The sequence below is a fragment of the Lelliottia wanjuensis genome (assembly GCF_030238365.1).
GTDB lineage: Bacteria > Pseudomonadota > Gammaproteobacteria > Enterobacterales > Enterobacteriaceae > Enterobacter > Enterobacter wanjuensis.
In genome coordinates this window covers 1-115,343 of record NZ_JASSOT010000078.1, presented here as the reverse complement: position 1 = coordinate 115,343, position 115,343 = coordinate 1, and the positions used below count along the sequence as shown (strand labels likewise).

The 115,343-nt window shown below is 56.8% G+C and carries 97 protein-coding genes and 1 tRNA gene (1 of these 98 running past the window's edge); 45 read left to right on the top strand and 53 right to left on the bottom strand.

The annotated features are described in order from the left end of the window. Positions 1 to 546: the 3' portion of an HTH-type transcriptional regulator MlrA gene (mlrA, locus tag QQF33_RS23700; RefSeq protein ID WP_282495068.1), read on the top strand. Its footprint begins 183 nt before the window's first position; 546 of the gene's 729 nt are visible here — the last part of the coding sequence; its start codon lies beyond the left edge, outside the window; the stop codon is at positions 544 to 546. A gap of 78 nt (positions 547 to 624) precedes the next feature. Continuing rightward, a complete protein-coding gene (locus tag QQF33_RS23695; RefSeq protein WP_100779551.1) occupies positions 625 to 738 on the top strand; it encodes a protein YohO in 114 nt (37 codons plus the stop codon). Here QQF33_RS23695 and QQF33_RS23690 read toward each other — a convergent pair. From QQF33_RS23690 to bglX, 8 genes are all read right to left on the bottom strand, one after another. Next, positions 713 to 1,450 carry an ABC transporter permease gene (locus QQF33_RS23690; protein ID WP_282495069.1) on the bottom strand — a complete coding sequence of 246 codons (738 nt, stop codon included), beginning with the start codon at positions 1,448 to 1,450 and terminating at the stop codon, positions 713 to 715. The two genes, QQF33_RS23695 and QQF33_RS23690, sit on opposite strands and share 26 nt — an antisense overlap. Further along, positions 1,434 to 2,384: an ABC transporter ATP-binding protein gene (locus QQF33_RS23685; RefSeq protein WP_285158712.1), complete on the bottom strand. Its 951-nt coding sequence runs from the start codon at positions 2,382 to 2,384 to the stop codon at positions 1,434 to 1,436. The genes QQF33_RS23690 and QQF33_RS23685 overlap by 17 nt, the downstream gene beginning before the upstream one ends. Next, positions 2,377 to 3,534: an ABC transporter permease gene (locus QQF33_RS23680; protein ID WP_285158711.1), complete on the bottom strand. Its 1,158-nt coding sequence runs from the start codon at positions 3,532 to 3,534 to the stop codon at positions 2,377 to 2,379. Before QQF33_RS23680 ends, QQF33_RS23685 begins: the two co-directional genes overlap by 8 nt. Before the next feature lie 12 nt (positions 3,535 to 3,546). Beyond that, entirely contained in the window at positions 3,547 to 4,464 is a 918-nt protein-coding gene (gene osmF / locus QQF33_RS23675; RefSeq protein WP_282495072.1) for a glycine betaine ABC transporter substrate-binding protein OsmF, read from the bottom strand. 495 nt (positions 4,465 to 4,959) lie between these two features. Further along, positions 4,960 to 6,201 carry an MFS transporter gene (locus tag QQF33_RS23670; protein WP_285158710.1) on the bottom strand — a complete coding sequence of 414 codons (1,242 nt, stop codon included), beginning with the start codon at positions 6,199 to 6,201 and terminating at the stop codon, positions 4,960 to 4,962. Further along, on the bottom strand, positions 6,198 to 7,751 hold the full coding sequence (locus tag QQF33_RS23665) for an MFS transporter (RefSeq protein WP_285158709.1): 1,554 nt from the start codon (positions 7,749 to 7,751) through the stop codon (positions 6,198 to 6,200). The genes QQF33_RS23670 and QQF33_RS23665 overlap by 4 nt, the downstream gene beginning before the upstream one ends. Beyond that, positions 7,748 to 9,079: a glycoside hydrolase family 28 protein gene (locus tag QQF33_RS23660; protein WP_285158708.1), complete on the bottom strand. Its 1,332-nt coding sequence runs from the start codon at positions 9,077 to 9,079 to the stop codon at positions 7,748 to 7,750. Before QQF33_RS23660 ends, QQF33_RS23665 begins: the two co-directional genes overlap by 4 nt. A 447-nt stretch (positions 9,080 to 9,526) precedes the next feature. Beyond that, the gene (gene bglX / locus QQF33_RS23655; RefSeq protein WP_285158707.1) at positions 9,527 to 11,824 is read right to left on the bottom strand and encodes a beta-glucosidase BglX; all 2,298 of its coding nucleotides are present in this window, start codon (positions 11,822 to 11,824) and stop codon (positions 9,527 to 9,529) included. Positions 11,825 to 12,012: 188 nt separating this feature from the next. Here bglX and dld point away from each other — a divergent pair, with 188 nt between their 5' ends. Beyond that, entirely contained in the window at positions 12,013 to 13,779 is a 1,767-nt protein-coding gene (dld, locus tag QQF33_RS23650) for a D-lactate dehydrogenase (protein ID WP_285158706.1), read from the top strand. A gap of 94 nt (positions 13,780 to 13,873) precedes the next feature. After that, complete coding sequence (locus tag QQF33_RS23645; RefSeq protein WP_282495078.1) at positions 13,874 to 14,428, top strand: GNAT family N-acetyltransferase; 555 nt, start codon at positions 13,874 to 13,876, stop codon at positions 14,426 to 14,428. 160 nt (positions 14,429 to 14,588) lie between these two features. On the opposite strand, the gene pbpG is transcribed toward QQF33_RS23645, so the two are convergent. Beyond that, the gene (gene pbpG, locus QQF33_RS23640) at positions 14,589 to 15,509 is read right to left on the bottom strand and encodes a D-alanyl-D-alanine endopeptidase (protein WP_285158705.1); all 921 of its coding nucleotides are present in this window, start codon (positions 15,507 to 15,509) and stop codon (positions 14,589 to 14,591) included. 166 nt (positions 15,510 to 15,675) lie between these two features. Then, entirely contained in the window at positions 15,676 to 16,263 is a 588-nt protein-coding gene (locus QQF33_RS23635) for a Yip1 family protein (protein WP_282495080.1), read from the bottom strand. Between the two features lie 173 nt (positions 16,264 to 16,436). On the opposite strand from QQF33_RS23635, the gene QQF33_RS23630 reads away from it, so the two are divergent. Further along, positions 16,437 to 17,003 carry a DedA family protein gene (locus tag QQF33_RS23630; protein WP_285144046.1) on the top strand — a complete coding sequence of 189 codons (567 nt, stop codon included), beginning with the start codon at positions 16,437 to 16,439 and terminating at the stop codon, positions 17,001 to 17,003. 4 nt (positions 17,004 to 17,007) lie between these two features. Here the strand turns inward: QQF33_RS23630 and QQF33_RS23625 are convergent, their stop codons facing one another. Both QQF33_RS23625 and mdtQ read right to left on the bottom strand, forming a co-directional pair. Beyond that, entirely contained in the window at positions 17,008 to 17,781 is a 774-nt protein-coding gene (locus QQF33_RS23625; protein WP_285158704.1) for an SDR family oxidoreductase, read from the bottom strand. Between the two features lie 48 nt (positions 17,782 to 17,829). Further along, positions 17,830 to 19,248, bottom strand: coding sequence for a multidrug resistance outer membrane protein MdtQ (gene mdtQ / locus QQF33_RS23620; protein WP_285144044.1), 1,419 nt, complete (start codon positions 19,246 to 19,248; stop codon positions 17,830 to 17,832). A gap of 220 nt (positions 19,249 to 19,468) precedes the next feature. On the opposite strand from mdtQ, the gene yohP reads away from it, so the two are divergent. Further along, positions 19,469 to 19,552 (top strand): small membrane protein YohP, encoded by an 84-nt coding sequence (gene yohP / locus QQF33_RS25970; RefSeq protein ID WP_087855921.1) that lies wholly within the window; start codon positions 19,469 to 19,471, stop codon positions 19,550 to 19,552. A gap of 37 nt (positions 19,553 to 19,589) precedes the next feature. On the opposite strand, the gene dusC is transcribed toward yohP, so the two are convergent. Together dusC and QQF33_RS23610 are read right to left on the bottom strand one after the other, a co-directional pair. Continuing rightward, on the bottom strand, positions 19,590 to 20,522 hold the full coding sequence (dusC, locus tag QQF33_RS23615) for a tRNA dihydrouridine(16) synthase DusC (protein ID WP_282495084.1): 933 nt from the start codon (positions 20,520 to 20,522) through the stop codon (positions 19,590 to 19,592). A gap of 72 nt (positions 20,523 to 20,594) precedes the next feature. Beyond that, on the bottom strand, positions 20,595 to 20,861 hold the full coding sequence (locus QQF33_RS23610) for a hypothetical protein (RefSeq protein ID WP_285158703.1): 267 nt from the start codon (positions 20,859 to 20,861) through the stop codon (positions 20,595 to 20,597). A 215-nt stretch (positions 20,862 to 21,076) separates the two neighbouring features. Between QQF33_RS23610 and QQF33_RS23605 the strand changes: the two genes are divergently transcribed. From QQF33_RS23605 to sanA, 4 genes are all read left to right on the top strand, one after another. Next, a complete protein-coding gene (locus QQF33_RS23605; protein ID WP_282495086.1) occupies positions 21,077 to 21,475 on the top strand; it encodes a CidA/LrgA family protein in 399 nt (132 codons plus the stop codon). Next, positions 21,472 to 22,167 carry a CidB/LrgB family autolysis modulator gene (locus QQF33_RS23600; protein ID WP_285158702.1) on the top strand — a complete coding sequence of 232 codons (696 nt, stop codon included), beginning with the start codon at positions 21,472 to 21,474 and terminating at the stop codon, positions 22,165 to 22,167. The genes QQF33_RS23605 and QQF33_RS23600 overlap by 4 nt, the downstream gene beginning before the upstream one ends. Positions 22,168 to 22,295: 128 nt before the next feature. Continuing rightward, a complete protein-coding gene (gene cdd / locus QQF33_RS23595) occupies positions 22,296 to 23,180 on the top strand; it encodes a cytidine deaminase (RefSeq protein WP_285158701.1) in 885 nt (294 codons plus the stop codon). 129 nt (positions 23,181 to 23,309) lie between these two features. Continuing rightward, positions 23,310 to 24,029 (top strand): outer membrane permeability protein SanA, encoded by a 720-nt coding sequence (sanA, locus tag QQF33_RS23590; protein WP_282495088.1) that lies wholly within the window; start codon positions 23,310 to 23,312, stop codon positions 24,027 to 24,029. A 701-nt stretch (positions 24,030 to 24,730) separates the two neighbouring features. Here sanA and mglC read toward each other — a convergent pair. The 7 genes from mglC to QQF33_RS23555 form a co-directional block, all read right to left on the bottom strand. Continuing rightward, the gene (gene mglC, locus QQF33_RS23585; RefSeq protein WP_100779526.1) at positions 24,731 to 25,741 is read right to left on the bottom strand and encodes a galactose/methyl galactoside ABC transporter permease MglC; all 1,011 of its coding nucleotides are present in this window, start codon (positions 25,739 to 25,741) and stop codon (positions 24,731 to 24,733) included. A gap of 15 nt (positions 25,742 to 25,756) precedes the next feature. Further along, on the bottom strand, positions 25,757 to 27,277 hold the full coding sequence (mglA, locus tag QQF33_RS23580) for a galactose/methyl galactoside ABC transporter ATP-binding protein MglA (RefSeq protein WP_282495089.1): 1,521 nt from the start codon (positions 27,275 to 27,277) through the stop codon (positions 25,757 to 25,759). A 78-nt stretch (positions 27,278 to 27,355) separates the two neighbouring features. Continuing rightward, positions 27,356 to 28,354, bottom strand: a complete 999-nt coding sequence (gene mglB / locus QQF33_RS23575; RefSeq protein WP_010433541.1) for a galactose/glucose ABC transporter substrate-binding protein MglB — start codon at positions 28,352 to 28,354, stop codon at positions 27,356 to 27,358. Between the two features lie 295 nt (positions 28,355 to 28,649). After that, a complete protein-coding gene (galS, locus tag QQF33_RS23570) occupies positions 28,650 to 29,672 on the bottom strand; it encodes an HTH-type transcriptional regulator GalS (protein WP_282495091.1) in 1,023 nt (340 codons plus the stop codon). Between the two features lie 155 nt (positions 29,673 to 29,827). Next, positions 29,828 to 30,985, bottom strand: a complete 1,158-nt coding sequence (yeiB, locus tag QQF33_RS23565; protein ID WP_285149295.1) for a DUF418 domain-containing protein YeiB — start codon at positions 30,983 to 30,985, stop codon at positions 29,828 to 29,830. A 16-nt stretch (positions 30,986 to 31,001) separates the two neighbouring features. After that, positions 31,002 to 31,670, bottom strand: a complete 669-nt coding sequence (gene folE, locus QQF33_RS23560) for a GTP cyclohydrolase I FolE (RefSeq protein ID WP_095282673.1) — start codon at positions 31,668 to 31,670, stop codon at positions 31,002 to 31,004. A gap of 104 nt (positions 31,671 to 31,774) precedes the next feature. Next, positions 31,775 to 32,923 (bottom strand): YbfB/YjiJ family MFS transporter, encoded by a 1,149-nt coding sequence (locus tag QQF33_RS23555; RefSeq protein WP_285149294.1) that lies wholly within the window; start codon positions 32,921 to 32,923, stop codon positions 31,775 to 31,777. A 137-nt stretch (positions 32,924 to 33,060) separates the two neighbouring features. Here QQF33_RS23555 and fghA point away from each other — a divergent pair, with 137 nt between their 5' ends. Next, complete coding sequence (gene fghA, locus QQF33_RS23550) at positions 33,061 to 33,900, top strand: S-formylglutathione hydrolase (protein ID WP_285158699.1); 840 nt, start codon at positions 33,061 to 33,063, stop codon at positions 33,898 to 33,900. A gap of 236 nt (positions 33,901 to 34,136) precedes the next feature. Beyond that, positions 34,137 to 36,122: a ligand-gated channel protein gene (locus tag QQF33_RS23545; protein ID WP_285149292.1), complete on the top strand. Its 1,986-nt coding sequence runs from the start codon at positions 34,137 to 34,139 to the stop codon at positions 36,120 to 36,122. 60 nt (positions 36,123 to 36,182) lie between these two features. On the opposite strand, the gene lysP is transcribed toward QQF33_RS23545, so the two are convergent. Together lysP and yieE are read right to left on the bottom strand one after the other, a co-directional pair. Then, positions 36,183 to 37,652: a lysine-specific permease gene (gene lysP / locus QQF33_RS23540; RefSeq protein WP_285149291.1), complete on the bottom strand. Its 1,470-nt coding sequence runs from the start codon at positions 37,650 to 37,652 to the stop codon at positions 36,183 to 36,185. Between the two features lie 130 nt (positions 37,653 to 37,782). Then, the gene (gene yieE, locus QQF33_RS23535) at positions 37,783 to 38,649 is read right to left on the bottom strand and encodes a DNA-binding transcriptional regulator YeiE (protein ID WP_285158698.1); all 867 of its coding nucleotides are present in this window, start codon (positions 38,647 to 38,649) and stop codon (positions 37,783 to 37,785) included. Between the two features lie 122 nt (positions 38,650 to 38,771). On the opposite strand from yieE, the gene QQF33_RS23530 reads away from it, so the two are divergent. Further along, positions 38,772 to 39,818: a YeiH family protein gene (locus QQF33_RS23530; protein ID WP_285158697.1), complete on the top strand. Its 1,047-nt coding sequence runs from the start codon at positions 38,772 to 38,774 to the stop codon at positions 39,816 to 39,818. Between the two features lie 63 nt (positions 39,819 to 39,881). Then, positions 39,882 to 40,739: a deoxyribonuclease IV gene (gene nfo, locus QQF33_RS23525; RefSeq protein WP_282495106.1), complete on the top strand. Its 858-nt coding sequence runs from the start codon at positions 39,882 to 39,884 to the stop codon at positions 40,737 to 40,739. A 71-nt stretch (positions 40,740 to 40,810) separates the two neighbouring features. Here the strand turns inward: nfo and fruA are convergent, their stop codons facing one another. Genes fruA through fruB form a run of 3 tightly spaced genes read right to left on the bottom strand, consistent with a single transcriptional unit; the run spans position 40,811 to position 44,587 of the window. Continuing rightward, on the bottom strand, positions 40,811 to 42,502 hold the full coding sequence (gene fruA, locus QQF33_RS23520; RefSeq protein ID WP_285158696.1) for a PTS fructose transporter subunit IIBC: 1,692 nt from the start codon (positions 42,500 to 42,502) through the stop codon (positions 40,811 to 40,813). A gap of 16 nt (positions 42,503 to 42,518) precedes the next feature. Beyond that, positions 42,519 to 43,457: a 1-phosphofructokinase gene (fruK, locus tag QQF33_RS23515; RefSeq protein ID WP_095282683.1), complete on the bottom strand. Its 939-nt coding sequence runs from the start codon at positions 43,455 to 43,457 to the stop codon at positions 42,519 to 42,521. Further along, entirely contained in the window at positions 43,457 to 44,587 is a 1,131-nt protein-coding gene (gene fruB, locus QQF33_RS23510; protein ID WP_285158695.1) for a fused PTS fructose transporter subunit IIA/HPr protein, read from the bottom strand. Before fruB ends, fruK begins: the two co-directional genes overlap by 1 nt. A 353-nt stretch (positions 44,588 to 44,940) precedes the next feature. Between fruB and setB the strand changes: the two genes are divergently transcribed. Beyond that, entirely contained in the window at positions 44,941 to 46,122 is a 1,182-nt protein-coding gene (gene setB, locus QQF33_RS23505; RefSeq protein WP_282495109.1) for a sugar efflux transporter SetB, read from the top strand. Here setB and QQF33_RS23500 read toward each other — a convergent pair. Beyond that, complete coding sequence (locus QQF33_RS23500; protein WP_282495110.1) at positions 46,119 to 46,373, bottom strand: YkgJ family cysteine cluster protein; 255 nt, start codon at positions 46,371 to 46,373, stop codon at positions 46,119 to 46,121. The genes setB and QQF33_RS23500 overlap by 4 nt on opposite strands. A 165-nt stretch (positions 46,374 to 46,538) precedes the next feature. Between QQF33_RS23500 and yeiP the strand changes: the two genes are divergently transcribed. Next, the gene (gene yeiP, locus QQF33_RS23495; RefSeq protein ID WP_095282688.1) at positions 46,539 to 47,111 is read left to right on the top strand and encodes an elongation factor P-like protein YeiP; all 573 of its coding nucleotides are present in this window, start codon (positions 46,539 to 46,541) and stop codon (positions 47,109 to 47,111) included. Positions 47,112 to 47,233: 122 nt separating this feature from the next. Here yeiP and uxuA read toward each other — a convergent pair whose 3' ends face one another. Continuing rightward, positions 47,234 to 48,424 (bottom strand): mannonate dehydratase, encoded by a 1,191-nt coding sequence (gene uxuA / locus QQF33_RS23490; protein WP_285158694.1) that lies wholly within the window; start codon positions 48,422 to 48,424, stop codon positions 47,234 to 47,236. A 204-nt stretch (positions 48,425 to 48,628) separates the two neighbouring features. On the opposite strand from uxuA, the gene QQF33_RS23485 reads away from it, so the two are divergent. From QQF33_RS23485 to yejF, 9 genes are all read left to right on the top strand, one after another. After that, complete coding sequence (locus QQF33_RS23485) at positions 48,629 to 50,095, top strand: mannitol dehydrogenase family protein (protein WP_285158693.1); 1,467 nt, start codon at positions 48,629 to 48,631, stop codon at positions 50,093 to 50,095. A gap of 121 nt (positions 50,096 to 50,216) precedes the next feature. Then, positions 50,217 to 51,194 (top strand): CobW family GTP-binding protein, encoded by a 978-nt coding sequence (locus tag QQF33_RS23480; protein ID WP_285158692.1) that lies wholly within the window; start codon positions 50,217 to 50,219, stop codon positions 51,192 to 51,194. A gap of 43 nt (positions 51,195 to 51,237) precedes the next feature. After that, complete coding sequence (locus QQF33_RS23475; RefSeq protein ID WP_285158737.1) at positions 51,238 to 51,951, top strand: phosphatase PAP2 family protein; 714 nt, start codon at positions 51,238 to 51,240, stop codon at positions 51,949 to 51,951. Between the two features lie 416 nt (positions 51,952 to 52,367). Next, positions 52,368 to 52,937 (top strand): bifunctional murein DD-endopeptidase/murein LD-carboxypeptidase, encoded by a 570-nt coding sequence (gene mepS, locus QQF33_RS23470; protein ID WP_282495117.1) that lies wholly within the window; start codon positions 52,368 to 52,370, stop codon positions 52,935 to 52,937. A gap of 201 nt (positions 52,938 to 53,138) precedes the next feature. Next, positions 53,139 to 54,695: a cyclic di-GMP phosphodiesterase gene (locus tag QQF33_RS23465; protein WP_285158691.1), complete on the top strand. Its 1,557-nt coding sequence runs from the start codon at positions 53,139 to 53,141 to the stop codon at positions 54,693 to 54,695. A gap of 88 nt (positions 54,696 to 54,783) precedes the next feature. After that, a complete protein-coding gene (locus tag QQF33_RS23460) occupies positions 54,784 to 56,589 on the top strand; it encodes an extracellular solute-binding protein (protein WP_285149281.1) in 1,806 nt (601 codons plus the stop codon). A gap of 9 nt (positions 56,590 to 56,598) precedes the next feature. Beyond that, a complete protein-coding gene (locus tag QQF33_RS23455; protein ID WP_285144024.1) occupies positions 56,599 to 57,693 on the top strand; it encodes a microcin C ABC transporter permease YejB in 1,095 nt (364 codons plus the stop codon). Then, positions 57,693 to 58,718, top strand: a complete 1,026-nt coding sequence (locus QQF33_RS23450; RefSeq protein WP_285144023.1) for an ABC transporter permease — start codon at positions 57,693 to 57,695, stop codon at positions 58,716 to 58,718. The genes QQF33_RS23455 and QQF33_RS23450 overlap by 1 nt, the downstream gene beginning before the upstream one ends. A 1-nt stretch (position 58,719) precedes the next feature. Continuing rightward, positions 58,720 to 60,309, top strand: a complete 1,590-nt coding sequence (yejF, locus tag QQF33_RS23445; protein WP_285158690.1) for a microcin C ABC transporter ATP-binding protein YejF — start codon at positions 58,720 to 58,722, stop codon at positions 60,307 to 60,309. Between the two features lie 3 nt (positions 60,310 to 60,312). Here yejF and QQF33_RS23440 read toward each other — a convergent pair whose 3' ends face one another. From QQF33_RS23440 to rsuA, 3 genes are all read right to left on the bottom strand, one after another. Continuing rightward, entirely contained in the window at positions 60,313 to 60,657 is a 345-nt protein-coding gene (locus QQF33_RS23440) for a YejG family protein (RefSeq protein WP_282495124.1), read from the bottom strand. A 1,007-nt stretch (positions 60,658 to 61,664) separates the two neighbouring features. Then, on the bottom strand, positions 61,665 to 62,861 hold the full coding sequence (locus QQF33_RS23435; RefSeq protein ID WP_282495125.1) for a Bcr/CflA family multidrug efflux MFS transporter: 1,197 nt from the start codon (positions 62,859 to 62,861) through the stop codon (positions 61,665 to 61,667). A 15-nt stretch (positions 62,862 to 62,876) separates the two neighbouring features. Beyond that, positions 62,877 to 63,584: a 16S rRNA pseudouridine(516) synthase RsuA gene (gene rsuA / locus QQF33_RS23430; protein WP_285149278.1), complete on the bottom strand. Its 708-nt coding sequence runs from the start codon at positions 63,582 to 63,584 to the stop codon at positions 62,877 to 62,879. A 150-nt stretch (positions 63,585 to 63,734) separates the two neighbouring features. Here rsuA and QQF33_RS23425 point away from each other — a divergent pair, with 150 nt between their 5' ends. Beyond that, positions 63,735 to 65,495: a DEAD/DEAH box helicase gene (locus tag QQF33_RS23425; RefSeq protein ID WP_285158689.1), complete on the top strand. Its 1,761-nt coding sequence runs from the start codon at positions 63,735 to 63,737 to the stop codon at positions 65,493 to 65,495. Positions 65,496 to 65,619: 124 nt separating this feature from the next. Further along, on the top strand, positions 65,620 to 65,904 hold the full coding sequence (gene rplY, locus QQF33_RS23420) for a 50S ribosomal protein L25 (RefSeq protein ID WP_095282702.1): 285 nt from the start codon (positions 65,620 to 65,622) through the stop codon (positions 65,902 to 65,904). A 50-nt stretch (positions 65,905 to 65,954) separates the two neighbouring features. On the opposite strand, the gene yejK is transcribed toward rplY, so the two are convergent. After that, positions 65,955 to 66,962, bottom strand: coding sequence for a nucleoid-associated protein YejK (gene yejK / locus QQF33_RS23415; protein WP_285158688.1), 1,008 nt, complete (start codon positions 66,960 to 66,962; stop codon positions 65,955 to 65,957). A 134-nt stretch (positions 66,963 to 67,096) separates the two neighbouring features. Here yejK and QQF33_RS23410 point away from each other — a divergent pair, with 134 nt between their 5' ends. From QQF33_RS23410 to QQF33_RS23390, 5 genes are all read left to right on the top strand, one after another. Further along, positions 67,097 to 67,324, top strand: a complete 228-nt coding sequence (locus tag QQF33_RS23410; RefSeq protein ID WP_014884596.1) for a YejL family protein — start codon at positions 67,097 to 67,099, stop codon at positions 67,322 to 67,324. A 19-nt stretch (positions 67,325 to 67,343) separates the two neighbouring features. Next, positions 67,344 to 69,104, top strand: coding sequence for an LPS biosynthesis-modulating metalloenzyme YejM (yejM, locus tag QQF33_RS23405; RefSeq protein WP_282495129.1), 1,761 nt, complete (start codon positions 67,344 to 67,346; stop codon positions 69,102 to 69,104). A 72-nt stretch (positions 69,105 to 69,176) separates the two neighbouring features. Beyond that, positions 69,177 to 69,253 (top strand) — tRNA-Pro (locus QQF33_RS23400). A 123-nt stretch (positions 69,254 to 69,376) separates the two neighbouring features. After that, on the top strand, positions 69,377 to 69,616 hold the full coding sequence (locus QQF33_RS23395) for a DinI family protein (RefSeq protein WP_282495130.1): 240 nt from the start codon (positions 69,377 to 69,379) through the stop codon (positions 69,614 to 69,616). A 170-nt stretch (positions 69,617 to 69,786) separates the two neighbouring features. Beyond that, on the top strand, positions 69,787 to 70,440 hold the full coding sequence (locus QQF33_RS23390) for a helix-turn-helix domain-containing protein (RefSeq protein ID WP_285144018.1): 654 nt from the start codon (positions 69,787 to 69,789) through the stop codon (positions 70,438 to 70,440). A 50-nt stretch (positions 70,441 to 70,490) separates the two neighbouring features. On the opposite strand, the gene QQF33_RS23385 is transcribed toward QQF33_RS23390, so the two are convergent. Beyond that, complete coding sequence (locus tag QQF33_RS23385; RefSeq protein WP_282495132.1) at positions 70,491 to 70,751, bottom strand: DUF2534 family protein; 261 nt, start codon at positions 70,749 to 70,751, stop codon at positions 70,491 to 70,493. A gap of 204 nt (positions 70,752 to 70,955) precedes the next feature. Between QQF33_RS23385 and eco the strand changes: the two genes are divergently transcribed. Next, a complete protein-coding gene (gene eco, locus QQF33_RS23380) occupies positions 70,956 to 71,465 on the top strand; it encodes a serine protease inhibitor ecotin (RefSeq protein WP_285149275.1) in 510 nt (169 codons plus the stop codon). 45 nt (positions 71,466 to 71,510) lie between these two features. Here eco and mqo read toward each other — a convergent pair whose 3' ends face one another. Further along, positions 71,511 to 73,166, bottom strand: a complete 1,656-nt coding sequence (mqo, locus tag QQF33_RS23375; protein ID WP_285149274.1) for a malate dehydrogenase (quinone) — start codon at positions 73,164 to 73,166, stop codon at positions 71,511 to 71,513. Positions 73,167 to 73,356: 190 nt separating this feature from the next. Between mqo and QQF33_RS23370 the strand changes: the two genes are divergently transcribed. Beyond that, complete coding sequence (locus QQF33_RS23370; RefSeq protein ID WP_285158736.1) at positions 73,357 to 74,658, top strand: SulP family inorganic anion transporter; 1,302 nt, start codon at positions 73,357 to 73,359, stop codon at positions 74,656 to 74,658. Here the strand turns inward: QQF33_RS23370 and mgtE are convergent. The 6 genes from mgtE to QQF33_RS23340 all read right to left on the bottom strand — a co-directional run bounded on the left by mgtE (position 74,621) and on the right by QQF33_RS23340 (position 82,018). After that, positions 74,621 to 76,057: a magnesium transporter gene (gene mgtE, locus QQF33_RS23365; RefSeq protein ID WP_282495135.1), complete on the bottom strand. Its 1,437-nt coding sequence runs from the start codon at positions 76,055 to 76,057 to the stop codon at positions 74,621 to 74,623. The genes QQF33_RS23370 and mgtE overlap by 38 nt on opposite strands. Before the next feature lie 162 nt (positions 76,058 to 76,219). Beyond that, the gene (locus QQF33_RS23360; protein WP_285149273.1) at positions 76,220 to 77,863 is read right to left on the bottom strand and encodes a multidrug ABC transporter permease/ATP-binding protein; all 1,644 of its coding nucleotides are present in this window, start codon (positions 77,861 to 77,863) and stop codon (positions 76,220 to 76,222) included. Between the two features lie 76 nt (positions 77,864 to 77,939). Then, complete coding sequence (gene alkB, locus QQF33_RS23355) at positions 77,940 to 78,590, bottom strand: DNA oxidative demethylase AlkB (protein WP_285149272.1); 651 nt, start codon at positions 78,588 to 78,590, stop codon at positions 77,940 to 77,942. Then, entirely contained in the window at positions 78,590 to 79,654 is a 1,065-nt protein-coding gene (ada, locus tag QQF33_RS23350; RefSeq protein ID WP_285149271.1) for a bifunctional DNA-binding transcriptional regulator/O6-methylguanine-DNA methyltransferase Ada, read from the bottom strand. The genes alkB and ada overlap by 1 nt, the downstream gene beginning before the upstream one ends. A gap of 72 nt (positions 79,655 to 79,726) precedes the next feature. Then, a complete protein-coding gene (apbE, locus tag QQF33_RS23345) occupies positions 79,727 to 80,782 on the bottom strand; it encodes an FAD:protein FMN transferase ApbE (RefSeq protein ID WP_285149270.1) in 1,056 nt (351 codons plus the stop codon). 117 nt (positions 80,783 to 80,899) lie between these two features. Continuing rightward, positions 80,900 to 82,018, bottom strand: coding sequence for a porin OmpC (locus tag QQF33_RS23340; protein WP_282495140.1), 1,119 nt, complete (start codon positions 82,016 to 82,018; stop codon positions 80,900 to 80,902). Positions 82,019 to 82,759: 741 nt separating this feature from the next. On the opposite strand from QQF33_RS23340, the gene rcsD reads away from it, so the two are divergent. Both rcsD and rcsB read left to right on the top strand, forming a co-directional pair. After that, the gene (gene rcsD / locus QQF33_RS23335; RefSeq protein WP_285144009.1) at positions 82,760 to 85,432 is read left to right on the top strand and encodes a phosphotransferase RcsD; all 2,673 of its coding nucleotides are present in this window, start codon (positions 82,760 to 82,762) and stop codon (positions 85,430 to 85,432) included. Between the two features lie 16 nt (positions 85,433 to 85,448). Then, positions 85,449 to 86,099, top strand: coding sequence for a response regulator transcription factor RcsB (rcsB, locus tag QQF33_RS23330; protein ID WP_015959795.1), 651 nt, complete (start codon positions 85,449 to 85,451; stop codon positions 86,097 to 86,099). A 51-nt stretch (positions 86,100 to 86,150) separates the two neighbouring features. Here rcsB and rcsC read toward each other — a convergent pair whose 3' ends face one another. Further along, positions 86,151 to 88,997 carry a two-component system sensor histidine kinase RcsC gene (gene rcsC / locus QQF33_RS23325; protein ID WP_285158687.1) on the bottom strand — a complete coding sequence of 949 codons (2,847 nt, stop codon included), beginning with the start codon at positions 88,995 to 88,997 and terminating at the stop codon, positions 86,151 to 86,153. Positions 88,998 to 89,129: 132 nt separating this feature from the next. After that, entirely contained in the window at positions 89,130 to 91,766 is a 2,637-nt protein-coding gene (gene gyrA, locus QQF33_RS23320; protein ID WP_282495143.1) for a DNA topoisomerase (ATP-hydrolyzing) subunit A, read from the bottom strand. A 146-nt stretch (positions 91,767 to 91,912) separates the two neighbouring features. Between gyrA and ubiG the strand changes: the two genes are divergently transcribed. The 4 genes from ubiG to yfaE all read left to right on the top strand — a co-directional run bounded on the left by ubiG (position 91,913) and on the right by yfaE (position 96,777). Then, a complete protein-coding gene (gene ubiG / locus QQF33_RS23315) occupies positions 91,913 to 92,641 on the top strand; it encodes a bifunctional 2-polyprenyl-6-hydroxyphenol methylase/3-demethylubiquinol 3-O-methyltransferase UbiG (protein ID WP_282495144.1) in 729 nt (242 codons plus the stop codon). Between the two features lie 357 nt (positions 92,642 to 92,998). Beyond that, the gene (gene nrdA, locus QQF33_RS23310) at positions 92,999 to 95,284 is read left to right on the top strand and encodes a class 1a ribonucleoside-diphosphate reductase subunit alpha (protein WP_282495145.1); all 2,286 of its coding nucleotides are present in this window, start codon (positions 92,999 to 93,001) and stop codon (positions 95,282 to 95,284) included. 108 nt (positions 95,285 to 95,392) lie between these two features. Further along, the gene (nrdB, locus tag QQF33_RS23305) at positions 95,393 to 96,523 is read left to right on the top strand and encodes a class Ia ribonucleoside-diphosphate reductase subunit beta (protein ID WP_282495146.1); all 1,131 of its coding nucleotides are present in this window, start codon (positions 95,393 to 95,395) and stop codon (positions 96,521 to 96,523) included. Then, the gene (gene yfaE / locus QQF33_RS23300; protein ID WP_282495147.1) at positions 96,523 to 96,777 is read left to right on the top strand and encodes a class I ribonucleotide reductase maintenance protein YfaE; all 255 of its coding nucleotides are present in this window, start codon (positions 96,523 to 96,525) and stop codon (positions 96,775 to 96,777) included. The genes nrdB and yfaE overlap by 1 nt, the downstream gene beginning before the upstream one ends. Before the next feature lie 97 nt (positions 96,778 to 96,874). On the opposite strand, the gene glpT is transcribed toward yfaE, so the two are convergent. Further along, a complete protein-coding gene (gene glpT / locus QQF33_RS23295) occupies positions 96,875 to 98,227 on the bottom strand; it encodes a glycerol-3-phosphate transporter (RefSeq protein WP_285146757.1) in 1,353 nt (450 codons plus the stop codon). 257 nt (positions 98,228 to 98,484) lie between these two features. Here glpT and glpA point away from each other — a divergent pair, with 257 nt between their 5' ends. Genes glpA through glpC form a run of 3 tightly spaced genes read left to right on the top strand, consistent with a single transcriptional unit; the run spans position 98,485 to position 102,549 of the window. Continuing rightward, complete coding sequence (gene glpA, locus QQF33_RS23290) at positions 98,485 to 100,113, top strand: anaerobic glycerol-3-phosphate dehydrogenase subunit A (protein ID WP_285158686.1); 1,629 nt, start codon at positions 98,485 to 98,487, stop codon at positions 100,111 to 100,113. Continuing rightward, on the top strand, positions 100,103 to 101,362 hold the full coding sequence (glpB, locus tag QQF33_RS23285) for a glycerol-3-phosphate dehydrogenase subunit GlpB (RefSeq protein ID WP_285158685.1): 1,260 nt from the start codon (positions 100,103 to 100,105) through the stop codon (positions 101,360 to 101,362). The genes glpA and glpB overlap by 11 nt, the downstream gene beginning before the upstream one ends. Further along, positions 101,359 to 102,549 (top strand): anaerobic glycerol-3-phosphate dehydrogenase subunit GlpC, encoded by a 1,191-nt coding sequence (gene glpC / locus QQF33_RS23280; protein WP_285158684.1) that lies wholly within the window; start codon positions 101,359 to 101,361, stop codon positions 102,547 to 102,549. Before glpB ends, glpC begins: the two co-directional genes overlap by 4 nt. Before the next feature lie 620 nt (positions 102,550 to 103,169). Here glpC and QQF33_RS23275 read toward each other — a convergent pair. The 10 genes from QQF33_RS23275 to QQF33_RS23230 all read right to left on the bottom strand — a co-directional run bounded on the left by QQF33_RS23275 (position 103,170) and on the right by QQF33_RS23230 (position 113,086). Next, the gene (locus QQF33_RS23275) at positions 103,170 to 104,369 is read right to left on the bottom strand and encodes a nicotinamide mononucleotide deamidase-related protein YfaY (protein ID WP_285146763.1); all 1,200 of its coding nucleotides are present in this window, start codon (positions 104,367 to 104,369) and stop codon (positions 103,170 to 103,172) included. 93 nt (positions 104,370 to 104,462) lie between these two features. Continuing rightward, positions 104,463 to 105,005 (bottom strand): YfaZ family outer membrane protein, encoded by a 543-nt coding sequence (locus QQF33_RS23270; RefSeq protein WP_282493621.1) that lies wholly within the window; start codon positions 105,003 to 105,005, stop codon positions 104,463 to 104,465. A gap of 160 nt (positions 105,006 to 105,165) precedes the next feature. Then, the gene (menE, locus tag QQF33_RS23265) at positions 105,166 to 106,527 is read right to left on the bottom strand and encodes an o-succinylbenzoate--CoA ligase (RefSeq protein ID WP_285158683.1); all 1,362 of its coding nucleotides are present in this window, start codon (positions 106,525 to 106,527) and stop codon (positions 105,166 to 105,168) included. Beyond that, on the bottom strand, positions 106,524 to 107,489 hold the full coding sequence (gene menC / locus QQF33_RS23260; RefSeq protein WP_285158682.1) for an o-succinylbenzoate synthase: 966 nt from the start codon (positions 107,487 to 107,489) through the stop codon (positions 106,524 to 106,526). Before menC ends, menE begins: the two co-directional genes overlap by 4 nt. Continuing rightward, complete coding sequence (menB, locus tag QQF33_RS23255; protein ID WP_095282734.1) at positions 107,489 to 108,346, bottom strand: 1,4-dihydroxy-2-naphthoyl-CoA synthase; 858 nt, start codon at positions 108,344 to 108,346, stop codon at positions 107,489 to 107,491. The genes menC and menB overlap by 1 nt, the downstream gene beginning before the upstream one ends. Further along, positions 108,343 to 109,119 (bottom strand): 2-succinyl-6-hydroxy-2,4-cyclohexadiene-1-carboxylate synthase, encoded by a 777-nt coding sequence (gene menH / locus QQF33_RS23250; RefSeq protein ID WP_285158681.1) that lies wholly within the window; start codon positions 109,117 to 109,119, stop codon positions 108,343 to 108,345. The genes menB and menH overlap by 4 nt, the downstream gene beginning before the upstream one ends. Further along, positions 109,116 to 110,786 carry a 2-succinyl-5-enolpyruvyl-6-hydroxy-3-cyclohexene-1-carboxylic-acid synthase gene (menD, locus tag QQF33_RS23245; RefSeq protein ID WP_285158680.1) on the bottom strand — a complete coding sequence of 557 codons (1,671 nt, stop codon included), beginning with the start codon at positions 110,784 to 110,786 and terminating at the stop codon, positions 109,116 to 109,118. Before menD ends, menH begins: the two co-directional genes overlap by 4 nt. An 88-nt stretch (positions 110,787 to 110,874) precedes the next feature. Then, on the bottom strand, positions 110,875 to 112,170 hold the full coding sequence (gene menF / locus QQF33_RS23240; protein WP_285158679.1) for an isochorismate synthase MenF: 1,296 nt from the start codon (positions 112,168 to 112,170) through the stop codon (positions 110,875 to 110,877). A gap of 96 nt (positions 112,171 to 112,266) precedes the next feature. Then, positions 112,267 to 112,572, bottom strand: a complete 306-nt coding sequence (gene elaB, locus QQF33_RS23235) for a stress response protein ElaB (RefSeq protein ID WP_282493628.1) — start codon at positions 112,570 to 112,572, stop codon at positions 112,267 to 112,269. Between the two features lie 52 nt (positions 112,573 to 112,624). After that, the gene (locus tag QQF33_RS23230) at positions 112,625 to 113,086 is read right to left on the bottom strand and encodes a GNAT family N-acetyltransferase (protein WP_285149257.1); all 462 of its coding nucleotides are present in this window, start codon (positions 113,084 to 113,086) and stop codon (positions 112,625 to 112,627) included. A gap of 71 nt (positions 113,087 to 113,157) precedes the next feature. On the opposite strand from QQF33_RS23230, the gene rnz reads away from it, so the two are divergent. Continuing rightward, positions 113,158 to 114,075 (top strand): ribonuclease Z, encoded by a 918-nt coding sequence (gene rnz / locus QQF33_RS23225; protein WP_285158678.1) that lies wholly within the window; start codon positions 113,158 to 113,160, stop codon positions 114,073 to 114,075. 64 nt (positions 114,076 to 114,139) lie between these two features. Beyond that, the gene (locus QQF33_RS23220) at positions 114,140 to 115,144 is read left to right on the top strand and encodes a chemotaxis protein (RefSeq protein WP_285146771.1); all 1,005 of its coding nucleotides are present in this window, start codon (positions 114,140 to 114,142) and stop codon (positions 115,142 to 115,144) included. The last annotated feature ends 199 nt before the right edge of the window (positions 115,145 to 115,343 follow it).

Here is a 115,343-nt window from a genome sequence, read left to right as displayed (position 1 = left end):
CAGGTCAGCAAGGTCAAATCGCTGTTATGTGAACACGATGCCGATAGTCTGGCCGAATGGCGTGAACATCAGGAAACACTGCTCCGGCTGCTGCAGGCCGGTAATTTTCAGCGTCTGCGAACCTGGATCAAGGAGCAGGGTCGGGATTATCCCGCCCAGACGCTCATCACACATCTGTTTATCCCGCTTCGTCGCCGTCTCTCTCAGCAACCGGCGCTCCAGGCGCTGCTGAGTATGCTTGATGGCATGCTGATCAATTACATTTCCGTGTGCCTGTCAACGGCACGCAAGAAGAGCGGAAAGGACGCACTGGTGGTCGGCTGGAATGTTCACGACACCACCCGCTTATGGCTCGAAGCCTGGATAGCCACGCAGCAAGGCTGGCGTGTAGACGTGCTGGCGCATTCATTAGCTCAGCTTCGCCCCGAGCTTTTCGAAGGGCAAACCCTGCTGGTCTGGTGCGGAGATATCCCCACTGCCGCCCAACAGCAGTCGCTGAATGAATGGCGCGAACACGGCTACCCCGTCATCACCCTCGGCCCGTAAATGTCTTCCCGGCATTTAATGGTTCATTAACAGGTGTGCTTCACCGTATAATTGGGCGGTTAACAAAAGGAGCACATTATGAAGGCAACCAAAGTGGCCGTAATTACCCTCTTCGCCTTAATGGCCATCAGCGGCATTGGCGGCGTGATGCTGGCCGGCTACTCATTTATCGTGCGTGGCGGTGTCGGCTGAGATACTGCGCCAGCCGTTCAAACCCGCGATCGACCACAATCGCTGCCAGCGCCACCAGCACCGCACCCTGCACAATATAGGCTGAGTTAAATCCGCTCAGTCCGATGATAATCGGCGTGCCCAGGGTATTCGCCCCGACCGTTGACGCAATGGTCGCGGTCCCGATATTGATAATCACCGACGTCCGTACTCCCGCCAGAATCACCGGCGCTGCCAGCGGCAGCTCGACTTTACGCAGTCGCTGCCCCGCGCTCATCCCCATCCCTTCCGCTACGCTGGTGACTGCCGCAGGCACGGCTGTTAATCCGGCCAGCGTCGCCTGCAAGATCGGCAACACGCCGTACAAAATCAGGGCAATGATCGCCGGTTGCTGACCAAAGCCGATCACCGGCACCGCAATCGCCAGCACCGCCACCGGCGGGAAGGTTTGCCCGATCGCGGCGATGGTCTCCACCAGCGGGCGAAACTCTTTGCCCAAAGGCCGCGTCACCGCAATCCCGGCCCCAACGCCGATCACAATCGCGATGGCGCTCGACACGCCCACCAGCCAGAAATGGGCCAGCGTCAGGCTGATGAAACTCTCCTGCAGATAGACCGGGCGCGGCAGACCGGGGAACAGCGCGCCAAACAGCCCGCCGCTGTATGGCATCAGCCACAGCAGCGCGACGAACAGCAGCACCAGCCACAGGAGCGGATCACGTAGCCATTTCACGTTCCACCTCCCCTGCCAGCAGATCGCGAAAATGCAGCGTCCCGCACGGTGCGCCCTGCTCATCCACCACCGGCAACACCTCACACTGACGGGCGACAAAGGCCGAGAGCGCATCGCGCAGGCTCATCTGCGCCTGAAGGGGTTCGCCGGTCACCGCCCGATCCTGCGGGCGTAAATACTCTGCGACCGTGCGCAGGGAGAGCAGCCGCACGCCCAGTTCGCTGCGGCCAAAAAATTCGCGCACGAAATCCGTCGCCGGGCGGGTTAACAGCTCCAGCGGCGTGCCCTGCTGCACCACTTCCCCGTGGTCCATCAAGACCAGACGATCGGCGAGGCGCAGGGCTTCGTCGATATCGTGCGTCACCAGAATAATCGTGCGCCCAAGAATACGATGGATGCGGGTCATCTCCGTTTGCAGCGCGCTGCGGGTCACCGGGTCCAGCGCGCCGAAAGGTTCATCCATCAGCAATACTTCCGGATTGGCCGCTAACGCACGCGCCACCCCGACGCGCTGCTGCTGCCCGCCGGACAGCTGATGCGGATAGCGCTCGCGAAGCGATGGCTCCAGCCCCAGGAGCGCCATCAGCTCATCGACGCGATCCGCCACTTTCTGCCGCGACCACTTTTGCAGCTGCGGCACGGTGGCGATGTTCTGCGCCACCGTCCAGTGCGGGAACAGGCCAATGGACTGAATGGCGTAGCCCATCCGGCGGCGCAGCTCCAGCACCGGCAGGCTGCGGATCTCCTCCCCGGCAAAGCGAATCAGCCCGCTGTCGTGTTCCACCAGCCGGTTGATCATCTTGAGGGTGGTCGATTTCCCTGACCCGGAGGTGCCGATCAGCACCGAAAACGCCCCTTCCTCAAAGCGCAGATTGAGGTTTTTTACCGCCGTCTGCCCGGCAAATTCTTTACTCACATCGTGAAATTCAATCATTATTTTTCCCCTTCAGCAGGGCCAGCCACAGGGCAAAGAGCGCGTCCACCACCACCGCCAGGGCGATGGTCGGAATCACACCGAGTAACACCAGATCCAGCGCGCTGCTGAGCAGGCCCTGGAACACCAGCGCCCCAAAACCTCCCGCGCCGATCAGCGCGGCAATCACCGCCATGCCGACGGTTTGCACCGCGACCACCCGCAGGCTGCGCAGCAGAAGCGGCAGCGCGAGCGGCAGCTGGATCTTCCAGAAGCGCTGACTGGCGCTCATCCCCATCGCGCTGGCGCTCTCCAGCACCTCCGGGGAAACCTGGCTCAATCCCGCCAGCACGCCGCGCGCTAAGGGCAGCAGCGCGTACAGCACCAGAGCAATGAGCGCAGGCGTCAGCCCGGTTCCGGCGATGCCGATGGCGGCCAGCGCCGGAAAGGATTTCACCAGCCCGGCGAGCGGCGCAATCAGCAAGCCGAACAGCGCCACGGAAGGGATGGTCTGAATCACGTTCAGCACGGTAAATACCGGTCCCTGACGCGCGGGATGGCGGTAGCACCACAGGCCGATCGGCACGCCGATGAGCAGCGCCGGAACCAGGGTGCCAAACAGGATCGTCAAGTGCTGAGCCAGCGCATCGTTAAAGACCTCCTGACGATTGGCGTACTCTTTCAGCAGCGAAAGCGTGTTTAGCTCGCCGCTGAACAGCAGCGCCAGGGGCAAAATCCAGATCTGCGCATTCAGCAGCCAGCGCCACACCGGGCGCGTGGTCAGGCGGCGGATCGCATCGCTACAGGCGAGCAGGCAAAGGGCCATCCACAGCCACAGACCGCTGCCTGTCGAGGTACGCGCCAGCGGGGTTTCCGCGGTGGCAAGATGCGTTGCCGCAAGCCCGGCACTCCAGGCCAGCAGCACAAAAAGCAGTTCACAAACAATCAGCGTGAGAATGAGCGGCACACGCCCCGCGCAAAACGACAGCACGGTGACGCATACCAGAGAGAGCGCCAGCGGGAGGGGCGAAATTGCCCACACCTGCCAGACCGACAGCCCCTCGCCGGACATCAGCCGGTTCGGGGCGAAATTGACGAACGGAAGCGCGCACGCCGCCAGCCCGACAAACGCGAGCAGAAGCAGTACGCGGTTATGACATGTCTTTGGCAAAGCGTTGTCCTGTTACTTCACGAGTCCTTTTTGCTTCAGGAAATCTGCCGCCACTTTTTTGGCATCCAGCCCTTCCACCGCAATGCTCGCGTTGAGCTGTTGCAGGGTTTTCTCATCGAGTTTTTCAAACACCGGTTTCAGCCAGTCGCCGATCTGCGGATAGGCTTTCAGCACCGCCTCGCGAACCACCGGCGTTGGGGCATAGATCGGCTGAACGCCTTTCGGATCGCTCAGGGTTTGCAGACCCAGCGCCGCCACCGGACCGTCGGTGCCGTAAGCCATCGCCGCGTTCACGCCCGACGTTTGCTGGGCGGCAGCTTTGATGGTCACCGCCGTATCACCGCCCGCGAGCGACAGCAGCTGGCTCTGGTCGAGTTTGAAATCGTAAGCTTTCTCGAAGGCCGGGAGCGCATCCGGGCGCTCGATAAACTCAGCCGAGGCCGCCAGTTTGAAGTCGCCTTTATCTTTCAGATAGCGGCTCAGATCGTCGAGGGAGGTGAGTTTGCCTTTCTCGGCGATATCCTTGCGCACCGCGATGGTCCAGGTGTTGTTGGCGGGCGCAGGCGTCAGCCAGATCAGCTTGTTCTGTTCGGCGTCGAGTTTTTTCACTTTCTCGTAACCCGCGCTGGCATTTTTCCACGCCGCGTCGTTTTCATCTTTGAAGAAGAAGGCCCCGTTGCCGGTGTATTCCGGATAGATATCCAGCTCGCCGGAGGTGATCGCCCCTCGCACCACCGGCGTGGTGCCGAGCTGCACTTTATTCACGGTTTTCACGCCGTGGCTCTCCAGCACCTGCAGGATGATATTGCCCAGCAGCGCCCCTTCCGTATCAATCTTCGACCCAACCTTCACCGGCTCTGCCGCCTGTAAAGGCAGGCTCAGCGCCGCCAGTAACGCCGCTGAACCCCATATCCCCTTTGCGATTGTCATTCCACTTTCCTCATTAATTTGCCGCCTTTATCAGGGGCTTGAGAGAAAAGCGTAGACTAAAAATTGGGTATTATCCCCATGTTGATCAGTTAAACACTGGAGGTGGTTCCGTTCACCTTATGTTCGGCAGAATATAATTGCTTCATATCTTGTGAACGTGACAAGGGGGCCAACACCGGTGCCACATTCAAGCGGCTGTAAAGCTGGAGGGATCGGGAGTCCGGCTGAAAATCGCCGAAGCGTTTCCTGGAGGCCGGGTCGAGGCGCAGGGAAGCGCCGAGAGGGTGCGACCTGCATGGATGCAGGATCGCGCCCGACCCGAAAGCCGCAAGGAATAAGCTGAGGGCACCGCGAAGCGGCGATTTTCCTGGCCGGGAGCCGGGATTGTTAAGGGGGCGGCGGCCCCCTTAACACGTTCACCGCAGAGAAATTAGCAAGAAGCAGAGGAATGAAAGTGAACGGAACGATTCCACTGATCCCTCAAAGAGCTTAGCCTTAATGACCAATAGCTTCCGGCAACCTCAACGGAACCGTCAACAGGCTCGCCGCAAAATAAAGCAGCGCCATCACCCACAGCGTCCCTTCCACGCCGAAAGGTGACACGCATAGCGTCACAATCAGCGGGCCAACGAAATTACTCAGCCCCGACCCCAGATTCAGGCAGGAGATGGCCGCGCCTTTGTTCTCCGGCAGCAGCGACGGGATCAGCGCGCTCAGTGGGCCAAAGGCCCCCAGCCCGATGGCGTACAGCGCCAGGGCCAGAAACAGCGCCGTTTCGCTGTCGCCGAACAGCACCGGAGCGTAACACACCGCCAGCATCGCCAGGCCGCACAGGGTGCCGGAGAACCAGACCACCGTGTTGCGCCAGCCGATGGTGTCGCCCAGCCAGCCGAAAAAGTAGTTGGCAAAAATGTTGACCACGTTCACCAGCCCCCAGATGGTGAGCCACTCGGCGATGCTAAACCCGAAGCGCGGGAGATAGACCGGCATCAGGATCACCAGCGAAAACTTGCCGATATCGTTGATGGTTTTGACAATCACCGCCAGACGCATTTTCGGCTCGCGCACCAGCACCAGAATGCCCTCAGCAAAGGCCGCGCCGAGATGGCCGCCGCGCTGCCACTGCGGACGATCGCGGTTGAGCACCAGGGCGCAGAAGGCTCCGAGCGCGACAAACGCAAACCCGCTCAGTAGCGTGGACGTTTCGCCGATGCGCGGCAGCATCAGGCTGGAGTACCACGGCCCGACGATGGTCATCCCCACGCCGAACGCAATCCAGAACCACGACACCGCGCGCCCGAGGATCCCCGGCTCGCAGCGCTGGTTAATCCACACCAAAAACGAATAAGCGAACAGCGGATAGGCCACGCCGCGCAGGGCGTAGCTTGCCACCATCAGAGGGTAATTTCCCTGCGGCAGGGCGTAGCCGATAAACGGAACCGAACCGATGAAGTAGAGAAGCGTCGCGGCCCACATCAGGCGGCGCAGGCCGAGCACGCCCGCGCCAATCCCGGAGAACCACGACACCGCCGCGACGCACAGACCAAACACCGACGACAGCAGGCTGATATGGACCGCGTCAAAACCCCGGTGCTGGAGCATCGACGCCAGCCAGCTCTGCTCGATAGTGGCCCCGGTGATAAACAGGAAAATCCCGACAAATCCCCAGCACAGTTCCTTCGGTAATCCCAGCCGGGCCCACAGGCCCTGCTGGATAAAGACGCTCTGAGCCGTCATGCCATTTTGTCCCGCAGTGCGCGCGCATTCAGGCGTTTACGGTTCTGATAGCCGACACTGTTTTCCCCCCAGCAGTGGTCGTACGGCATTCCGGTCAGGCTCTCGATCACCGCTTTGTTCTCCGCGCTGACCGTCGCCTTGCTGCCGCCCTGTTTTAGGCGCGCCACCTCTTCGTTGAGGATCGCGTGGGTGCGGCTGTTGACCTTAAACTGGAAGGCGGACCAGATGCCCCATAGCGTCAAAATGACCGGGAGCACAATCATGATCACCAGAATCATGTTGATGGCCGACTGCGGCTGGGCGCTTTGCCCGGAAACAAACCCGGACATCTGCAGCGCCACGCCGACGAGGAAAATCGACAGCGCCTGCGAGGCTTTGCGCAGCAGGCTCATAAAGCCCGCGAAGATCCCTTCCCGGCGACGGCAGGTGAGAATTTCATCCACGTCCGCGACGAAGGTGTAGTTGTTCCACGGAATGGCGTAGATCCCGCCCCGCGCAAGCCCGGCCACCGCCGCACCGACATACAGCAGCGTCATCCCGCTGGTACCGCTGAAATACGCCGAGACAAACAGGGCAAAGGCCACCAGCGCCATCGTCGCCTGTGTCGCAAAGGCCCGCGACGGGGAGAAACGCAGGGTCAGCCAGGTCGCGATGCCGACGCCGAAGAACTGCAGACCGTTCACCACGCCCAGCAGGTTGGAAGCCATCACCGACGAGGTCATCAGGGCGAAGACCACAAAGTAGGTAAAGACCGAGTTGAAAATGTCCTGCGCCACCGAACCGCCGAGATACATCCCCAGGTGCGAGCGGAAGGTTTTGATTTTTAACGTCGAAACGAAATCGTAATAGATATGGTACGCCCGGGTGGTGAACGGCTCTTTCTCTTCGTCCTCGTCCTGGTGCTCGTTTTGCTGGATCTCCTCCAGCGAGCGCTCCCAGGTACCGAAGTAGACAAAGAACAGCACAATCATAAAGGAGACGGTGAAAATCGCCCCGGTGTAGAAGAACGAATCGGAAGAGTCAGGCCCAAAGTACGCCACCAGACGCCCCGGCAGGAACGCCGCCGCAAAGCCCGCGAGCTGGGCGATGTACATGCGCGCGCTGGTCAGTTTTGAGCGCTTTTTGAAATCCGAGGTCATCTCCGCCGACAGGGTGTCATACGGGATGATGATCATGGTGTAGACGATCTCAAACAGGATGTAGAACAGCAGATACATCCAGTAGTTGAAGCCCTCCACCCAGAGCAGACTGTAGACCGACACCAGCGGAATACTGGCTAACAGGAAGAAACGACGGCGGCCAAACCGGCGACCGAGACGCGTTTTGTGGAAGTTATCAGAAACGTAGCCGATCACCGGGCACATGATCACATCGACAATTCTCGCCACCGCGAACAGCGACCCCGCCTGGATTGGCGTTAGCCCGCAAAAGGTGGTTAAGAAGAACAGCAGCCAGGCGCTGACCAGGGTAAAGGCCCCCGAGCCGATCACATCCGCCAGACCGTAGCAGACGTAGTTCCGCAGTTTGATTTCTCGCACTTTTTTGATCATTTTGAACTCCGGATATTCTCAGGATCCCAGCCCGCAGGCAGCGGCGATGGGCGTGTCAGGGTGACGCCGTGCAGGTGCAACCCGTCGACGCCGTGGGCATAAATGGCGGGCAGGCCGTGCGGATAAGGTTCCACACCGTGGGCGCGCCCGGTTTCGGCGTTCACCTTATAGGCGTTGTCCAGCCCCATTCCGGTCGGCCGCTCCGGGTTGCACGGCGGACGCACGTCGTAGTAGCCCTGCTCATCGGACTCGGCGAGTTGCTGATTGAAGGTCAGCCCGTTGAAGGTGATGTCGCGGATAGCCCCCGGCGTTTCGCTGTGCAGATTGATCGCCCCCTCCCCCGCCCCGTTCAGGCCCGAGAAGGTGACCTGGCGGATATCGCCCGGCATCACGTCCGGCGCGCGATGGCGAACCGAGATAAACACCGGATCCGCTTTCCCCCAGTGGCACGGATGGCCGTGGCGACAGTCGAAGAGAATGTGGCTGAAACTCATCATGCTGAAATGGCCGCCGTCGCGGGAGACCAGGCCAATCCCGCGATTGGATTCAAAGATCACGCAGTTGCTGACAGCCAGATGGGTGATGTCGGCGAAGGTTTCGGTTCCGACTTTGATCGCGCAGCTTTTGGAGCGAATGATGCAGTTGTTGATCGTGACGTTGTAGATCGGCTGCTGCAGTTCGGGTCCTTTGGCGGTAGTTTTCAGGCAGATGCCGTCGTCGGCGGCGCTGAAATAGCTGTCGCTGATATGCACGTGCTGGCAGCTGTCGATATCCAGCGCGTCGGTATTCGCCAGCGTCAGATCGTTATCGATGGTGATGTTGCGGATAAACACGTGATTACAGCTCACCAGATGGGCGGTCCACATCGGCGAGTCGTACAGGGTGATGTCGGTGATGCGCACCTGCTCGCACCCTTCCAGCACCAGCAGACGCGGACGCTGGGGTTTGGGCTGACGATAGCCCTGGTCATCCGCCTGTGAGGCAAACCAGGCCGTGGCGTTGCCGTCGATACAGCCCGCTCCGCTCAGCGTCACATTGCGCGCGTCGCGGGCGTAGATCAGCGCCATGCGCGACAGCTCGGCCATGCTTTGGGTTTCTGCCGCGTGGTAATCTGCAACGTTCTGGCTGGCGAGCAGCCGCGCGCCCGCGTCCAGATGCAGGGTGAAATTCGACGGCAGCACCAGCGTGCCGGTGAGATAAATTCCCGGCGTGACCACCAGCGTGCCGCCTCCGGCTGCGGCAAGTTGATCGATTAGGCTTTGGAGGGTGGACGTCACCGGCGCCTGGCCACTGCGATCGAGGGAGACATTTTCTAATGAGAGTTTCATGTGAATACCTGTCTGCTGTGATGTGACAGGGATTAAACGGGTTTTCTGTGCCGGGTGAGCGGCGTGTTTAGCGGGGTTTTGTGGGAAGAGTGAAGAGAGTCACGCCTGTTGGATGCGGGGGGTAGCGCTTTTGATCCTGTTCACGTTTTCGCCGGTGAGGGAAAAATGAAGTGTGAATGGAGTCACGTTTGGCGGGTGGTTGAGCGGGTGAAAAGTGCGTTTCGCAGGGATTTCGGGGCGAAGGGACGAAAAGTTGCGGGATGGGTCACAGATTGGGTGGGGAGTGAGGGGGTGGGGGTTGTGGATTGTGCGGCCTGTTGCCCTCACCCCGGCCCTCTCCCACAGGGAGAGGGAGGATTTAGTCCCCTCTCCCTCGAGGGAGAAAACCAGCTCCGTTCGGTCCCCTCTCCCACAGGGAGAGGGTTAGGGTGAGGGGGAAAACCGCCACTACAGCAGCTCAAACTCCCCTTTATTCACCCGCGCCGAATCCACGCCGATAAACACGTTGAACTTGCCCGCTTCCGCGTCGTATTTCATCTGCTGATTCCAGAACTTCAGCGCATCCACGTCAATCGGGAAGCTAACGGTTTTGGTTTCACCCGGTTTCAGGTCAATCTTCTCGAAGCCGCGCAGCTGTTTCACCGGACGGCTCATGGACGCCGTCACATCCTGGACGTACATCTGAATCACCGTTGCGCCTTCGCGTTTACCGGTGTTGGTCACGTCGACGCTGGCCGTCACTTTTCCGTCACGTTTCATCATTGGGGCAGACATTTTCACATCCGACACCTTGAAGGTGGTGTAGCTCAGACCATAACCGAACGGATACAGCGGGCCGTTAGCTTCGTCGAAGTAGCGCGAGGTGTATTTGTTCGGCTTATCGGCGTTATACGGGCGACCGGTGTTCAGGTGGCTGTAGTAAACCGGGATCTGCCCGACGGACCGCGGGAAGGACATCGGCAGTTTGCCCGACGGGTTGTAATCGCCAAACAGCACGTCGGCGATGGCGTTCCCGCCTTCGGTCCCGGCGAACCAGGTTTCCAGCAGCGCATCGGCCTGCTGATCCTCTTTCACCAGCGTCAGCGGACGGCCATTCATCAGCACCAGCACCAGCGGTTTGCCGGTCGCTTTCAGGGCGCTAATCAGGTCGCGCTGGCTCTGCGGAATGTTGATATCGGTACGGCTGGACGCTTCGTGGGCCATGCCCTGCGCTTCACCGACCACCGCCACCACCACGTCAGACTGCTTCGCCGCGTTGACCGCTTCGTCGATCATCTCTTTCGCCGAGCGCGGATCGACCTTCACCGCCTCTTCGTACTGATTCAGGAAGGTGACGATGTCTTTATCGTCAGTGACGTTCGCCCCTTTGGCGTAAACGACTTTGCCGTTTTCACCCAGCGCGTTCTTGATGCCGGTGAGTACGGTAACGGACTGATCGGCTACGCCCGCGGCGGACCAGCTGCCCATCACGTCGCGTTTGCTGTCAGCCAGCGGGCCGACCACCGCAATCGTGCCAGATTTTTTCAGCGGCAGCGTCTCGAGTCGGTTTTTCAGCAGCACCAGACTTTCGCGCGCCACTTCACGGGCTTCTTTGCGATGCAGGCGGCTTTCGGCGTTGGTGTCGACCGGGTCAGAATCTTTCGGCCCTAAGTGGCTGTACGGATCGTTAAACAGCCCCATGTCATATTTCACGTTCAGCACGTGGCGAGTGGCGTCGTCCAGCTCGGCCATGGTGACTTTGCCGGTTTTCACCAGGTCAGGCAGGTATTTGCTGTAGTACTCGTCGCTCATGCTCATGTTGATCCCGGCTTTGAGCGCGACGCGGACCGCGTCTTCCGGATCGGAAGCGGTACCGTGTTTAATCAGCTCTTTAATCGCGCCGTGATCGGAAACGGTAATGCCTTTAAAGCCCCACTGGTCGCGCAGGACGTCTTTCAGCAGCCAGGAATCGGAGGTCGCCGGCGTGCCGTTGAGGGAGTTCAGGGCCACCATCACCGCGCCGCTGCCGGCGTCAAGTCCGGCTTTGTACGGCGGCATGTAGTCGTTGAACAGGCGCTGCGGGCTCATGTCGACGGTGTTGTACTCTTTCCCGCCCTCCACTGCACCGTAAGCGGCGAAGTGTTTGACGCTGGTCATCACTGAATAGCGATCCGCCGGGCTTTTGCCCTGCATCGCTTCGACCATGGTTTTGCCGAGGGTGGCGGTTAAATACGTGTCTTCCCCGAAGCCTTCGGAGGCGCGGCCCCAGCGCGGATCGCGCGAGACGTCGACCATCGGTGCCCAGGTCATGTTCAGACCGTCGTCGGCGGCTTCATAGGCGGAAATGCGCCCGACGGTTCTGACCGCATCGAGGTTAAAGGACGAGGCTAAACCGAGGCTGATCGGGAAGACGGTACGCTGGCCGTGGACCACGTCGTAGGCGAAGAAGAGAGGAATTTTCAGGCGGCTGAGCTGCATCACCTGGTCCTGCATTTTGCGGATATCTTCCCGGGTCACGGTGTTGAAAATCGCCCCGACCTGGCTCTCTTTGATCATCTCGCGGATCGCCTCTTTCGGGTTATCGGGCCCGACGCTTATCAGACGCAGCTGGCCAATTTTTTCATCGACCGTCATTTTGGTGAGCAAGTCCGTGACGAAGGCGTCGCGGGCTTCCGGGGTTAATGGGTGGTTGCCAAACAGATCGTCAGCCAGCGCGGGTTGCAGCGCCAGGCTTACTGCGACAGCTACAGAACAAAGCCATTTCATGTTGTTGTACTCTCTCATCATCAACCGCCGGGAAACTCGGCCAGACCGTGCGAAAAGCGCAGTGTGCCACAAACCCTCAGAACGTTGCAGGGTTATTCTCTGATTTTTCTCATGAATACTTGTTCGCTTAACAGTTAATCGCGCTATGCTTTACAGCGAGAAATTTGCCCCACCACAAGGAGTGGAAGATGACTTCTGTTCGCACACAAAATAACAACACATTGATTAACGAACTGTCTCGCCTGGTCGGTCATTCACACCTGCTGACGGACCCGGAAAAAACCGCCCGCTATCGCAAGGGCTTTCGTTCTGGTCAGGGTGAAGCGCTGGCCGTGGTCTTCCCCGGCACGCTGCTGGAACTCTGGCGCGTCCTGAGCGCCTGCGTCGCCGCCGACAAAATTATTCTGATGCAGGCGGCGAATACCGGCCTGACGGAAGGCTCCACGCCGAACGGCAATGATTACGACCGGGATATCGTCATTATCAGCACCCTGCGCCTCGACAAACTGCACCTGCTGGATAAAGGCGAACAGGTGCTGGCCTATCCTGGCACCACGCTCTATGCCCTGGAAAAAGCGCTCAAGCCGCTGGGCCGCGAGCCGCACTCGGTGATTGGCTCCTCGTGCATTGGCGCGTCCGTGGTCGGCGGGATCTGCAATAACTCCGGCGGTTCGCTGGTGCAGCGCGGTCCGGCGTACACGGAGATGTCCCTCTTTGCGCGCATTGATGAAAACGGCAAATTGCAGCTGGTGAACCATCTGGGGATCAACCTGGGCGTGACGCCGGAGCAGATCCTCAGCAAGCTCGACGACGAGCGGGTGAGCGACGCCGACGTGCAGCACGATGGTCGTCACGCCCACGATCACGATTACGTCGAACGCGTGCGTGATATCGAAGCCGATACCCCGGCGCGCTATAACGCTGACCCCGATCGTCTGTTTGAATCCTCCGGCTGCGCGGGCAAGCTGGCGGTGTTCGCCGTGCGCCTTGATACCTTCCCCGCGGAGAAAAATCAGCAGGTCTTTTATATCGGCACCAACCAGCCGGACGTGCTGACCGAGATCCGTCGCCATATTCTGGGTGAATTCCGGAATCTGCCGGTCGCGGGCGAGTATATGCATCGCGATATTTACGATATCGCCGAACGCTACGGGAAGGACACCTTCCTGATGATCGACAAGCTCGGCACCGACAAAATGCCGTTCTTCTTTACGATGAAGGGCCGCGCCGACGCGATGCTCGGTAAAGTGTCGTTGTTTAAACCGCACTTCACCGACCGCTTTATGCAGAAGCTCGGCACCGCCTTCCCGGCGCACCTGCCGCCGCGCATGAAAAGCTGGCGCGATAAGTACGAGCATCACCTGTTGCTGAAGATGTCGGGCGACGGGATTACCGAGGCGCAAAGCTGGCTGGCGGAGTTCTTTAAAACCGCAGAAGGCGATTTCTTTGCCTGTACGCCGGAAGAAGGCAGCAAGGCATTCTTACACCGCTTTGCGGCGGCGGGTGCGGCGATTCGCTATCAGGCGGTTCACGCGGACGAGGTGGAAGATATTCTGGCGCTGGATATCGCCCTGCGTCGTAACGACACAGAGTGGTTTGAACATCTGCCGCCGGAAATCGACAGCAAGCTGGTGCATAAACTCTATTACGGTCACTTTATGTGTCACGTTTTCCACCAGGATTACATCGTCAAAAAAGGCGTCGACGCACACGAACTGAAAGAGCAGATGCTGGAGCTGCTGCGCGCGCGCGGGGCGCAATACCCGGCGGAACACAACGTCGGCCATCTGTATGAAGCGCCAGAGACGCTTAAACGTTTTTATCGTGAGAATGACCCGACAAACAGCATGAATCCGGGCATTGGTAAGACGACGAAGCATAAATACTGGAAAGAAAGCCCTGACGCAGAGCGCGACGCGACGCAAGCCGCTGATCAAACAGTAAAGCCACACTGAAATTATTGTTAAGCACGTGATTCTCGTACTAGAGTAGTTTCACGCCGCCGGAGAAACGTTTCTCCGGCTTTTTTCTCTGAGGAGCCTGCCCACCATGTCGGCCGTTGATATCTTACCCGCATCCGAAGTTGAGGTGCGCGACGCCCAACCTGACGACGTTCATGCCATCGCCGCGATCTACGCCTGGCATGTGCTTAATGGGCGCGCATCGTTTGAAGAAGTTCCCCCCACCATTGAAGAGATGCGCCAGCGCATGAGCAAGATCGCCGCCGACGGTTTGCCGTGGCTGGTGGCACTCTATCGTGGCGTGGTGGTCGGGTATTGCTATGCAGGGCTGTATCGCGCGCGCCCGGCTTATCGCTATACCCTTGAAGAGTCGATTTACGTCGATGCCAGCGCGACGGGCCGCGGTTTTGGCAGTGCGCTGATGGATGCGCTGATCGCACGCTGCGAGCAGGGTCCGTGGCGGCAGATGATCGCCGTGGTCGGCGACGGGCATAACAATGCCGGGTCTCTGCGGTTACATAAAAAGCATGGATTCGAAGTGGCCGGACAGCTGAGAAGCGTGGGCTACAAGAAGGGGAACTGGCGGGATACGCTGATTATGCAGCGTCCGCTGAACGACGGGGACTGGACGCTGCCGGAATAGCTTTTGTGCGGTCTGGTGCCCTCACCCACGGGGAGAGGGGGAAAACCGAGGTGCCGCTTTGACCTTGTAGGCCCGGTAAGCGAAGCGCCACCGGGCGCTTTTGCCGGGCGGCACTGCGTTTGCCCGGCCTACAAAAACCACCGTCAACAAAACACTATCATCAATCGTTTTGCGCCGTTTCCATCTGCGCCGCTTTTTGCTTTTTGTAGCTCATCGCGGCTGCCGGAACGGGTGTCACTTTTCCGGTTTCAATCCAGGTACGTAAACGACTCGCATCGGCGAAGTGGGTGTATTTCCCGAACGCATCCATCACCACCAACCCAACCGGTTTACCGTTAAACACGGTACGCATCACCAGACAGTGACCCGCCGCATTGGTAAAGCCGGTTTTGGTTAACTGAATATTCCAGTTATCGCGATAAACCAGATGGTTAGTATTGCGGAACGGCAGGGTGTACGCCGGATTCGCAAAAGTCGCCATCTCTTCACGCGTGGTGCTGAGCTGACCGATCAGCGGATACTGTTTGCTGGCAATCAGCAGGTGGGTCAGGTCGCGCGCGGTCGAGACGTTATGAATCGACAGTCCGGTCGGCTCGACAAAACGGGTGTTCGTCATGCCTAAGGATTTGGCTTTGGCATTCATCGCGCGGATAAACGCGTTATACCCGCCCGGATAATGGTGCGCGAGGCTCGCGGCCGCACGGTTTTCCGAGGACATCAGCGCCAACAGCAGCATGTTTTTACGGCTGATTTCGCTGTTCAGACGCACGCGGGAGTAAATCCCCTTCATCTCTGGCGTCTGGCTGATATCGACTTTCAGTTTCTCATCCAGCGGCAGTCGTGCATCAAGCACCACCATCGCGGTCATTAATTTGGTGATTGAGGCGATCGGACGCACCAGATCCGGGTGACTGGAGTAGATCACCTTGTTGGTATTCAGATCGACAATCATAGCGCTACCGGAGGCAATTTCCGGCTGGGCGGCAGTGGTCACTGCGGTTGTTTTGGCGATAGCTGGCGTGGCAACGGGCACAGCCAGAATCAGCGCAAGGCTAAGCAAAGAAACTCGGAATTTCAGCATGGTGAGACTTCTGATAATTATTCATGCACGTGATGACGTACGCCTCCTGTTACATCGGGCGAAACAGGCTGGCAAAGGCATCATAGCTGCCCTGGTGAGTTGTCGCCACTAGAGAATCATGAACAGATGCTGCATTGCTGGCATTTACACCAGCAATGCATTTTGGTCAGAAGAGACGGTACCCGTAACCCCAGAGGATCACCGTGAGCGCCAGCAGCGCCTCCAGCACCAGCACGCCGATGGCGAGGGTAGAACTGGAAAAACTTAAGCCCTCTTCTTTGTTGATATTGAGGAAGGTCGGAATCCCTACGTAAAGCAGATAGCCGGTGTAAAACAGCGCGATGGTCCCTATCAGTGCACACAACCAGACCAGCGGATAGAGTGCCACAATGCCGCTCATAAACAGCGGTGTCGCCACGTATCCGGCGAAGACCATGCACAGGGTAAGCGACGGACGCTGCGGATAGTTTCGCGCCATCCAGTAAATCACCCGCCCCATTATCGCGACGCCTGCCAGCATCAGACCGTAGAAGACCACCGCCAGTGCCAGCCCGGTCATCCAGGAGAGCTTCACGACGTTGCCATCGCCAAAATTCCAGCCGATTTGTGTTGTGCCTATAAACGCGCAGATCACCGGTACCGCCGCCATGAGCAGGACATGGTGCGTGTAGTGATGCGCGACCGTTTCGTTCTCGCTTCTGATGACATGCATCTCACGATCGGGATGGGAAAAAAGCCCCCAGACATGGTTCATACAGCCCCCTCATTGTCGGCCCGCAAGGCGATACTCTCAGTATAATGCAGCTTTAGATTATTTTATGACCAGCCGCGAAAATGCCGCGACGGGAAAATGTCGTGGTTGCCGCGCCATTGATTCACAGGGTGTATGCTTAAAGGAGGTTCACAGAGGGAGACAACGCTGACCTTATGGATATCAATAGTCTGATTGAACAGTACGGATATGCGGCGCTGGTGATTGGCAGCGTGGCGGAAGGTGAAACCATTACGCTTCTCGGGGGAGTGGTTGCGCATCAGGGGCTGCTCCGTTTCCCACTGGTGGTCGCCTCCGTGGCGCTCGGCGGGATGATTGGCGATCAGCTGCTCTACTTGCTGGGATTGCGCTTCGGTCCCACCCTGCTCAAACGTTTCTCAAAGCATCAGAAAAAAATCAACCGCGCCCAGCGGCTGATCCAGCGGCATCCCTATCTGTTTGTTATCGGCACCCGGTTTATGTACGGCTTTCGCATTATCGGCCCGCTGCTGATTGGTGCCAGCCGCCTGCCACCGAAAATCTTCCTGCCGCTGAACATTATTGGGGCCATCGCCTGGGCGCTGATTTTTACCACCCTCGGATACGTCGGCGGGGAAGTGATTGGCCCGTGGCTGCATAATTTCGATAAGCATCTGAAGCACTGGATCTGGCTGATTCTGGTGGTCGTGGTAGTGGTTGCCTGGCGGCTGTGGCTGAAACATCGGGAAAACGCGCGGGATTAACGCCTCATCCCGCCGGTTTAAACTGCGGATTCGCCAGCATAAATCCGCCATCGACAATCAGTGATTGCCCGGTAGTGTAGCTGGCATCCGTGTCGCAGAGCCACGCGACCAGGCTTGCGATCTCGTGCGTTTTCCCCGGTCGTCCGAGGGGGATCTCTGGCATCGATCCCTCTTCAACTTCGCTGTCGTCCATGCCGTTCATCGGCGTGGCGATGGCTCCGGGTGCGACAGCGTTGACTAAGATTTTATGTTGTACCAGTTCGAGCGCCATCGATTTGGTCAGGCCGCCCAGGGCGTGTTTTGCCGCCGTGTAGGCGCTGGCATCGGGAAGCGGCGTATGTTCATGCACCGAAGTGACATTGACGATTCGTCCACCCAGCCCCTGCTTCACCATCTGCCGGGCGGCGATTTGCGAGCAGAGAAAGGCCCCATCCACATCCACGGTGAAAATCGCGCGCCAGTCATCAAACGACATATCGAGAAACGGCGCTTTGGCCATCGCCCCGGCGTTGTTGATCAGCGCATCCAGACGACCAAAGCGGGCAATCAGCGTCTCAATCGCTTTCGCCCCTTGCGGCAACTGGCTTAAATCCAGCTGAATGGCCTCGGCGCGGCGCCCCAGCGCTTCAATTTCCCGACAGGTTTTCTGCGCCCCCTCTTCATCCGAATGCCAAGTCACGCCGATATCAAAGCCCCGCTCTGCCAGCAGCAGAGCGGTGGTTTTACCAATTCCTGAATCCGATGCGGTGACAATTGCCACGCGTTGAGTCGCTGCCATACCTACCTCCGCACAATCGCAAAGAGGTAAGTATAGATAACCAGGGGTTTAGCTGTGGTGATACCCGCCGCCGAGCGCGGAGGTGAGCTGCAGCGTGGCGTCAACATACTGCCCCTGCAGCGTCAGACCGGCGATTTGCTCCTGCAGGGCCGGAATTTTCACTTCGCTGACGCGCGAACCGGCAATGATCCCGGCGTTGAAACGCGCCTGCGCCTGGGCCACCACGCGGGCGGTATCGGCTTCGATCTTCTGCTGTTGCTGGGTTTTATTGATGAGGGTATCCACTTCACTGGCGGTGCGCGCCACCTGATTCACCGCATCCACCACCGCTTTGTTGTAATTCGCGACGGATAAATTGCTCTGCGCCTGGGCGATATCCAGATTCGCGTTCAGTCGTCCGCTGTCGAAGATCGGCAGCGTGAGCCCTGCGGTGACACCCATCTGCTGCGCCGACGAGCGGAACAGATCGCTTAAGTGCAGCGCGTCCTGTTGCAGGAATGCCATCAGGTTAACGTCTGGATAAAAGGCCGCTTTCGCCGCATCCACGTCGTTCATGGACGCTTCGATATACCAGTGCGCTTCCTGCAGATCCGGGCGGCGCGCCAGGAGTTCGTAGCCAAGCGTTGGCGGCAGCGAAGCCTCGGTTTTCGGCAGTGCGTGCGGGGTCAGTTTCATCGTCGAGGTATTGGTCAGCGCCTGCAGACGCGCCTCGATGGCTTTCATTTTCCCGTGAACTTCAGCCATCTGCTCTTCGGTTTTACTGGCGTTGATGTCGGTCGCGACACCCTGGATGGATGAATTAATGCCCTGCTGGTAGAGCTCGCGATCGACGGCGATGATCGACTGTTGCTCCTGCTTAATGTTAGTGAGCACGTTGCCTATCGCAGCCTGGGTTTGCCACTCCCAGTACAGGCGCGCGACGCTGCTGGCGAGCAGCTGGCGGGTCTGTTCCATCTCAGCTTTCTGCGCGTTGACCTTGCCGATCCTGGCCTCGACCATTGAGCGGTTTTTACCCCACAGATCCAGATCCCAGCCAGCGGTCAAGCCAAAGGTGCCATTGGTGTACCACGGCCCGGTGGTGCCCGCCGCCGGGTCGGTGAAGGCAAACGGGCCCATCAGCCCTTCTGCCGACATTTTTTGCCGCTCGGCATCGGCGGAGAAATCAATCTGCGGCCCGTCGGCGGCCATCGCCATTTTGGCCTGGGCTTCTGCCAGAGCGATGCGCTGATGGGCAATCTGCATATCCGGGGCATCCGCCTGCGCTTTCGCGATCAGGGCATTGAGCTCCGGGTCATTGAAATCTTTCCACCACTCATTTTTGGGCCACTGGGTATGGGCGAGCTGAGTGTTGATTTGGGTTGCGGGCGCCTGCTGTTTCAGCGAGGCCGCCGTGTCGTGGCCTGGCGCGCATGACACCAGTAATAAAGAGAGAGGTAGGCTAAAAAATACAAGAGTTGAACGTTTCATCACGCATTCACTTAAAAAAGAAAGACGCAAATTACGCCTGCTGCTTTTCTTTTTTTTAGTAACCCGTGGCAACCAGTATTTAGAAACACACTCACACACGTGGAAATTTATTCACCATATGAATCAGTTAATTATATTCATTCTTATGGCTTATTGTTTGCCGCTGCCGTCTGGCTGCTACACTTTACGTGATTGAAGCTCAATGGCGAGGGAGAAGGGAATGAAGATACTACTGTGGATTATCCTGATTATTTTCTTGATTGGCTTACTGGTGGTAACCGGCGTGTTTAAAATGATTTTCTGATGGTTTGCCCGACCGGCGCGCGCCTGTCGGGCCACACTTATTTGGACTGGATCACCCTGGCAATCTCTGCCGAGGTTTGCAGTGTACGAATCTCCTGAAACAACCCCAGCGCCTCAGAATATTCTTTGCGTAAGTAACTCAGCCACTGCTTAATGCGCGCCACGTGATACAACCCGGTGTCGCCCTGCTTTTCCAGACGCGAGTATTTTTGCAGCAGTGTGACCACATCCGGCCACGGCATACGCGGTTCGTTGTACTTCACCACCCGGCTAAGGTTGGGGATATTCAGCGCGCCGCGACCGATCATCACCGAATCACAGCCCGTCTCTTTCATACAGGCCTGCGCGCTTTCATAGTCCCAGATTTCACCGTTGGCGATCACCGGTATCGACAGACGCTTGCGGATTTCCCCGATCGCCTGCCAGTTAATTCGCTCTGCTTTGTAGCCGTCATCTTTGGTTCGGCCATGAACGACAAGCTCCGTCGCCCCGGCCTGCTGCACCGCATCGGCAATTTCAAACTGTCTGTCGCCGTTGTCCCAGCCCAGACGGACTTTCACCGTCACTGGCAGATGAGCGGGCACCGCTTCGCGCATCGCTTTGGCACCGCGATAAATCAGCTCAGGATCTTTTAGTAAGGTCGCACCGCCGCCGCTGCCATTGACCATTTTCGACGGGCAGCCGCAGTTGAGATCGACGCCGTAGGAACCGAGCTCCACGGCGCGGGCCGCGTTCTCCGCCAGCCATTCCGGGTATTGCCCCAGCAGTTGCAGACGCACCAGGGTGCCGGAGGTGGTCCGGCTCTGGCGATGCAGCTCCGGGCAGAGTCGATAGAACGACTTTACTGGCAACAGCATATCGACCACCCGCAAAAACTCGGTGACGCAGAGATCGTAATCGTTCACTTCCGTCAGCAGCTCGCGCACTAAGGAGTCGAGCACACCTTCCATCGGTGCCAGTAAAACACGCATTCGTAGACCCTGTGAAAAAAGAGGCGCTATAGTAGCCGCTCTCTGGTGGCCTGCAAAGATCTTAACGCAGGTCTATCTCATCACCAGGTAGCCCACTGCTGCGGCAACGACCACAATCAGTACCGTAAAAATCGGGCCCGTCGCGAAAGCGTATAAATTCAGCTCTTCTTCTTTTTTAATGTCGTGGTAACGCGCCAGCGCGCTTGAGGCATCCGCCGCTTCGATCTCTTCAAACTCCTGCTCATAGCCCTGCTGTTTCAGGTGCGATGCGGCATTCGTATCGCCTGTCCTGACTGTCGAAATCTGTGTACCTTTCCTGAAAAAGATGAAATTTGACATACAAAGCCCCTGTCCAAGAGAGTGGATTTATCATATCACTGCTTCAAAAATAGTCACCGCAACTACACTGTTTTGACAGGCTTTTACAATGAATCCTATGGAAACGCCCGACGTTCCAAAAGGGAATGTCTGGTATGCTCAAAATTCATGTTGTGATCCGTAGCACGTTTCTATGTTTAATTGTATGATGAATGCGTTCCCCCAAGGACTATCACATGAGCAAAACTCTCAATATCATCTGGCAGTACCTGCGCGCGTTCGTGCTGATTTATGCCTGCCTGTACGCAGGGATTTTTATTTCATCTCTGCTGCCTATCACTATTCCCGGCAGCATTATCGGCATGCTGATTCTGTTTTTACTGCTGGCGCTGCAAATTCTGCCCGCCAAATGGGTCAATCCTGGCTGCTTCGTGCTAATCCGCTATATGGCGCTGCTGTTTGTGCCGATCGGCGTCGGGGTGATGCAGTATTACGATCTGCTTAAAGCCCAGTACGGTCCGATCCTGGTTTCCTGTGCCGTGAGTACGCTGGTGGTGTTCCTGGTGGTGAGCTGGAGTTCGCATCTGGTGCATGGCGAACGTAAAGTGGTTGGGCAGAAAGGAAGTCAAAAATGATGGCCAATATCTGGTGGTCGCTGCCGCTGACATTAGTGGTATTTTTTGCCGCACGAAAACTTGCCGCGCGTTTCAAGATGCCGCTGCTCAACCCGCTGCTGGTGGCGATGGTGGTGATTATTCCGTTCCTGCTGCTGACGGGGATTCCGTACGAGCGCTATTTCGCGGGCAGCAAAATTCTCAACGATTTGCTGCAGCCCGCCGTGGTGGCGCTGGCCTTCCCGCTGTATGAACAGCTGCACCAAATCCGCGCGCGCTGGAAGTCGATCATCACCATCTGCCTGATCGGCAGCGTCGTCGCGATGGTAACGGGCACCTCGGTTGCCCTGCTGATGGGCGCATCGCCACAAATCGCCGCCTCTATTCTGCCGAAATCCGTGACCACGCCGATTGCGATGGCCGTGGGCGGCAGCATCGGCGGGATCCCGGCGATCAGCGCGATGTGCGTTATTTTTGTCGGTATTTTGGGCGCGGTATTCGGTCATACCCTGCTAAATTTAATGCGTATCCACACCAAAGCCGCCCGCGGGCTGGCGATGGGGACGGCCTCGCACGCCCTGGGCACTGCGCGCTGCGCCGAGCTGGACTATCAGGAAGGCGCGTTCAGCTCGCTGGCGCTGGTGATTTGCGGGATCATGACCTCGCTGATTGCCCCGTTCCTGTTCCCGATAATTCTGGCGGTGGTGGGCTAAAATTTGCGATGCGTCGCGCAAATTTCATTTTGTTTTCATAAGTTGCATACATAATGAGAAGTGGATCACATATAAAGCGCTATCGGCTCCGTACACTACCGATCCATTAACCTTTATGAGGCATTGCCATGCACCCACGTTTTCAAACTGCTTTTGCCCAGCTCGCAGAGAATTTGCAATCAGCCCTGGCTCCGGTTCTGGCGGATACGCACTTCCCCGCCCTGCTGACTGCGGAGCAGGTCACGACGCTTAAACAGGCAACGGGACTGGACGAAGACGCGCTGGCTTTCGCACTGCTGCCGCTGGCTGCCGCCTGCGCCAGAGCCGATCTCTCCCATTTCAACGTTGGCGCTATTGCGCGCGGCGTGAGCGGGACCTGGTATTTCGGCGGGAACATGGAGTTCCTGGGTGCGACCATGCAACAGACCGTCCACGCGGAGCAAAGCGCCATCAGCCATGCCTGGCTGCGCGGTGAAAAAGCGCTGCAGGCCATCACCGTGAACTACACCCCTTGCGGCCACTGCCGTCAGTTCATGAATGAGCTGAACAGCGGGCTGCAGCTGCGTATCAACCTGCCGGGTCGCGAGCCGCACACGCTGGGCGACTACCTGCCGGACGCCTTCGGTCCGAAAGATCTGGATATTAAAACCCTGCTGATGGACGAACAGGATCACGGCTACGCCCTGACCGGCGATGCGCTGGCACAAGCGGCGATCAAGGCGGCGAACAAAAGCCACACCCCGTACAGCAAATCGCCAAGCGGCGTGGCGCTGGAACTGCGTGATGGCAACATCTTCTCCGGGAGCTATGCGGAAAACGCCGCCTTCAACCCGACGCTGCCTCCGCTGCAAGGCGCGCTGAACCTGCTGAGCCTGAACGGGTACGACTATCCGGATATCCAGCGCGCGATTCTGGCTGAAATTGCCGATGCGCCGCTGATCCAGTGGGACGCCACCGCCGCCACGCTGAAAGCGCTGGGCTGCACCAGTATCGACCGTCAGCTTCTGGCCTGATTCTCCTGTGCGGGCAGAAATGCCCGCCCTGCTGATGAAAATCCCCCCAATCAAACCGCTGTTTCTTGCGCTTACCAGGCGGGTAAAGTAGCCTGAGTAAAATTTCCCTCCACGGAACGAGCCATCTTCATGTTAAAGCGCGTGTTTTACAGCCTGTTTGTCCTGGTCGGCATTCTGCTGTTGACGGTGCTCGGCCTCGACCGCTGGATGAGCTGGAAAACCGCCCCCTATATCTTTGACGATCTGCAGGATTTGCCTTATCGGCAGGTCGGCGTGGTGCTGGGCACCGCCAAATATTATCGTACCGGCGTGATTAACCAGTATTACCGCTACCGCATTCAGGGCGCGCTGAACGCCTACAACAGCGGCAAGGTTAATTACCTGCTGCTGAGCGGGGATAACGCCCTGCAGAGCTATAACGAGCCGATGACCATGCGCAAAGATTTGATTGCCGCAGGCGTCGATCCGGCAGATATCGTGCTCGACTATGCCGGGTTCCGCACCCTGGATTCCATCGTCCGTACACGTAAGGTCTTCGATACTAACGATTTTATCATCATCACTCAGCGCTTCCATTGCGAGCGCGCGCTGTTTATCGCGCTGCATATGGGCATTCAGGCCCAGTGCTATGCGGTGCCTTCTCCGAAAGACATGTGGAGCGTTCGCGTGCGTGAGTTTGGTGCACGCTTCGGGGCGCTGGCGGATCTTTATCTGTTCAAGCGTGAACCGCGGTTTTTAGGGCCGCTGGTACCGATTCCGGCAATGCATCAGGTGCCAGAGGATGCGCAGGATTATCCGGCGGTGACGCCGGAGCAGTTGCTGGAATTGCAGAAGAAAGAGAAGAAATAAGTCATTTTCTTTGGCTTTACTCCTATGTGGAAAAAGTGGAATTGTTCCGTTCACTATTAGTTCGCTGCTTCCTGTTCGCCTCTCTGCGGTGAACGTGTTAAGGGGGCTACCGCCGCCCCCTTAACAATCCCGGCTCCCGGCCAGGAAAATCGCCGCTTCGCGGTGCCCTCAGCTTATTCCTTGCGGCTTTCGGGTCGGGCGCGATCCTGCATCCATGCAGGTCGCACCCTCTCGGCGCTTCCCTGCGCCTCGACCCGGCCTCCAGGAAACGCTTCGGCGATTTTCAGCCGGACTTCCGATCCCTCCAGCTTCACAACCGCCTGAATGTGGCACCGGTGTGGGTCCCCGCAGAAATCGGCGAACCGGAGGCCGGATGACAAGGGCTGGACGCCAGGGATGGCGGCCAGAGGCGAAACGAGACAGGACAAAATTGCCGGGAGCAATTTTGAACAGCGCTTGCGCTGGCCCCGTAGGGGCGAGTCCCATGGATGGGACGAGTAATCACGAGTCGAGCCGACCGCAGGCAGATGGCCGGGAGGTGAGCGCAGTGCGAAGCACCGATTTCATGGCGGGGCGCGGGGATTGACAAGGGGGCCGCGCAGCCCCCTTGTCACGTTCACAGGTTATGTCGGTTTAATATTCTGCCAATCTTAAGGTGAACGGAACAACCTGTGATGCTTCATAACTTACATTGCTAAATATTACTTCTTACGCGCGTACTTCAGTGAATCCAGCGCTACCGCGAAGATAATAATCGCGCCTTTAATAATGTACTGCCAGTACGGGTTCACGCCGATGTAAGTCAAACCGTAGTTGATAACGGTGAAGATAATCACACCCGTCACCACGCCCACCACCGTACCCACACCACCGCTGAAGGACACACCGCCCACCACGCAGGCTGCGATCGCATCCAGCTCGTACATAAAGCCGAGGTTGTTGGTCGCTGAGCCGATACGCCCCGCTTCCAGCAAACCGCCGAAGGCATAGAACACGCCAGACAGGGCATAAATCATCAGCAGGTTCAGGGCCACGTTCACGCCTGACACTTTCGCTGCTTCCGGGTTACCGCCGATAGCGAAGATATTTTTACCGAAGCGCGTTTTGTTCCACAGCACCCAGACGAACGCCACGGCGATCAGCGCGTAGAAGGTGATGTAGGACAGTCGGAAACTGCCCAGCGCCACAAAGCCTTGCGCGAAGGTCGAGAAGCCGCTGTCGAAGCCCGAAATCGGAGATGCACCCACGAAGTCGTAGTACAGGGAGTTGATACCGTAAACGATAATCATCGTGCCCAGGGTGGTGATAAACGGCGTCACGTTCAGGTAGGCGATGATAATCCCGTTGATCAGACCGATAATGGCACCGACCACGCAGACGATCAGCACAACCACGATAATCGGCATGGTCGCCATTTCCGGGAACACCTTGTTGGCGTTTTCCATCGACTGCAAAAGTGTTGCCGCGACAACCGCAGCCAGACCAACCTGACGCCCGGCTGACAGGTCCGTACCCTGAGTCACAATCAGCCCTGCCACGCCGAGTGCGATGATGATACGCACCGAGGACTGGGTCAGAATGTTACTCAAGTTAAGCAAACTTAAGAACGTAGGGTCCTGGAAAATAATAATGGCCAGCAATACTAAAAGAACGACGTAAATACCGCCCTCTTTCAGATAAGTGAGAAAACTTTTTTTATTTAACGCACTCATGAGGAGCCCCTGATCTTAAAGGTGCAAAGACGCAAGACGGAGAATTTCGTTTTGCGTTGTCGTTTTGGTGTCAACAATTCCGGCAACGAGACCATTGCTCATGACCAGAATACGATCTGTGATCCCTAACAATTCCGGCATTTCGGAAGAAATAATAATGATCCCTTTATTCTTTTTAGCCAGTTCAGCAATCAGCTGATAGATTTCAAATTTTGCACCTACGTCGATACCGCGCGTCGGTTCATCAAGCATTAAAATTTCTGGTTGGGTTAATAACCAGCGACCAATAATAACCTTCTGCTGGTTACCGCCGGAAAGTGAACCGATTTGTGTCTGATGCCCTGGTGTTTTTACACGCATGGAGTCGATAACCCACTGGGTATCGCTTTTCATGCGGGAGGTATCCAGCAGACCCATCTTATTTTTGTAATTACGAATGTTGGAGATTAACGAGTTAAAGTTAATATCCAGATAAGCATAAATCCCCGTTGAGCGACGCTCTTCTGTTACCAGGGCAAAACCGTGGTTAATCGCTTCGTTGGCGTTATGGTTATTAATGCGCTTACCGTGCAGCGTAATAGTGCCGTCAGATTTTTCGCGGATACCAAATAAGGTTTCCACGATATCGGTACGTTTCGCCCCGACCAGACCGGCGATGCCCAGAATTTCGCCCTTGTGCAGGTCGAAGGAGACATCACGAATGGAAGGCTGGCGCAGAGACGTCAGATTACGCACTTCGAGGATCACTTCACCCGGCTTGTTCTCTTTGTCCGGGAAGCGCTGGTTCAGGGAGCGACCAACCATCATGGCGATGATCTTGTCCATATCCAGCCCTTCGAGCGGCTGAGTGGTGATCCACTGACCGTCACGCAGGATGGTGATCTCATCGCACAGCTGGAAGATCTCTTCCATTTTATGCGAGATATAGACGATGCCACAGCCACGCTCTTTCAGCTTACGGATAATAGTGAAAAGGTGATTCACCTCTTTTTCCGTGAGTGATGACGTCGGCTCATCCATAATCACGATTTTCGCGTTATAGGAGAAGGCCTTGGCAATTTCAATCATCTGCATTTGTGAAACGGATAAAGTGCCTACGCGGGCGCGCGGGTCAATATCAATATCCAGTTCGTCAAAAATCGCTTTGGTGTCACGATACATTTTGTCCTGATCGACAAATACGCCTTTGGTCGGATAACGACCCAGCCACATATTGTCCATAACAGAACGCTGAAGCACCAGGTTTAATTCCTGGTGTACCATCGAAATCCCATTCTCCAGTGCTTCTTTGGCGGAATGGAAGTCGATCTCTTTCCCCTGAAAAAGAATGCTACCAGAATCTTTTTGGTAGATCCCAAAAAGGCATTTTAATAATGTCGATTTACCCGCACCGTTCTCCCCCATCAACGCGTGAATAGAGTGAGGACGCACTTTTAAATTAACATTATCGAGAGCCTTAACGCCGGGGAAGGACTTGTTAATACTGCTCATTTCTAACAAGAATTCGCCTGACGACTGAGTATTTGTGCTGACCATAATTATACCTTGACGGCCTCGCATATCGCGTTATAAAAGGGCGCAACGAATTGCGCCCTGTGAGAACAGGCAATAAACTTATTTACCGATAAACTCAGCCAGGTTTGACTGGTCTACGCCCACGTAAGGTACGCGAACAATTTTGTTCTCGATTTTCCAGGTAGTGCCATCAGCCGCACCTTTGCCGTCGGCCAGGTTTTTCGCCAGATCGAAGGTGGCTTTAGCCTGGTTGTTGGCATCGTTCAGCACGGTACCGGCCATTGCGCCAGATTTCACCAGGGCCAGCGCTTCTGGCAGTGCATCCACGCCGAAGACCGGAATAGAAGATTTGTTGTGTGCTTTCAGCGCTTCAACCGCACCCATTGCCATCGCATCGTTGTTGGCAATAACCACTTCGATTTTGTTAGCGTTCGGGCCAGACAGCCACGCGTCCATCTTATCTTTCGCCTGAGCGGTATCCCACATTGCGGTGTCTAACGCCAGCTGCTGAGTTTTCAGACCTTTGTCGTTCAGCTCTTTGATAACATAAGTAGTACGTGCTTCAGCATCCGGATGGCCCGGCTCGCCTTTCAGCAGCACGAACTGAATTTGACCGTCTTTGTTCAGGTCCCAGTTCGGGTTCGCTGCCCAGTGTTTCGCGATCAGATCGCCCTGAATAATACCGGACTCTTTAGAGTCAGTACCGACGTAGAAGGCTTTGTCATAGCTGTCCAGCGCTTTGCGGGAAGGCTCTTTGTTGAAGAAGACGATTGGCACATTCTGGCCGCGCGCTTTCTCAATCACGGTACCTGCTGCCGCTGGGTCAACCAGGTTGATAGCCAGTGCTTTCACGCCTTTCGCCAGCAGAACGTCGATCTGGTCGTTCTGTTTGGACTGGTCGTTCTGGGAGTCATTCATCAGCAGCTGAACGTCTGGCGCTGCTTTAGCATCTTTCTCGATCGCTTTACGCACAACAGACATAAAGTTGTCGTCGTATTTATAGATTGTCACACCAATACGGGTATCCGCAGCGTGCGCAGCCGCACCAAAAAGCATGCTTGCCATAACAGCAGACAGAGTCAACACCTTCTTATTCATGGTATCTCCGGTTTTTTTTATGCAGGGTAGTTCTTGTGAATAACGGTCGGCGGGCAGGTGTTAACAAAACGTTACTGACAGCCGAAGTTCACTTATAAAATTTCTATCTTCCGTGTTCGGTAACGCTCCAGTAATGCGTTTTATTTGTCGTTTGGGGCACTTTAGCTATAGTGAAAGTGATTAATCACCGTTACATAGCGTTTCAGCTCCTAAAACGCTGACATCATAGTCAGCGGCTTGTTAAGATACTGTGAATTTACTCACAGATTGAAAACGGTTACATCGCCCGATGTAATCAGTTAGTGATCGGAGCCACAATTTGCTTAACAGCCACTGAATGACGACGCACTAAAGTCGGCATGAAACAGTGTGTTGCGCTCACATCCTGCTGCCCTGCGGCCCCCTGTAACGCCAGCTCCGTCGCCAGTCGGGCCATTGACGCAATCGGGTAACGCACGGTGGTAAGCTGCGGATCCGTGTAACGGGCTATCGGAATATCATCAAAACCAATCAATGACAGATGCTGCGGCACCGCAATGCCGTTGTCTTTCAGCGCGGTCAGCGCCCCGGCGGCCATGCTGTCGTTGTAGGCAAAGACGGCGGTCAGCTGCAGGTTACGCCCGAGTAGCTCGACCATTGCGGCCTCCCCTCCCGGCATGTCCGGCGATCCGGTGCCAATCCAGCTGTCGGACGGCACAATCCCGGCCTCTTTCAGGGCGTTTTGCCACCCTTCCCGACGCATATCGTCATCTTCAATATGGTGACTGGAGGCGAGATAGCCGATGCGCTGATGGCCGTTATTGAGCAGCATGCGCGTCGCCATCATCGCCCCGCTGACGTTATCCAGCGTCACGCAGCGATGGGCGTAGCCCGGCACCACGCGGTTAATCAGAACCATACCGGGGATCTGATCCATAAACCCGGCCAGCTCTTCATCGCTGAGAGCTTTTGAGTGGACAATCAGGGCGTTACATCGCTGGCGAATCAGCACCTCAATGGCATGACGCTCTTTTTCAGCCTCGTGATAGCTGTTACCGATCAGCACATATTTGTGGTGCTGCTGGGCGACAACGTCCACGGCTTTCACCAGCGCGCCAAAGAAGGCATCCGACACATCCATCACCACCACGCCGATGGTGTCGCTCACCTGGGTGGCGAGCGCCTGCGCATTGGCGTTGGGCCGATAGCCAAGCTGCGTCACCGCTTTCATCACGGTTTCACGCGTTTCAGGGCTGACCAGCGCGCTGTTGTTCAGCACGCGTGAGACGGTAGCAACAGAAACACCCGCGATGCGGGCTACGTCACGAATGGTGATCATATTCACCATCCTTAAATGGATTGCAGCAACTCACAGACACCCCCTGTGTTTAGCAAGGAGGCTATTCTGGCAGTGACGAAGAGGGGACTACGTGAAGAAGGTCACACAGATGAAAACGTTTACATCCGTTTTGTTAATGATTGTGATCCAGATCGTTATCTGGATGTATTACTCAATGATACACCTGCAGCACGTGCGGTTAATTGACGCCACAGCCATTCCAGCGGTCCCTGACGGAAAAAGCGCAGCCAGATGACGGAAAACACCATGTTCACTGCCCAGACCGGAATAACAAACGCCAGCAGCTGGAGTCGGTCGAATTTCATAAACAGGCCGAACCGATAGAAAAGCGTGGTGCAGATCAGGGTTTGCAGCAGGTAATTGCTCAGCGCCATGCGCCCAACGCAGGCCACGGCAGCCACCAGCCTGAAGCGCGCGAGCTGCGGCCAGAAGCCATAAATCAGCGCTGCGTAGCCGATGGTCTGGAACGGTGCGCCCAGCTCACGCGGGGCCTGTAACAGGAACGCACACCAGCGGTAGTCCCAGTCCAGCACCCACTGCGCGACGACGGCGGGAAGATTAATGATCACCCCCACCAGCACCAGAATCACGCCCGTGCGGCGGTAATGGGCGAGACTAAACTCCCCTTTCAGCCAGCCGGTGCGCATCAGGGCCGCGCCCATCAGCATCATTCCTGCCAGCTGCCAGCCGTACTGCGCGCCGAGCGCAATCAGGTTATCGCCGAGCATATCGGCGCGATTGCTGATGGCTTCAACGCCGCCTTTGAGCTTCCAGAACTGCTCATACTGCAGGTTCGCCGCATCCGGTATCCACGAACGGTTGGTTGCCCCGCCGGAGATCATCCCCAGCAGCACCAGCACACCGATACCAATGAGATACAGAATGACGCCGGTGTTAAACAGGTTTTTCACGTCGTGCGCGTCGCGGATCATGCGCCAGCAAATCAGGCCGACTAATCCATAAGCCAGCAGAATATCGCCGTCCCAGAAAAAGAGACCGTGGATAAAACCGAGCAGCACCAGCAGCGTCAGGCGCGACTGGATCCAGCGCTTGCCGCGTTTGAGCAGCAGCTGTAGCCCTGCGCCGAAGAGGAGTGCAAAGAGGGTGAGGAATTTAACCTGTGCGAAAAGGTCGAGGATCGCCCAGGTCCAGGCGTCGCTGCGGGTGATCTCGCCATACCAGGCAGGATTGAGATACGCCGCCTTGGGCAGACCAAAGGCGGCGATATTCAGCAGCAGGATACCGAGAATGGCCACGCCACGTACAAAATCCAGCGTGACATTACGCTCCATTTATCCTGCCCTGTGATTAGTTGTGGTGACGCACGGCGCGCAGAAACTCCTGGCGAGTGTTCTGGCTGGACTTGAACAGTCCACCCAGCGAGGTGGTGGTGGTCGCGCTGGTCGCATCGCGAACGCCACGCGCTTTCACGCAATAATGGACGGCATCAATAGATACAGCCACATTGTTGGTGCCCAGCAGCGTTTGCAGCGCCGTCAGGATCTGCTGGGTCAGACGTTCCTGCACCTGCGGACGCTGGGCGAAGAACTGCACGATGCGGTTGATCTTCGACAGACCAATCACCGTATCTTTCGGGATATAGGCCACGGTGGCTTTCCCGTCGATGGTCACGAAGTGGTGTTCGCAGGTGCTGGTCAGGGTGATATCGCGCACGGTCACCATTTCATCCACCTTCATCTTGTTTTCGATGACGGTGATTTTTGGGAAGTTGGCGTAATCCAGGCCGGAGAAAATCTCATCGACATACATTTTTGCAATGCGATTCGGCGTTTCCATCAGGCTGTCATCGCTCAGATCGAGATTCAGCAACTGCATGATCTCGGTCATGTGCCCGGAAATAAGACGTTTGCGTGTTTCTTTGTCCAGTTCATTAACGGGCGGGCGCAGCGGGGTTTCGAGACCACGCGCAACCAGCGCTTCGTGAACGAGAGCGGCTTCTTTACTGAGTGATGGCATTATTTTTCTCCTGCAGGTGTGGCTGCCTTTTGCCCTCTTTGAAGCAAAAGTGTGCGCTCATTGTGCGTGAGGTGACGCACATAATCCAGTATTCACGGCGATAATTATTGCAATTGTTGCAGCCTTTCGGCCTGACGATCCCAGACCAGCCACCCGCCGACGAACAGCGCCACGCCCGCCAGGCCCAGCGCCGGTTCAAGCTGATGGGTCAGCCACGTCGATAACGCTGACGTCACCGGACCCACTAATTGGCCCAGCGCATACCCGGTGGTCAGTAATCCGGCCATGTAGCGCGTGTGATTCGGCGCCAGTTCACGCCCGCACAGCAGCGACAGCTGAACGGCGCACAGGAACCCGCCGCCGACCAGCAGCGCGCCGGTCACCAGGCCACCGATTCCCGGCATCAGCCAGGCGGCAAACACACCCAGCCCCTGCAACCACAGGACCATCGACAGGCGACGGTTCGAGGTCGAGACGTGACGCAATGCGATACTCAGCGCAATCCCGGCGACGGACGCCGCACCAAACACCGGCCAGACAAACTGCGCAAACAGGCTGCCGGGAAAGCGTACCGCGGCCATTTGCGATAAAAAGGTCGCCGGCAAAATGTAGCCAAAACCGGCGAGGCTGTAGCTCCAGACCAGACGACGTAGATCGGTGGTCAGCACCAGCGGCTCCGGCGCGGTCCCGGGGCGATGCAACTGCCCGCCGCGCGGGAGATAGCGCGCCACCAGCACAATCAAAATCAACGCCAGCACGCCGTAAATCTGCCACGCCGCACCGGCGGAGAGCGAGCGCGCCTGAATATAGACCGCCAGCAGGCCGCTTAAGGCAATCCCCGCCCCCGGCCCGGCGAACACCGCGGCGCTCAGCCCCGGCTTACCGAAATGAGCCAGACGTTCGTTGGTCCACGCCGCGATCAGCACCATCGACCAGCCGCTCATGCAGCCAATGACGAAGCGGATCAGGCCGTGAACAACGGCGTTATCCGCGACAGCTGACAGCAGCGTCAGCGCCACCCCGCCGAAAATCCCGAGGTACAAACGCCCTTCAACAAACCGGTGCGCGCGCATGGCATCCCACGCGCCGACTAAATAGCCCAGATAGTTCATGGCGGCCACCAGTCCGGCGCTGGTCAGCGTCAGTTGCCCGGCCGCAATCATCAGCGGAACCTGAGGGGTAAAAGCAAAGCGCCCTATCCCCATCGCCACCACTAAAACCACAAATCCGCTGAGCGCGATACGCAGCGCCATGATCGCCCCGATTGTTAAAATTTAGTTAATTCATGATGCAACATCTCGACTTAATGCGGAAGTGAAAGTTGCTCACAGGTGAATGAATAATCTGTATTATGGATTGAGTGAATATCAATACTTATCAGGAGCCTTGCATGGAACTGCTCGAAGAGCACCGTTGTTTTGAAGGTCGGCAGCAGCGCTGGCGCCACGACTCCAACACTCTGAACTGCACTATGACCTTCAGCATTTTTCTGCCGCCGACGGCAGATAACGTTAAACCGCCGGTGCTGTACTGGCTTTCCGGCCTGACCTGCAACGACGAAAACTTCACCACCAAAGCGGGCGCACAGCGCGTTGCCGCTGAGTTAGGCATTGCGCTGGTGATGCCTGACACCAGCCCGCGCGGCGATGATGTCGCGGACGATGCCGGATACGATCTCGGTAAAGGTGCGGGTTTCTACCTGAATGCCACCCAGGAGCCATGGGCCAGCCACTACCGGATGTACGATTATATCCGCGAAGAACTGCCCACTCTTATCAAAGCGCAGTTTGCCGTGAGCGATCGCGCGGCGATCAGCGGACACTCCATGGGCGGCCACGGGGCGTTGATTCTGGCGCTGAAAAATCCTGGGACGTTCACCAGCGTCTCCGCGTTTGCGCCTATCGTAAACCCGACGCAGGTGCCGTGGGGGCAGAAAGCGTTTTCGAACTATCTGGGCAACGATGAATCCACCTGGCAGGAGTGGGACAGCTGTGCGCTGATGCAGGCCAGCCAGTCGCAAGACGCCATCCCGACCCTAATCGATCAGGGTGATGCGGATCAGTTCCTGGCGAATCAGCTGCAGCCCGCCGTACTGGCGGAAGTGGCGCGGCTAAAAAGCTGGCCGCTGACCCTGCGCATTCAGGAAGGTCATGACCACAGTTACTATTTCATTGCGTCCTGGATAGAGGACCATCTCCGCTTCCACGCGGAGCATTTGTTCGCTAAATGAAACAGGAGGGCGAAAGCCCTCCATCTTTACATCTCTTTATCCCACTGAAATTTCGGCACTTTACCCTTCAAGACCATAAACACAAATGAGTTCAATTATCATTTGTGTTTACAAATAAACATTCTTTTGTACAATTCCTCACTCTTCTCCATCACAAAGAGTTCTTAAAAGACAAATACATACAGTTCTCAGGGTTATCCCGATGGAGTTTTATTCATTTTAAACGGAATGTACAAATGACAATACCCCGCCTTAAGGTTCTTGCTGTCGCAGTTTGCGCAGCGACCTTACCACAGCTCGTTCACGCCGCCGATCAAGATACCGTTGTCGTCACCGCCACGGGTTTTGAGCAGAAAATTCAGAACGCACCGGCCTCGATCTCTGTCATTTCTAAACAGCAGATCGAAGATAAGGCCTATCGCGATGTTACCGATGCACTGAAAGATGTCCCGGGCGTTGTCGTGACCGGCGGTGGCAGCAGCAGCGATATCAGTATTCGCGGAATGTCCTCTCAGTACACGCTTTTCCTGGTCAACGGCAAGCGCATCAGCACCCGCAGCACCCGTCCAAACAGCGATAACGCAGGGATCGAACAGGGCTGGCTGCCGCCGCTCGAATCCATTGAGCGAATCGAAGTCATCCGTGGGCCGATGTCCTCGCTGTATGGCTCAGACGCTATGGGCGGCGTTATCAACGTCATCACCAAGAAAGTCTCGAACACCAAGGGCTGGACGGGCTCCCTGCACGGTGATGCCACTTTCCAGGAAAACAATGACTCCGGCGATCTGTTCCAGACTAACGCCTACGCGTCTGGTCCGCTGATCGACGGATTACTCGGTGCAAAAGTCACAGGGCTTCTCTCCCGCCGCGCCGAAGATAAAATCGAGAACGGTTTCAACGAGCAGAAAATGCGCAACGGCGGCGTAACCCTCAACTTCACGCCAGACGAGAAAAACGATTTCGATCTCGACTATGCGCGTGAACTTCAGGACCGAAACAGTACGCCGGGGATGTCTAAAGCTACCGAGACCTGCCGCGGAAATACCTGTACGCCGAATACCAAAAGCGAAACGCGCTACGAGCACACCACCTACTCGTTAACGCACAGCGGTTATTACGACAGTTTCAACTCCACCAGCTACATCCAGCAGGAAGAGACCAATAACCCCGATCGTGAAATGCGCTCTTACAACACGACCTTTAACAACCAGAATCAGGTCTTCCTGGGCGACCATACCCTGACGCTGGGCGGTCAGTATCACTATGAAAAATTGCGTGACAACGGTAACCAGCTGGAAGCGGCAGATGGCCTGAGTAAACTGACGCGCTGGAACTGGGCGCTGTTTGCGGAAGACGAGTGGTCCATGACCGAGAGCTTTACGCTCACCGGCGGCCTGCGTATGGATAAAGACCAGAACTACGGGACTAACTGGACACCGCGCGGCTACGGTGTGTGGCATCTTGCCGAGCAGTGGACCCTGAAAGGTGGCGTGTCTGCCGGTTATCGTGCGCCGGATCTGCGTCAGTCTTCCGCCAACTGGGGCCAGGTCACCGGGGGCGGACGCCTCGATGGCATCATCGTCGGCAACCCGGACCTGAAACCTGAGAAGAGCCTGAGCGAAGAGATCGGCCTGCTGTGGGACAACAACGACAATCTCAACGCCGGTGTGACCCTCTTCAATACCGATTTTAAAGACAAAATCACCGAAGTTCGTCGCTGTAACAGCAGCTCCGATCCTGCCTGCACCATTGGCGACCATAGCTACGATTTCGTCAGCGATCGCGTCAACGTCGATAAAGCGAACATGCGCGGTGTGGAATCGACCTTCGGCTGGGAAATCACGAAGGACGTGAACTGGACCGCCAACTACACCTATACCGAATCTGAGCAGAAGAGCGGTCAGTTCTCCGGTAAGCCACTGAACAAAATGCCTAAGCATATGTTCAATACCACCCTGGACTGGCAGGCCACTCAAGATGTTGGCTTCTGGAGCCGTCTGAATCTTCGCGGCAAAACCTCTGAGTATCTGAGCCGTACCTCCATGTCTCAGGGTACGCCATCTTATACTCAGGTCGATGTTGGTCTGCGCTATAACGCAAACAAAAACCTGCTGGTTTCCGCCGGGGTGTATAACGTTCTCGATAAGCAGATTGATTACGATACCTACGACACGGTACTCGATGGACGTCGCTACACTGTGGGCATGACTTACAGTTTCTAAGCGCCCAATAAAAAGCCCCCGGCAGCGATGCCGGGGGCTTTTTTGTATCTTTCAAGAAACTTACTGCTTAAAGCGTCCCGGGAAATCCATTTCGCTGTAGCGGACGAAGCGGGTTCCTTTCGTCAGTTTGTAACCAAACCAGATGATCAGGAACAGAGGAATACCAATATAGGTCGCCATGACGCCGCCCCAGTCGATGGTGTCAGACAGGAAGGCTTCGTAGTTCTGGCCGAGGGTGATGATCAGGCACAGAACAAAGGCGAAGATCGGCCCCAGCGGGAAGAAACCAGAGCGGTACGGCAGATCGTTAATGTCGTGCCCCTGCATGACGTAGCCGCGACGGAAACGATAGTGGCTGATGGCAATCCCGAGCCAGGCGATAAAGCCGGTCATCCCGGAGGTGTTCAGCAGCCACAGGTAAACCGTCTGGTTACCAAACATCGACGTCAGGAAGCACAGGCCCGCCACCACGGTGGTCGCATACAGCGCGTTACGCGGCACCCCGCCACGAGACAGTTTAGAGAAGATGCGCGGCGCTTTACCGTCGCAGGCCAGGGTGTAGAGCATACGCGTTGAAGCATACATCCCGGAGTTACCCGCCGACAGCACAGCCGTCAGGATCACCGCGTTCATCACCGCCGCCGCAGACAGCAGACCCGCATGCTGGAAGACCAGCGTGAACGGGCTGACGCTGATGTCTTTCACATCGTTACGCAGCAGGCTTGGGTCGGTGTAAGGAATAATCAGGCTGATAATCAGGATCGCGAACACATAGAACAGCAGAATACGCCAGAACACCTGACGCACCGCGCGCGGGATGTTCTTCTCCGGATCTTCAGATTCACCGGCCGCGATACCAATCAGCTCGGTACCCTGGAAGGAGAAGCCGACAATCATCGCCACGCCAATCATCGCCGCAAAACCACCGGCGAAAGGCGCTTCGCCTATCTGCCAGTTGCTCCAGCCCGCAGGTTGCGCACCTTTGAAAATGCCGACGATCATCGCCACACCGACGACGATAAAGATGATGACGGTCGCGACTTTAATCAGCGAGAACCAGTACTCCGCTTCACCGAAACCGCGTACAGAGATGTAGTTCAGCAGGAAGATCACGGCGAGGAAGACGGCGCTCCAGATCCAGCCTGGCGTGTCCGGGAACCACCAGTTCATCACCAGCTGCGCGGCCACGAGGTCAACGGCGATGGTTACCGCCCAGTTGTACCAGTAGTTCCAGCCCAGCGCGAAGCCGAAGCCTTCTTCAACGTATTTTTGGCCGTAGGTAGAGAAAGAGCCAGAGACCGGCATGTAAGCGGCCAGTTCGCCCAGACTGGTCATCAGGAAGTACACCATCAGGCCAATCAGCATATAAGAAAACAGCGCGCCACCCGGGCCTGCCGCTGAAATAGTTGCACCAGAGGCAACAAAAAGACCTGTACCGATGGATCCGCCAATAGCGATCATCGTCAGGTGACGCGCCTTGAGTTCGCGACGTAGCGCGGGCGCTTCTGTGGTTTTAGTTTCGGAAACCATATGAAAATGCTGTCCATTCAAAAAATGAGGCGAGATTGTAGCAGACGATCCGCGAACCTTCTGGCAGAAATACTCTGTTATAAGAGAGCTTCATGACTGCCCCGAAATTATAAGTAAAGCAGAGCCTCAGCTACATTTCGCAATAGCGCAAAAAGCGCTGCAGGGAATTCGACAGGTGTTTCTGGCGATGATGGATGCACCACAGGGTACGCACCAGCTTCGGCAGCGGAACCGGAATTTCAATCAGCGACCCGCTTTCAAGCTGCTCGGCGATGACCCGTCGGGATAAACAGCTGATCCCCAGACCGTGTCGCACGGCGTGCTTGATGGCCTCGGAATTCCCAAGCTCCATCCCGAGCTGAAACTGCGGCAGGTGCGACAGCAGCAGGTAATCAACGATTTCACGGGTGCCGGAACCGTGCTCGCGCAAAATCCATGGGGCCAGCGCCAGGCGCTCCAGCGTCACTTCACCCTGCAGCAGAGACGATGCGGGAGAGGCAAACACCACCAGCTCATCTTCCAGCCAGGGTTCCGCAATGATATCCACGTTATGGCACGGGCCTTCGATCAGCCCGATGTCGACGCGAAAATCGATAATCGCGTTGATCACATCCTGACTGTTACCGACGCTCATCTCCAGCGGCAGCGTCGGGAAATCGCGGCGATAGCGGGCAATCACTTCCGGGAGAATGTAGTTCCCGATGGTGCTACTGGCATACACGCGGATAGCACCGTTGTCTTCCCGGAACAGCTGCTCAATTTCGACGGCCTGCTCCAGCAGGGCCAGCGCGCGTGGGTAAAGCAGACGCCCGTGCTCGTTCACCACCAGCCGCTTCCCTACCCTGTCGAAAAGCTGAACGCCGAGCTGCCCTTCCAGATCCGTCAGCGCCGCGCTGACCGCCGACTGAGACAGGGCCAGACGCTGCGAAGCCTGGGTGGTCGACCCGCTCTTCAGCACTTCGGCAAAAACTTCCAGTTGACGCAATGTAATGTGCATAGTGGCCTTCCGCGCGGGTAAGCGCCTTGCTTACCACTTATAAAGATTAATTATAAATATATAATCAATTTTATTTTTAAGCCAGAGCGCCGTAACCTTTTAGCCAGACAAAGGAGAAGGTTATGACTGAAATCACTCTGCACCCTCATCGTACAGTGTGGCACTACGTTCCAGGACTTGCGCTGAGCGCACTCATCACTGGCGCAGCATTATGGGGCGGCAGTATTCCGGCCGTGGCCGGGGCTGGATTCAGCGCATTAACGCTGGCCATTCTGATCGGCATGGTCGTCGGGAATACGGTTTACCCCAAAATCTGGAGCACCTGCGACGGCGGCGTGCTGTTTGCCAAACAGCACCTGCTGCGCCTCGGGATTATTCTTTATGGTTTTCGCCTCACCTTCGCGCAGATTGCCGATGTGGGCGTGAGCGGCATCGCCATCGACGTACTGACGCTCACCAGCACCTTTATGCTTGCCTGCTTTATCGGGCAAAAAGTGTTTGGCCTCGACAAGCAAACCAGCTGGCTGATTGGCGCGGGGAGCAGTATCTGCGGGGCCGCGGCGGTCCTGGCGACGGAGCCTGTGGTCAAAGCGGAATCCAGCAAAGTGACCGTTGCGGTGGCGACGGTGGTGATCTTCGGTACCCTGGCGATTTTCCTTTATCCGGCCATGTACCCGCTGGTCGCCCACTGGTTCACGCCGGAAACTTACGGCATCTATATTGGTTCGACTATGCATGAAGTGGCGCAGGTGGTTGCGGCAGGCCATGCCATCAGCCCGGACGCCGAAAATGCGGCGGTGATCGCCAAAATGCTGCGCGTGATGATGCTGGCTCCGTTCCTGATTATTCTGGCCGCGCGCGTGAAACAGCTGACTCCGGCAGGCAAAGGCGAGAAAAGCAAAATCACCATTCCGTGGTTCGCGATTCTGTTTATCGTGGTGGCGGTGTTTAACTCCTTCCACCTGCTGCCTAAAGCGGTCGTGGATATGCTGGTCACGCTGGACACCGTTCTGCTGGCAATGGCAATGGCCGCGCTGGGTGTGACCACGCACGTCAGCGCCCTGAAAAAAGCCGGTGCCAAACCGCTGCTGATGGCACTGATGTTGTTTGTCTGGCTGATTGTGGGCGGCGGCGCGATTAACCTGGCGGTTCATAGCCTGATGGCATAAACCACTACATCCTTCTCCTGTTAACCCGCTATCATAAGCGTTTCGGGTTAACAGGAGTCCCCTATGAAATACGTTGGAGCGCACGTGAGCGCAGCAGGTGGTCTTGCGAATGCCGCCATTCGCGCCGCCGAAATCGAGGCGACTGCGTTCGCCCTGTTCACCAAAAATCAGCGCCAGTGGCGCGCGGCACCGCTCACCACTGAAGTGATTGATGATTTCAAAGCCGCCTGCGAAAAGTATGGTTTCGGGCCGGGTCAGATCCTTCCCCACGACAGCTACCTCATCAACCTCGGCCATCCGGTCGAGGAAGCGCTGGAGAAGTCGCGTGATGCGTTTCTCGATGAGTTGCAGCGTTGCGAGCAGCTTGGCCTGACGCTGCTGAACTTCCATCCGGGCAGCCACCTGATGCAAATCGATGAAGATGCCTGTCTGGCGCGTATCGCCGAATCTATTAACATCGCGCTGGCGCAGACGCAGGGCGTAACGGCAGTCATTGAAAACACCGCCGGTCAGGGCAGCAATCTTGGGTTTAAGTTTGAACATCTGGCGGCAATTATCGACGGCGTGGAGGATAAATCCCGCGTCGGCGTGTGTATCGATACCTGCCACGCGTTTGCCGCAGGCTATGACCTGCGCTCCCGCGAAGAGTGTGAAAAAACCTTCGCAGAGTTCGAACGTATCGTGGGCTTTAAGTATTTGCGCGGGATGCACCTGAACGACGCCAAGAGCGCGTTCGGCAGCCGCGTTGACCGCCATCACAGCCTCGGCGAAGGGAACATCGGTCACGACGCGTTCCGCTTTATCATGCAGGACGACCGCTTTGACGGCATCCCGATGGTGCTCGAAACGGTGAATCCGGATATCTGGGCGGAAGAGATCGCCTGGCTGAAAGCACAGCAAACGGCTGAACAAGCCGCATAAAAAAAGCCGGGTCGCGTAAGCACCCGGCTTTTTTGTCGGTCGGGTAAGCGAAGCGCCACCCGACAATAGGTTTAGGCGACTTTAGCCACCGCTTCCACTTCAGGGCGCTTCAGCACCGCGTAAGACAGACCCGCCACCAGCGTACCCGCGATAATCGCGAACAGATAACCCAGAACCGGGGTAATCGCACCAGGGATCAGCAGAACAAAGAGACCGCCGTGCGGCGCCATCAGTTTCGCGCCAATTGCCATGGAGATGGCACCGGTCACCGCGCCGCCCACGATACAGCAAGGCAGAACGCGCATCGGGTCACGGGCTGCGAACGGAATCGCACCTTCGGTGATGAAGCACAGACCCAGAACCAGAGCCGCTTTACCACCCTCTTGCTGCGCCTTATCAAACTTACGACGTGCAATGATAGTCGCCAGACCCAGCGCCAGCGGTGGCACCATACCGGCCGCCATGATTGCCGCCATCGGGGCATAAGTCTGAGTACTCAGCAGGCCGACACCAAATGCGTATGCCGCTTTGTTGACCGGGCCACCCATGTCGGTACACATCATGCCACCCAGGATCGCGCCCAGCAGTACCGCGTTCGCCGTACCCATGGTTTGCAGCCAGTGGGTCAGACCTTCGAGGATGCCCGCAACTGGTTTACCAATCAGGTAGATCATACCCAGGCCAACCACCAGGCTGGAAATCAGCGGGATGATCAGGATCGGTTTCAGCGCTTCCATACTCTGCGGTAATTTCAGCTTAGAGCTGATGGCTTTCGCCACGTAACCGGCCAGGAAACCGGCAATAATACCGCCGATAAAGCCAGAGCCGGTGCTCACGGCCAGCATACCGCCGATAAGGCCCGGCGTCAGACCCGGACGGTCAGCGATGGAGAAGGCAATGTAACCCGCGAGAACCGGCACCATCAGCGCAAACGCTGAACCGCCACCGATCTGCATCAATGCCGCCGCCAGCGTGCCCGGCTCTTTGAACGCTTCGATACCAAATGCGAAAGAGAGCGCGATACACAGACCGCCCGCCACGACCATCGGCAGCATGTAAGACACGCCGGTCAGCAGGTGACGATAGGCGCCCGAGGACTCTTTTTTACCTTCGGTTGCTGAGGACTCAGATTTGCCCGTCGCCTGATAAGGCTTCGCTTCCGCGAGGGCTTTATCAAACTCCTGCGCGGTTTTCTTCAGCGCCAGACCGGTGGAGGTGCGATACATCGGCTTACCGGCGAATTTCGCCAGGTCCACTTCGATGTCCGCCGCCACGATCACCAGATCCGCTTCCGCCACTTCTTCCGGGGTAATGGCATTGCCAGCGCCCACGGAACCGCGGGTTTCAACCTTCACCCACCAGCCGCGTTTTTTCGCTTCGGTTTCAATGGCTTCCGCCGCCATAAAGGTGTGCGCCACGCCCGTTGGGCAGGCGGTGATCGCCACGACGCGTTTCGGGCCGCTTGCAGTGGCAACCGCAGCGGTCGCAACCGGTGCGCTGTAGACTGCCGCGTGGCCTTTGGCTTCGCTCAGGAACAATTCAGGGTGTGCCACCGCGCGATTGATATCGCCCAGCCACACTTTTTTGCCGTTCAGCGCGCTGTCAGCAGGAACTTTGTCGCCCAGAACAATCGCCAGTTCGGCGTCATTTGGGTTATCGACCATTTCAACATGCGCTTTGTGTGCCGCCGCGCCCAGCAAGGTCTTCGCCATATAGGCGCGAGCTTGTCCGAGACCGGAATCAATGATCAGCAGCGTTTTCATTATGCCTCTCCTGCTGTTAGTTAAAAGGTTGTAAGTCAACGCGCGCCATCATCGCGGCCAACTGGGTACGTTCGGTAATTCCAACATTGCTCTGACTCACGGCCAGGGCGGCAACAGCGGTCGCAAGACGTAAGGTATGCTCGCTGGATTCACGCATCAGCAGGCCGTAAATCAGGCCGCCGACCATTGAATCCCCGGCACCTACGGTGCTGACCACTTCCACCGACGGTGGCTTGGCGATCCATTCGCCAGACGCGTTAACCCACAGCGCGCCTTCTGCACCCAGTGAAATCACCACGTGAGCAATACCCTGTTCACGCAGCGCATGGGCGGCTTCAATCACATCTTTTAATTCTGGCAGCTTACGGCCCGCCCAGATCTCCAGTTCACGGCGATTTGGTTTGACCAGCCACGGAGAGGCTTTCAGACCCGCCACCAGCGCTTCGCGGCTGCTGTCGAAAATAATGCACGGGCACTGGCTACGCAGGCGCAGCATCCAGTCGGTGAAGGCTTCCGGGCTGACGCCTGACGGCAGACTGCCGCTGACGCAGACCATGTCGAACTGACCCAGCCAGCTCAGGGAGTCATTCACGAAACGCTCCCAGTCTGCGCCGGTCACTTCAAAGCCGGAGAAGTTCAGGTCGGTCACTTCACCGTCTTTTTCCGTCAGCTTAACGTTAATACGCGTACGGCCCTGAACCACCTGGAAACGGTTGGCAATGCCCAGCTCGCTGAACAGCTGCTGGAAACCATCCTGGTTGTCTTTCCCGAGGAAACCGCCCACGGTCACATCGATACCTAAGTCTTTTAAAACTTTAGCAACGTTGATGCCTTTACCGGCAGCGTGCAGGCCGGTGGTACGGACGAGGTTCACTTCGCCGCGTTCAATTTCAGGGCAAAAGCCGACGAGATCGTAAGCCGGGTTCAGCGTAATAGTGGCAACACGTCTGCTCATTATGCGCCCTCCCCCAGACCAGCCGCGATGGCTTCGCCAATCGCTTTCAGCGCCAGTTCAGCATCCGCCCCCTGAGCGGTGAAGCGCAGGCGATGGCCTTTCTTCACACCCAGTGCGACGACTTTCATCAGGCTGCGGCCATTAGCCGGTTTGCCCGAACCATCCAGGTTGGTCACGGTAATCTCACTTTCGAACTGTTTAATGGTGTTGACCAGCATGGTGCCAGGACGCGCGTGCAAACCGTGCTCGTTGCGCACTACAAATTCCGCGGTCAGCAGGTCATCGGTCGGGGCATCGTCACTGGTCAGCAGTGCCAGCAGAGTCGCAGCATCCGCTTTCAGCAGATGTTCAGCTTTGTTGTTCAGCAGCAGATCGCTCAGGCGCTTCAGCACGGAAACCGGCTGTTCATCGGCCATGGCGACAGTCACCAGCAGAGCGGCGTGTTCGCCATCGGCTTCAAACGCGCTAGCGGCACGGCTCACGGCGATGGCGCTGCGCACGTTGCCTTCTGCGCTGTCGTTCAGCCAGACGCCCTGACCCAGATTCAGCGGCTTGTCATTAATCACGCGGGCGACGAAAGCGGTATCAACCGCACCGGCCTCTTTCAGACGACCGGCGTTCAGCGCCTGCAACGTCACCAGATCGGAGGCCGCCACGTCGAGCGTCAGCGTCTCGTTATCCAGCTTCAGCGCTTCGCTCTGTTTTTCACCCATCAGCAGGGCACGCAGCTCTTCAGCCGTGGTCGCAGATTGCAGCTGTTCAGCCACGGAGTCATCGCTCAGGACGTGCGTCAGCTGACGCAGCAGGCCGAGGTGTTCGTCGCTGCTGGCGGCAATACCGATTGCCACGTAAGCCACCTGCCCTTCGCCCCACAAAATCCCCTGCGGGAACTGATAAACCTGCACACCGGTTTTCAGCACCTGGTCGCGGGTATCGGTGGTGCCATGCGGAATGGCGATACCGTTGCCGAGGAAAGTGGAGGTCTGCTGCTCGCGGGCCAGCATGCCGTCTACGTAGCCGTCCGCGACGTTACCCGCCTGCACCAGGGCAGCGGCAATCTTGCGAATGGCCTCTTCTTTATTACCGGCCTGTTCGCCCGGATGGATGTCTTGCACTGATAACTGGAACATGGTTCTCCTCTCTCGCTGAATTGAATCGTTTCAGCCTTAATGAGAAAAAATGCGCTAACCTGCTCCGTCAGTTAAAACAAGATAGCGCTGAAACGTTTCAAGAAGTCTTGCGCGTAATGTAATGGCTTGCAAGGAAAGTTACATTTCACGTTTCAGAATTTAGAAGTGCAGCACATTTCTCCCACATTTGCTGAAATGACAAGGACGTTTACCGGTTCGCTTCAGCACACTTCAGCCAGAAAAGTTTTTGAAATGCTATTTTGATTTTTCGTGGGTAATTTGACCGCACCATCTGTTTATTTTCTGACAAGCGGCGTAAACTCCGCGACTCTTCACATCACCGATATCGAAACATGCACAACTCCCCCGCTGCCGCCTCACCAAAGCCATTTGATTTGACGTCATCGGCGTTTCTGATTGTTGCCTTTCTCACCGGGATTGCCGGTGCGTTACAGACACCAACGCTGAGCCTGTTCCTGACCAACGAAGTCCACGCCCGTCCGGCGATGGTTGGCTTCTTCTTTACCGGCAGTGCCATCATCGGCATTCTCGTCAGCCAGTTTCTCGCCGGGCGATCGGATCGCAAAGGCGATCGCAAAAGCCTGATTGTCTTCTGCTGCCTGCTCGGCGTGTTTGCCTGCGTGCTGTTTGCCTGGAACCGCAACTATTTCGTGCTGCTGTTTGTCGGCGTGTTTCTGAGCAGCTTTGGCTCGACCGCCAACCCGCAGATGTTCGCCCTTGCGCGAGAACATGCAGATCACACGGGCCGCGAAGCGGTGATGTTCAGCTCGATTCTGCGCGCCCAGGTCTCGCTGGCGTGGGTGATCGGCCCGCCGCTGGCCTACGCCCTGGCGATGGGCTTTGGTTTTACGGTGATGTATCTGAGCGCGGCCGTGGCCTTTGTGGTGTGCGGGGCAATGGTGTGGTTTTTCCTGCCGTCGATGCGCAAAGAGCCAAAACTCTCGACTGGGACGCTGGAAGCCCCACGCCGCAACCGCCGCGATGCCCTGCTACTGTTTGTCGTCTGCACGCTGATGTGGGGCACCAACAGCCTCTACATCATTAATATGCCGCTGTTTATTATTGATGAACTGCACCTGCCAGAAAAACTGGCGGGCATCATGATGGGTACGGCGGCGGGGCTGGAAATCCCGACCATGCTGATCGCCGGTTATTACGCGAAGCGCTTCGGAAAGCGTTTTTTGATGCGGATTGCGGTGGTAGCGGGTCTGCTGTTTTACATCGGCATGCTGACGGTTCACACCCCGGCACTGCTGCTGGCGCTACAGCTGCTGAACGCCATTTACATTGGCATTCTGGCGGGTATCGGCATGCTCTACTTCCAGGATTTAATGCCCGGCCAGGCAGGGGCAGCGACCACCCTTTATACTAATACGACGCGTGTCGGCTGGATTATCGCCGGATCGCTGGCGGGGGTTGTGGCGGAGATCTGGAGCTATCACACGGTGTTCTGGATTGCGCTGGTGATGTGCATTATTACCACCGGCTGTCTGACGCGGATTAAAGACGTTTAGGGCGCGGTGAGCGCTTCCAGCTCAATCAAATAGACCATCGCCTGCTCGCGCGTGCTGCCGCACATCTCTTTTAACGGCTGAAGTGCCCCACAGACTTTCGGGCGCAGCGGCGAGCCGAAGATTTTGCACAGATTGCTGTCAGAAAGCTGAACGCAGCGGGTGTTAGCCGGTTTGCCTTTTGGCATGCCAGGGATCGGGCTTGATATGGACGGTGCGGTGCAGCACGCGCCACAGTCTGGACGACAATCCATAAACCCTCTCAATGAGTGACAGATGCCCGTAGGGTCGGGCGTGGCGCGCACAGTAACACCTTTTGTGTATTGATAGCAAAACCCACTAATTCCGCTTGCCTGAAAGGCTGCGCGCGAGTAATTTGGCGCGATATTTTTTACCTCCCAGTAAACAGGATTACTGCAATGCCAAGAGCGAACGAAATTAAGAAAGGTATGGTACTGAACTACAACAGCAAGCTGCTGATTGTGAAAGATATCGATGTTCAGTCCCCCAGCGCCCGTGGCGCAGCAACGCTGTACAAAATGCGTTTTGCTGATGTGCGTACCGGCCTGAAAGTGGAAGAGCGCTTCAAAGGCGACGATATCGTGGATACCGTGACCCTAACCCGCCGTTTCGTTGACTTCTCCTACATCGACGGCAACGAATACGTGTTCATGGATAAAGAAGACTACACGCCGTACATCTTCACCAAAGATCAGATTGAAGACGAGCTGCAGTTCATTCCTGAAGGCGGTATGCCGGATATGCAGGTTCTGACCTGGGACGGCCAGCTGCTGGCGCTGGAGCTGCCGCAGACGGTCGATCTGGAAATCGTCGAAACCTCTCCGGGCATCAAAGGCGCTTCTGCCAGTGCACGTAACAAACCTGCGACGCTGACCACCGGTCTGGTGGTGCAGGTTCCTGAATATCTGTCTGCTGGCGAGAAGATCCGCATCCATATCGAAGAAAAACGTTATATGGGTCGCGCTGACTGATTGCGTTTTTTGCCGGATGGCGGCTTCGCCTTATCCGGCCTACGAAAAAACCGGCTTCGAGGCCGGTTTTTTTTATGATTTTGTAGGTCGGGTAAGACGACGCCGCCACCCGACGATACCTGTTAAAGCAACTCTGGATACTTGGTCATCTTCAGCGCCAGTTCAACCCCACGCACTTCCGCCATCCCTTTCAGACGGCCAATCGCCGAGTAGCCTGGGTTGGTTTTCTTGCGCAGATCGTCCAGCATCTGATGCCCGTGGTCCGGACGGAATGGAATCGGGCGCAAATCCCCCGCTTTCTTGCGGCGCTGCTCTTCGCTCAGAATCGCATCCACCACTGCCACCATATTCACATCACCATTGAGATGCGCTGCTTCGTGGAAGGTTTTCGGATTGCCTTCGCGACAGGTCGCACGTAAGTGGGTGAAGTGAATGCGATCGCCGAAGGTTTCAATCATCCGCACCAGATCGTTATCCGCACGCACGCCGTATGAACCGGTGCACATGGTGAAACCGTTGTTGATGCTGTCGACGGTCTCTTTCAGCCACTGCATATCTTCAATGGTGGAAACAATACGCGGCAGGCCGAGGATTGGACGCGGTGGATCGTCCGGGTGAACCGCCAGACGTAAACCGCATGCCTCTGCCACCGGCACAATCGCGCGCAGGAAGTACGCCATGTTTTCACGCAGCTGATTTTTGTCGATATCACCGTATTCCGCCAGACGCGCGCGGAACTGATCCAGGGTATATCCCTCTTCCGCTCCCGGCAGGCCGGCGATGATATTGCGGGTCAGCTTCTCGATGTCCGCTTCAGTCGCATCGTTAAACCACTGCTGCGCCTGCTGTTTCTCTTCAGCGGAATAATCTGCTTCAGCGCCTGGACGCTTGAGGATGTGCAGCTCGAAGGCAGCAAAAGCGATCTGGTCAAAACGCAGCGCTTTAGAGCCGTCCGGCAGCTGGTATTCCAGGTCGGTACGCGTCCAGTCCAGAATCGGCATGAAGTTGTAGCACACGGTGTCAATGCCGCAGGTCGCCAGATTGCGGATGCTCTGCTGATAGTTGGCAATCCAGGTGTCGAACTCACCGGAGTGGGTTTTGATATCTTCGTGCACCGGGATACTTTCAACGACTGACCAGGTCAGCCCTTTTTCCGCCAGCACTGCCTGACGCTTTTTGATCTCATCCACCGGCCAGACCTGACCGTTGGGAATGTGGTGCAGTGCGGTGACAACACCCGTTGCGCCAGCCTGACGCACATCATCAAGAGAAACCGGATCATTCGGCCCATACCAACGCCAGGTTTGTTCCATTGCCTCACCCTCTTAAGTTGTTATACCAATACGATTGTTACAATGACGACTACCATACATGTTTGTTTCTGACGGTCAATACAGGCCGCAGGATTGATTGATCGATCTCACAGAATCTGGATATTTACGGCTTACCAATTCAATTTGCTGTCATATAACTTTACACTGGCATTGTTAATTAATGGTTAATCAGGTGTGTATTTCATGAAGACAATTGCCTCCACCGCGCTCCCTTCTCACGTCCAGCTGCCGCAGTTCGATCGCCAGCAGTTGCGCTCCCGCATCGTCCACTTCGGTTTTGGTGCCTTTCATCGCGCGCATCAGGCGTTGTTAACAAACCGCGTGCTCAACGCCAAAGGGGGCGACTGGGGAATCTGTGAGATTAGCCTGTTCAGCGGCGATGTGCTGATGAGCCAGCTGCGTGCCCAGGACCATCTTTTCACCGTGCTGGAAAAAGGTGCCGGGGGCAATCAGCCGATTATCGTCGGGGCCGTGCATGAGTGTCTGAATGCCAAACTCGATTCGCTGGCGGCCATTATTGAGAAGTTTTGCGAGCCGCAGGTGGCGATTGTCTCCCTGACCATCACTGAAAAAGGCTATTGCATCGATCCGGCGACAGGGAAACTCGATACGCAAAATGCGCGTATCGTCCACGATCTGGAAAACCCGTCCGAGCCGCACTCGGCACCGGGCATTCTGGTGGAGGCGCTGCATCGTCGCCACGAGCGCGGACTGGCACCATTTAGCGTGCTCTCCTGCGATAACATTCCTGACAACGGCCACGTCGTGAAAAACGCGGTGCTGGGGATGGCAGAAAAACGCTCACCTGAGCTGGCCGCGTGGATTGCGGCAAACGTGAGTTTCCCTGGCACCATGGTCGACCGAATTGTCCCTGCCGCCACCGAAGAATCGCTGGCGGAAATCACCCGTGAACTGGGCGTGGAAGATCCCTGCGCCATCAGCTGCGAGCCGTTTATCCAGTGGGTGGTGGAAGATAACTTCGTCGCCGGGCGTCCGGAATGGGAGCTGGCTGGCGTACAGATGGTGCAGGACGTGTTGCCCTGGGAACAGATGAAGCTGCGCATGCTGAACGGCAGCCACTCGTTCCTCGCCTACCTCGGCTATCTCGCCGGATATGCGCATATCAATGAGTGTATGGAGGACGACGCGTTCCACGAAGCCGCGCGTCGCCTGATGCTCGACGAACAGGCCCCGACGCTGCGTATTACCGGCGTCGACCTGACGGGTTATGCCGACAGCCTGATTGCCCGCTTTGCGAACCCGGCACTGCAGCACCGGACCTGGCAAATCGCAATGGACGGCAGCCAGAAGTTGCCTCAGCGGATGCTGGAGGGCGTGCGCGTCCATTTAGCACGCGAAAGCGCCTGGCCGCTGCTGGCACTGGGTGTTGCGGGCTGGATGCGTTACGTCAGCGGCGTCGATGACAACGGCAACAGGATTGATATTCGCGATCCCCTCAGCGATAAAATTCGGGCGATGGTGGACACCAGTAGCGAAGAGGAGCGCGTTAGCGCCCTGCTGGCACTGAGCGAAGTATTTGGTACGGATTTGCCGCAGCATCCGCAATTTGTCGAAGCCATTCATCAGGCGTATCAACGCATTGCCCAACACGGTGCACGTCAGGCGGTGGTTGAGACCCTCGCCATTTAACCCATCGTGCGTTTAAGGCGAACAGAAGCCCCTCTGTTCGCCTCCCCTCTTCCCAGCGCTGTTATTTTTCGCCAGGATTACTGATAATTGTTACAGCATTACAATTATTCCTGGAGCGCATGTGACCAAAACTAACCTCGTAACCGGTTTTCTCGGGAGCGGTAAAACCACCTCTATCCTTCACCTGCTGGCCAACAAAGATCCGGCGGAGAAGTGGGCCATCCTGGTGAACGAATTCGGTGAGATTGGCATTGACGGCGCGCTGCTGGCGGACAGTGGTGCGATGGTCAAAGAGATCCCCGGCGGCTGCATGTGCTGCGTTAACGGTCTGCCGATGCAGGTGGGCCTGAACACCCTGCTGCGCCAGGGTAAACCGGACCGTTTAATCATTGAGCCGACCGGTTTAGGTCATCCTAAGCAAATTCTCGATCTCCTCACCGCCCCGGTGTATGAGCCGTGGATCGATCTCCGCGCCACATTGTGTATTCTCGATCCGCGCCAGCTGCTGGATGAGAAAGCCGTGAAAAATGAGAACTTCCGCGACCAGTTGGCCTCCGCCGATATCATTGTGGCGAATAAAGAGGACCGTGCATCGCAGGAAAGCCGCAATGCCTTTGATTTCTGGTGGCAGAATTTTGGCGGCGATCGCCAGTTCGTCACGGCGACGCAGGGAAAAATCGATAATGCACTGCTCGACCAGCCGCGCAGAAATGTAGCCGAACTGCCAGCCAGCGCCGCTCACTCCCACATTCACGCCCCGCAAAAAGGGCTGGCGGCGCTAAACCTGCCAGAACATCAGCGCTGGCGTCGCAGTCTGAACAGCGGGCAGGGTCATCAGGCCTGCGGCTGGATTTTTGACGCCGATACCTGCTTTGATACCATTGGCATTCTGGAGTGGGCGAGGCTCGCGCCGGTGGATCGCGTGAAGGGCGTCATGCGCACCCAGGACGGCCTGGTCCGCATTAATCGTCAGGGCGCTGACTTCTTCATCGAAACGCAAAACGTGGCGCCACCTGACAGCCGAATAGAGTTAATTAGTGCGGTTAACACCGACTGGAACGCACTTCAGGCGAGCTTGTTGAAGCTTCGTTTAAGTTGAAGCCACTAACGTTGCCCCCGACTAAACTGCAATGCATATGACGATGATTAAACAACTTCCCCTGATATTACTGCTCAACGCCGCCGGTGTGGCGCTCTTTTTATCCTGGTATCTGCCGGTGAATCACGGTTTCTGGTTCCCGATTGATTCCGGTATTTTCCATTTCTTCAATGAACAGCTGGTCAAGAGCCAGGCGATTCTGTGGCTTGTCGCCATCACCAACAATCGCGCCTTCGATGGCTGTTCCCTGCTGGCGATGGGCTGCTTAATGCTCTCGTTCTGGCGGAAAGAAGATGCCGCAGGACGCCGCCGCATCATTATGATTGGCCTGGTGATGCTGCTGACCGCCGTGGTGATTAACCAGCTGGCGCAAGGGCTGATGCCGGTTAAGCGCTCAAGCCCTACGCTGTTCTTCCCGGATATTCACCGGGTGAGTGAATTACTGCATATCTCCACCAAGGATGCGTCGAAAGACAGTTTCCCTGGCGATCACGGGATGATGCTGCTTATTTTCGCTTCATTCATGCTGCGTTATTTCGGCAAAAAAGCCTTCGCGGTTGCCCTGATTATTGTTGTGGTTTTCGCCTTCCCGCGCGTAATGATCGGCGCACACTGGCTGACCGATATTGCCGTCGGTTCACTTTCTGCGGTGCTGATTGGTGTGCCGTGGTGCTTAATGACCCCGTTAAGCGATCGTCTGATTAGGGTATTTGATCGCTATCTTCCGGGTAAAATGCAACAAGTCGAAAACAAATAACCAACCTAAATTAACATCATCCATCAGGGATCATTTTCGATCCCTGATGCTTTTCCCGCCATTCATCCGCTATTTTGTCATCTTCTCGTAATATCATTCACCAAACAAATGAATGCGTTGCGTAAGATTTAACCTAAATTGCCGCTATTTTAGGCAATCCCGGTAAATCACTTTCTCTATCACATTTTCTTATAAAAAAGACCCTATTTTTGCTTTCAATGCCTAAGGGGATCGGTTAATCTCGAACTCGTTTTGCCTCACAGAGATAATTATTCTCAGGGTGAATAAGTTTGTGCGTTAGAGCACAGATTTGACCATAAAGAATTGTCTCATTGTGCGCAGGTATTTAGTCTCGTCACGTTTGGCATTTTTATAACGATATTTATCGTTAAGGACTTCAAGGGAAAATAATCAACATGGTCAAATCTCAACCGATTTTGAGATATATCTTGCGGGGAATCCCGGCAATAGCAGTTGCGGTACTGCTGTCTGCATGTAGTACGTCTAACACCGCGAAGAATATGCATCCTGAGACGCGTGTTGTGGGCACTGAAGATGCCTCGTCACTGCAAGCCTCTCAGGATGAATTTGAGAATATGGTACGTAATCTTGACGTGAAGTCCCGCATTATGGACCAGTATGCTGACTGGAAAGGCGTGCGCTATCGTCTTGGCGGCAGCACCAAAAAAGGTATCGATTGTTCCGGTTTTGTACAGCGTACATTCCGCGAGCAATTTGGCATGGATCTGCCGCGTTCGACTTACGAACAGCAGGAAATGGGTAAATCCATCTCGCGTACCAAACTGCGTACCGGTGATTTGGTTCTGTTCCGTGCCGGTTCAACGGGTCGCCACGTCGGTATCTACATCGGCAACGACCAGTTTGTTCATGCTTCCACCAGCAGCGGTGTGACGATTTCCAGCATGAATGAACCCTACTGGAAGAAGCGCTATAACGAAGCGCGCCGTGTACTGAGTCGCAGTTAATCTGTCGTGTTGTTGGTTATCCCTTGGCTGGCAACACGATAAAAAATAAGCACTGCTTCGGCAGTGTTTTTTTTTGCCCGTTTAACCCCGCGCGCTCTGCCTTCATATATGACTGGTTGCATAAAACCAGGCTATAGTCTTGTAAATACGTAAGATTAGTCGTCCTGCCGGAACCACGACGATCCAGGAACAATGACGTTTATGCTCACTCGTTTCTTTTCCACCAGCCGCAAAGTTCTGACAGGCAGCATCCTCGCGGGCATTATTGTTGCCCTGCTCTGCGGAATGCTGCAGTTTTTTCTGAGCTACCATAAGCGGGAAGCGAAGTTCGATACCCTGATCGTTGATCTTCGGGTCTATATGGAGAGTTATTTCTCCGATCTCAAAACCTCGATTGATACCCTGCAGCCCTTCACCCTGAGCACTTGCCAGGACGTGAGCGCAGAGCTAACCTCCCGCGCCGCCTTTAGCGTCAACGTTCGCGCCTTTTTACTGGTCCGGGATAACGCCGCGTTTTGCTCGTCGGCCACCGGGCCGATGAGTGTTCCGATGAAGGAGCTGATACCGGATCTGGACACCACCAAATCCGTCGATATGGCGCTGCTGCCCGGCACCCCCATGCTGCCGGACAAACCCGCGATCGTCGTCTGGTATCAGAATCCGCTGGTCAAAGGCGGGGGCGTGTTTACCTCCATCAATATTAATTTAACGCCTTATCTGCTCTATACCTCGCGCCAGGACGAGTTTGCCGGTATCGCGGTGATTATTGGCAATATGGCCTTATCCACCGCGTCAGGCCATCTGATCAACGTCAACGACTTGCATGGCACCCCTATCCGCAGCGCGACCCTGAAAGACGTTCCGCTTACCATCAACCTGTATGCCCAGGAGTGGACGATCTACGAAATCCTCTTCGCGCTGCTCTTTGGCCTGATATGCGGTATTGCGGCGGGCACGCTCTCTTTTTATATCCTCAACATCCGTCTGAACCCGGGCAAAGAGATCCTCACCGCCATTAAACGCGGTCAGTTCTACGTGGTGTATCAGCCGGTGGTCGATGCGAAAGAGCTGAAGATGCAGGGCTGCGAAGTGCTGATGCGCTGGAAACACCCGACGATGGGCGAAATCCCACCGGATGCCTTTATCAATTTTGCCGAAGCGCAAAAACTGATTGTCCCGCTGACGCTGCATCTGTTTGAGCTGATCATCCGCGACGCGGCGCTACTGCAAACCGTGCTGCCGCCGGGAGCGAAGTTGGGCATTAACATTGCGCCAGGCCATCTGCATTCGGAAAGCTTTAAAGATGACATGCGCGAATTCGCCGCGTCGCTGCCACCCGATCACTTCCAGGTGGTGCTGGAAATTACCGAACGCGACATGATTAATCAGCTCGAAGCGGCGCCTCTGTTCGAATGGTTGCATCACGAAGGTTTCGAAATTGCGATTGATGATTTCGGCACCGGCCACAGCGCGCTGATCTATCTGGAGCGTTTCACCATGGATTACCTGAAAATCGATCGCGGATTCGTGAACGCCATAGGTACGGAAACGGTCACTTCGCCGGTGCTGGATGCCGTTCTCACGCTGGCGCGACGCCTGAACATGGTGACCGTGGCGGAAGGTGTCGAAACGCCTGAGCAGGCGGCGTGGCTTCGCCAGCATGGGGTGAATTATTTGCAGGGCTACTGGATCAGCCGCCCGATGCCGCTGGTACAGTTCCTGAAATGGGAATCTGACGTCGCCATAGAGAGCGAATGATTTCCCAATGACGGTTTCGTCACTTATTATCAGCTAAACCATGAGTCTCACCGCGGGTGAGCCAGAACAGATGAGGGATACGCTGCGAATGACTATGCGCTTTGTTTTGCTGTTAATGGCGTTATTCAGCGTGACCTGCCAGGCGCAGAGTATTAAAGAGAGCTACGCGTTCGCGGTGCTTGGCGAGCCGAAGTATGAAGCGAACTTTACCCACTTCGATTACGTCAATCCCGCGGCCCCTAAAGGCGGAAACATCACCCTCTCCGCCCTCGGCACCTTTGATAACTTCAACCGCTTTGCCCTGCGCGGTGTCCCCGCCGAAAGAACTGACGCCCTATACGACACGCTGTTTGTCACTTCCGATGATGAACCGGGCAGTTACTACCCGCTGGTCGCCGACTCCGCGCGCTATGCGGATGACTTCTCCTGGGCAGAAGTGACGATCAACCCGCGCGCCCGTTTTCATGACGGCTCCCCGGTGAAAGCCAGCGATGTGGCCTTTACCTTCCATAAGTTTATGACCGAAGGGGTGCCACAGTTCCGGCTGGTGTTCAAAGGTGCGACCGTGAAAGCCATCGCCCCGCTGACCGTGCGCATTGAGCTCGCCGAGCCGGGCAAAGAGAACATGCTGAGTCTTTTCTCGCTCCCGGTGATGCCCGAGTCGTTCTGGAAAGACCATAAGCTCAGCGACCCAATCTCGAAACCGCCGCTGGCGGGCGGGCCATACCGCATCACCAGCTGGAAGATGGGGCAATACGTCGTTTATTCACGGGTCAAAGATTACTGGGCGGCGAATTTACCGGTCAACCGTGGCCGCTGGAATTTCGATACCATCCGATACGACTACTATCTGGATGATAACGTCGCCTTCGAAGCCTTCAAAGCCGGGGCATTCGATATGCGCCAGGAAGTCAGCGCCAAAAACTGGGCGACTCGCTACGTGGGCAAAAACTTTGCCAACCACTTCATTGTGAAGGACGAGCAAAAGAACGAATCCGCCCAGGACACGCGCTGGCTGGCGTTTAATATTCAGCGCCCGGTGTTTGCCGACCGACGCGTCCGCCAGGCCATTACCCTCGCCTTTGACTTTGAGTGGATGAACAAAGCCCTGTTTTACGGGGCCTACAGCCGCACCAACAGCTATTTCCAGAATACCGAGTACGCAGCGCGGGGTTATCCTGACGCCGCCGAGCTGACCCTGCTGGCTCCTCTTAAAGCCGAAGTCCCGCCGGAAGTCTTTACCAGCATCTTTGAGCCCCCGACGTCGAAAGGCGATGGCTACGACCGTGAAAACTTACTCAAAGCCAGTAAGCTGCTCGACGACGCGGGCTGGGTGCTGAAAAACCAGAAACGGGTGAATGCGCAAACCGGAAAACCCCTCAGCTTCGAACTGCTGCTCTCTTCGGCGGGCAACAATCAGTGGGTGCTCCCGTTCCAGCACAATCTGGAACGTTTAGGCGTCACCGTGGAGATCCGCCAGGTCGATAACGCGCAGATCACCAACCGCATGCGTAACCGCGATTACGACATGATGCCGCGCCTGTGGCAGGCCCAGCCGTGGCCAAACAGTAATTTGCGCATCTCCTGGGCCTCGGAGTACATCAACTCGTCCTACAACGCCCCCGGCGTCAAGAGCCCGGTCATCGATAATCTTATTGCGCAAATAACCGCCGCGCAGGGCGACAAAGAGAAGCTCCTGCCGCTGGGCCGCGCCCTCGATCGAGTTTTAACCTGGAACTACTACATGCTACCGATGTGGTTTATGGGCGAAGATCGCATTGCCTGGTGGGATAAATTCTCTCAGCCATCCATTCGCCCGATCTATTCTCTGGGGCTGGATAACTGGTGGTATGACGTCAATAAAGCCGCCAAACTGCCCGCTGAACGGCGTTAAGGAATAAAAATGGGTGCGTACCTGATTCGCCGTTTATTGCTGATAATCCCGACGCTGTGGGCGATTATCACCATCAACTTTTTCATTGTGCAGATTGCCCCCGGCGGCCCGGTCGACCAGGCCATTGCGGCCGTTGAGTTTGGTCACAGCGGCGGATTACCGGGCGGCGGCGGTGAAGGCCTGCGCGCCAGCCACGCGCAAACCGGCACCGGGAATATCAGCGAGAGCCACTATCGCGGCGGGCGCGGGTTAGATCCTGAGGTGATCGCCGAGATCACCCATCGCTACGGCTTCGACAAACCTATTCATGAGCGCTATTTCAAGATGCTCTGGGATTATATCCGCTTTGACTTTGGCGACAGCCTGTTCCGCAGCGCGTCGGTGATCCAGCTCATCAAAGACAGCCTGCCGGTGTCGATCACCCTCGGATTGTGGGGCACGCTGATTATCTATCTGGTGTCGATTCCGCTCGGGATCCGCAAAGCGGTGCACAACGGCAGCCGCTTCGACATCTGGAGCAGCACTTTCATCATCATTGGTTACGCGATCCCGGCGTTTCTGTTCGCAGTTCTGCTGATTGTCTTTTTCGCCGGCGGCAGTTATTTCGACCTCTTCCCGCTGCGCGGACTGGTGTCAGCCGATTTCAGCTCCCTGCCGTGGTATCAGAAGATCACCGATTATCTGTGGCATATCACCCTGCCGGTGCTGGCGACGGTGATTGGTGGGTTCGCGGCCCTGACGATGCTCACCAAAAATGCGTTTCTCGATGAGATCCGCAAACAGTACGTCGTGACCGCGCGGGCCAAAGGGGTGAGCGAGAAACAGATCATGTGGAAGCACGTGTTCCGCAACGCCATGCTGCTGGTGATCGCCGGTTTCCCGGCCACCTTTATCAGCATGTTTTTCACCGGCTCGCTGCTGATCGAGGTGATGTTCTCCCTCAATGGCCTTGGCCTGCTCGGCTACGAAGCGACCGTCTCGCGCGATTATCCCGTGATGTTCGGTACGCTTTATATCTTTACCCTGATTGGCCTGCTGCTGAATATTGTCAGCGACATCAGCTACACGCTGGTCGATCCCCGCATTGATTTTGAGGGCCGCTGATGCCGCACTTAAGCCCCGTCAACCAGGCCCGCTGGGCGCGTTTTCGCCACAACCGTCGCGGCTACTGGTCTCTGTGGATTTTTGCCGTTCTGTTTATCCTGAGCCTGTGCTCTGAGCTGATTGCCAACGACAAACCGCTGCTGGTGCATTTCAACGATCGCTGGTACACGCCGGTACTCACTAACTACAGTGAGAGCGATTTTGGTGGGCCCTTTGCCACACCGGCGGATTATCAGGACCCGTGGCTGCGCGATCGGCTCGACAGCGACGGTTGGGTGCTCTGGGCGCCGATTCGCTTTGGCGCGAACAGCATTAACTTCTCAACCTCGACGCCCTTCCCTTCCGCGCCTTCTGCACAAAACTGGCTGGGCACCGATGCCAACGGCGGCGACGTGCTGGCGCGCATTCTCTACGGCACGCGGATATCTATTCTGTTCGGCCTGATGCTGACGCTATTTTCCAGCGTAATGGGCGTGGTGGCGGGCGCGGTGCAGGGCTATTACGGCGGTAAAATTGATCTCTGGGGCCAGCGATTTATTGAGGTCTGGTCCGGCATGCCGACGCTGTTTTTGATTATTCTGCTCTCCAGCGTGTTGCAGCCCAACTTCTGGTGGCTGCTCGGCATTACGGTGTTGTTCGGCTGGATGGCGCTGGTGGGCGTGGTGCGCGCGGAATTCTTGCGTACCCGTAACTTCGATTACATCCGCGCGGCGCAGGCGCTGGGCGTCAGCGATCGCAGCATTATCTTCCGCCATATGCTGCCTAACGCGGTGGTGGCGACCCTGACCTTCCTGCCGTTTATTCTGTGCAGTTCCATCACCACCCTCACCTCGCTCGATTTTCTCGGCTTCGGTTTGCCTCTCGGCTCGCCGTCTCTGGGTGAACTGCTGCTGCAGGGAAAAAACAATCTACAGGCTCCGTGGCTGGGAATAACGGCGTTTCTGTCGGTGGCCGTGCTGCTGTCGTTACTGATTTTTATTGGCGAAGCAGTCCGCGATGCCTTCGATCCCAACAAGGCGGTATAAGATGACGCAGCCTCTCCTCAGCATCGAACATCTCTCCATCGCCTTTACTCAGCAGGGTGAAACGCGTGAAGTGGTGAGCGATCTCTCCCTGCAGATCCAGGCCGGTGAAACCCTGGCGCTGGTCGGGGAATCCGGCTCTGGCAAAAGCGTCTCGGCGCTGTCGGTGCTGCGTCTGCTTCCCTCCCCGCCGGTGGTTTATCCGCAGGGCAATATTCTGTTCCACGGGCAGTCGTTACTCCACGCGGATGAACACACCCTGCGCGGCGTGCGCGGGAACAAAATCGCGATGATTTTCCAGGAGCCGATGGTCTCCCTCAACCCGCTGCACACCCTGGAAAAACAGCTGTATGAAGTGTTGTCCCTGCACCGGGGAATGCGCAAAGAGGCCGCCCGGGGCGAGATTCTGGATTGTCTGGAGCGCACCGGCATTCGTCATGCCGCTAAACGTTTGACGGACTTTCCGCATCAGCTGTCGGGCGGTGAGCGCCAGCGCGTGATGATCGCCATGGCGCTGCTGACGCGCCCGGAGCTGCTGATTGCCGACGAGCCAACCACCGCGCTGGATGTCACGGTGCAGGCGCAAATCCTGCAGTTGCTGCGCGAGTTACGCGATGAGCTCAACATGAGCCTGCTGTTTATCACCCACAATCTCAGCATTGTGAGGAAACTCGCCGACAAGGTGGCGGTGATGCAAAACGGCCGCTGCGTCGAACAGAACACGGCGACGGCTCTGTTCCATGCCCCGCAACATCCTTACACCCAGCGTCTGCTCGACAGCGAACCGTCGGGCGACCCCGTCCCGCTGACCGAGGGGAGTCAACCGCTGCTGAACGTCGAAAATCTCGGCGTATCTTTCCCGGTGCGCAAGGGAATTTTCCGTCGCGTGGTGGCAGAAAACGCAGTGCTGAAAGACGTCAGCTTTTCCCTGCGTCCGGGTGAAACCCTGGGGCTGGTCGGGGAATCAGGCTCTGGCAAAAGCACTACCGGTCTGGCGTTGCTGCGCCTGATCAACTCTCAGGGGACGATTCTGTTTGATGGCAAACCGCTGCACAGCTGGAACCGTCGGCAGATGTTGCCCGTCCGCCCGCGGATGCAGGTGGTGTTTCAGGACCCGAACTCGTCGCTGAATCCGCGGCTGAACGTGCTGCAAATCATTGAAGAAGGTCTGCGCGTCCATCAGCCAGCGCTGAGCGCTCGTCAGCGTGAAGATGAAGTGATTCGGGTGATGCAGGAGGTGGGGCTGGATCCGGCCACGCGCCATCGCTATCCGGCGGCCTTTTCTGGCGGCCAGCGCCAGCGTATCGCCATTTCACGGGCGCTGATCCTGAAACCGGAGCTGATCATCCTGGATGAGCCGACGTCGTCCCTCGACCGCACCGTGCAGGCGCAGATTCTGGCGTTACTGAAGGACTTACAGGAAAAGCACCGACTGGCCTATATCTTTATCAGCCACGACCTGCAGGTGGTGCGCGCGTTGTGTCATCAGGTGATTGTGCTGCGACAGGGAGAGGTGGTCGAGCAAGGGGATTGCCAGCGCGTGTTTGCCGCGCCGACGCATGAGTATACGCGTCAGCTGTTAGCGCTGCGCTGACGCTCAGAAAGGATGCTGGCCGGAAAACGGCTCGGCGATCGCCACGCCAAAGTTTTTCAGACGGCAGGTCGCCGCAAATTCGTCCTGGCTGTTGACAAACAGGCAGGGCTCGCCTTCGCACTCCAGTACGGAGCTGACGACTTCGATATCGGTCAGCGCCTGGCTCAGACGCTCCATCACCGGCCATGCGTTTTCATCGTCCGGGCTGAGCAATTTCAGCGCCACCAGACTGTTCTCGCCCTCTTTTCCACTTTGCGGAATCGGTTCAACTTTCGAACCTGCAAAACCCGCCGACCAGCGATAGCTCTGGGGCAAGCGATGGACAATGGAGAGTTGTAATGTATTCACGTTCTTTCCCCGGAAGCCAAAAAAGCCTTCACAATTTATTTACATTTATAGTAACACATCGTTGCTAACCTGCCGTTATTTTCCTCAGAAACCGCTTGCCGCCTGATGTTACGGGCTTTGGCGTCTCTGGTTTGCTGGCATTATTTTGTGAGTTACAGGCTCGCTTTGGCGCTATATGTACCCGTTTCTGCGATCTAACTCAACCTTTTTAACTACAACGATGTGACTTTTTACATAAATAGATTTTACATAAAAGAAACAAACATGGGGTAAACAAACGCGAGTTTGGTTGACGAGTATCAATAAAAGGGGGGGCGCATTGGCTAATGCTGGTCAGTTAAGCAAAATAATGAATTTAAATTCATTATTTTGCTTGCCCCAGGACCTTTATGGCTTCAGTGGAATTGTTCCGTTCACTTTTGTTCCTCTGCTTCCGGTCCATCTCTCTGCGGTGAACGTGCCAGGGTGGCTCAATCGCCACCACCCTGGCAACCCCGGCTCCCGGCAAAGAAAATCGCCGCTTCGCGGTGCCTTCGTCTTATTCCTTCCGGCTGACGGGGACGGGCGCAGGTAACATCCCTGTAAGTCGCGCCCTCGACGCACATCCCTGTGCGTCGCCCCTGCCTCCAGTCAACGCCTCAGCGATTTTCAGCCGGACTCCCGCTCCCTCAGCCTTCACAGCTGTCTGAATGTGGCACCGGTGTGGGTCCCCGCTGAAATCGGCGAACCGGAGGCCAGATGACAAGGGCTGGACGCCAGGGATGGCGGCCAGAGGCGAAACGAGACAGGAAGTCGAGTCGAGCCGACCGCAGGCAGATGGCCGGGAGGTGAGCGCAGTGCGAAGCACCGATTTCCTGACGGGGCGCGGGGATTGCAAAGGGGGCCGCGTAGCCCCCTTTGCACGTTCACAGGTTGTGACGCGATTATATTCTGCTGAACATGAGGTGAACGGAACAACCTCAGATGCTTAACTGACCAGCATTAGCCGCATTGGCCCCTTTTCTTCCTCAACTTGCCGATTTTCTCGGCCGACTGGCGTAGAGATAGAAGAGAATCGAACAGGTGGCGCAGAACGCGATCGACCAAATCATCGGCCAGGCGGTATTAAACGTCGCCATCGAGAGCAGCGCCCCGACAATCGCGCCAATTCCGAAGCGGAAAGTTCCGGCCAGCGACGACGCGGTGCCCGCCATATGCGGGAATTCATCGAGGATGACCGCCATCGCGTTAGAAGAGACCATCGACACGCAGCCGACAAACGCCGCCACACCCACCACCAGCGCCCAGAAACCGACGCCGAAGAAGGCAGTCAGCATCATCCAGATTGCCATCACAAACTGGATCCACAGCCCGGCGCGGAACATGTTCAGCGCCCCTGCCCTGCGGACAAAGCGGCTGTTAATGATGGTCATCACAAACAGGAACACGATGTTGAGCGCGAAGTAGTAGCCAAAATGCTGCGGCGAGACGTGGTTAATTTCGATGTACACGAACGGACCAGCGCTCAGGAAGGAGAACATCCCTGCGAAGCTAAAACCGCTCGCCAGCATATAGCTCAGAACACGCTTATGACGGAACAGCGAGGCGAAGTTGCCGATGGTGGTACGAATATGAAACTTCTGCCGACGTTCCACCGGCAAGGTTTCATCGATAAAGAAGAAGATCATCGCCGACGCCAGCAGCGCCGCAATCGCCAGGATCCAGAAGATGGCGTGCCAGCTAAACCACACCAGCACCGCACCGCCAATCATTGGTGCCAGCAGCGGCGCGATGGTGGTGACCAGCATGACGAAGGACATCATGCGCGAGAACTCTTCCTTCGGATAGATATCGCGCATCAGGGCGTTAATCACCACGCTCGCCGCCGCAGCCGCCAGGCCGTGGAAGAAACGCATGATGATCAGATGATCGATCGTCTGCGCCAGCGCACAGGCCACCGCCGCACCCGCAAACACCAGCGTTCCCCCGAGGATCACCGGCTTGCGGCCAATGCTGTCCGCCATTGGGCCGTACAGCAATTGCCCGACGGCAAAACCGAGGATATAGGTGCTGAGCGTCATTTGCGCGCTGCCGGCCGGTACGCCAAACTGCGCGGAAATCACCGGCAGTGCAGGCAGATACATGTCGATAGACAGCGGCATCAACATGGCCAGCAGGCCAAGGATAAACACGATGCTGATTGATGAGTGTGGCCTGGTGGTCACAGTGTGCTCCTGAAATTAGCGTGAAGGCATGCCAACGCTGGCAATCTCTTCTTCCGTCAACGGGCGGTATTCACCGGGTTCAAGCTCTGGATCGAGAGCGATCTCACCGATGCGCTCGCGGTGCAGCCCGACAACGCGGTTGCCGACCGCGGCAAACATACGTTTCACCTGATGGTAGCGCCCTTCACTGATGGTCAGACGCACTTCGGTCGGGGTGATCACTTCCAGCACCGCCGGTTTGGTCAGATCTTTCTCGTTATGCAGTTGCACGCCTTTGGTAAACTGTCCGGCGGTATCGTCAGACACCGGCGATTCGAGCGTGACCAGATAGGTTTTTTCGCAGTGATGGCGCGGAGACGTAATACGGTGCGACCACTGGCCGTCATCGGTCATCAGCACCAGCCCGGTGGTGTCGATATCCAGACGCCCTGCCGCATGCAGCTTGTGCGCGACCGGTTCGTCGAGGAAATAGAGCACCGTCGGGTGATCCGGGTCGTCCGTCGAGCAGACGTACCCTATCGGCTTGTTGAGCATGAAGTAGCGCGGGCCGTTCTGCTGGGCCAACGTGTTGCCGTCGAACTCAACGTCATGTTCTGGCAGGAGTTTGAAAGAACTGTCTTTCACAATTTCGCCATCCACGGTAACGCGGCTGGCGCGAATTTCGCGCCCGGCAATAGCGCGGCTTACGCCGAGTTGCTGAGCGATAAACTTATCAAGTCGCATGAAATCTTATAGCCTTTATGGTGCTGGAAGTCGGACAACATGTCCGAAAAAGAAGCAGTCAAGAACGGTCCAGTATAGCGGTCTGTTCGCGCCACTCAAGGGAAAAAGTTTCGTGGCATACTATGTGCGAGATAACCAAATAGAGAGCCCATGACTTTTACACTTCGCCCCTATCAGCAGGAGGCCGTCGACGCCACCCTCGCCTGGTTTCGCAAACATAAAGAACCTGCTGCCATCGTCCTGCCCACAGGCGCAGGCAAAAGCCTGGTGATTGCCGAACTGGCGCGCCTCGCGCGTGGCCGCGTGCTGGTGCTGGCGCACGTCAAAGAGCTGGTGGCGCAGAACCACGCTAAATACTGCGCCCTGGGCCTGGAGGCGGATATTTTCGCTGCGGGGCTGAAACGCAAAGAGAGCCACGGCAAAGTGGTGTTCGGTAGCGTGCAGTCGGTGGCGCGAAACCTGGCGCATTTTCGCAGCGAATTCTCTCTGCTGATTGTCGATGAGTGCCATCGCATCAGCGATGACGACGAAAGCCAGTATCAGCAAATCCTGAATCATCTGAAAGAGGTGAACCCGCAGGTTCGCCTGCTGGGCCTGACCGCGACGCCGTTCCGCCTCGGCAAAGGCTGGATCTATCAGTTTCACTATCACGGAATGGTGCGCGGCGACGAAAAAGCCCTGTTCCGCGACTGCATCTATGAGCTCCCTCTGCGCTACATGATCAAGCACGGCTACCTGACGCCGCCCGAGCGGCTGGATATGCCGGTAGTGCAGTATGATTTCAGCCGCCTGCAGGCCCAGAGCAACGGCCTGTTCAGCGAAGCGGATATGAACCAGGAGCTGAAAAAACAGCAGCGCATCACGCCGCACATCATCAGCCAGATCGAAGAGTTCGCCCAGACGCGCAAAGGGGTGATGATCTTCGCGGCCACCGTCGAGCATGCCAGAGAGATAACCGGCCTGCTCCCGGCTGACGATGCAGCGCTGATCACCGGCGAAACGCCAGGCCCTGAGCGCGACAAGCTGATCGACGCCTTTAAGGCGCAGCAGTTCCGCTATCTGGTGAACGTCTCGGTGTTGACCACCGGCTTTGACGCACCGCATGTCGATTTGATTGCGATCCTGCGCCCGACCGAGTCCGTCAGCCTGTATCAGCAAATTGTCGGGCGCGGACTGCGCCTGGCGCCCGGCAAGACCGACTGCCTGATTCTGGACTACGCCGGAAACCCGTACGATCTCTATTCGCCCGAAGTGGGGACACCGAAAGGTAAAAGCGGCAATGTCCCGGTGCAGGTATTCTGCCCCGGCTGCGGGTTCGCCAATACTTTCTGGGGGAAAACTACTGCCGACGGCACGCTGATTGAACATTTTGGCCGCCGCTGTCAGGGCTGGTTTGAGGACGATGACGGCCATCGCGAGCAGTGCGACTATCGCTTCCGCTTCAAAAACTGCCCGCAGTGTAACGCTGAAAATGACATCGCCGCCCGGCGCTGTCGCGAGTGCGACACGGTGCTGGTCGATCCCGATGACATGCTGAAAGCCGCGCTGAAACTGAAAGATGCGCTGGTGCTGCGCTGCTCCGGCATGGCGCTGCAACCCGGAGCCGACGAGAAAGGCGAATGGCTGAAAATCACCTATTACGATGAAGACGGCGCAGACGTTAGCGAGCGCTTCCGTCTGCATACCCCCGCTCAGCGCACGGCCTTCGAACAGCTGTTTATCCGCCCGCACACCCGCACGCCGGGCGTGCCTTTACGCTGGATCACCGTCGCCGATATCGTTCATCAGGAAGCGCTGTTGCGCCACCCGGATTTTGTCGTCGCGCGTAAAAAAGGCCAGTTCTGGCAGGTGCGCGAGAAGCTCTTCGACTATGAAGGACGTTTCCGTCGGGCTAATGAATTGCGCGGTTAACGGGACTTTTGATTGATGTGAATGGCGTTTGAGTATAAAATGCCGCCCGCTTCACATCCGTGAGGCAGAACACTCACCTGCTGCTGGGTCGCCTGTAGCAGGACTTATTTACAGAGAGAAATCAATGTTCACTATCAATGCAGAAGTACGTTCTGTGCAGGGTAAGGGTGCGAGCCGCCGCCTGCGCGCAGCTAACAAGTTCCCGGCTATCATCTATGGTGGCGATGCTGCTCCAGTCGCAATCGAACTGGACCAGGACAAAGTCTGGAACCAGCAGACTAAAGAAGGGTTCTACACTGAAGTTCTGACTATCGTTTTCGATGGTAAAGAAGAAAAAGTGAAAGTTCAGGCTGTTCAGCGTCACCCGTTCAAGCCAAAACTGTCTCACGTCGACTTCGTTCGCGCTTAATCGCCAACAAGTTGAGAAAAACCCCGCATTGCGGGGTTTTTTTATGGCTGTTATTTACCGCCAGAAGTGCGACGCTGCAGCTGATCGCGCAGGTTCGGCGGGGTGCCTTTGATGGTCAGGGTGTCCGTCGCCGGGTCCCAGAAAATGCGCTCGCCCAGCAGCATAGCATCGAAGTTCACCGTCAATCCGCCGCCACTGCCGGCAAATTTGGTCAGCTGACGCAGGGTGCTGCGATCCGCCGGGAAGCTCTCTTCCAGTTCGTAGCCTTTATCTGCCGTAAACTCGTGGAAACTAACCTCGCTGACGCCTGATAACTCTTTCGACAGGGATTCCAGTTCGATCTCTTCGCCCGCCTGCAGCTGTTCGTTGCAGTAGCTGTACACCTGCTGACGCACATTCTGACGCTCGGCTTTATCGAGCTGCGCCTCTGCGGTGAAATCGTCGACCGCCTGCAGCAGCCCTTTGTTCTGCGCTTTCGCGTTCAGACCTTCGCTGGCACCAAGGAAATCCATGAAGAAATCGGCCACTTTGCGGCCCACGCGCCCTTTCAGGAACGTCAGGTAGCGCGTTGATTCCGGATTGGTTTCCCATTCGGTCAGATCGATACGCGCCACGATATCGGCGTGGTTGATATCCAGATAGTGGGTAGAGCTAATATCCATCTGCTCGTTGACGCGCATGCTGCTCAGATTACTCAGCACCGTGACCAGCAGATACTCCACGGCGAGATAGCGATACTGGCAAAACAGCACGATACCGCCGTCAGCGAACGGATATTTCGCCAGCTCGTCACGCAGACGGCCGGTGGCCGCGCGGCTAAACGCCAGAAAATCTTCTTCGCCCTGGCGTTGCAGACGCAGGCTTTCCGCCAGCTCACTCTCTTCGGTAAACATGCCATAGGCTTTATTCTTCGCGCTGTAGACGCGGTGCAGCTCCGCCATCATTTCCGTAACGGTAGGCGTTGATTCCAGTAACGAATCGCGAAGCACCAGCTCCAGGGTTTGCTCATCACGCTTGATAAGCTGGTGCAAGGCAATCTGGTTGATATCCAGACTCATGATAAACTCTCCTTAAAGACCGGGCGGTATTCAACCATCACCCACGCATGTGTGCAACAGAAGATAAAAAAGGGGAAAAAAAGCTGTTGCTACGGTAATATGTTGCCCTTTCATCAACAAACTGATTTCGATTTATGCCACAACATTCCCGCTATAGTGATGAACACGTTGAACAACTGCTCAGTGAGCTGGTCAACGTACTTGAGAAACACAAAACGCCGACCGATCTCTCCCTGATGGTTTTGGGAAATATGGTCACCAACCTTATCAATACCAGCGTTGCTCCGGCTCAACGTCAGGCGATCGCAAAATCATTCGCCCAGGCCTTGCAGTCTTCAGTCAGCAACGACCAGGCGCATTAAGGGAAACGAACGACAGTCTATGGTGACGAATCGTCAGCGCTACCGCGAAAAAGTGTCCCAGATGGTAAGCTGGGGGCACTGGTTTGCCTTGTTCAACATTCTGTTGGCCATAGTCCTCGGCAGCCGTTATCTTTTAGTGGCCGACTGGCCGACGACGTTAACCGGGCGTGTTTACTCCTGGATAAGCGTTGTCGGGCACTTTAGCTTTCTGGTTTTCGCCACCTATCTGCTGATTCTGTTCCCCCTGACGTTTATCGTGATGTCGCAGCGGCTGATGCGGTTTTTATCCGCTATTCTCGCCACTGTCGGCATGACCCTGCTGCTGATCGACAGCGAAGTTTTCACCCGTTTTCACCTCCATCTCAATCCCATCGTCTGGGAACTGGTGATCAATCCCGACCAGAACGAAACTGCGCGTGACTGGCAGCTGATGTTTATCAGCGTGCCGATTATCCTGCTGATTGAGATGCTGTTTGCCACCTGGAGCTGGCAAAAACTGCGTAGCCTGACCCGACGTCGTCACTACGCGCAGCCGATTGCCGCCCTGTTTTTCGTGGCGTTTATCAGCTCACACATTATGTACATCTGGGCGGATGCGAACTTCTATCGCCCGATTACCATGCAGCGCGCCAACCTGCCGCTCTCCTATCCAATGACGGCCCGTCGCTTCCTTGAGAAACACGGTCTGCTGGATGCGCAGGAGTACCAGCGTCGTCTGGTCGAGCAAGGCAATCCGGAAGCAGTGTCGGTTCAGTATCCGCTGAGTGAATTGCGTTACCGCGATATGGGCCAGGGCCAGAACGTTCTGCTCATTACCGTCGACGGCCTGAACTATTCCCGCTACGAGAAGCAGATGCCTGCGCTGGCGCAGTTCGCCGAACAGAACATCAATTTCACCCAACATATGAGTTCGGGGAATAACACCGACGCCGGTATCTTTGGTCTGTTCTACGGTATTTCCGCGGGCTATATGGACGGGGTGCTCTCTTCCCGTACACCGGCGGCGCTGATTACCTCTCTGAATCAACAGGGCTATCAGCTGGGGCTGTTCTCCTCGGACGGTTTCAGCAGCCCGCTGTATCGCCAGGCGTTGCTCTCTGATTTCTCTCTGCCTGCGGCGCAAAACCAGTCCGACGAACAGACCGCCGGTCAGTGGGTGAACTGGCTTAACCGCTACGCGCAGGAAGATAACCGCTGGTTCTCGTGGGTCGCGTTCAACGGCACAACCATGGATGACAGCAACCAGAAAGGCTTTGTCCGTCGCTACAGCCGTGCGGTGGGTAACGTCGATGACCAGATTGCGCGCGTGCTGAACGCCCTGCGCGAATCCGGAAAGCTGGATAACACGGTGGTGATTATTACCGCCGGCCACGGTATTCCGCTCGGTGATGAAGCGAAAGAGATGAGCTGGACGCGCCCTAACCTGCACGTTCCTCTGGTAGTTCACTGGCCGGGCACGCCTGCGCAGCGCATCAATATGCTGACCGACCATAAAGACGTGATGACCACGCTGATGCAGCGCCTGCTGCACGTCAGCACCCCGGCGAATGAATACTCGCAGGGACAGGATCTGTTTAGCGCAACGCGTCGCCACAACTGGGTGACCGCGGCCAGCGGAAACACCCTGGCCGTCACCACGCCGGAGCAGACGCTGGTGCTGAACAGCAACGGCAATTACCAGACTTACGACCTGCAGGGCGAGAAGATCCACGACCAGAAACCGCAGCTCAGTCTGCTGTTGCAGGTGCTGACCGACGAGAAACGGTTTATCGCTAACTGATTAATTTTAAATCAGTTAGCGTGGTCTGATCTTGCAATCGGAAAGCAAACAGGTAGTATCTTTTTACAGCATCGGCACGTAGCGCAGCCTGGTAGCGCATCGTCATGGGGTGGCGAGGGTCGAGAGTTCAAATCTCTCCGTGCCGACCAAATCATTCAAAAAAACCAACCTTTTAGGGTTGGTTTTTTTATGCCTGAACGCCCGGACGGCTTGACTTTCCCCCGCTTCGTCGCGAAAATACTGTACATAAAAACAGTTATCATGAGGCAGTTATGTTTGTTGAACTCGTTTATGACAAGCGCAACGTTGCAGGGTTGCCAGGCGCCAGCGACATTATTCTCACTGAGTTAACCAAACGCGTGCACCGGATTTTCCCGGATGCCGTGGTAAAAGTTAAACCGATGCAGGCAAACGGCTTAAACAGCGACGCCAGCAAAAGCGATCGTGAAAAACTTAACCGTATGCTGGAAGAGATGTTCGAAGAAGCGGATATGTGGATGGTTTCAGAGTAACCATTCCACATACGACACTCTCAACATAAATGCCCCAATCCCTGGTCAATGCACCGGGGATTTTTTTAGCAAGGTTCAGTCTGCGCGCGATGATTTAAGCTATTGAGTCAGCAGGTGATTGCGCGTTTCATGACTTCTGCGATAATTATTAAAAAACGATGGGCAACATCATGAACCCCAAAGCCGTTATGCCGATTCATACTCTGACTCGTTTTAAGCCTTTTACGCAGATAGAGCGTCTGACTCGCCACTTTCTTCCGCTGGCCGACATTAAACATTTTTCTGCTCACCGTATCCTTCATCTCGAAAATACGAGCGGGCGACTCTGTCTCATTCTGCTTGAAGGCTTGATCGATATTTCTCGCATTGATGATGGAATACTGAAAGGGACGATCAAAGCCCCTTTTGTCGCGGGTATTTCACACCCGGATTATATGGCGAATACGTTCCGCTTAATGACCGCGACGAAGGTGAAAGTCGCCATTCTGCCTTACAAAGAGGCGATGGCAATTATCAGAGGAAAATCATTGTGGGAAGACTACAGTAACTATCTTCTGTATATCATGGGGTTACAGGCCACGCTGAGCAATCACAGTATCGGACTGCGCGCACAGGATATTATTCGCGACTGTTTGATTGATTTAATGAACGAGAGTGAACAGTACCGTCTAAAAACGAATGCCTGTAAATACATTATGGAAAAGACGGCGTTATCGCGTAGCGGGGTGATGGGTATTCTGGCCAAAATGAAAAAAGAAAAATCCATCGGCATTGAACGCGGTGTGCTTATTTTTATTAATGATGCGATGGCGCCATCTGACTGAGACGTTTAATGAGGTCATCGGCTGATAACCTCATTGATGCACATAACCAATTAGCGCTTATCCGGGCCGCCCAGGAAAAAGATCCCCAGCGGAATTGCCAGAAGGATCGTGAAGACCATGCTGTAAACAAAAATCATCGCCGATTGCAGCACGTACATACTGGTCGTCCACTCGGAGAGCGGAATATTGTACTGCTCAATCACACCGACAATTGTCGCTCGTCCGACGCCTGCTGCGGCAATCAGAAACACCACAAACAGCGCCAGTAAAAACTTCCTGCCTTCGGGAGTGTTAAGCTTTGCGCGGACCATGTCTCTCTTTCCTTTACAGATGAATAACAATATATTCCGCTAACCCTAACACGATCTTCCCTTTCATTCCATCTCAGCATTAACAACTACCCTGACGCCTCCAAAGTAGTGCAATCAACCGTATGAAATCAAAATATAGGTAAATCAAACCAAACAGTTCTCTGCGCTGTGCTAATCTTGCATCGATTGTTTGACATAAAAGGAATGACTGTGAAAAACACCCCTAAATTTGCCATTGCCCTGCTGGCCGCTGCCTGCATGAGCACCAGCGCTTTCGCCAGCGACACGCAAAAGCCGCAGCCTCTGGAAAAAATCGCGCCCTACCCGCAGGCGGAAAAAGGCATGAAGCGTCAGGTCATTCAGCTCCCGGCTCAGGAAGATGAATCGGCGTTTAAAGTGGAGCTGCTGATTGGTCAGAACCTGGAAGTGGACTGTAACCGTCATCGCCTGGGCGGCAAGCTGGAGAGCAAAACCCTCGAAGGCTGGGGCTATGACTACTACGTCTTTGATAAAGTGACGTCTCCGGTTTCGACCATGATGGCCTGCCCGGATGGCAAGAAAACCCAGCAGTTCGTGACCGCCTATCTGGGCGAAAACAGCCTTCTGCGCTATAACAGCAAATTACCGATCGTGGTGTACACGCCGGATAATATCGACGTGAAATTCCGCATCTGGAAAGCGGACGAAAAAGTCGAAAACGCCGTCGTGCGTTAAAAAAAAGGCCGGGTAGCGATACCCGGCCTTTTTTATTCAGCTCACTCAGAGCGCGATATCCGCGACCGGTTTAGATTCCGGCTGAGGTTTTGCCTGCGGTTGCGCTTGTGGTGCCGCGTCCGCCGCCTGCGGTTTCTCGTATTTGAGCTGCAGAACGCCGCTGGTGTATTCCAGCTCTTGTTCCGTCGCCGCCACGTTACCGTTCAGCTTAGTGCCGTAGGAAGGAATAATGGTTTTCAGCTTCGCCTGCCATTCCGGGCTGGCGACTTTATCTTTAAACACTTTTTCCATCAGATGCAGCATGATCGGTGCCGCGGTGGATGCGCCAGGAGACGCGCCCAGCAGGGCCGCGATGGTGCCATCTTTGTCGCTCACCACTTCCGTACCCAGACGCAGCACACCACCCTCTTTCGGATCGCGTTTGATGATCTGCACGCGCTGACCCGCCTGCCACAGACGCCAGTCGGCTTTCTTCGCCTGCGGGTAATATTCCTGCAGGGCAGCAAAGCGATCGTCATCGGAGAGCATCACCTGACTAATCAGGTATTTCACCAGATCGAAGTTATCCAGACCTACGTCCACCATCGGCATAAAGTTCGAGGTGGTGGTGGAACTCAGCAGATCCCACAGAGAGCCGTTTTTGAGGAATTTGGTGGAGAAGGTCGCGAACGGCCCAAACAGCACCACACGTTTACCGTCCAGAATACGGGTATCGATGTGCGGAACCGACATCGGCGGTGCGCCGACAGAAGCCTGACCATACACTTTCGCCAGATGGCGATTCACCACTTCCGGGTTATCGGATACCAGGAACTGACCGCCGACCGGGAAGCCCGCATAGTCGTCCGCTTCAGGAATACCGGACTCCTGCAGCAGTTTCAGCGCAGCGCCACCGGCACCGATAAAGACGAATTTCGCCTTGATCACATGCTCGGCTTCGTTGTTTTTCAGATCGGCAACGGTCACGCTCCAACTGTTATCCGCGTTGCGCTTAAAGCCGCGCACTTCGGTGCTGACCTGCAGTTTGAAGTTATCCTTCTTCTGCAATGCGCCCACCAGCTGACGGGTGATTTCGCCGTAGTTGACGTCGGTGCCGATCTCAGTGCGCGTGGCGGCCACTTTCTGATTCGGGTCGCGCCCTTCCATCACCAACGGTGCCCACTCTTTGATCTGGGCATGATCTTCAGAATATTTCATGCCGCGGAACAGGCTGCTCTGCTGGAGCGCCGCATAGCGCGCGCGCAGGAAGTTGACGTTGTCGTCGCCCCACACGAAGCTCATGTGCGGAACGGTGTTAATGAAGGAGTGCGGGTCGTGCATCACGCCGCTGTTGACCTGATGTGACCAGAACTGACGGGAGATCTGGAACGCTTCGTTGATCTCTACCGCCTTCTCGATACTAATGGAACCGTCCTTTTTCTGCGGAGTGTAGTTCAGTTCCATAAGTGCCGAGTGGCCCGTACCGGCGTTGTTCCAGCCGTTCGAACTCTCCTGCGCTACGCCATCCAGGCGCTCAACCATGGTCATCGACCAGTCTGGCTGTAATTCCTGTAAGTAGGTGCCCAGAGTGGCGCTCATAATGCCGCCGCCAATTAAAAGGACGTCCGTTTCCTGCTCTTTCGGGGTGTCAGCCTTCGCCGCCATCGAGATGGCGCTCAGCCCTACGGCCATAGAAAAGAGCATGGCAGTCATTTTTTTCATCATTTATGCCTTACTTGTAGTCGTGCTTTTTACGTGGAAATTGCAGGTGAAATAAGCTGCGGGGCAACGTTAACAATTTTTAAACATTGTTTAAAGGTTAAGAAATTATTGTAATTGTGAAATTAAATGTTGGAATTTTTGTAGGGATAAGCGAACTGCTGGCTGGCACAGCGGGGTATTTGTGGCTACTATGCTGCACTTTGTGATCGCGCGCACGGAAGCCTGCCCTAACCAGCGAATATCTATGTCATTACCCCACTCTTCTGCCCTGACGCCTGACGATGGCCGCGTGGCGCGCGTACTCCGCTCCCCCAAACTGTTGATGCGCGAAACCTTAGCCGGTGTGATTACCGCCCTGGCATTGATCCCCGAAGTGATTTCGTTTTCCGTGGTCGCGGGCGTTGACCCGAAGGTGAGCCTGATCGCCTCTGTGGTGCTGTGTCTGGCGATGTCCGTTCTCGGCGGTCGTCCGGCGATGGTCACCGCCGCTGCGGGTTCTGTCGCGCTGGTGATTGGCCAGATGGTGCATCTGCACGGCGTTCAGTACATCCTGCCTGCGGTGATCCTCGCCGGATTGATTCAAATCCTGTTCGGCGCGCTGGGCATGGCACGGCTGATGCGCTTTATCCCCCAGTCGGTGATGACCGGGTTTGTGAACGCCCTCGGTATTTTGATTTTCTTTGCTCAGGTTCCGCATTTCTGGACCAAAAGCCCGCTGATCGTCGGCCTGTTTGTCCTCACCCTGCTGATCGTTCTCTGGGCCCCGCGCTTTATTAAGAGCGTTCCCTCGCCGCTGATCGCGATTGTCGTGTTGACCGTCTTTACCGTCACCAGCGGGCAACTCCTGCCCACCGTCGGGGATGAAGGCTCCATGAGCGGTGGCCTGCCGGGGCTGACGCAGCTGCTGGTGCCGCTGAATCTGCAGACGCTCAGCATCATCTGGCCCTGCGCCCTGAGCATCGCCTTTGTCGGGCTGATGGAGTCGTTGCTGACGGCAAAACTGGTAGACGAGCTGACCCTGACGCCGTCCAGCAAACGCCGGGAGAGCATCGGGTTGGGCGTGGCGAATATCCTGTCAGGCTTTTACGCCGGCATCGCCGGATGCGCGATGATCGGGCAAACCATCGTCAACGTGGAGATGGGGAAAGGACGCAGCCGACTTTCTACAATAGCCGCAGGCGTGGTCCTGCTGATTCTGGTGACTGCGCTCAGTGAAGTGATGGCGCACATTCCGATGGCGGTGCTGGCGGGAATTATGGCGATTGTCGCCTTCAAAACCTTTAACTGGCACAGCATCCAGCCGGGCACTGTGAAAAACGCCCCAATCGCCGAAACGCTGGTAATGCTGGTGACCGTGGCGGCCACCGTTTCCACCGGCAATCTGGCGATTGGCGTGCTGGGCGGTATTATCGTGATGGCGATAATCCCCGCCCGTCTGAAGCGCAAGCAGGCTCTTAAAGCAGGAAAATCGTCGCCAGACCAAGGAAAATAAAGAAGCCGCCGGTATCGGTAATGGCGGTGATCATCACGCTCGACCCCACCGCGGGGTCGCGCCCGAATCGGGTCATGGTCAGAGGGATAATCACCCCCATCATCGAGGCCACGAGCAGGTTCAGCACCATCGCCAGCATCATCACGCCGCCCAGCGCCATATCGTCGTACAGCCACCAGGTGATGCCGCCCATGATCCCGCCCCAGACCAGGCCGTTGATCAGCGCCACACCCATCTCTCTGAAGATCAGAAACGTAAAGTTGCCGGGCTGAATTTTCTCCAGCGCCAGGGCGCGCACAATCATGGTGATAGTCTGATTACCGGTGTTACCACCAATCCCCGCCACGATCGGCATCAGGGAAGCCAGGGCGACCAGCTGTGAGATGGTGTGTTCGAAACCGTCAATCACGCGGGAGGCAATAAACGCCGTACATAAATTTATCGCCAGCCACGCCCAGCGTGTTTTAACCGCTTTGCCGACAGAGGCATGCACGTCATCTTCGGCACTCAAACCGCCTAATGCGCGCAGATCGTTGTCGGTCTCTTCATAGACCACGTCAACGATCTCATCGATCGTCACGCGGCCCATCAGTTTACCGACGGAATCGACCACCGCGGCGCTGATCAGGTTGTCACGTTCGAAGGTACGCGCCGCTTTTTCGGCGTCATCTTCCGGGGAGAAGACCATCGGCTCGGTGTTCATCACCTCGCTCACCCGGCGCTGCGCGCCGTTCAGCAGGATGGATTGCAGCGTGAGTTCACCGAGCAAAGTTTTGTCGCGCGCCGTGACGAACAGTTTGTCGGTGTTCTCCGGCATTTTGCCCTTGCGGCGCAGATAGCGCTGCACGGTCGCCAGCGTGACGTCCGGGCGCACCATGATCACCTCGAACTCCATGATCGCGCCGACGCTGTCCTTGTCGAAATCCATCACCTGGCGCACGCGAGCGCGCTCTGCCGCCGGGAGCGACGCCAGCAGGCGGCCCGTCAGGTTACGCGGCAGGTGCTGAACCAGATAGATCTGTTCGTCGATATCCAGCGTCTGCACGGCATCGAGAAGCTCGCGGTCGCTCATCTCATCGATGAGATCGTCCCAGACGTTTTCGGATGCCTCCAGCAGGACCTGGCCGCGTTCGTGATCCTGCACCAGTCGCCACAGGGCGTGACGCTCTTCCGAAGGGAGAGATTCGAGGGTATCCGCCAGATCCGGCGGCGGCAGATGAGCAACCAGCGCCCCTACCTCAGCAATATCGTCGGTCAGAGTACCGACGTCATATTGCTCAGCCAGGGTTAATTTGCCTAATAACGCCGACGTGACCGCTTTATCTGTGGTGAGGAGCCAGATAAGTCGGGCGCGCTCCTGATCGCGCAGCCTTGCGCTGTTTTTGGTTATCAAAGACATCAATCATAAATCCATGAAATAAGGTGATATCAAGCATAGCCTGAGGGAATGTAAATGATAATAAACAAATGGCCGGAAGGGTGAAAAAAGCGGCGGGTGTTACATGTTTTGACATTGAGTAGGCCGGGTAAGGCGAAGCCGCCACCCGGCATTTTTTGGGGATTACGCCGTACGCGCCACTGCATCCCGCGACGCGGCATCGCGCTCGTCGCCGGTCAGCTCGCTGAGCTTGCCGTCACGCATCTCGAGTAACCGGTCAGCATGAATGAAGTAGTGGTCGTCGTGGCTGATGGCAAAAATGGTTTTGCCCATATCCTGCATCAGCGGCAGCAGCACCTGATAAAACTCACGGCGGAAGTGCGGGTCCTGATCGGCCGCCCATTCGTCCAGCAGAATAATATCGCGCTCTTCCGCCAGCGCCAGCAGCAGCGCCACGCGCTTTTTCTGCCCTTTCGACAGCTTGAGATTGAGGATTTTGCCGTCCTGAAGCTCCAGCTTGTGGGACATTTTCAGCTGCTCCAGCCACTTCGCCACCAGCGCAGGATTGGCCGGTTTGCCTTCCGGCCCTAACAGCTGATCAAACAGCCAGACGTCGGTAAAGACCGCGGAGAAGAGCTTGCGGTAATCTTCCGGTTTCTCGACGGACACCGCCTGACCATCCAGCAAAATCTCGCCTGACTGCGGCTGATACAGCCCGGTCAGGAGCATCGCCAGGGTCGATTTCCCGCTGCCGTTGCCACCAATCAGGAACAGCAGTTCGCCACGGTGAATGGTCAGGTTGACCGGCCCAACGGCAAAGTTATTGTCCTGATAATGGAAAGTGACGTTACGCAGCTCCAGCGTTTTCCAGTTCGGGAAGGCTTTAGGTCGCGGGAATTCCGCGCGGAACGGTGCCAGCGCAAACTGGTTCAGCTTTCTGAACGCCACCTGCGCGCTGAGCAGCGTCGGCAGCGCACCCACGGCGGAGAGCAGCGGCGTGCGCAGGAATAGCAGCGTCAGGGAGTAAGTCGCCGCTACGTTGGTATCAGCCCAGCCGAGGCTGTTCGCCATCCAGAACACCAGGCCGATCGCGCCCAGCATCATAATGTTCGACCAGTTCACCGCGCTCAGGTGGAAGGTATCGGCGCGGATAATGTGATGGCGATACTCGCGCGCATCCGGGATATAGAGATTATTGAAGATGTGCTCGGCGCGCTCGCGGTTCAGGGTCAGCTCTTTGCGCCCTTCCAGCACCGTCTGGTAGTCGTTATAGAGCTTATCTTCCGTTTCGCGCAGCACCGCCATGTGCTTGTACACGCGCGACACCAGCAGATAGCCGCCCCAGATGGTGACGACAATCCAGATTGCGGTCACGGCCAGCATTTTGGTCGACAGCCAGGCGAGATAAGCGGCCGAGCCGAAGGTCAGGATAATCCCCTGCACCAGCTCCGGCAGACGGACAAAGGCAATGGTAATCGCCCGCACATCGCTGGTCAGCCCCGCCAGCAGGGACGCGCTGCCCAGCTGCTCGATGCGCTCAACCTGAGTGTCAAGAATACGTTTGATAAATTCGCCGCGCAGGCGATAGACGAAATGGTGCCCCAGCGCCGTCAGCGCCAGCTGCGAGGCCAGCGTCACGGCCATCAACAGCAGCAGCAGGCCAAGAAACTCGGGCAAGACCGACAGTTGCGTATCGACCATTTCAATCAGACGCACGTTAATAAAGGCGATAAGCCCAATGCCCAGCGCGGCGCTGGCAAGGCTGAGCGCCATGACCGCGACAAACGGCCAGCGGTACTGACGCCAGACAAGGAGAAGTAGTTGCATGCAAAGCAATCCGGACAAGAAAAAACAGCCAGCAGTGTAAACTGCCCGACGGTTACATCAAGAATAATTCTTATTTTTATTCGCTATCAGAGGCCTGTCGGAAGGTCAGATTATAGCGATACTCCCCTGCCAGCGGATGCACGCCGGGTTTAAGGGGTTGAATCCCGTGATAAAAGAGCCGCGATTCCCCGCCCCACACCACCACATCGCCGTGCTCGAGCATCAGGCGTTTGAGCGGATCGTTGCGACGTAAACCGCCAAACTGGAAAACGGCTGGCAGGCCCAGCGACACCGAAACAATCGGCGCGCCTAAGTCAGGCTCGTCTTTATCCTGATGCAGTGACAGTTTCGCCCCCGGCGCGTAGCGGTTGACCAGGCAGGCGTCGGGCTGAAAATGCGGATATCCCGCGGCGACGGCGGCCTCATGACAGAGCGCGCTGAACGCGGCGGGCATTGCAGGCCAGGGGTGTTGCGTCAGGGGATCGATGGGAGAATAGAGATACCCCCGCTCGTTCGTCGTCCAGCCGAGCGCGCCGCAGTTGGTCATCGCCACCGACATGGTGTAGCCGCCCGGCGTGACCATGTGGCGAAACGGCGAGATCTTCGCGACCGCGTCGATGGCCTGAAACAGCGCCTCTGCACGGGCCAGCGCGAAGCGGCGCAGAATGACTGCGCCGGGCGCTAACGGCTCTTCCCAGGGATCGCTATCCGCAAAGAGATCCAGCATCACTCCTCCTGATGATTCGCTTCTCGCTGCAACAACTGCGCTTTGCGCGCCGTTCCCCAGCGATAGCCTGATAAAGCCCCGTCGTTTCGCACCACGCGGTGACAAGGGATGATAATCGCCAGTTTGTTGGCCGCGCAGGCGCTCGCCACCGCCCGAACCGCTTTAGGTTTGCCGATGGCGCTGGCGACCTGCTGATAGCTGGCGGTTTCGCCGCAAGGGATCGCGCGCAGCGCCTGCCAGACCTGCTGCTGGAACGAGGTCCCGCGAATATCCAGCGGCAGGGCCAGCGCGGTGCCGCTGTGGTCCAGGCTGTGGATCACCTGCTGCAGTCTGGCCGCAAAATCCCCCTCAGGAGATTCCGCCTGCGCATGGGGGAAGAGTGTTTGGATCTCTTCCATCAGCGCACCGTCGTTATCTCCCAGCAGGATCCCGCAGATCCCGCGCTCGCTTTCCGCCACCAGACAGCGGCCCAGCTTGCAGTCGCTGAGGGCGTAGCGCACAGCCACGTCACTTCCGCCGCGGCGATACTGTTTCGCTGTCATCCCCAGCGCGTCATCGGCTTTGCGATAGTAGCTGCTGCTGTCCGGGAACCCGGCAGCCAGTACCGAATCGGTAATGTTGTCGCCCTGCTGCAGCGCACTGCGTAAACGCCGCGCACGCGCCGCCTGTTGCCAGGCCTTGGGCGTCAAGCCGGTGACGGATTTGAACAGGCGATGAAAATGGAACGGGCTCATGGCGACCTGCTCCGCGAGCGCGTTGAGCGTCAGGGTCGAATCCTTTTCCAGCAGGCGGCAGGCTTTTTCGATTTTGGTCATCTTCTGCGCCTGCGGGCAGGCTTTGTCCGGCGCGCAGCGTTTGCACGGGCGAAATCCTGCCTGCTCAGCATGGGCGGGATCGGAATAGAAACTCACATTTTTGCGCAGGGCGTGGCGCGCCCGGCAGGAGGGACGGCAATAGATGCCGGTCGTTTGGACGGCAAAAACAAACTGGTTATCGGCGTGAGCATCGCGGGCCAGCACGGCCAGCCAGCGTTGCTCATCGGTATTCAGGGTCAGGTTTTTCATCATCGGCTCCTCTTACAAGCATACTCATACAATGCCCGAGTGCCACTGAACAAAAACCCGCAACCTTGCTTTTTAATTTTGTTCGCTGACGAGGAAGCTCTGGAACTGCGGTGACATCCAGGTTTTAAACGTGTCACCCTCTTTGGTGATCATGTACACCGCCAGCCCTTCCTGACGCACCACCTCTTTGGCTTTTTCCGGCCCGAGAACCATCAGCCCGGTGTCCCAGGTATCGGCTTCCAGCGCAGTCGGCGCAATCACAGTGACAGAAACCAGGTTATGTTCGATAGGGCGGCCAGTTTGCGGATCGATGACGTGCGAAAGACGCTTCCCGTCCAGCTCGTAATAGTTCCTGTAACTGCCAGAAGTGCTGATGCCGTGGCCGTTGATATCCACCACCGCCTGCACCGCATTCTGGGTGTCGGTCGGTTTTTGGATCGCCACGCGCCAGGGCTTGTCGCTGGCATTCAGACCCCGGCTCACCAGTGCGCCGCCCACGGAAACGAGGTATCGCGGGATCCCCTCCTGGGTCATCAGCGCGGCGAGATGATCTGCCGCATAACCCTCGCCGACCGTCGACAGGTCAACAAACAGATCGGGAATGTCTTTTTGCAGGTACTGCTGCCCGTACTGATTAATCACCGTCAGGTGCTGCAAACCGGTACGCGCACGGGCGTCGTCGATTTGCGCCTGATCGGGAATGTGCTCTGGCTGTTTCGTCGGGCCAAAACCCCACAGATTCACCAGCGGCCCGACGGTGATATCCATCGCGCCGTTCGTTTTGTAGCCAATATGCAGCGCCTCGGTGACGATATCGGCCATCGCTTCGCTGACCGGCCACAGGGAGGTGCTGTTCGACAGATTGAAACGCATCAGCGCGGAGTCGTTTTTATAGGTGGAGAGCAGCTGATCGTCAGCGTCGAGCTGAGACTGAATTTTATCGCGCAGTTCGTCCGCACGTCTGGCGTCCACATTCATCATGCTGACGCGCCAGAAGGTCCCCATGGTCTTCCCTTCCAGCACCGTCGTGGCGGGGGCCGCAGGTTTTACCGCAGAGGTGGAGGGGTCGCATGCCGCCAGTAAGAAAAAGCTCGCCAGAAGGCCGGCGCGCCAAAAAGTCATGTCCATTCGTTATTATCCTCATGCCTGGGCGGCAAGAGTATACCAAAACAGGTCACTGGTAAGACGTTATTAATAGAACAGAAAAAGGGGCCAGTTGGCCCCTTTTGTGTTACTGAGCGTGTCTTAGAACTGGTAAACCAGACCCAGAGCGACGATGTCATCAGTACCGATACCAGCCTGACGGGTGAAGTTGTTTTCATCCAGCAGGTTGATTTTGTAATCCACGTAGGTGGACATGTTTTTGTTGAAGTAGTAAGTCGCGCCAACATCAACATATTTCAGCAGATCCTGATCGCCGAAGTTGGTGGTGTTGTTGCTTACGTCCTTACCTTTAGACTGCAGGTAAGCCACGGATGGACGCAGACCGAAGTCGAACTGGTACTGTGCAACCACTTCGAAGTTCTGTGCTTTGTTGGCGAAACCGTAGATGTCGCTGCTGCTCTGAGAGTCACCGAAACGGGTTGCGTTGTAGGTCTGAGAGTACTGCGCTGCCAGGTAGATGTTGTTAGCATCATATTTCAGGCCGCCGCTGTACACTTCTGCGTGATCGCCTTCGCCGTACACGCCTGCAGCATTCTGGTCAGCAGTACGTTTAGAGGAGGACATCGCACCACCTACGCTGAAGCCTTCGCCCAGGTTGTAGGTCAGGGACGCGCCGTAGCCGTCGCCGTTCTGTTTCAGCGTGCTGCGACCGGTGGTGTTTTCACCGCTGACGCTGCCGTTTTTACCCTGATACTGCAGAGCAAAGTTCAGGCCATCAACCAGACCGAAGAAGTCCTGGTTACGGTAAGTTGCTACACCGTTAGCACGAGACTGCAGGAAGTTGTCCGCACCGTAGGTGTCGCCGCCGAATTCTGGCAGTACGTCAGTCCATGAAGTCACGTCATAGATAACGCCGTAGTTACGACCGTAATCGAAAGAACCCGCGTCAGCAAATTTCAGACCCGCGAACGCCACACGCGTCCAGGACTGGTTGTCGCTTTCAGTGGTGTTGCCCTGAACCTGGTATTCCCACTGGCCGTAACCGGTCAGCTGATCGTTGACCTGAGTTTCGCCTTTGAAGCCGATACGCATGTAGGTCTGATCGCCATCAGCACCTTTGTCGTCGGAGAAATAGTGCAGACCGTCGACTTTACCGAACAGATCTAATTTGTTGCCGTCTTTGTTATAAATTTCAGCCGCATTTGCTGCGCCTGCTACCAGCAGAGCTGGTACCAGGAGGGACAGTACTTTAACTTTCATTTTATTAACCCTCTGTTATATGCCTTATTATGCCACTGCTTACCGGTTAACCCTCTTAACCGATCGGCAACTTCATTCTCCGCAAAATTACAGAATAATCCAATAAGAATATGATACGAAAACTTTGAAGATGTTTCATATGTCTACAAACATGTTTCATTTTGTAAATAAGAGGGAACTTTTCAATAGCACGAAGAGCTAAAAAATAAAGCACTAATAATCAAAGCAGGGATGCAACTCATAAATATCAGTCACTTAGATCAATATATCTTTACCGCACTGATTGTCAAAACAAAACCTGTCTACATCACTAAAATAACTCTCGCTATCATCATTAACTTTATTTATTACCGTCATTCAGTTTTGAATGTCTGTTTATCCCTAATTGAGCCGAGTGCACATGCATTCGGTTTTTTTTTACTCTTCTTTACGTAACCTGAATTATTATGTGCTACCGCACTGAAATCATAACAACTATTAATTAATTCGATTACGCCCTAAAATCCCCTTCTCCGCATTTTAACAATTTTTAATTTCTTGTTAATTAGTGCTATTTTTCGTTTATCTTGTCCGCTATTTGTACAGCCAGGTTCCGTTTGTACACTTTCAGAGCCGTTTTACTGCCTGATATTTAACGCAGAAAAAGTCCCGCTGGTCAGGCCAGGATGCTGGAAATTCAGGTATTACCCTTTATACTGCCCTCTCCCCCTTACGTGCGGCCATATCGGGTTAAACATAGCAATGAGTCAGTCTGAAACCACAGCAACAGGTAAGTTCTCCCTTCTTCCCGGGAGCATCACCCGCTTCTTCCTTCTATTGATCATCGTGCTGCTGGTGACGATGGGGGTGATGGTACAGAGCGCGGTTAACACCTGGCTGAAGGACAGAAGCTATCAGATTGTCGATATCACCCACGCGGTACATAAACGCATTGATACCTGGCGTTACGCGACCTGGCAGATCTACGACAACATTGCTGCCGCACCGGGAAGCGCATCTGGCGAAAATTTGCAGGAGACGCGGCTTAAGCAGGATGTCTATTACCTTGAGAAAACGCGCCGTAAAACCGAGGCGCTGATTTTTGGCTCGCACGACAGCGCGACTCTTGAGATGACGCAGCGGATGTCCACTTATCTCGACACCCTGTGGGGCGCGGAAACCGTGCCGTGGTCGATGTACTATCTGAACGGTCAGGACAACAGCATGATCCTGATCTCGACTCTGCCGCTGAAAGATCTCTCTTCCGGATTTAAAGAGTCCACCATCGGGTCGATCGTCGATTCCCGCCGGGCAGAGATGCTCCAGCAGGCGAACGCTCTCGATGAGCGCGAAAGTTTCTCTTCTCTGCGCCGTCTGGCGTGGCAGAACGGTCACTACTTTACTCTGCGCACCACCTTTAACCAGCCGGGGCATCTGGCCACCGTTGTCGCCTTCGATTTACCGATTAACGATCTGATCCCGCCGGATATGCCGCTGGACAGCTTCCGCCTGGAGCCCGACAACTCGGCGCAGAACATGCGCGCCCCGGCGGATAAAAAAGAGAGCCCCGAGAGCGCGTCCATCACCTTTAATGGTTCGAAGATAGAGATTGCCTCGCCGCTGAATTCAACCGGCATGCGCCTGGTCTGGCAGGTACCCTTTGGCACCTTGCTGCTGGATACTCTGCAAAATATCCTTCTGCCGCTGCTGCTGAACATCGGCCTGTTGGCGCTGGCGCTGTTTGGTTATAGCACCTTCCGCTTCCAGCCGGGCCGTCAGAGCGAAAGCCTGTCGTCATCGGGCTCCAGCAACGAACTACGCGTGCTGCGGGCGCTGAACGAAGAGATCGTCTCTATTCTTCCGCTCGGGCTGCTGGTGCATGATCAGGAAGCCAATCGCACCATCATGAGCAACAAGATTGCCGACCATCTGCTGCCGCACCTGAATTTGCAGAACATCACCGCGATGGCCGACCAGCACCAGGGGGTGATTCAGGCCACCATTAATAATGAACTGTACGAGATCCGCCAGTTCCGCAGCCAGGTCGCCTCTCGCACCCAGATCTTTATCATCCGCGATCAGGACCGTGAAGTGCTGGTGAACAAGAAGCTGAAACAGGCCCAACGGCTGTACGAGAAAAACCAGCAGGGCCGCGCGGTGTTTATGCAAAACATCAGCGATGCCTTTAAACGACCGCTGAAAGAGCTGGCCAGCCAGGCGGCGAGTATCAGCGCGCCGGAAAGCCAGCAGATCGCCAGTCAGGCGGATAACCTGGTACGCATGGTGGACGAGATCCAGCTCGCCAATATGCTGGAGAACGATACCTGGAAAGGTAACGCCACTCTGTTCTCTATTCAGGATCTGATTAACGAAGTGGTGCCGGAAGTTCTGCCGGTGATCAAGCGCAAAGGGCTGCAGCTGCTGATTAACAACCATCTCCCGGCCAATGATAAACGCCACGGCGACCGTGACGCCCTGCGCCGCATCGTGCTGATGCTGATTCAGTACTCCGTCACGACGACGCAAATTGGCAAAATTACGCTGGAAGTGAGCAGCGATGAATCCGCCGAAGATCGCCTGACGTTCCGCATTCTCGACACCGGCGAAGGCGTGACGCTAAGCGAAGTCGACAATCTGCACTTCCCGTTCCTCAACGATACCCAGAGCGACCGGTACGGCAAAGCCAACGCCCTCACCTTCTGGCTGTGCGATCAGCTGGCGCGCAAACTCGGCGGTCATCTGAACATTAAAGCCCGCGAGTCGCTCGGCACGCGCTATTCCCTGCATGTGAAAATGGCCGCGACGCCGCAGGAAGAGGATGAAGAAGGTCTGCTGGATGACGTGGTGATCATGGTGGATGTGACCTCAAGCGAGATCCGCAACATCGTGGTTCGTCAGTTGGAAAACTGGGGCGCGTCCTGCATCACTCCTGACGAAAGGCTGACGAGTCAAGAATATGATCTGTTTTTAACTGATAATCCGTCTAATCTTACTGCCTCGGGCTTGCTTTTAAGCGATGATGAGTCAGGCGTGCGAAAAATCGGCCCTGGCCAGATGCGCGTCAACTTTAATATGAGCAATGCGATGCAGGAAGCTGTACTACAACTAATAGAGGAGCAGCTGGCGCAAGAAGAGATCCTGGAGTCCCCGTTGGGTGGCGATGAAAATGCCGAACTCCATGCCAGTGGATATTATTCGCTCTTCGTAGATACAGTACCAGATGATGTTAAGCGGTTGTATACTGAGTCCGCAGCGAAGGATTTCGCCGCGCTGGCACAGACAGCACACCGGCTTAAAGGGGTGTTTGCCATGCTCAATCTGGTTCCGGGCAAGCAGTTATGTGAAACGCTGGAACATCTCATTCGCGAGAAAGATGCTTCTGGCACAGAAAAATACATCAGCGACATTGACGCCTACGTCAAAAGCTTGCTGTAGCAAGGTAGCCTTATACATGAACAATATGAACGTAATTATTGCCGATGACCACCCGATTGTACTGTTCGGTATTCGCAAATCACTTGAACAGATCGAGTGGGTGAATGTTGTCGGTGAATTTGAAGACTCTACAGCACTTATCAATAACCTCCCGAAACTTGATGCCCATGTCCTCATTACCGATCTCTCCATGCCTGGAGACAAATACGGTGATGGGATTACGCTGATCAAATACATTAAGCGCCACTTCCCGAGCATTTCGATCATCGTCCTTACGATGAACAACAACCCGGCGATTTTAAGCGCCGTGCTGGAACTCGATATTGAAGGGATTGTGCTCAAGCAAGGCGCGCCAACCGATCTGCCGAAAGCGCTGGCTGCGCTGCAGAAAGGTAAGAAATTTACCCCGGAAAGCGTCTCTCGTCTGCTCGAGAAAATCAGCGCCGGTGGTTACGGTGACAAACGTCTGTCGCCGAAAGAGAGCGAAGTGCTGCGCCTGTTCGCCGAAGGTTTCCTGGTCACGGAGATTGCCAAGAAGCTGAACCGCAGTATCAAAACCATCAGTAGCCAGAAGAAATCCGCGATGATGAAGCTGGGTGTCGAAAACGACATCGCCCTGCTGAACTATCTCTCTTCGGTGACACTGAGCGCGGTCGACAAAGACTGATTCCGCTCTGCCATTAAAAAACCCGGTCGCGCTCGCGCTGACCGGGTTTTTTTACGTCCTGGATTTCCTGACCCGCTCGGCGTAGACCGACAGCGTCTGCTTGATCACATCCAGGGTCACTGGTTTCGACAGACAGCTGTCCATGCCCGACTCGAGACAACGCTGCTTCTCTTCCGCCAGCGCATTCGCCGTCACGCCGACAACCGGCAGCGTCAGGCCGAGCTGACGGATACGCTGCGTCAGGCGATAGCCGTCCATATTCGGCATGTTGACGTCGCTGAGCACGATATCAATGTGATTTTTGCTGAGCACGTTCAGGGCATCGACGCCATCATTGGCCGTCAGGCACTGATAGCCCAGCGATCCGAGTTGATCCGCCAGCAAGCGGCGGTTGATCGGATGATCGTCGACCACCAGAATCATCATGTCATCGTTCATCGCAACGGTTGAGTCCGGTGACGGCAATACTCTCACGCCGTCATTTTCGTCCACTTCCACACGATAAATGTGCGCCAGGAGATGCATCAGTTCATGCGGCGTGGCGACGCTGTGCGTCCATTCACCCGGCACCCGCTCCTGCGGAATGCCGATATGACGACGGCAGAAGATAATCGCCGCTCTGCCCTTCCACGACGGATCGACTTCAGCGTCCGTGATCAGCGTATCGTCATCGCCCGTGGCCTGGCCTTCGTAACGCACAACATTCAGACCCCGGCTCGTCAGCATTGACTCCAGGAAGGCATACAGCGAGGCGTTATGCACCGCCAGCCAGCAGGTTTTCCCGCTCAGCCCTTCCGCAGGGGCTTTGACTGGATACCTGGCGGAGTACAGCGGGATGCGGATCGTGAACTGACTGCCCATGCCCGGCTCGGTATCGACCGAAATATCGCCGTCCATCATGCTGATCAGCTGTTCGCAGATTGCCAGACCGAGGCCCGTTCCCTGGAAGTTACGCTGCACGCCGGTCCCGACCTGGAAGAACGGATCGAACAGTTTGACCACCTCTTTGGCCGGAATACCGACACCCGTATCACGCACGCGAATGCTGAGGTAATCCCCGGCACGGGAGACGTGCAGCACGATGCAGCCCACATCGGTGAATTTGATGGCGTTGCTGAGCAGGTTTGAAATCACCTGCTGCAGGCGCATCGGGTCGCCGAGCAGCGTCAGCGGCACATCCGGCTCGATAAAGCAGTACAGCCCCAGCTGTTTACGCACCACCAGCGGCATGTAGTTGGCGCTGATGTGGTTCATGACCTCGCGCGGAGAAAACTCGCTCGGTTCGATTTTCAGCTGCTCGGACTCAATTTTGGAGAAGTCGAGAATGTCGCTGATGATTTTCAGCAGCAGGCTCGAAGAGTTGTTCATCGCCGTCACCAGACGGTCGACCCCCTTCGGCAGCTCTTTGGTTTGCAGCAGATCGAGGTTGCCGATAATCCCGTACAGCGGCGTGCGCAGCTCGTGGCTGACGGTCGCGAGGAACATGGATTTCGACTGGCTGGCCTGTTCCGCCGCCTGCGCCATCTCCTGCAGCGACTCTTCCATCTTCACGCGCGAGGAGACATCCACTAGCACGCAAATCGCCACGTTCTCGTTGCGATAGCGCGAGTGAACAAAGCTGATTTGCAGGTTGGTATTGTTGCTGGTTAACACGTCGACGAAATTGACCTGCTGACCGCAGATGATTTGCGTCAGCCGCTGTCGGTCCTCATGCGTCAGCATATTCAGATAGTTATGCGCCAGCTCATTACTGAGGATATTGGTCCCGTCCTGGGTGCGCAGGATACAGATCCCGACCGGCGCCGAGGCCACAATTTTACGGTTGAACTGCTCGTGCTCTTCCAGCCGCTGGGCGTCGCTCTCCGCCGGGATGAAAATCTTGCGTTCGTACATTCGCGCCAGAGTGAAGAGTGCGATCCCGACCAGCACATTCAGCAGAATGGCGTTGAGGATCAGCATCCGAATGCGTTCCAGCACCATATCCACCGGCACGGAATAGACAATGCTCAGGGAGGACGGCGGCAGGCTTTTCTTCAGCACCAGGTCGCGGAAGCCCGACGTATAACCAAACCAGGAGCGCTCCTGCATCCAGCGCGGATCGACTTTCAGGCGATCTTCCGGCCCGGTCAGTGAAATCAGCTTATGGCCGTTCTCATCGAGAATGGTCACGCCCATCGGCAAACTGCCCGGCGTGAAGAAGTTCTCCATGCGAATGGTCTGCTCGGTGCCCAGCAGGGCCTGGAGACGATTAGCCAGATAGACCGGCGTCAGGGCATAGAAATAGCCGACGCCCGGACGTGGACCCTGGCTAATCCAGAAGATATTGTTGCCGCGCTCTTCCTGCGGGGCGTTACGGTATTTGATGATGCGTTCGTGCAGGCTTTTCAGGGCATCTTCCCGTTCGACAGGCACATCGCGCAGACCGAAATCGGCCATACAGAGGTTTTCGCTGCCGATGAGGAACACGCGGTTGAGATCGTAGGCTGCCGAGAAGTTATCGCGCCAGTAGCGCATGAACCAGGCCAGCGACTCAAGGGAGCCGCGCCAGGTGTTGCCCATCGCCGAGCAGTCGGAATCGGGGAAGAGCGGCTCGAAGTCCGGGACTTCCGTTTTATCCTCTCGCCCTCGGGTGGCGAGAATGCCGTTCTCCGCCGTCAGCCGGTTTTCAGCAATGTACTTCAGCTCTTTCATCACGTCAGACGTGCGCTGAATGTAGCGCTGGGCCTGATCGGAGCTTAGGTTGAACTCCTGACGGATCTCGGACTCCTTCTGATGCAGCGCGTTAACGATGTAAAACACCGAGAACAGCGCCACGAGTAACCAGAGCAATAACGCCAGCGCCCGGAAAAGATAGCGAGAGACTTTAAGCGTGGTACGAAAGGAGACGAGGTATTTCAAGGGGGCGAAGCTCCGCCATCAGGGTCAAAAAGAATGTGGTTAAGGTAGCGGTAAACGCCGTTTGCCGCAATGTTCGCTTGTCTGCAAAAAAAGAAAGGGCCGGTATCCGGCCCTTTTTTCTGTCAGGAGACATTACTCTTCGGCATCATCTGCCGCATCGTCGTCGGTGTCTGCTTCCGGCGCGATTTCGTCATCGCCTTCTGCCACACTTCCGTCGATGGAATCGAGCTCTTCGTCGTCCACCGGCTCTGCAACACGCTGCAGGCCGACCACGTTTTCGTCTTCCGCAGTACGGATGAGGATCACGCCCTGGGTGTTACGACCCACAACGCTAATCTCAGAAACGCGGGTACGCACCAGGGTGCCTGCATCGGTGATCATCATGATCTGGTCGCAGTCATCAACCTGTACCGCGCCGACCACGGAGCCGTTACGCTCGGTGACTTTGATCGAGATAACACCCTGCGTGCCGCGAGACTTGGTTGGGTATTCCCCTTCCGCGGTACGTTTACCGTAACCATTCTGCGTCACGGTCAGGATTGCGCCTTCGCCACGTGGAATGATCAGGGAAACAACGCTGTCTTCGCCAGCCAGTTTGATACCGCGAACGCCGGTCGCCGTACGACCCATTGCGCGCACGGCGCTCTCTTTGAAGCGCACCACTTTACCGGCGGCAGAGAACAGCATCACGTCATCAGAGCCGGAAGTCAGATCCACGCCGATCAGTTCGTCGCCTTCGTTCAGGTTGACGGCAATAATGCCGGCAGAACGCGGACGGCTGAACTCTTTCAGTGCGGTTTTCTTCACGGTCCCGCTGGCGGTCGCCATAAAGACGTTCACGCCTTCTGCGTACTCGCGTACCGGCAGGATCGCGGTGATACGTTCGTTCGGCTCCAGCGGCAGCAGGTTGACGATCGGACGACCGCGCGCCCCGCGGCTCGCTTCCGGCAGCTGATAGACCTTCATCCAGTACAGACGACCACGGCTGGAGAAGCAGAGGATCGTGTCGTGGGTGTTGGCCACCAGCAGGCGGTCGATAAAGTCTTCTTCTTTAATACGTGCAGCAGATTTGCCTTTACCACCACGACGTTGTGCTTCGTAGTCGGTCAGCGGCTGATACTTCACGTAGCCCTGGTGAGACAGGGTCACAACCACATCTTCCTGGTTGATCAGATCTTCGATGTTGATATCCGCGCTGTTGGCGGTGATCTCAGTGCGACGCTCATCGCCAAACTGGTCACGGACCAGCTCCAGCTCTTCGCGAATCACTTCCATCAGACGATCTGCGCTACCGAGGATGTGCAGCAGCTCAGCGATCTGCTCCAGCAGCTCTTTGTACTCGTCGAGCAGTTTTTCATGCTCAAGGCCGGTCAGTTTCTGCAGACGCAGATCCAGAATCGCCTGGGCCTGCTGTTCAGTCAGATAGTATTGACCGTCACGCACGCCGAACTCCGGCTCCAGCCACTCAGGACGCGCAGCGTCATCGCCCGCACGTTCCAGCATGGCGGCCACGTTACCCAGCTCCCACGAACGGGCAACCAGGCCCGCTTTCGCTTCGGCAGGGGTTGGCGCACGACGGATCAGTTCGATGATCGGGTCGATGTTCGCCAGCGCAACGGCCAGAGCCTCGAGGATATGGGCACGATCGCGTGCTTTACGCAGTTCGAAAATAGTACGGCGAGTCACCACTTCACGGCGGTGACGAACAAACGCGCTCAGGATCTCTTTCAGGTTCATGATCTTCGGCTGACCATGGTGCAATGCCACCATGTTGATACCGAAGGAAACCTGCAGCTGAGTCTGGGAGTAGAGGTTGTTCAGAACCACTTCACCCACGGCGTCGCGTTTGATTTCAATCACGATGCGCATACCGTCTTTATCAGACTCGTCACGCAGTGCGCTGATGCCTTCAACGCGTTTGTCTTTCACCAGCTCCGCGATTTTCTCGATCAGGCGCGCTTTGTTCACCTGATACGGAATTTCGTGGACGATAATGGTTTCACGACCGGTTTTCGCGTCCGCTTCCACTTCGGCGCGGGCACGAATATAAATTTTGCCACGACCGGTGCGGTAGGCTTCTTCAATACCGCGACGGCCATTGATGATGGCGGCAGTCGGGAAGTCCGGGCCAGGGATGTGTTCCATCAGCCCTTCAATGCTGATGTCTTCATCTTCGATAAAGGCCAGGCAGCCGTTGATCACTTCCGTGATGTTGTGCGGTGGAATGTTGGTGGCCATACCCACGGCGATACCGGAAGAACCGTTCACCAGCAGGTTTGGGATCTTGGTTGGCATCACGTCTGGAATGCGCTCGGTGCCGTCGTAGTTATCGACGAAATCCACCGTCTCTTTTTCCAGGTCGGCCATCAGCTCATGGGCGATTTTCGACATACGGATTTCCGTATAACGCATCGCCGCAGCGGAGTCGCCATCGACAGAACCAAAGTTACCCTGGCCATCTACCAGCATGTAACGCAAGGAGAATGGCTGTGCCATACGCACGATAGTGTCATAAACGGCGGTATCACCATGAGGGTGGTATTTACCGATTACGTCACCAACGACACGGGCAGATTTTTTGTAGGCTTTATTCCAGTCATTGCCCAATACGTTCATGGCGTATAGTACGCGACGGTGTACCGGCTTCAGGCCATCTCGGACATCCGGCAGCGCACGGCCAACAATGACCGACATCGCATAGTCCAGATAGGAGCTCTTCAGCTCTTCCTCAATGTTAACCGGTGTAATTTCTCTCGCAAGGTCGCTCATCTAACCGCTATCCCTCTACTGTGTCCCGGATTCAAAGGTCGCAAATTATAACACAACCGCTCTCAGACAGGTAAACCTGTATGCTTTATTCACGGGGAGAGCCTGATATACTCGATCCTCTTGCGAAATAAGGAGTAAAAGCGCCCATGAATGCCGAAAAATCCCCGGTAGCTCACAACGTTGACCACAACGAGATTGCCAAATTTGAAGCGGTGGCATCCCGCTGGTGGGATCTCGAAGGTGAGTTCAAACCTCTGCACCGCATTAACCCGCTGCGTCTGGGCTATATCGCGGAGCGTTCCGGCGGTCTGTTCGGTAAAAAAGTGCTCGATGTCGGCTGCGGCGGGGGCATTCTGGCTGAAAGCATGGCGCGCGAAGGCGCTACGGTCACCGGGCTGGATATGGGCTTTGAGCCGCTACAGGTCGCCCGTTTGCATGCACTCGAGAGCGGTATTCAGGTCGATTACGTTCAGGAGACGGTAGAAGAGCACGCGGCGAAGCATGCCCATCAGTATGACGTCGTCACCTGCATGGAGATGTTAGAGCACGTCCCTGACCCGCAGTCGGTGGTTAACGCCTGCGCAGCGCTGGTCAAACCCGGCGGCCAGGTCTTCTTCTCGACCATCAACCGTAACGGCAAAGCCTGGCTGATGGCGGTCGTAGGTGCGGAATATGTGCTGCGGATGGTGCCGAAAGGCACGCACGACGTGAAGAAATTCATCAAACCGGCGGAGCTGTTAGGCTGGGTCGATGGCACCTGGCTCAAAGAGCAGCACATCACCGGTCTGCATTACAATCCGTTAACGGATAAATTCAAGCTCGCGCCGGGCGTAGATGTTAACTATATGTTGCACACAACCGCCAAAAACGACTAACGTCATCAACTATTCTTATAAAGATTGCGCGGCATCATGTTGCGCAATTTTGACCTCCCGTTGAAGAAATCAGCACTCGATCAAATTTTGAATTTTTTTTCTAAATTATTGACATGTCGTCCAGGCCTTACAGTACGAGGACTTAGGCTTTTTTACCCTTTCACAACCTCAATTTAACCTCAAAATCAACCCTTGTACTGAAATGATTCGATACTAGAATACTCACCATATAGCGTTCATTTAATCGCAAAACCCCTATATGTAGTATTTATCCACAGACTTAGTCACAAGGCAGTTCTGTGGATAAACGGGGGATATTTCTATTTCACGGTAATTCACGGACAGGTAAAAACCCACATGAATCAGAGTCTGCTGGTGACAAAGCGCGACGGTACCACTGAGCGCATCAATCTCGACAAAATCCATCGAGTTCTCGACTGGGCAGCAGAAGGACTGAATAACGTATCTATCTCCCAGGTTGAGCTGCGTTCTCACATTCAGTTCTACGACGGCATTAAAACCTCTGACATCCACGAGACCATCATCAAGGCGGCGGCAGACCTGATCTCCCGCGAAGCGCCAGATTATCAGTATCTCGCGGCACGTCTGGCCATTTTCCACCTGCGTAAAAAAGCCTACGGCCAGTTTGAGCCGCCAAAGCTTCACGATCACGTCGTGAAAATGGTTGAGCTGGGCAAATACGACACGCATCTGCTGGAAGACTATACGGAAGAAGAGTTCGAGCAGATGAACGGGTTTATCGATCACTGGCGCGACATGAACTTCTCCTACGCCGCGGTGAAGCAGCTCGAAGGCAAATACCTGGTGCAGAACCGCGTGACGGGCGAAATCTACGAGAGCGCGCAGTTCCTGTATATTCTGGTCGCCGCGTGCCTGTTCTCCGGCTACCCGCGTGAAACGCGTCTGAGCTACGTGAAGCGTTTCTATGATGCGGTTTCTACCTTTAAAATTTCTCTGCCTACGCCGATCATGTCTGGCGTGCGCACCCCGACTCGTCAGTTCAGCTCCTGCGTCCTGATCGAGTGCGGCGACAGCCTGGACTCCATCAACGCCACCTCCAGCGCGATTGTGAAATACGTCTCCCAGCGTGCCGGTATCGGCATCAACGCCGGTCGTATTCGTGCGCTGGGCAGCCCGATTCGCGGCGGTGAAGCGTTCCACACCGGCTGTATCCCGTTCTACAAACACTTCCAGACCGCCGTGAAATCCTGCTCGCAGGGCGGCGTTCGCGGTGGCGCTGCGACGCTGTTCTACCCGATGTGGCACCTGGAAGTCGAAAGCCTGCTGGTCCTGAAAAACAACCGTGGCGTGGAAGGCAACCGCGTTCGTCACATGGACTACGGCGTACAGATCAACAAACTGATGTACACCCGCCTGCTGAAAGGCCAGGACATCACCCTGTTCAGCCCGTCTGACGTCCCGGGTCTGTACGATGCGTTCTTCGCCGATCAGGACGAGTTCGAGCGTCTGTACACCCAATACGAAAACGACGACAGCATCCGTAAGCAGCGCGTGAAAGCGGTAGATCTGTTCTCCCTGATGATGCAGGAACGTGCCTCCACTGGCCGTATCTACATCCAGAACGTCGACCACTGCAACACCCACAGCCCGTTTGATCCGGCCATCGCGCCAGTGCGCCAGTCTAACCTGTGCCTGGAGATCGCCCTGCCGACCAAACCGCTGTACGACGTTAACGACGAAAACGGTGAAATCGCGCTCTGTACGCTCTCCGCTTTCAACCTGGGCGCGATCAAGAGCCTGTCCGAGCTGGAAGAGCTGGCGGTGCTGGCGGTTCGTGCCCTGGATGCCCTGCTGGATTACCAGGATTACCCAATCCCTGCGGCAAAACGTGGCGCAATGGGCCGTCGTACCCTGGGTATTGGCGTGATCAACTTTGCCTACTGGCTGGCGAAAAACGGTAAGCGTTACTCCGACGGCAGCGCCAACAATCTGACGCACCAGACCTTCGAAGCCATTCAGTACTACCTGATGAAAGCCTCGAACGAGCTGGCGAAAGAGCAAGGCGCTTGCCCGTGGTTCAATGAAACTACCTACGCGAAAGGCATTCTGCCGATCGATACCTACAAGAAAGATCTGGACGGTATCGTGAACGAGCCGCTGCATCTCGACTGGGAAGGCCTGCGTGAGTCCATCAAAACTCACGGTATGCGTAACTCCACGCTCTCCGCGCTGATGCCGTCCGAGACCTCTTCGCAGATCTCCAACGCCACCAACGGCATTGAGCCGCCGCGCGGCCACGTGAGCATCAAAGCGTCGAAAGATGGCGTGCTGCGTCAGGTGGTGCCGGATTACGAACTGCTTGGCAATAACTACGAACTGCTGTGGGAGATGCCGAATAACGACGGTTACCTGCAGCTGGTGGGCATCATGCAGAAGTTTATCGACCAGTCGATCTCTGCTAACACCAACTATGACCCGACGCGTTTCCCGTCTGGAAAAGTGCCGATGCAGCAGTTGCTCAAAGATCTGCTGACCGCCTACAAATTTGGCGTGAAAACCCTGTACTATCACAACACCCGTGACGGTGCTGAAGATGCGCAGGATGACATGGCACCTTCTATCCAGGACGATGGCTGCGAAAGCGGCGCGTGTAAGATCTAAGTCATTTGCCGGGTGGCGCTTCGCTTACCCGGCCTACATTTTTCGAGGCGTGGTAGGCCGGATAAGCGAAGCGCCATCCGGCATTACACTCCTACAGGACCCACATTAATGGCATATACCACCTTTTCACAGACGAAAAACGACCAGCTCAAAGAGCCGATGTTCTTCGGCCAGCCGGTCAACGTGGCACGCTACGATCAGCAAAAATATGACATCTTCGAAAAGCTGATCGAAAAGCAACTCTCCTTCTTCTGGCGTCCGGAAGAAGTGGATGTTTCCCGCGACCGTATCGACTTCCAGGCGCTGCCGGACCATGAAAAGCATATCTTCCTCAGCAACCTGAAATACCAGACGTTGCTGGACTCCATTCAGGGTCGTAGCCCGAACGTGGCGCTGCTGCCGCTGATCTCTATTCCGGAGCTGGAAACCTGGGTCGAAACCTGGGCGTTCTCCGAGACGATCCACTCGCGCTCCTACACCCACATCATCCGCAACATCGTCAACGATCCGGCGGTGGTGTTTGACGATATCGTCACCAACGAGCAGATCCAGAAACGCGCCGAGGGCATCGCCCACTACTACGACGAGCTGATCGAAATGACCAGCTACTGGCATCTGCTGGGCGAAGGCACGCACAACGTGAACGGCAAAACCGTCACCGTGAATCTTCGCGCCCTGAAAAAACAGCTGTACCTGTGCCTGATGAGCGTCAACGCGCTGGAAGCGATCCGCTTCTACGTCAGCTTTGCCTGCTCGTTTGCCTTCGCCGAGCGTAAGCTGATGGAAGGTAACGCCAAAATCATCCGTCTGATCGCCCGTGACGAAGCCCTGCACCTGACCGGCACTCAGCACATGCTGAACCTGCTGCGCAGCGGCGTGGACGATCCGGAGATGGCTGAAATCGCCGAAGAGTGTAAACAAGAGTGCTACGACCTGTTTGTGCTGGCCGCGCAGCAGGAGAAAGAGTGGGCAGATTACCTGTTCCGCGACGGTTCGATGATCGGTCTGAACAAAGACATTCTGTGCCAGTACGTGGAGTACATCACCAACATCCGCATGCAGGCGGTGGGCCTTGAGCTGCCGTTCAAAACGCGTTCTAACCCGATTCCGTGGATCAACACCTGGCTGGTGTCCGATAACGTACAGGTTGCGCCGCAGGAAGTGGAAGTGAGTTCTTACCTGGTCGGTCAGATTGATTCCGAAGTGAACACTGACGACCTGAGCGATTTCCAGCTCTGATGAGCCGCGTCACGCTAAGCCTTTCCGGCACAGAAGTGCTGTGCCGCGAAGAGCACCCTTCCCTGCTGGTGGCGCTCGAGTCGCATCAGGTTGAGGTCGAATACCAGTGTCGCGCCGGTTACTGTGGCTCCTGCCGCTGTCGTTTAGTGGCAGGCCAGGTTGACTGGCTCACGGAGCCGCTGGCGTTTATCCACGAAGGGGAAATTTTGCCCTGCTGCTGCCGGGCAAAAGGCGATATTGAAATTGAGATGTAATGCCTGAACGACACGCCCGGCGGCGCTACGCTTGCACGGGCCTACGGGTTTTGTAGGCCGGGTAAGCGCAGCGCCACCCGGCAATACATGCGTCTGATTATCCGCGTTTCTGCATCATCTCGGCATGATGACGCTTCTCGCCAATCATCACCACGATCAACAGCAACACCGCCATCACGCTGCCGCCAATCATCACCATAAAGCCACCATCCCAGCCGAAGAAATCGACCGTATAACCGACAATGGCGCTGGCGGCGACCGACCCGCCGAGATAGCCAAACAGACCGGTAAAGCCCGCGGCAGTCCCTGCGGCTTTCTTCGGTGCCAGCTCCAGAGCATGCAGACCGATCAGCATCACCGGGCCGTAGATCAGGAAGCCAATCACGATCATACAGGCCATATCCACGCCCGGATTACCCGGAGGGTTGAGCCAGTAAACGACCGTCGCGATGGTCACCAGGGTCATAAAGAACACGCCCGTAGCGCCACGGTTGCCTTTGAACACTTTGTCCGACATCCAGCCGCAAATCAGCGTCCCCGGGATCCCGGCGTATTCATACAGGAAATAGGCCCACGAGGACTTATCCAGCGCGAAATGCTTCACCTCTTTCAGGTAGGTCGGCGACCAGTCGAGGATGCCGTAGCGCAGCAGATAGACAAACACGTTCGCCACCGCGATATACCACAGCAGTTTGTTTGGCAGGACGTATTTCATGAAGATCTGCTTCGCCGTCAGCTCCTCTTCATGCTGCTCGCTGTAGTCATCCGGATAGTCGTTTTTATACTCTTCAATCGGCGGCAAACCGCAGGACTGCGGCGTGTCGCGCATCAGGGCAAAGGCAATCATCGCCACCAGAATCGCGCCGAACGCCGGCATGTACAGCGCCGCTTTCCAGTCGTTAAACCACGCCATCCCCAGCAGGAACAGCAGCGGTGGAATACCGCCGCCGACGTTATGCGCGCAGTTCCACACCGACACAATCCCGCCGCGCTCTTTCTGCGACCACCAGTGAACCATGGTGCGTCCACACGGCGGCCATCCCATCCCCTGGAACCAGCCGCAGACAAACAGCAGAACAAACATCACCGCAATGCTCGACGTCGCCCAGGGCACAAAGCCCATAAACAGCATCACCGCCGCCGCGAGGATCAACCCCGCCGGTAAGAAGACGCGCGGGTTAGAGCGATCCGAGACGGATCCCATAATGAATTTAGAAAAACCATAGGCGATGGAAATGCCGGACAGGGCAAAACCTAAGTCACCGCGTGAAAAACCCTGCTCGACCAGGTACGGCATCGCCAGCGCGAAGTTTTTACGCACCAGATAGTAGGCGGCATAGCCAAAGAAAATCCCGAGGAAGATTTGCCAGCGCAGGCGGCGATAGAGCGGGTCGACTTCTGCTTCTGGCAGACGCGCCCGATGCGGGGCAGGTTTGAAGATACTGAGCATAACAGCCTCCGTGGCCATGTATTGAATTGCCGGGGCGTTATACGTCACCCCGGCTCCAGAGAGGCGGGGATGTTAAATAATCACAACGATTGTTACTGTGAATCAACGCACGAATTGTTACAGAAATATGACACAGTGCGCAAAAAGGCGCACGGAATCACGTTTCATTTTCGTATCATGCTCGATTATGTTCGAAATCAAACAAACCCCATTTTTGATGTGGCTAAATGGTAAAAAAACGAACATGAGGGAAGACAATGACAATCCGCGATCCCCGTTACAGCGATGTGATTATCATTGGCGGCGGCGCAACGGGCGCCGGAATGGCGCGGGACTGCGCCCTGCGAGGCCTGAGCGTGACGCTCCTCGAGCGTCACGACATTGCCACCGGTGCCACCGGGCGTAACCACGGCCTGCTCCACAGCGGCGCGCGCTACGCCGTCACTGATAACGAATCCGCGCGCGAGTGCATTGCCGAAAATCAGATCCTCAAACGCATCGCCCGCCACTGCATCGAGCCGACCAGCGGCCTGTTTATCACTCTGCCCGAAGACGATCTCGCCTTTCAGCAAACCTTTATTACCGCCTGCAATGACGCCGGGATTTCCGCCGAAGCGATCGATCCTCAGCTTGCCCGACGCATCGAACCGGCGGTAAACCCTGCGCTGCTGGGCGCGGTGAAAGTTCCCGACGGCACCGTCGACCCCTTCCGTCTGACGGCGGCCAACATGCTCGACGCCCGCGAGCACGGCGCGACCGTTCTGACCGCCCACGAAGTGACGGGGCTGATCCGCGAAGGCGACAGAGTGCGGGGTGTGCGCGTCTACGACCATCTCTACGGGGAACACAGCGCGTTGTACGCCAGCGTGGTGGTGAACGCAGCGGGGATCTGGGGACAGCGCATTGCCGAATATGCGGATCTCTCCATTCGCATGTTCCCGGCCAAAGGCTCGCTGCTGATCCTCGATCATCGCATCAACAATCACGTCATCAACCGCTGTCGCAAGCCGTCCGACGCCGACATTCTGGTGCCCGGCGATACCATCTCCCTGATTGGCACCACCTCCACGCACATTGATTACAACGACATCGACAGCAACCGCGTCACCGCCGAAGAGGTGGATATCCTGCTGCGCGAGGGGGAAAAACTGGCCCCGATCATGGCGCAAACCCGCATTCTGCGCGCCTATGCCGGTGTGCGTCCGCTGGTGGCCAGCGATGACGACCCGAGCGGACGCAACGTCAGCCGCGGCATTGTGTTGCTGGATCACGCCGCGCGCGACGGGCTGGAAGGCTTTATCACCATCACCGGTGGCAAGCTGATGACCTACCGGCTGATGGCCCAGTGGGCAACGGACGCCGTGTGCCGCAAGCTGGGCAATACGCAGCCCTGCACCACCGCGGAACGTCCGCTGCCCGGTTCGCAGGAGCCGACCGAAAAAACGCTGCAAAAAGTCATCTCCCTGCCCGCCCCGCTGCGCGGTTCAGCCATTTACCGTCACGGGGATCGCACGCCCGTCTGGCTTGGGCAAGGACGTCTCAGCCGCAGTCTGGTGTGTGAATGCGAAGCCGTGACGGCGGGCGAAGTGCAGTACGCGGTCGAAAACCTGACGGTCAATAATCTGCTCGATCTGCGTCGCCGCACCCGCGTGGGGATGGGCACCTGTCAGGGCGAGCTGTGCGCCTGTCGCGCGGCGGGTCTGCTGCAACGGTTTAATGTGACCACCTCAGCGCAATCACTGACGCAGCTCAGCGAGTTCCTCAACGAGCGCTGGAAAGGGGTGCAGCCTGTCGCCTGGGGCGACGCGCTGCGCGAAAGCGAATTTACCCGCTGGGTCTATCAGGGTCTGTGCGGACTGGAAAAGGAGCAGCACGATGAAGTTTGATACGGTGATTATCGGCGGCGGTCTGGCCGGGCTGATGTGCGGTCTGAAGCTGACGCAACGCGGCCAGCGCTGCGCCATCATCACGCGCGGTCAAAGTGCGCTGCATTTCTCGTCCGGCTCGCTGGATCTGCTCGGCGCGATGGCCGACGGGTCACCCGTGCAGAATCCGCTGACGGCGCTGGAAAACCCGCAGGCCCTGCCGCCAGAACATCCTTACCGTCTGGTGGGCGTCGACAATATTTCCCGTCTGGCACTGGAAACCGAAGCGCTGCTCGCGGCGTGCGGCACGCGCTTAAAGGGCAACGCCGGGCAAAACCATCAGCGCGTCACGCCGCTGGGCACCCTGCGCAGCGCGTGGCTCAGCCCGGAAGAGGTGCCTGTCGCCTCCGCGCAAACCCAGCGCGTTCGCGTCGTCGGCATTAGCGGCTTTCTCGATTTTCAGGCCCACCTCGCCGCCGCCTCGCTGCGTCATCAGGGGATCGAGGCAGACACCGTCGAAATTGAGCTGCCGGAGCTGGATGTCCTGCGCGACAACGCCAGTGAGTTTCGCGCGGTGAATATCGCCCGTCTGCTGGATAACGACGTTCACTGGACGACGCTTTACGACGCCTTAAAACCGCTGGCGCAGGGCGTCGACGCGCTGTACATGCCCGCCTGCTTTGGGCTGACGGATAACCGTCTGTGGCGCTGGCTCTCCGACCGCCTCCCCTGCCCGCTGCATCTCCTGCCTACGCTTCCCCCTTCCGTACCGGGAATTCGTCTGCATAATCAGCTCCAGCGCCAGTTTGTCGCCCAGGGCGGTGTGTGGATGGCGGGCGATGAGGTCAAAAAAGTGTCGCTGGAGGAAGGCAAAGCCACCGCAGTCTGGACGCGCAACCACGAGGATATCCCGCTGCGCGCCCGTTTCGTGGTGCTGGCGAGCGGGAGCTTCTTCAGCAACGGCCTGCTCAGCACCCGCGAAGGCATTCGCGAGGCGGTAATGGGCCTCGACGTACGCCAGAGCGCCTCGCGCGCCGACTGGTATCAGAGCGATTTCTTTACCCCACAACCGTGGCAGCAGTTCGGGGTCATTACCGACGACCGCCTGCGCCCGCAGCTTTCCGGCGTCGCCGTCGACAATCTTTACGCCATAGGTTCGGTACTCGGCGGTTTTGACCCGATAGCCCAGGGCTGCGGCGGCGGTGTGTGCGCCATTAGCGCGCTGGCGGTAGCTGAACAGATTTGCCAGCGTGCGGGAGAACACCCATGAACGATACCCGTTTTGAAAGCTGCATCAAATGCACCCTCTGCACCACCGTCTGCCCGGTCAGCAGCGTGAACCCACGCTATCCCGGTCCAAAACAGGCGGGGCCGGATGGCGAGCGTCTGCGCCTGAAAGACGGCGCCTTGTACGATGAGGCGCTCAAATACTGCATCAACTGTAAGCGCTGCGAGGTCGCCTGCCCGTCGGACGTCAAAATCGGCGATATCATTCAGCGCGCGCGGGCGCAGTACAGCACACAAAAGCCGACCCTGCGCGATGCGATTCTGAGCCACACGGATCTGATGGGCAGCCTCTCCACCCCGCTCGCCCCGCTGGTCAACGCCGCCACCGCCCTGAAACCGGTGCGCAAACTGCTCGACGTGGCGCTTAAAATCGATCATCACCGCAGCCTGCCGAAATACTCCCACGGCACCTTCCGCCGCTGGTATCAATCTGTCGCCGCTGAACAGGCGCAATACGCCGACCAGGCCGCGTTTTTCCACGGCTGTTACGTGAACTATAACCACCCGCAGCTGGGAAAAGATCTGGTCAGGGTGCTTAACGCAATGGGCACCGGCGTGCAGCTGCTGAATAAAGAGAAGTGCTGCGGCGTGCCGCTGATTGCCAACGGTTTTACCGACAAAGCGCGCAAACAGGCCCGGCATAACATGACTTCTCTGCGCGAAGCGATTGTCGACAAAGGCATTCCGGTGCTTGCCACTTCGTCTACCTGCACCTTTACCCTGCGCGATGAATATCCGCATCTGCTGGACGTCGATAACAGCGGTCTGCGCGAGCACATCGAGCTGGCGACGCGTTTTATCTGGCGCAAGCTCGATAGCGGCCAGACGCTGCCGCTTAAGCCGTTGCCGCTAAAAGTGGTGTATCACACGCCGTGTCATATGGAGAAAATGGGCTGGGCGATCTATACGCTGGAGCTGCTGCGGCTGATTCCAGGGCTGGAGCTGACGGTGCTGGATTCGCGCTGCTGCGGGATTGCGGGAACCTACGGATTTAAGAGCGAAAACTACCCGACCTCACAGGCGATCGGCGCGCCGCTGTTCCAGCAGATTGAGGAGAGTGGCGCGGATCTGGTGGTGACCGACTGCGAGACCTGTAAATGGCAGATTGAGATGTCCACCAGCAAGCGCTGCGAGCACCCGATTTCGCTGCTGGCGAGAGCATTGCAGTAGCTAATTGTTAAGCACCTGAGGTTTTTCCGTTCACCTTATGTTCAGCAGAATATAATGGCGTCATAACCTGTGAACGTGACAAGGGGGCTGCGCGGCCCCCTTGTCAATCCCCGCGCCCCGCCATGAAATCGGTGCTTCGCACTGCGCTCACCTCCCGGCCAACTGCCTGCGGTCGGCTCGACTCGACTTCCTGTCTCGTTTCGCCTCTGGCCGCCATCCATGGCGTCCAGCCCTTGTCATCCGGCCTCCGGTTCGCCGATTTCTGCGGGGGCCAACACCGGTGCCACACTCAGGCGGTTGTGAAGCTGAAGGGATCGTGAGTCCGGCTGAAAATCGCCGAAGCGTTTCCTGGAGGCCGGGTCGAGGCGCAGGGAAGCGCCGAGAGGGTGCGACCTGCATGGATGCAGGATCGCGCCCGACCCGAAAGCCGCAAGGAATAAGCTGAGGGCACCGCGAAGCGGCGATTTTCCTGGCCGGGAGCCGGGATTGTAAAGGGCGCGGCGGCGAGCGCCCTTTACACGTTCACCGCAGAGGAACGGACAGGAAGCAGAGGAAATGAAGTGAACGGAACGATTCCACTACTTCTGTAAAGGGCATCAGGCATTGCCTCCCGAACTCATTTATTCAATAAACAGCGTATCCACCACATCAATCCAGCCATGATCGCTCGCAACATCTTTCCCATTCAGCCAGCGGCGCAGCATGTTCAGGGCCATCATCGCGCACACTTCCTGACGCACCGGCAGGCTGTAGCGCGTGGCACTCATTTTCACCCGCAGCGCATGGGTGCCCTGCGGCGTGGCGAGGGCAAAGTTAAGATGATCGTCTTCCAGACCCGTCACCGCAAGCGCCAGCCCGGCGAAATGATTCACCCGACGATCGGCTGTCCAGTGGGCGGTTTGCGCCAGAGTCTCTTCCTGAGACGGCACCACTTCGCTCGCCAGCAGCGCGGCGTTGGCCCGCGAGAGCTGCAGCGCGAGTAAACCACCGGTGAACTGCTCGCTTAAGGTCAGGCTCAACTGACGCTCCTGCAGATGGCGGGCGATTTGCGCCGGTAATCCTTCGGTGCCTTCGAAGATCAGGTTTTCACCCGCCACGCGCTGCACTTCCGGCCACGCCGCCAGCATCGCCGCTTTTTGTGTCGCCGGGCCGGTGAGTTTCAGTTCGATAATCGGCATTGAGGAGCGATAGCCCATCGACACCCCTTCCGGCAGTTCGAGGGGATCCAGGCTTTGCGCCAGATCGCTTTCCGAGCGGCCAAAAGTGGTGAGACGCAGGCAAATCGGCGGCTCGGGCAGCGTGAATCGCTCGCGCAGGCGCGGCATGATCTCCTGTTCGACCATCACTTTAAATTCAGAGGGGACGCCGGGGGTGAAGAACATCAGGCAGCGGTTCAGCTTGACGGCAAATCCGCAGGCCGTGCCAACCGGGTTGTTGATAAATTCAGCGCTGGCGGGGATTTCCGCCTGTTTGCGGTTGCTGGGGGCCATCACCCGTCCGCGATCGGAAAAGAAGCGCTCCATCTGCGTCAGCCACGCTTCGTGCAGCACCAGCCCTTCGCCTTTTGCCGTGGCGGCGGCCAGCGCGCTAAGATCGTCGCTGGTCGGCCCGAGGCCGCCGTTCACAATCAGCACATCCGCATGCTCGCTGCGCTCGCGCAGCACGTTGACGAGTGACTCGAGGCTATCGCCGACGGTATTGCGGCGCGTTAAGGGTAATCCCTGTTCAAAGAAAAAATTGGCCAGCCAGGCCGCATTGGTATCGGTAATTTGTCCGTGCAGCACTTCATCGCCAGTGGACAACATTTCCACGCTTATCATCGTGTTCTCCCACGTATTGAGTGGAAACACTATAGCGCAAACCGATGTGGGGGGAAGAAAGAAACAGGTGCGGCAGGACGCCGCACCTGAAAATCAGAAACCTGCGCTCACACCAACGTACGGGCCATCGGCCAGCGCGTTGTCGCGGTTGCCGTCTTTACCGGCGAGGTTCAGGTAGCGGTAGCCCGCTTCGATAGTGATTGGACGCATGATGGTCCAGCGCGCACCGGCGTTGGCTTCTTCATAGCTGTCGATACCGCTGGAGAGGGAATCCGGAGAGTAGTAGTACTCGCCAAACAGGCCGAAGCTGTCGCCGATTTTCCACTGTAAACCGCCGCCCACTGCCGCCGCGTAGCCTTCGCTGCCGTCGTTCGGGTTGGTGTAGATCCCTTTCCCGCCCACGGTCGCCAGGAAGGGTCCCAGCGGAATGTTCAGACCCAGGCCGAGGCTTGCCGCATCGCCGTCGTCATCGTTATGCGTCCAGCCGCCGGTCATCGCCAGGCCGGAGGTCTCCGTGCCCATGCCAAAACCAAGATGGGTGTAATCTTTACCCGCCTGGCCGCTGAAAGAAATTGCGTTTGCCGCTGCAGATACAAACATCAGGCCGCTCAGGCCCAGTAATGCCACTTTTTTCATTGTCGTGATCCCGCACTCATTGAATAGATATCCCAAAACCGCGCGATTTTAACCCGTGCGGGCCTGGGATCAATGCGCTATCAGTGCGTATGACGTTTAGTTTGTAACGATTTGAAACTTTCTGGCTTTTTTGCAAGCAGTGTTAAGGTCAATTAACGGACTAGCCTTTCAGAAAAGCATTAACCCACTGCTGTAATGCCCGACGGGAGATTTTGATCCCACCGCTTTTCAGCTCGGCGGGCAGCACCAGCCAGTGTCGCGGCTGCTGGAACCGCGCCAGCTTGTCCCTGACCCACTGGGGAAACGCGCCGATATCGGCATTTTCGGCGCACTCGACCACCGCCACCGGGCGCTGACCGAACTCGGCGTCATCCAGCGGCACGACAAACACCTGATGAATCAGCGGATGTGTAGCAATCACCCGCTCCAGCTCTTCCGGCTGAATGCCCTCGCCGCCGCTGAAAAACAGATTATCCATGCGTCCAACAATCGTCAGACGGCCATCGTTCAGCTCCCCACGATCGCGGGTGGCGAACCAGCCCTGCGCATTGGCAAGCGGCGCTAAACCGCCGTCGCGCCAGTAGCCGCTGGCCATCGATTTCGCTTTCAGCCAGACCTCGCCGTCAACAATGCGGACTTCACGACCGGGCAGCGCATATCCCACGTCAGGTTTGCCATCGGCTTCTTTCGCACAAACTGTGGAGGCAAACTCCGTCAGGCCATAGCCGCACCAGCTTCTGATGCCCTGCTCTTGCGCCTTGAGAGTAAGCTCAACGGGGATCGCCGCGCCGCCCAGCAGCACCGCTTTGAGGGCGACGGGGTCGTGGTTATTCAGCAGGCGCCAGAGCTGCGTCGGGACCAGCGACGCATGCGTGCAGCCCTGCAGCATCTGCTCCAGCGGCTGTTTTTCACGCACGGTTAAACGGGCACCGGCCAACAGCCAGCGCCAGAGAATCCCCTGCCCGGAGACGTGAAACAGCGGGAGCGAAAGCAGCCAGTCATCATCGTCGCCATAGGGCATCAGGGAGAGCACGCCCTGCGCGCTGGCAAGATGGGCCTCACAGGTGTGTACCGCCGCTTTTGGCAGGCCGGTGGAGCCGGAGGTCAGCGTCATCGACGCCAGTCGCTCAGGCTGCCATGGGGCCGCGTAGTTGCCTGCGCATTCGCGCATCGCGAGCCGCGGCAATCCGTCGAAATCGCCGTCCAGCAGCAGGGTAAAGCGCAGGGTCATCTGCGGAATTAACACGTCCAGCAGCGGGCGCGGAAGCTGCGGGTTAACGGGTAAGATTCGTGCGCCGCATTGCAGCAGTGCCAGCCAGGCGAGCAGCGTATCAGGGTGGTTTTGCGCCATCAGCATCACGCCGTCGCCCTCCTGAACGCCCTGCTGCTGGAAGCCGCTGGCCAGCGCATCGACGCGCTGACACAGCTGATGCCAGGTCAGAATCTCACTGTTCAGGCGCAGGGCCGGTTTGTCGGCCTGCTGCTGACACCAGTGTCGCCACGGCCAGTCGGTAAAGCTCATAGCAGCGGCTCCAGCGCCTCAACGTCCACCAGCGGGAGCGCATTGTCCGGCCAGCGACGCACCAGCTGGGCCTGCATCAGGTTGAGCGTGTCCAGCCCCGGAATGGTGTTCGGAGTCAGCCATGCGGCAATCCGCGCCAGTTGGGTCAGGCCGAGGCTCGACTCGATGGAGGAGCTGATTACCGCGGTCAAACCCAGCGCGTGGGCCGCCGCGACCTGCTCGCGCACCTTATCCAGACTGCCCGTGAGCGTTGGTTTGATCACCACCGCGCTGACACCCGGCTCGGCGATAAACTCGAAATCCGCCTCGCGCAGGCTTTCATCCCAGGCAATGGCAATCCCCGTTTCCTGCGCAAAGGCGCGCGAGTCGTCGCGGGTTTTACACGGTTCTTCCATAAACGCGATGCGGTCGCGGTAAACCGGATTGACATACTTCGCGAACTGCTGCGCTTTGAGCGGCGTCCAGGCGCGGTTGGCGTCCAGACGCAGACGCAAATCCGGGATCGCCTCGAGCAGCAGATTAACGACCATGCCGTCGCGTACCGCTTCGTACAGGCCCACTTTGACCTTAGCGACTTTCTCGCCCGGCATGGCGGCAAGCGCTACAAACAGTTCGTCCGGATCGCCGGAACAGAGCGGCGCGGCGCGATAATCCGCCGCCTCCGGCAGCGTGCCGTCCAGTTCGGCGAGCGCGCAGCTAATCCCGAAGGCAGCAGAAGGCACATCCGGCAGCGCCGGAGAAGCGCCGTCGCGCCAGGCGTTAACCCAGCTCAGCAGCGCCGCCTGGGCGTCGTCCAGCGATTCGAGGCTAAAGCCTGGCAGCGGCGAGACTTCTCCCCAACCCTGCTTTTCGTCCTGCTGCAAATGGACGAACAGACCGTCACGGGTTTTTAACCGCCGTTCACGCAGCACCACGCCCGCGTCCATCGGTATCTGCCAGCGGTAAATCTGCGCGCGACGCATTACGGGTTCCGTTTGTATTTGCTGAAGTCCGGCTGGCGTTTTTCGTTAAACGCGTTGCGGCCTTCCTGCCCTTCTTCGGTCATGTAGAACAGCATGGTGGCGTTACCCGCCAGCTCCTGCAGACCGGCCTGACCGTCGCAGTCGGCGTTCAGCGCGGCTTTCAGGCAGCGCAGCGCCATCGGGCTGTTTTGCAGCATTTCGCGACACCAGCGGACGGTCTCTTTTTCCAGATCGGCAATCGGCACCACGGTGTTGACGAGGCCCATATCCAGCGCCTCTTTGGCGTCGTACTGACGGCACAGGAACCAGATTTCACGCGCTTTTTTCTGACCCACGATGCGCGCCATGTAGGAGGCACCCCAGCCGCCGTCGAAGGAGCCGACTTTCGGGCCGGTCTGGCCGAAGATGGCGTTTTCAGCGGCAATCGTCAGGTCACACATCATGTGCAGCACATGACCGCCGCCGATGGAGTAGCCAGCGACCATTGCGACAACAGGTTTTGGACAGGTGCGGATCTGGCGCTGGAAATCGAGCACGTTCAGGTGATGCACACCGGAGTCATCCTGGTATCCGCCGTAGTCGCCGCGCACTTTCTGATCGCCGCCCGCGCAGAAGGCTTTGTCGCCTTCCCCGGTCAGCACGATCGCGCCGATGTTGTCGTCGTAGCGCGCATCAGCCATCGCCTGCATCATCTCTTTGACGGTCAGAGGACGAAACGCGTTACGCACCTGCGGACGGTTAATGGTGATTTTGGCAATGCCGTCGGCAGATTTGTGGTAACGAATATCCGTGTAGCCTTCGGAGCAGTCTTGCCATTCAACGGGTGCATAGAGCATTTGTTCATCAGGGTAGATCATAGGATGTCCTTTGTTCGAAGACGCAGTATCTGCGCCAGACTTGCGGCAACCGCAGCGGGATTGTCCCGGTGGGCGTTGTGTCCGGCATTGGGAATCACATGGCGTTCGGCGTGAAGTTCAGCCGCGAGGGCCGCAAACTTCTCGTCGCGCTCGCCATACACATAGTGAAAAGGCATGTTGCTGGCGCTGAGCGCCGCACGTAAATCAGGCTGTACCGCCAGAGAGGTGGCTTCCAGCATGGCCGCCAGGGTCGCGCCGTTGTTTTGGCTGCGCAGGGCAACCAGTTCGTCGCGCTGGGCGTCGGTCAGGGAGGCAAAGACCGGCTGCTGATACCACTCCTGGAAGACTGACGCCAGGGGTTCATCGCGAAAGCGTTGCGCCCAGCGTTGATCAGACAGGGATCGCGCCTCTCGCTCTGAGGCGTCGCGCAGGCCAGGATGTCCGCCCTCCACGATCAGCCCCGCCAGCCCTTGAGGCTGCTGGCAGGCATGAAACATCGCCACGCGGCCGCCGAGGGAGTACCCCACCAGCCAGTAGTTAAGTATGTTGTCACTAAGGAGCGTATTGCTCAGAAGCTGGCTGACGTCGCTGAAACCCGTCACGGCCATATCCTGTGAACCGCCATGGCCGGGGAGATCGAGATACAACTGCGGGTGGTCGGGCAGCTGCGCCCCTACCCTCTGCCATTCACGGTGATCGCCGGAAAAACCGTGCAGGAACACCAGCCAGGGGAGGCCTGGTTTTCCGGCGCGCATTTCCCCGGCGAGGATCATAGATGGCTCACCTGGGCGAGGAGGTTTTGCAGCTTCTGCGCGCCGTCGGAATCGTTGACCACCAGCTCAATCAGCGTGGCGCCCGGCTGTTTCCAGGCGCGGCTCATGGCCTCATCCAGCTCAGCCCAGCTTTGCGGGCGGCGGTATTTGAGGCTAAACATCGCCGCAGCGTGCTCGAACTGCACGTGTTGCGGCATGAGGTAGAAACGCTCGCGCTCGCTTTGCGGCGTCGGCAGCAGGGAGAAAATCTGCCCGCCGTTATTGTTGACCACAATCAGCACGAACGGTGCGGAGACCTGGCGCAGCAATGCCAGCGCGTTGAGGTCATACAGAGCCGATAAATCCCCGACAATCGCCAGCGTCGATTTTGCGCTCGCGCGCTGCACGCCCGCCGCGGTGGAGATCAAACCGTCGATGCCGCTTGCGCCACGGTTGCTGTAGACCGGGTACCCGGCAGGCAGTTTTGCCAGGGCATCAATCAGACGCACCACCAGACTATTGCCGACAAACAGCTGGCCCTGCTCCGGGAGATACTGGCGGATGCGGTGCGCCAGCTCGGCCTCGCCAAAACCTTCGCACTGCTGCGAGGTTAACTCCCAGGCCTGGCGCGACAGCGTCGGGATATCCATCGCCCACGGCTGACGTTTTTCTGCCGGATGGGCGTCCAGCCAGTCATCGATGTTACTGACCAGACGACGTCCGCGATGGTGCGCCGGATCCAGCCGTCCTTCCAGCGGGTCCACCAGCCAGTACTCTTCCGGCTCGCAGGTGGTTTGCCATTGCAGTACGCGCTTACCCGTGAGGCTCGATCCCAGCTGGACCACGATTTGTGCCTGCGACAGCTCTGTCACGGCTTTGGCGTTACTCAGCCAAAGGTCGGCGCAGGGCAGCGGCTGTCCGGTTTGCGAAAGCACGTCGCCAATCAGCGGCCAGCCGAGGGTTTGCGCCCACTCCGCCACCCGTTTGCCTTCGGCGGCGGTCATGCGACCGGCAAGGACCACGCCGCGCTTTTGTCGCCAGAAGAACCAGTCGCGCTGTTTTGCGCTGTCGAGATGAGTCTGGGCGCGCAGCCAGGGTTTGTCGCTGCGCCACCAGTTGCCGAGGGTTTGCTGCCACTCCACGCCGGTGTCGTCCAATTCACCATACAGCGGTTCGGCAAACGGGCAGTTGATGTGCAGCGCACCGCTGTGCAGCGATCCCAGCGCATGATCAATCGTCGAGACCAGCCAGCTGGCGGGGATATCTTGTGTCGGGCGCGGAAGCGCGATGGACTGGGACGGATGAGAGGCAAAAATGCCCGGCTGACGGATCGCCTGATTAGCACCGCAGTCGATCAGTTCCGGCGGACGGTCGGCGGTGAGCAGAATCAGCTTTTCGCCCGTCAGCCCGGCTTCAATCAGGGCCGGATAGAGGTTCGCGACCGCCGTACCGGACGTCACAATCACCGCCACGGGCGCCTGGCTGACTTTTGCCAGCCCAAGGGCCAGATGGCCAAGACCGCGCTCATCAAAATGGGTGTGATGAATAAACGCCCGGTTTTCTGCCGCCGCAAGCGTCAGCGGCGTAGAACGTGAGCCCGGCGCAATACACACATGCCTGACGCCATGGCGAGTCAGGGCTTCAAGGATCACCGCCGCCCAGCGTCGGTTAAAAGAACTTACTGACATGAAATTGTCCGGTATCAATATTGAGACACAGTATAAATAATAGAGAGTGATTGAATTTTGATATGAATCGGGATTGCGCGACTCAGTATTAATCCATAAGGAGCAGTGTTCTCAGCCCTGCGGCTTTGTTCTCTATCTCCTGCCACTCCTCCTCGGGAACGGACCCACTGACAATCCCTGCCCCGGCATAAAGCCTGACGGCTGAATCACTGACGCGCGCGCTGCGAAGCGCCACGCAAAATTCACTTTGTGCCAGCGACAAATAGCCCGCCGAACCGGCGTACCATTCCCGGTCGAAGGGTTCAAAGGTCTGGATAAAATCGTGCGCCGACTGGCGTGGCAAACCGGCGACGGCGGCGGTCGGCTGTAACAGCTGCAAACACTGCTCGTCGTCGGCGTCGTGTAATTCGGTCCAGATACAGCGGCGCAGGTGTTGCACCTTGCGCAGCCGGACGATTTGCGCCGGGAGCACCTCCAGCGCCTGAGTATGGCGCTGCAACCGCTGGCAGATATCTTCCACCACCAGCATGTTTTCACGCTGGTTTTTATCGTCCGCCAGCAGCCACTCGCCCAGACGCTGGGCATGAGCGTCGTCGGGATGGCTGGCGACCGTACCGGCCAGCGCTTCGGTGCGCAGATGCGTGCCGCGCCGACGCCACAGGCGCTCCGGCGAGGAGCCCATAAACGCGCTGTGGGCGTCGAACACCATGCAGAAATGGTAGCAGTTGAGATTCAGACGGCGGCTGGCGGCCATCAGGGCGATGGCGTTCACGCCGCGGTCGAAGTGCAGATCGGTCGCGCGGGCCAGCACCACTTTATCGAATGCGCCACGCTCGATGGTGTCGGTGGCCTGCGAAACCAGCCGCAGCCACTCCGGCTTTTCAGGCAGATGCGTTTCGCGCACCTTGTGCATCGCGAGAGCGGTAATGGGTTTGCTCTGACAGAGCTGTTGCAGGAAGGAGCTGGCCTGTTGCGCGTCGTCCTGAAGCGAATGGTCGCTCGCCAGATTCAGTCGCAGCGTCGCCACGCCGCCCAAACGCTGCCATAACAGACGCGGCAGGAACAGATGGCTCTTTTCAGGACTAAAGGCGTTCAGCCCGCAAATACGGGTATCGTCAGGAAGCGAATGGGTCTTGAGAAACTGGCGGGCGATCGCGAGTGAGGAGAAGTGTTGCACTGCACCCAGGGCGGCGAGCTCTTCTTCGCCGTTACGCTGCTGCCAGTAAAACTGGGGATAAGATGCCTGAGCACCCAGCCAGGCCAGGGGATCGAAGGCATCGTTTAACGGGAAAGCAATGTCGATATGGCGTACGCCGGGGGTTGCCGGGAAGTCTTGCGCCAGAAAGCTGCAAAGACGTTCCATCGCGACTGAAATCGAATGCACGCTGACCTCTCCCTGTTAAAACCTCACATTATACGGGGTACTTAGCCGAAAAAGCAGTACCCACGTTTAGGGAGGGGTCACCGTTTGTGCGCAGAATCAGCGGCGAGAGAGCAGAAGCCCCAGCACCAGGCCGACGGCCGCCCCTGCGCCAATGCCCTGCCACGGTTTTTCGTGCACGTAATCGTCGGCGCGATAGACCGCTTTTTTGGCGCGATAATAGTAATTATCGGACGCGTTGCTGACGCGGTGTTTCACCTCTTCCAGCGCCCGCTCAGCGCGCGCTTTCAGCTCAATGTACTTTTGGTCAGCCGGATCGCCCGATGAGCGCAGCACTTCTTCCAGCGTTTCGCTTAGCAGCGCCAGGTCGTCGTCGATACGGGAATCCCAGGATTGAAATGACATATCTTTCTCCATGTGAGTGCATCAGTCCCTAACTATAGACAACGACAGCGTATTACGCCTGTTTCGCTTCCCTTGCCATACCGATGTGCGGAATGCCGTCTTCATCATAAACGTCCGTGACAGGGGCAAAACCGAAGTGGGCGTAGAAGGGTTGCAGATGCGCCTGTGCGCCGAGGTATAACGCCTTGTCTGGCCACTGTTTTTCGCAAGATTTCAGCGTTTGCTCCATCAGCGCATAGCCAAGTTTTTCCCCGCGCGCGTTACTGCTGATAATTACGCGGCCAATGACCACCGGTTCGTAATCCTCTTCGCTTTTCAGAATCCTCGCATACGCCACCAGCTCGTCATCTTTCCAGCCGAGAATATGGCGGTTCTCGCCCACCAGGTCATCGCCGTCGATATCCTGATACGGGCAGGTTTGTTCCACGACAAACACTTCGCAGCGCAGTTTGAGTAGCGCGTAGAGGGCGGAAACGGTCAGTTCACTATGATGTAAATCTTGCCACTGGATCATGTCAGGCTCCTTATTGGATTTCATCCCGTTATACTAAACACTTCTCGTGAGTCATAGAGTTTGATGATGTTATGGAACTGATTTTTCTCGGTACGTCTGCCGGTGTGCCAACCCGATCACGAAACGTGACGGCAATATTGCTCGATTTGCAGCACCCGACGCACGCGGGCTTATGGCTTTTCGACTGTGGTGAAGGGACGCAGCATCAGCTGCTACGCACCGCGTATCACCCCGGCAAGCTGGACAAAATTTTTATCACCCATCTGCACGGCGATCATCTGTTTGGCCTGCCAGGGCTGCTGTGCAGCCGCTCAATGGCCGGGAACGCTAACCCGCTGACGATTTACGGCCCGGCGGGGATTAAGGAATTTGTCGAAACCACCCTGCGCCTGAGCGGGTCGTGGACCGATTATCCGCTGGAAGTGATTGAAATCACCGAGGGCGTGGTCTTTGAAGACCAACGCTATAGGGTGACGGCGCAGCCGCTGAATCATCCGGTGGAGTGCTATGGCTATCGCGTGGATGAGCACGATAAGCCCGGTGCACTGGACGCTGCGGCACTGATTGCCGACGACATCAAACCGGGGCCACTGTTCCAGCAGCTGAAAAACGGCGAAACCGTTACCCTGGATGACGGGCGCGTGGTTAACGGTCAGGATTATCTCGCGGCCCCCATTCCCGGCAAAAAAGTGGCGATCTTTGGCGATACGGCGCCCTGCCCGCAGGCGCTGCTTCTGGCTCAGGGCGTGGATCTGCTGGTTCACGAGGCGACGCTTGAAGCAGCAATGGAAGAGAAAGCCAACAGCCGCGGGCATAGCTCTACCCGTCAGGCGGCGGCCCTGGCGCGGGATGCGGGCGTGAAGAAACTGATCGTCACCCATGTTAGCTCTCGCTACGACGCCGAGGGCTGCGCGGCGCTGCTCGCGGAGTGCCGGGAGGTATTCGCAGAGTGCGAGCTGGCCCACGATTTCTGGCAGGTTTGTGTTTAGCCCTTCACTTTTCCCTCAGCGTGCCGATAACGATTAAAAGGCAAGCATTTCATTTGAGGGCACCATGGATAATTACCAACAAGATATTGATGACAGGGCGAATCTCACCCTGTCGAACCGGTTTGAACTGTTACTGTTCCGTCTCGGGACCTCAATGAATGAGAACAAGTCTGAACTGTTTGGCATCAACGTTTTTAAGCTGCGCGAAATTGTGCCAATGCCGGAATTCACTAAACCTGCGGGTATGAAATCCCCGCTGATGGGGATGGTGAATATCCGCGATCAGGTGATCCCGGTTATCGATCTGGCGGCAGTCGCAGGCTGTACCCCTACAACCGGTCTGAATATTCTGCTGATTACCGAGTACGCCCGCAGCGTGCAGGCGTTTGCCGTGGAGTCGGTCGACAATATTATGCGTCTGGACTGGAAGCAGGTGCATGCGGCGGAAACCGCCGTCAGCGGGCGCTACATTACCAGCATTGCCAGCCTGGATGAGGGCAGCGATTCAAACAATCTGGCGATGGTGCTGGACGTTGAGCAGGTCTTATATGACATCACGCCAGCGAACCACGAAATGCACGCCACGGATTTGAAAATCAGCAAGTTCAACATCAAGCCAGGGGCGGTGGCGATTGTGGCGGAAGACTCTAAAGTCGCTCGCTCGATGCTGGAAAAAGGGCTGGAGGCGATGAATATCCCGGCACAGCTGTTTATTACCGGCAAAACAGCCTGGGAGAAAATTGGTGAACTGGCGGCGCAGGCTCAGGCCGAAGGCGTGCCGATTACCGATAAGATCGCGCTGGTGCTGACTGACCTCGAAATGCCAGAGATGGACGGATTTACGCTGACGCGCAAAATCAAGACCGATGAATTCCTCAAGCATATTCCGGTGGTGATCCACTCTTCCCTGTCCGGGAACGCCAACGAAGACCATATCCGCAAGGTGAAGGCCGACGGGTATGTGGCGAAGTTTGAGATTAACGAGCTGTCATCGGTGATCGAGGAAGTGCTGGATCGTTCGATGAAAAAGATTGAAGGGCCGTTGATCAGTCGTAAACAGCTGGCGTAAACCTTGTGCCGGGTGGCGGCTGCGCCTTACCCGGCCTACAGATCATGACATTTTTGTAGGCCGGGTAAGCGAAGTGTATGACCGGATACATAGGTGACAGATCAGACCGGGAACATAGGTAACACTTTCTAGTCTATCCGGACCACACTCTCGGTTTTTCGGTCGTAGTACGCAAGCGTTATTCCATTAAAGATGATGG

Coding starts and splice junctions, on each gene's coding strand:
- QQF33_RS23465 (WP_285158691.1), top strand. CDS start 53,139: ATGCTCACTCGTTTCTTTTCCACCAGCCGCAAAGTTCTGACAGGCAGC.
- folE (WP_095282673.1), bottom strand. CDS start 31,670: ATGCCATCACTCAGTAAAGAAGCCGCTCTCGTTCACGAAGCGCTGGTT.
- cdd (WP_285158701.1), top strand. CDS start 22,296: ATGCACCCACGTTTTCAAACTGCTTTTGCCCAGCTCGCAGAGAATTTG.
- QQF33_RS23625 (WP_285158704.1), bottom strand. CDS start 17,781: ATGGCAGCGACTCAACGCGTGGCAATTGTCACCGCATCGGATTCAGGA.
- QQF33_RS23340 (WP_282495140.1), bottom strand. CDS start 82,018: ATGAAAGTTAAAGTACTGTCCCTCCTGGTACCAGCTCTGCTGGTAGCA.
- ubiG (WP_282495144.1), top strand. CDS start 91,913: ATGAATGCCGAAAAATCCCCGGTAGCTCACAACGTTGACCACAACGAG.
- rnz (WP_285158678.1), top strand. CDS start 113,158: ATGGAACTGATTTTTCTCGGTACGTCTGCCGGTGTGCCAACCCGATCA.
- QQF33_RS23685 (WP_285158712.1), bottom strand. CDS start 2,384: ATGATTGAATTTCACGATGTGAGTAAAGAATTTGCCGGGCAGACGGCG.
- glpC (WP_285158684.1), top strand. CDS start 101,359: ATGAACGATACCCGTTTTGAAAGCTGCATCAAATGCACCCTCTGCACC.
- yfaE (WP_282495147.1), top strand. CDS start 96,523: ATGAGCCGCGTCACGCTAAGCCTTTCCGGCACAGAAGTGCTGTGCCGC.
- QQF33_RS23270 (WP_282493621.1), bottom strand. CDS start 105,005: ATGAAAAAAGTGGCATTACTGGGCCTGAGCGGCCTGATGTTTGTATCT.
- QQF33_RS23600 (WP_285158702.1), top strand. CDS start 21,472: ATGATGGCCAATATCTGGTGGTCGCTGCCGCTGACATTAGTGGTATTT.
- fruK (WP_095282683.1), bottom strand. CDS start 43,457: ATGAGCAGACGTGTTGCCACTATTACGCTGAACCCGGCTTACGATCTC.
- bglX (WP_285158707.1), bottom strand. CDS start 11,824: ATGAAATGGCTTTGTTCTGTAGCTGTCGCAGTAAGCCTGGCGCTGCAA.
- yeiP (WP_095282688.1), top strand. CDS start 46,539: ATGCCAAGAGCGAACGAAATTAAGAAAGGTATGGTACTGAACTACAAC.
- yejF (WP_285158690.1), top strand. CDS start 58,720: ATGACGCAGCCTCTCCTCAGCATCGAACATCTCTCCATCGCCTTTACT.
- menE (WP_285158683.1), bottom strand. CDS start 106,527: ATGAGCTTTACCGACTGGCCGTGGCGACACTGGTGTCAGCAGCAGGCC.
- lysP (WP_285149291.1), bottom strand. CDS start 37,652: ATGGTTTCCGAAACTAAAACCACAGAAGCGCCCGCGCTACGTCGCGAA.
- QQF33_RS23455 (WP_285144024.1), top strand. CDS start 56,599: ATGGGTGCGTACCTGATTCGCCGTTTATTGCTGATAATCCCGACGCTG.
- menD (WP_285158680.1), bottom strand. CDS start 110,786: ATGTCAGTAAGTTCTTTTAACCGACGCTGGGCGGCGGTGATCCTTGAA.
- nfo (WP_282495106.1), top strand. CDS start 39,882: ATGAAATACGTTGGAGCGCACGTGAGCGCAGCAGGTGGTCTTGCGAAT.
- apbE (WP_285149270.1), bottom strand. CDS start 80,782: ATGGACATGACTTTTTGGCGCGCCGGCCTTCTGGCGAGCTTTTTCTTA.
- QQF33_RS23360 (WP_285149273.1), bottom strand. CDS start 77,863: ATGCAACTACTTCTCCTTGTCTGGCGTCAGTACCGCTGGCCGTTTGTC.
- fruA (WP_285158696.1), bottom strand. CDS start 42,502: ATGAAAACGCTGCTGATCATTGATTCCGGTCTCGGACAAGCTCGCGCC.
- QQF33_RS23605 (WP_282495086.1), top strand. CDS start 21,077: ATGAGCAAAACTCTCAATATCATCTGGCAGTACCTGCGCGCGTTCGTG.
- dusC (WP_282495084.1), bottom strand. CDS start 20,522: ATGCGTGTTTTACTGGCACCGATGGAAGGTGTGCTCGACTCCTTAGTG.
- QQF33_RS23660 (WP_285158708.1), bottom strand. CDS start 9,079: ATGAAACTCTCATTAGAAAATGTCTCCCTCGATCGCAGTGGCCAGGCG.
- uxuA (WP_285158694.1), bottom strand. CDS start 48,424: ATGGAACAAACCTGGCGTTGGTATGGGCCGAATGATCCGGTTTCTCTT.
- menH (WP_285158681.1), bottom strand. CDS start 109,119: ATGATCCTCGCCGGGGAAATGCGCGCCGGAAAACCAGGCCTCCCCTGG.
- yeiB (WP_285149295.1), bottom strand. CDS start 30,985: ATGGAGCGTAATGTCACGCTGGATTTTGTACGTGGCGTGGCCATTCTC.
- QQF33_RS23450 (WP_285144023.1), top strand. CDS start 57,693: ATGCCGCACTTAAGCCCCGTCAACCAGGCCCGCTGGGCGCGTTTTCGC.
- yejM (WP_282495129.1), top strand. CDS start 67,344: ATGGTGACGAATCGTCAGCGCTACCGCGAAAAAGTGTCCCAGATGGTA.
- QQF33_RS23635 (WP_282495080.1), bottom strand. CDS start 16,263: ATGAACCATGTCTGGGGGCTTTTTTCCCATCCCGATCGTGAGATGCAT.
- QQF33_RS23485 (WP_285158693.1), top strand. CDS start 48,629: ATGAAGACAATTGCCTCCACCGCGCTCCCTTCTCACGTCCAGCTGCCG.
- rplY (WP_095282702.1), top strand. CDS start 65,620: ATGTTCACTATCAATGCAGAAGTACGTTCTGTGCAGGGTAAGGGTGCG.
- glpT (WP_285146757.1), bottom strand. CDS start 98,227: ATGCTCAGTATCTTCAAACCTGCCCCGCATCGGGCGCGTCTGCCAGAA.
- gyrA (WP_282495143.1), bottom strand. CDS start 91,766: ATGAGCGACCTTGCGAGAGAAATTACACCGGTTAACATTGAGGAAGAG.
- QQF33_RS23385 (WP_282495132.1), bottom strand. CDS start 70,751: ATGGTCCGCGCAAAGCTTAACACTCCCGAAGGCAGGAAGTTTTTACTG.
- QQF33_RS23370 (WP_285158736.1), top strand. CDS start 73,357: ATGCTGCACTTTGTGATCGCGCGCACGGAAGCCTGCCCTAACCAGCGA.
- yohP (WP_087855921.1), top strand. CDS start 19,469: ATGAAGATACTACTGTGGATTATCCTGATTATTTTCTTGATTGGCTTA.
- QQF33_RS23665 (WP_285158709.1), bottom strand. CDS start 7,751: ATGATCAAAAAAGTGCGAGAAATCAAACTGCGGAACTACGTCTGCTAC.
- mglA (WP_282495089.1), bottom strand. CDS start 27,277: ATGGTCAGCACAAATACTCAGTCGTCAGGCGAATTCTTGTTAGAAATG.
- dld (WP_285158706.1), top strand. CDS start 12,013: ATGACTTCTGTTCGCACACAAAATAACAACACATTGATTAACGAACTG.
- menC (WP_285158682.1), bottom strand. CDS start 107,489: ATGCGTCGCGCGCAGATTTACCGCTGGCAGATACCGATGGACGCGGGC.
- sanA (WP_282495088.1), top strand. CDS start 23,310: ATGTTAAAGCGCGTGTTTTACAGCCTGTTTGTCCTGGTCGGCATTCTG.
- QQF33_RS23230 (WP_285149257.1), bottom strand. CDS start 113,086: ATGATCCAGTGGCAAGATTTACATCATAGTGAACTGACCGTTTCCGCC.
- osmF (WP_282495072.1), bottom strand. CDS start 4,464: ATGACAATCGCAAAGGGGATATGGGGTTCAGCGGCGTTACTGGCGGCG.
- mglB (WP_010433541.1), bottom strand. CDS start 28,354: ATGAATAAGAAGGTGTTGACTCTGTCTGCTGTTATGGCAAGCATGCTT.
- QQF33_RS23500 (WP_282495110.1), bottom strand. CDS start 46,373: ATGGATTGTCGTCCAGACTGTGGCGCGTGCTGCACCGCACCGTCCATA.
- menB (WP_095282734.1), bottom strand. CDS start 108,346: ATGATCTACCCTGATGAACAAATGCTCTATGCACCCGTTGAATGGCAA.
- galS (WP_282495091.1), bottom strand. CDS start 29,672: ATGATCACCATTCGTGACGTAGCCCGCATCGCGGGTGTTTCTGTTGCT.
- QQF33_RS23630 (WP_285144046.1), top strand. CDS start 16,437: ATGGATATCAATAGTCTGATTGAACAGTACGGATATGCGGCGCTGGTG.
- QQF33_RS23275 (WP_285146763.1), bottom strand. CDS start 104,369: ATGATAAGCGTGGAAATGTTGTCCACTGGCGATGAAGTGCTGCACGGA.
- QQF33_RS23390 (WP_285144018.1), top strand. CDS start 69,787: ATGAACCCCAAAGCCGTTATGCCGATTCATACTCTGACTCGTTTTAAG.
- QQF33_RS23530 (WP_285158697.1), top strand. CDS start 38,772: ATGACTGAAATCACTCTGCACCCTCATCGTACAGTGTGGCACTACGTT.
- glpA (WP_285158686.1), top strand. CDS start 98,485: ATGACAATCCGCGATCCCCGTTACAGCGATGTGATTATCATTGGCGGC.
- fruB (WP_285158695.1), bottom strand. CDS start 44,587: ATGTTCCAGTTATCAGTGCAAGACATCCATCCGGGCGAACAGGCCGGT.
- mgtE (WP_282495135.1), bottom strand. CDS start 76,057: ATGTCTTTGATAACCAAAAACAGCGCAAGGCTGCGCGATCAGGAGCGC.
- rsuA (WP_285149278.1), bottom strand. CDS start 63,584: ATGCGACTTGATAAGTTTATCGCTCAGCAACTCGGCGTAAGCCGCGCT.
- QQF33_RS23670 (WP_285158710.1), bottom strand. CDS start 6,201: ATGACGGCTCAGAGCGTCTTTATCCAGCAGGGCCTGTGGGCCCGGCTG.
- mdtQ (WP_285144044.1), bottom strand. CDS start 19,248: ATGAAACGTTCAACTCTTGTATTTTTTAGCCTACCTCTCTCTTTATTA.
- fghA (WP_285158699.1), top strand. CDS start 33,061: ATGGAACTGCTCGAAGAGCACCGTTGTTTTGAAGGTCGGCAGCAGCGC.
- QQF33_RS23395 (WP_282495130.1), top strand. CDS start 69,377: ATGTTTGTTGAACTCGTTTATGACAAGCGCAACGTTGCAGGGTTGCCA.
- setB (WP_282495109.1), top strand. CDS start 44,941: ATGCACAACTCCCCCGCTGCCGCCTCACCAAAGCCATTTGATTTGACG.
- mepS (WP_282495117.1), top strand. CDS start 52,368: ATGGTCAAATCTCAACCGATTTTGAGATATATCTTGCGGGGAATCCCG.
- QQF33_RS23460 (WP_285149281.1), top strand. CDS start 54,784: ATGACTATGCGCTTTGTTTTGCTGTTAATGGCGTTATTCAGCGTGACC.
- alkB (WP_285149272.1), bottom strand. CDS start 78,590: ATGCTGGATCTCTTTGCGGATAGCGATCCCTGGGAAGAGCCGTTAGCG.
- mqo (WP_285149274.1), bottom strand. CDS start 73,166: ATGAAAAAAATGACTGCCATGCTCTTTTCTATGGCCGTAGGGCTGAGC.
- yejK (WP_285158688.1), bottom strand. CDS start 66,962: ATGAGTCTGGATATCAACCAGATTGCCTTGCACCAGCTTATCAAGCGT.
- mglC (WP_100779526.1), bottom strand. CDS start 25,741: ATGAGTGCGTTAAATAAAAAAAGTTTTCTCACTTATCTGAAAGAGGGC.
- QQF33_RS23475 (WP_285158737.1), top strand. CDS start 51,238: ATGATTAAACAACTTCCCCTGATATTACTGCTCAACGCCGCCGGTGTG.
- QQF33_RS23220 (WP_285146771.1), top strand. CDS start 114,140: ATGGATAATTACCAACAAGATATTGATGACAGGGCGAATCTCACCCTG.
- nrdB (WP_282495146.1), top strand. CDS start 95,393: ATGGCATATACCACCTTTTCACAGACGAAAAACGACCAGCTCAAAGAG.
- eco (WP_285149275.1), top strand. CDS start 70,956: ATGACTGTGAAAAACACCCCTAAATTTGCCATTGCCCTGCTGGCCGCT.
- pbpG (WP_285158705.1), bottom strand. CDS start 15,509: ATGCTGAAATTCCGAGTTTCTTTGCTTAGCCTTGCGCTGATTCTGGCT.
- QQF33_RS23695 (WP_100779551.1), top strand. CDS start 625: ATGAAGGCAACCAAAGTGGCCGTAATTACCCTCTTCGCCTTAATGGCC.
- QQF33_RS23610 (WP_285158703.1), bottom strand. CDS start 20,861: ATGTCAAATTTCATCTTTTTCAGGAAAGGTACACAGATTTCGACAGTC.
- QQF33_RS23545 (WP_285149292.1), top strand. CDS start 34,137: ATGACAATACCCCGCCTTAAGGTTCTTGCTGTCGCAGTTTGCGCAGCG.
- QQF33_RS23425 (WP_285158689.1), top strand. CDS start 63,735: ATGACTTTTACACTTCGCCCCTATCAGCAGGAGGCCGTCGACGCCACC.
- QQF33_RS23645 (WP_282495078.1), top strand. CDS start 13,874: ATGTCGGCCGTTGATATCTTACCCGCATCCGAAGTTGAGGTGCGCGAC.
- elaB (WP_282493628.1), bottom strand. CDS start 112,572: ATGTCATTTCAATCCTGGGATTCCCGTATCGACGACGACCTGGCGCTG.
- yieE (WP_285158698.1), bottom strand. CDS start 38,649: ATGCACATTACATTGCGTCAACTGGAAGTTTTTGCCGAAGTGCTGAAG.
- QQF33_RS23410 (WP_014884596.1), top strand. CDS start 67,097: ATGCCACAACATTCCCGCTATAGTGATGAACACGTTGAACAACTGCTC.
- rcsB (WP_015959795.1), top strand. CDS start 85,449: ATGAACAATATGAACGTAATTATTGCCGATGACCACCCGATTGTACTG.
- nrdA (WP_282495145.1), top strand. CDS start 92,999: ATGAATCAGAGTCTGCTGGTGACAAAGCGCGACGGTACCACTGAGCGC.
- QQF33_RS23555 (WP_285149294.1), bottom strand. CDS start 32,923: ATGGCGCTGCGTATCGCGCTCAGCGGATTTGTGGTTTTAGTGGTGGCG.
- rcsD (WP_285144009.1), top strand. CDS start 82,760: ATGAGTCAGTCTGAAACCACAGCAACAGGTAAGTTCTCCCTTCTTCCC.
- ada (WP_285149271.1), bottom strand. CDS start 79,654: ATGAAAAACCTGACCCTGAATACCGATGAGCAACGCTGGCTGGCCGTG.
- glpB (WP_285158685.1), top strand. CDS start 100,103: ATGAAGTTTGATACGGTGATTATCGGCGGCGGTCTGGCCGGGCTGATG.